At 38.2% G+C, this 115343-nt stretch carries 106 protein-coding genes, 1 tRNA gene and 2 pseudogenes (2 of these 109 only partly in view); 96 read left to right on the forward strand and 13 right to left on the reverse strand.

Annotated features, from left to right (window positions below; translation table 11 throughout):
* The 14 genes from lepA to CGC63_RS04215 all read left to right on the forward strand — a co-directional run.
* Positions 1 to 103: the end of a translation elongation factor 4 gene (gene lepA, locus CGC63_RS04150; RefSeq protein WP_009247605.1), read on the forward strand. The gene continues 1712 nt to the left of window position 1, outside the view; only the last 103 of its 1815 coding nucleotides appear in the window; the start codon falls outside the window, past its left edge; the stop codon is at positions 101 to 103.
* A 20-nt stretch (positions 104 to 123) separates the two neighbouring features.
* Complete coding sequence (gene hemW / locus CGC63_RS04155; RefSeq protein ID WP_003023279.1) at positions 124 to 1269, forward strand: radical SAM family heme chaperone HemW; 1146 nt, start codon at positions 124 to 126, stop codon at positions 1267 to 1269.
* A gap of 99 nt (positions 1270 to 1368) precedes the next feature.
* Positions 1369 to 1806: a CBS domain-containing protein gene (locus CGC63_RS04160; protein WP_003023277.1), complete on the forward strand. Its 438-nt coding sequence runs from the start codon at positions 1369 to 1371 to the stop codon at positions 1804 to 1806.
* Positions 1807 to 1948: 142 nt separating this feature from the next.
* Entirely contained in the window at positions 1949 to 4789 is a 2841-nt protein-coding gene (uvrA, locus tag CGC63_RS04165; RefSeq protein ID WP_009247603.1) for an excinuclease ABC subunit UvrA, read from the forward strand.
* Between the two features lie 79 nt (positions 4790 to 4868).
* Positions 4869 to 5864: a rod shape-determining protein gene (mreB, locus tag CGC63_RS04170; RefSeq protein ID WP_003023273.1), complete on the forward strand. Its 996-nt coding sequence runs from the start codon at positions 4869 to 4871 to the stop codon at positions 5862 to 5864.
* A gap of 20 nt (positions 5865 to 5884) precedes the next feature.
* Positions 5885 to 8119, forward strand: a complete 2235-nt coding sequence (gene recD2 / locus CGC63_RS04175) for an SF1B family DNA helicase RecD2 (RefSeq protein ID WP_003023272.1) — start codon at positions 5885 to 5887, stop codon at positions 8117 to 8119.
* Positions 8116 to 8820: a ComF family protein gene (locus CGC63_RS04180; RefSeq protein ID WP_009247601.1), complete on the forward strand. Its 705-nt coding sequence runs from the start codon at positions 8116 to 8118 to the stop codon at positions 8818 to 8820. Before recD2 ends, CGC63_RS04180 begins: the two co-directional genes overlap by 4 nt.
* A gap of 89 nt (positions 8821 to 8909) precedes the next feature.
* Entirely contained in the window at positions 8910 to 9341 is a 432-nt protein-coding gene (locus CGC63_RS04185; RefSeq protein ID WP_040351313.1) for a hypothetical protein, read from the forward strand.
* A complete protein-coding gene (locus CGC63_RS04190) occupies positions 9338 to 10369 on the forward strand; it encodes a hypothetical protein (protein WP_003023267.1) in 1032 nt (343 codons plus the stop codon). The genes CGC63_RS04185 and CGC63_RS04190 overlap by 4 nt, the downstream gene beginning before the upstream one ends.
* A 58-nt stretch (positions 10370 to 10427) precedes the next feature.
* Positions 10428 to 11327, forward strand: a complete 900-nt coding sequence (gene cdaA / locus CGC63_RS04195) for a diadenylate cyclase CdaA (protein WP_003023266.1) — start codon at positions 10428 to 10430, stop codon at positions 11325 to 11327.
* Positions 11320 to 12594 carry a CdaR family protein gene (locus CGC63_RS04200; protein ID WP_242970504.1) on the forward strand — a complete coding sequence of 425 codons (1275 nt, stop codon included), beginning with the start codon at positions 11320 to 11322 and terminating at the stop codon, positions 12592 to 12594. The genes cdaA and CGC63_RS04200 overlap by 8 nt, the downstream gene beginning before the upstream one ends.
* 28 nt (positions 12595 to 12622) lie before the next feature.
* Positions 12623 to 12886 (forward strand): HPr family phosphocarrier protein, encoded by a 264-nt coding sequence (locus CGC63_RS04205; protein WP_003023262.1) that lies wholly within the window; start codon positions 12623 to 12625, stop codon positions 12884 to 12886.
* Positions 12887 to 12955: 69 nt separating this feature from the next.
* Positions 12956 to 13660, forward strand: coding sequence for an AzlC family ABC transporter permease (locus CGC63_RS04210; RefSeq protein WP_009247596.1), 705 nt, complete (start codon positions 12956 to 12958; stop codon positions 13658 to 13660).
* Positions 13657 to 13962 (forward strand): AzlD domain-containing protein, encoded by a 306-nt coding sequence (locus tag CGC63_RS04215; RefSeq protein WP_003023257.1) that lies wholly within the window; start codon positions 13657 to 13659, stop codon positions 13960 to 13962. The genes CGC63_RS04210 and CGC63_RS04215 overlap by 4 nt, the downstream gene beginning before the upstream one ends.
* A gap of 55 nt (positions 13963 to 14017) precedes the next feature.
* Here CGC63_RS04215 and CGC63_RS04220 read toward each other — a convergent pair whose 3' ends face one another.
* Positions 14018 to 15250 (reverse strand): D-alanyl-D-alanine carboxypeptidase family protein, encoded by a 1233-nt coding sequence (locus tag CGC63_RS04220; protein ID WP_157767982.1) that lies wholly within the window; start codon positions 15248 to 15250, stop codon positions 14018 to 14020.
* A gap of 187 nt (positions 15251 to 15437) precedes the next feature.
* Here CGC63_RS04220 and CGC63_RS04225 point away from each other — a divergent pair, with 187 nt between their 5' ends.
* Both CGC63_RS04225 and clpX read left to right on the forward strand, forming a co-directional pair.
* Positions 15438 to 17036: a S1C family serine protease gene (locus CGC63_RS04225; protein WP_003023253.1), complete on the forward strand. Its 1599-nt coding sequence runs from the start codon at positions 15438 to 15440 to the stop codon at positions 17034 to 17036.
* 141 nt (positions 17037 to 17177) lie between these two features.
* Positions 17178 to 18605, forward strand: a complete 1428-nt coding sequence (gene clpX, locus CGC63_RS04230) for an ATP-dependent Clp protease ATP-binding subunit ClpX (protein WP_003023252.1) — start codon at positions 17178 to 17180, stop codon at positions 18603 to 18605.
* A 139-nt stretch (positions 18606 to 18744) separates the two neighbouring features.
* Here clpX and CGC63_RS04235 read toward each other — a convergent pair.
* Positions 18745 to 18828: transfer RNA gene (locus CGC63_RS04235), tRNA-Leu, on the reverse strand.
* Positions 18829 to 19058: 230 nt separating this feature from the next.
* On the opposite strand from CGC63_RS04235, the gene CGC63_RS04240 reads away from it, so the two are divergent.
* The 5 genes from CGC63_RS04240 to CGC63_RS04260 all read left to right on the forward strand — a co-directional run bounded on the left by CGC63_RS04240 (position 19059) and on the right by CGC63_RS04260 (position 25541).
* Entirely contained in the window at positions 19059 to 20132 is a 1074-nt protein-coding gene (locus CGC63_RS04240) for a carbamoyl phosphate synthase small subunit (RefSeq protein ID WP_003023250.1), read from the forward strand.
* Positions 20132 to 23329: a carbamoyl-phosphate synthase large subunit gene (gene carB / locus CGC63_RS04245; protein WP_003023248.1), complete on the forward strand. Its 3198-nt coding sequence runs from the start codon at positions 20132 to 20134 to the stop codon at positions 23327 to 23329. Before CGC63_RS04240 ends, carB begins: the two co-directional genes overlap by 1 nt.
* Before the next feature lie 11 nt (positions 23330 to 23340).
* Positions 23341 to 24213 carry an undecaprenyl-diphosphate phosphatase gene (locus tag CGC63_RS04250; RefSeq protein ID WP_003023245.1) on the forward strand — a complete coding sequence of 291 codons (873 nt, stop codon included), beginning with the start codon at positions 23341 to 23343 and terminating at the stop codon, positions 24211 to 24213.
* Between the two features lie 78 nt (positions 24214 to 24291).
* Positions 24292 to 25077 carry a threonine/serine exporter family protein gene (locus CGC63_RS04255; protein WP_089438665.1) on the forward strand — a complete coding sequence of 262 codons (786 nt, stop codon included), beginning with the start codon at positions 24292 to 24294 and terminating at the stop codon, positions 25075 to 25077.
* Positions 25074 to 25541, forward strand: coding sequence for a threonine/serine exporter family protein (locus CGC63_RS04260; RefSeq protein WP_003023239.1), 468 nt, complete (start codon positions 25074 to 25076; stop codon positions 25539 to 25541). Before CGC63_RS04255 ends, CGC63_RS04260 begins: the two co-directional genes overlap by 4 nt.
* Before the next feature lie 208 nt (positions 25542 to 25749).
* On the opposite strand, the gene arcC is transcribed toward CGC63_RS04260, so the two are convergent.
* Together arcC and CGC63_RS04270 are read right to left on the reverse strand one after the other, a co-directional pair.
* On the reverse strand, positions 25750 to 26682 hold the full coding sequence (arcC, locus tag CGC63_RS04265; RefSeq protein WP_003023236.1) for a carbamate kinase: 933 nt from the start codon (positions 26680 to 26682) through the stop codon (positions 25750 to 25752).
* A 232-nt stretch (positions 26683 to 26914) separates the two neighbouring features.
* Positions 26915 to 27946, reverse strand: coding sequence for a M42 family metallopeptidase (locus CGC63_RS04270; protein ID WP_003023234.1), 1032 nt, complete (start codon positions 27944 to 27946; stop codon positions 26915 to 26917).
* Positions 27947 to 28088: 142 nt separating this feature from the next.
* On the opposite strand from CGC63_RS04270, the gene CGC63_RS04275 reads away from it, so the two are divergent.
* Positions 28089 to 29252, forward strand: coding sequence for an FprA family A-type flavoprotein (locus CGC63_RS04275; protein WP_003023232.1), 1164 nt, complete (start codon positions 28089 to 28091; stop codon positions 29250 to 29252).
* Between the two features lie 50 nt (positions 29253 to 29302).
* Positions 29303 to 29752 (forward strand): transcriptional regulator NrdR, encoded by a 450-nt coding sequence (gene nrdR / locus CGC63_RS04280; protein WP_003023230.1) that lies wholly within the window; start codon positions 29303 to 29305, stop codon positions 29750 to 29752.
* 71 nt (positions 29753 to 29823) lie between these two features.
* Here nrdR and CGC63_RS04285 read toward each other — a convergent pair whose 3' ends face one another.
* Complete coding sequence (locus CGC63_RS04285) at positions 29824 to 30336, reverse strand: DUF4364 family protein (protein ID WP_003023228.1); 513 nt, start codon at positions 30334 to 30336, stop codon at positions 29824 to 29826.
* 3 nt (positions 30337 to 30339) lie between these two features.
* Positions 30340 to 31284: a tRNA modification radical SAM protein MnmL/YtqA gene (mnmL, locus tag CGC63_RS04290; protein ID WP_003023226.1), complete on the reverse strand. Its 945-nt coding sequence runs from the start codon at positions 31282 to 31284 to the stop codon at positions 30340 to 30342.
* A gap of 170 nt (positions 31285 to 31454) precedes the next feature.
* Between mnmL and CGC63_RS04295 the strand changes: the two genes are divergently transcribed.
* The 5 genes from CGC63_RS04295 (at position 31455) to CGC63_RS04315 (ending at position 36456) form a co-directional block, all read left to right on the forward strand.
* The gene (locus CGC63_RS04295; protein WP_003023222.1) at positions 31455 to 32012 is read left to right on the forward strand and encodes a transporter substrate-binding domain-containing protein; all 558 of its coding nucleotides are present in this window, start codon (positions 31455 to 31457) and stop codon (positions 32010 to 32012) included.
* Positions 32013 to 32245: 233 nt separating this feature from the next.
* Complete coding sequence (locus CGC63_RS04300; protein WP_040351312.1) at positions 32246 to 33724, forward strand: L-fucose/L-arabinose isomerase family protein; 1479 nt, start codon at positions 32246 to 32248, stop codon at positions 33722 to 33724.
* Between the two features lie 60 nt (positions 33725 to 33784).
* Complete coding sequence (gene xylB, locus CGC63_RS04305; protein ID WP_003023219.1) at positions 33785 to 35254, forward strand: xylulokinase; 1470 nt, start codon at positions 33785 to 33787, stop codon at positions 35252 to 35254.
* Between the two features lie 93 nt (positions 35255 to 35347).
* Positions 35348 to 36070 carry a phosphatase gene (locus CGC63_RS04310; RefSeq protein WP_003023217.1) on the forward strand — a complete coding sequence of 241 codons (723 nt, stop codon included), beginning with the start codon at positions 35348 to 35350 and terminating at the stop codon, positions 36068 to 36070.
* Between the two features lie 95 nt (positions 36071 to 36165).
* A complete protein-coding gene (locus tag CGC63_RS04315) occupies positions 36166 to 36456 on the forward strand; it encodes a YerC/YecD family TrpR-related protein (protein WP_003023216.1) in 291 nt (96 codons plus the stop codon).
* Between the two features lie 194 nt (positions 36457 to 36650).
* On the opposite strand, the gene CGC63_RS04320 is transcribed toward CGC63_RS04315, so the two are convergent.
* Entirely contained in the window at positions 36651 to 37262 is a 612-nt protein-coding gene (locus CGC63_RS04320; RefSeq protein WP_003023215.1) for a DUF1836 domain-containing protein, read from the reverse strand.
* A 181-nt stretch (positions 37263 to 37443) separates the two neighbouring features.
* Between CGC63_RS04320 and pcrA the strand changes: the two genes are divergently transcribed.
* From pcrA to rlmD, 3 genes are all read left to right on the forward strand, one after another.
* The gene (gene pcrA, locus CGC63_RS04325; RefSeq protein WP_003023214.1) at positions 37444 to 39654 is read left to right on the forward strand and encodes a DNA helicase PcrA; all 2211 of its coding nucleotides are present in this window, start codon (positions 37444 to 37446) and stop codon (positions 39652 to 39654) included.
* A gap of 153 nt (positions 39655 to 39807) precedes the next feature.
* Positions 39808 to 40041, forward strand: coding sequence for a hypothetical protein (locus tag CGC63_RS04330; RefSeq protein ID WP_003023213.1), 234 nt, complete (start codon positions 39808 to 39810; stop codon positions 40039 to 40041).
* Between the two features lie 69 nt (positions 40042 to 40110).
* Entirely contained in the window at positions 40111 to 41499 is a 1389-nt protein-coding gene (gene rlmD / locus CGC63_RS04335) for a 23S rRNA (uracil(1939)-C(5))-methyltransferase RlmD (protein ID WP_003023212.1), read from the forward strand.
* 140 nt (positions 41500 to 41639) lie between these two features.
* On the opposite strand, the gene CGC63_RS15615 is transcribed toward rlmD, so the two are convergent.
* Both CGC63_RS15615 and CGC63_RS04345 read right to left on the reverse strand, forming a co-directional pair.
* Entirely contained in the window at positions 41640 to 41915 is a 276-nt protein-coding gene (locus tag CGC63_RS15615) for a tyrosine-type recombinase/integrase (protein WP_081445614.1), read from the reverse strand.
* A 15-nt stretch (positions 41916 to 41930) separates the two neighbouring features.
* Entirely contained in the window at positions 41931 to 42188 is a 258-nt protein-coding gene (locus CGC63_RS04345) for an integrase core domain-containing protein (protein WP_003023208.1), read from the reverse strand.
* A 286-nt stretch (positions 42189 to 42474) separates the two neighbouring features.
* Between CGC63_RS04345 and CGC63_RS15625 the strand changes: the two genes are divergently transcribed.
* The 21 genes and pseudogenes from CGC63_RS15625 to CGC63_RS04450 all read left to right on the forward strand — a co-directional run bounded on the left by CGC63_RS15625 (position 42475) and on the right by CGC63_RS04450 (position 61218).
* Entirely contained in the window at positions 42475 to 42753 is a 279-nt protein-coding gene (locus CGC63_RS15625) for a virulence RhuM family protein (RefSeq protein ID WP_003023206.1), read from the forward strand.
* Positions 42731 to 42784, forward strand: a pseudogene (locus CGC63_RS15950) (hypothetical protein); the annotation flags it as partial. The gene CGC63_RS15625 and the pseudogene CGC63_RS15950, both read left to right, overlap by 23 nt.
* Positions 42785 to 42865: 81 nt before the next feature.
* Positions 42866 to 43393 (forward strand): type II toxin-antitoxin system death-on-curing family toxin, encoded by a 528-nt coding sequence (locus tag CGC63_RS04360; protein ID WP_040351318.1) that lies wholly within the window; start codon positions 42866 to 42868, stop codon positions 43391 to 43393.
* A gap of 119 nt (positions 43394 to 43512) precedes the next feature.
* A pseudogene (locus tag CGC63_RS04365) lies at positions 43513 to 44019 on the forward strand (hypothetical protein); the annotation flags it as partial.
* 288 nt (positions 44020 to 44307) lie between these two features.
* Entirely contained in the window at positions 44308 to 47814 is a 3507-nt protein-coding gene (locus CGC63_RS04370; protein ID WP_154965447.1) for a hypothetical protein, read from the forward strand.
* A complete protein-coding gene (locus CGC63_RS04375) occupies positions 47811 to 48062 on the forward strand; it encodes a hypothetical protein (RefSeq protein ID WP_003023200.1) in 252 nt (83 codons plus the stop codon). Before CGC63_RS04370 ends, CGC63_RS04375 begins: the two co-directional genes overlap by 4 nt.
* Before the next feature lie 116 nt (positions 48063 to 48178).
* A complete protein-coding gene (locus CGC63_RS04380) occupies positions 48179 to 48544 on the forward strand; it encodes a hypothetical protein (protein WP_003023175.1) in 366 nt (121 codons plus the stop codon).
* The gene (gene tnpB, locus CGC63_RS04385) at positions 48534 to 48896 is read left to right on the forward strand and encodes an IS66 family insertion sequence element accessory protein TnpB (RefSeq protein WP_009247574.1); all 363 of its coding nucleotides are present in this window, start codon (positions 48534 to 48536) and stop codon (positions 48894 to 48896) included. The genes CGC63_RS04380 and tnpB overlap by 11 nt, the downstream gene beginning before the upstream one ends.
* 292 nt (positions 48897 to 49188) lie before the next feature.
* The gene (gene tnpC / locus CGC63_RS04390; protein WP_089438656.1) at positions 49189 to 50808 is read left to right on the forward strand and encodes an IS66 family transposase; all 1620 of its coding nucleotides are present in this window, start codon (positions 49189 to 49191) and stop codon (positions 50806 to 50808) included.
* 97 nt (positions 50809 to 50905) lie between these two features.
* Positions 50906 to 52666 (forward strand): hypothetical protein, encoded by a 1761-nt coding sequence (locus tag CGC63_RS04395; RefSeq protein ID WP_242970505.1) that lies wholly within the window; start codon positions 50906 to 50908, stop codon positions 52664 to 52666.
* 100 nt (positions 52667 to 52766) lie between these two features.
* Positions 52767 to 53081: a TIGR04076 family protein gene (locus CGC63_RS04400; RefSeq protein WP_004223488.1), complete on the forward strand. Its 315-nt coding sequence runs from the start codon at positions 52767 to 52769 to the stop codon at positions 53079 to 53081.
* Between the two features lie 140 nt (positions 53082 to 53221).
* Positions 53222 to 54232, forward strand: a complete 1011-nt coding sequence (locus CGC63_RS04405) for a helix-turn-helix domain-containing protein (RefSeq protein ID WP_004223485.1) — start codon at positions 53222 to 53224, stop codon at positions 54230 to 54232.
* 2 nt (positions 54233 to 54234) lie between these two features.
* Positions 54235 to 54576 carry an arsenate reductase family protein gene (locus CGC63_RS04410; RefSeq protein ID WP_004223464.1) on the forward strand — a complete coding sequence of 114 codons (342 nt, stop codon included), beginning with the start codon at positions 54235 to 54237 and terminating at the stop codon, positions 54574 to 54576.
* Between the two features lie 24 nt (positions 54577 to 54600).
* Positions 54601 to 55011: a peptide deformylase gene (locus tag CGC63_RS04415; protein WP_004223461.1), complete on the forward strand. Its 411-nt coding sequence runs from the start codon at positions 54601 to 54603 to the stop codon at positions 55009 to 55011.
* A gap of 76 nt (positions 55012 to 55087) precedes the next feature.
* The gene (locus CGC63_RS04420) at positions 55088 to 55933 is read left to right on the forward strand and encodes a tocopherol cyclase family protein (RefSeq protein WP_004223457.1); all 846 of its coding nucleotides are present in this window, start codon (positions 55088 to 55090) and stop codon (positions 55931 to 55933) included.
* A 66-nt stretch (positions 55934 to 55999) separates the two neighbouring features.
* Positions 56000 to 57520 (forward strand): ABC transporter ATP-binding protein, encoded by a 1521-nt coding sequence (locus CGC63_RS04425; protein WP_009246857.1) that lies wholly within the window; start codon positions 56000 to 56002, stop codon positions 57518 to 57520.
* Between the two features lies 1 nt (position 57521).
* Positions 57522 to 58610 (forward strand): ABC transporter permease, encoded by a 1089-nt coding sequence (locus CGC63_RS04430; protein ID WP_040351279.1) that lies wholly within the window; start codon positions 57522 to 57524, stop codon positions 58608 to 58610.
* Complete coding sequence (locus CGC63_RS04435; RefSeq protein ID WP_089438666.1) at positions 58610 to 59557, forward strand: ABC transporter permease; 948 nt, start codon at positions 58610 to 58612, stop codon at positions 59555 to 59557. The genes CGC63_RS04430 and CGC63_RS04435 overlap by 1 nt, the downstream gene beginning before the upstream one ends.
* Before the next feature lie 8 nt (positions 59558 to 59565).
* Positions 59566 to 60525, forward strand: a complete 960-nt coding sequence (locus CGC63_RS04440) for a biotin--[acetyl-CoA-carboxylase] ligase (protein WP_004223441.1) — start codon at positions 59566 to 59568, stop codon at positions 60523 to 60525.
* Positions 60526 to 60667: 142 nt separating this feature from the next.
* Positions 60668 to 60940, forward strand: coding sequence for a type II toxin-antitoxin system RelB/DinJ family antitoxin (locus tag CGC63_RS04445; RefSeq protein WP_004223440.1), 273 nt, complete (start codon positions 60668 to 60670; stop codon positions 60938 to 60940).
* Entirely contained in the window at positions 60937 to 61218 is a 282-nt protein-coding gene (locus CGC63_RS04450) for a type II toxin-antitoxin system YafQ family toxin (protein WP_004223437.1), read from the forward strand. The genes CGC63_RS04445 and CGC63_RS04450 overlap by 4 nt, the downstream gene beginning before the upstream one ends.
* Before the next feature lie 65 nt (positions 61219 to 61283).
* Here the strand turns inward: CGC63_RS04450 and CGC63_RS04455 are convergent, their stop codons facing one another.
* Complete coding sequence (locus tag CGC63_RS04455) at positions 61284 to 61778, reverse strand: VanZ family protein (RefSeq protein ID WP_004223436.1); 495 nt, start codon at positions 61776 to 61778, stop codon at positions 61284 to 61286.
* 143 nt (positions 61779 to 61921) lie between these two features.
* Here CGC63_RS04455 and thyA point away from each other — a divergent pair, with 143 nt between their 5' ends.
* Together thyA and CGC63_RS04465 are read left to right on the forward strand one after the other, a co-directional pair.
* Complete coding sequence (thyA, locus tag CGC63_RS04460) at positions 61922 to 62773, forward strand: thymidylate synthase (RefSeq protein WP_004223433.1); 852 nt, start codon at positions 61922 to 61924, stop codon at positions 62771 to 62773.
* A gap of 13 nt (positions 62774 to 62786) precedes the next feature.
* Entirely contained in the window at positions 62787 to 63275 is a 489-nt protein-coding gene (locus tag CGC63_RS04465) for a dihydrofolate reductase (RefSeq protein ID WP_004223430.1), read from the forward strand.
* Positions 63276 to 63425: 150 nt separating this feature from the next.
* On the opposite strand, the gene larC is transcribed toward CGC63_RS04465, so the two are convergent.
* Both larC and CGC63_RS04475 read right to left on the reverse strand, forming a co-directional pair.
* A complete protein-coding gene (gene larC / locus CGC63_RS04470) occupies positions 63426 to 64259 on the reverse strand; it encodes a nickel pincer cofactor biosynthesis protein LarC (protein ID WP_004223427.1) in 834 nt (277 codons plus the stop codon).
* Between the two features lie 18 nt (positions 64260 to 64277).
* Positions 64278 to 65312, reverse strand: coding sequence for a LacI family DNA-binding transcriptional regulator (locus CGC63_RS04475; protein WP_004223424.1), 1035 nt, complete (start codon positions 65310 to 65312; stop codon positions 64278 to 64280).
* 209 nt (positions 65313 to 65521) lie between these two features.
* Between CGC63_RS04475 and CGC63_RS04480 the strand changes: the two genes are divergently transcribed.
* The 32 genes from CGC63_RS04480 (at position 65522) to CGC63_RS04635 (ending at position 104118) form a co-directional block, all read left to right on the forward strand.
* Entirely contained in the window at positions 65522 to 66349 is an 828-nt protein-coding gene (locus tag CGC63_RS04480; protein WP_004223421.1) for a sugar phosphate isomerase family, read from the forward strand.
* Between the two features lie 4 nt (positions 66350 to 66353).
* On the forward strand, positions 66354 to 67508 hold the full coding sequence (nagA, locus tag CGC63_RS04485; protein WP_004223418.1) for an N-acetylglucosamine-6-phosphate deacetylase: 1155 nt from the start codon (positions 66354 to 66356) through the stop codon (positions 67506 to 67508).
* A 13-nt stretch (positions 67509 to 67521) separates the two neighbouring features.
* Positions 67522 to 68673: a class II fructose-bisphosphate aldolase gene (locus tag CGC63_RS04490; protein WP_004223416.1), complete on the forward strand. Its 1152-nt coding sequence runs from the start codon at positions 67522 to 67524 to the stop codon at positions 68671 to 68673.
* A gap of 249 nt (positions 68674 to 68922) precedes the next feature.
* Complete coding sequence (locus CGC63_RS04495; RefSeq protein ID WP_004223413.1) at positions 68923 to 69717, forward strand: ABC transporter permease; 795 nt, start codon at positions 68923 to 68925, stop codon at positions 69715 to 69717.
* Positions 69693 to 70484 carry an ABC transporter ATP-binding protein gene (locus tag CGC63_RS04500; protein WP_004223409.1) on the forward strand — a complete coding sequence of 264 codons (792 nt, stop codon included), beginning with the start codon at positions 69693 to 69695 and terminating at the stop codon, positions 70482 to 70484. The genes CGC63_RS04495 and CGC63_RS04500 overlap by 25 nt, the downstream gene beginning before the upstream one ends.
* 69 nt (positions 70485 to 70553) lie before the next feature.
* The gene (locus tag CGC63_RS04505) at positions 70554 to 71606 is read left to right on the forward strand and encodes an ABC transporter substrate-binding protein (RefSeq protein WP_004223406.1); all 1053 of its coding nucleotides are present in this window, start codon (positions 70554 to 70556) and stop codon (positions 71604 to 71606) included.
* Positions 71607 to 71734: 128 nt separating this feature from the next.
* Positions 71735 to 72910 carry a diphosphate--fructose-6-phosphate 1-phosphotransferase gene (locus tag CGC63_RS04510; RefSeq protein ID WP_009246846.1) on the forward strand — a complete coding sequence of 392 codons (1176 nt, stop codon included), beginning with the start codon at positions 71735 to 71737 and terminating at the stop codon, positions 72908 to 72910.
* Positions 72911 to 72929: 19 nt separating this feature from the next.
* On the forward strand, positions 72930 to 73766 hold the full coding sequence (locus tag CGC63_RS04515; protein WP_004223396.1) for a triose-phosphate isomerase family protein: 837 nt from the start codon (positions 72930 to 72932) through the stop codon (positions 73764 to 73766).
* 16 nt (positions 73767 to 73782) lie between these two features.
* Positions 73783 to 75270 (forward strand): lactate racemase domain-containing protein, encoded by a 1488-nt coding sequence (locus tag CGC63_RS04520; RefSeq protein WP_009246845.1) that lies wholly within the window; start codon positions 73783 to 73785, stop codon positions 75268 to 75270.
* Positions 75271 to 75425: 155 nt separating this feature from the next.
* On the forward strand, positions 75426 to 76694 hold the full coding sequence (locus CGC63_RS04525) for a phosphoglucose isomerase-related protein (RefSeq protein ID WP_004223388.1): 1269 nt from the start codon (positions 75426 to 75428) through the stop codon (positions 76692 to 76694).
* A 67-nt stretch (positions 76695 to 76761) separates the two neighbouring features.
* The gene (locus tag CGC63_RS04530) at positions 76762 to 77148 is read left to right on the forward strand and encodes a 4Fe-4S binding protein (protein WP_004223386.1); all 387 of its coding nucleotides are present in this window, start codon (positions 76762 to 76764) and stop codon (positions 77146 to 77148) included.
* An 88-nt stretch (positions 77149 to 77236) separates the two neighbouring features.
* On the forward strand, positions 77237 to 78145 hold the full coding sequence (locus tag CGC63_RS04535) for an alpha/beta fold hydrolase (protein WP_009246844.1): 909 nt from the start codon (positions 77237 to 77239) through the stop codon (positions 78143 to 78145).
* 84 nt (positions 78146 to 78229) lie between these two features.
* Entirely contained in the window at positions 78230 to 79402 is a 1173-nt protein-coding gene (locus CGC63_RS04540) for a BMP family ABC transporter substrate-binding protein (RefSeq protein ID WP_004223381.1), read from the forward strand.
* A 252-nt stretch (positions 79403 to 79654) separates the two neighbouring features.
* Positions 79655 to 81535 carry a polysaccharide biosynthesis protein gene (locus tag CGC63_RS04545; RefSeq protein ID WP_081445608.1) on the forward strand — a complete coding sequence of 627 codons (1881 nt, stop codon included), beginning with the start codon at positions 79655 to 79657 and terminating at the stop codon, positions 81533 to 81535.
* Between the two features lie 19 nt (positions 81536 to 81554).
* A complete protein-coding gene (locus CGC63_RS04550; RefSeq protein ID WP_004223377.1) occupies positions 81555 to 82748 on the forward strand; it encodes a DegT/DnrJ/EryC1/StrS family aminotransferase in 1194 nt (397 codons plus the stop codon).
* Between the two features lie 10 nt (positions 82749 to 82758).
* Positions 82759 to 83439, forward strand: coding sequence for a sugar transferase (locus CGC63_RS04555; protein WP_004223375.1), 681 nt, complete (start codon positions 82759 to 82761; stop codon positions 83437 to 83439).
* 10 nt (positions 83440 to 83449) lie between these two features.
* Positions 83450 to 84445 carry a glycosyltransferase family 2 protein gene (locus tag CGC63_RS04560; protein WP_004223373.1) on the forward strand — a complete coding sequence of 332 codons (996 nt, stop codon included), beginning with the start codon at positions 83450 to 83452 and terminating at the stop codon, positions 84443 to 84445.
* A 5-nt stretch (positions 84446 to 84450) separates the two neighbouring features.
* A complete protein-coding gene (locus CGC63_RS04565; RefSeq protein ID WP_004223371.1) occupies positions 84451 to 85656 on the forward strand; it encodes a CDP-glycerol glycerophosphotransferase family protein in 1206 nt (401 codons plus the stop codon).
* Between the two features lie 12 nt (positions 85657 to 85668).
* On the forward strand, positions 85669 to 87054 hold the full coding sequence (locus CGC63_RS04570) for an O-antigen ligase family protein (protein WP_004223369.1): 1386 nt from the start codon (positions 85669 to 85671) through the stop codon (positions 87052 to 87054).
* A 59-nt stretch (positions 87055 to 87113) separates the two neighbouring features.
* Positions 87114 to 88037, forward strand: a complete 924-nt coding sequence (locus CGC63_RS04575; RefSeq protein ID WP_242970506.1) for a glycosyltransferase family 2 protein — start codon at positions 87114 to 87116, stop codon at positions 88035 to 88037.
* A 13-nt stretch (positions 88038 to 88050) separates the two neighbouring features.
* On the forward strand, positions 88051 to 89127 hold the full coding sequence (locus CGC63_RS04580) for a glycosyltransferase (protein ID WP_004223363.1): 1077 nt from the start codon (positions 88051 to 88053) through the stop codon (positions 89125 to 89127).
* Between the two features lie 39 nt (positions 89128 to 89166).
* Positions 89167 to 89997 carry a LicD family protein gene (locus tag CGC63_RS04585; RefSeq protein ID WP_004223361.1) on the forward strand — a complete coding sequence of 277 codons (831 nt, stop codon included), beginning with the start codon at positions 89167 to 89169 and terminating at the stop codon, positions 89995 to 89997.
* Between the two features lie 2 nt (positions 89998 to 89999).
* Positions 90000 to 91397 carry a lipopolysaccharide biosynthesis protein gene (locus CGC63_RS04590; RefSeq protein WP_004223358.1) on the forward strand — a complete coding sequence of 466 codons (1398 nt, stop codon included), beginning with the start codon at positions 90000 to 90002 and terminating at the stop codon, positions 91395 to 91397.
* A gap of 218 nt (positions 91398 to 91615) precedes the next feature.
* Positions 91616 to 92995, forward strand: coding sequence for a GH25 family lysozyme (locus CGC63_RS04595; RefSeq protein WP_154965485.1), 1380 nt, complete (start codon positions 91616 to 91618; stop codon positions 92993 to 92995).
* 210 nt (positions 92996 to 93205) lie between these two features.
* Positions 93206 to 95830 carry a pyruvate, phosphate dikinase gene (gene ppdK, locus CGC63_RS04600; protein ID WP_009246831.1) on the forward strand — a complete coding sequence of 875 codons (2625 nt, stop codon included), beginning with the start codon at positions 93206 to 93208 and terminating at the stop codon, positions 95828 to 95830.
* Between the two features lie 428 nt (positions 95831 to 96258).
* A complete protein-coding gene (locus CGC63_RS04605) occupies positions 96259 to 96729 on the forward strand; it encodes a hypothetical protein (protein ID WP_004223346.1) in 471 nt (156 codons plus the stop codon).
* A 61-nt stretch (positions 96730 to 96790) separates the two neighbouring features.
* Positions 96791 to 97822, forward strand: a complete 1032-nt coding sequence (locus tag CGC63_RS04610; protein WP_009246830.1) for a S66 family peptidase — start codon at positions 96791 to 96793, stop codon at positions 97820 to 97822.
* 107 nt (positions 97823 to 97929) lie between these two features.
* A complete protein-coding gene (gene glf, locus CGC63_RS04615; RefSeq protein ID WP_004223339.1) occupies positions 97930 to 99045 on the forward strand; it encodes a UDP-galactopyranose mutase in 1116 nt (371 codons plus the stop codon).
* Between the two features lie 8 nt (positions 99046 to 99053).
* Positions 99054 to 99467: a GtrA family protein gene (locus tag CGC63_RS04620; RefSeq protein WP_004223336.1), complete on the forward strand. Its 414-nt coding sequence runs from the start codon at positions 99054 to 99056 to the stop codon at positions 99465 to 99467.
* Positions 99468 to 99648: 181 nt separating this feature from the next.
* Positions 99649 to 101850 (forward strand): ribonucleoside-diphosphate reductase subunit alpha, encoded by a 2202-nt coding sequence (locus CGC63_RS04625; RefSeq protein WP_004223333.1) that lies wholly within the window; start codon positions 99649 to 99651, stop codon positions 101848 to 101850.
* 16 nt (positions 101851 to 101866) lie between these two features.
* Entirely contained in the window at positions 101867 to 102910 is a 1044-nt protein-coding gene (locus tag CGC63_RS04630; protein ID WP_040351278.1) for a ribonucleotide-diphosphate reductase subunit beta, read from the forward strand.
* Positions 102911 to 103020: 110 nt separating this feature from the next.
* Positions 103021 to 104118: a DUF362 domain-containing protein gene (locus CGC63_RS04635; protein ID WP_004223325.1), complete on the forward strand. Its 1098-nt coding sequence runs from the start codon at positions 103021 to 103023 to the stop codon at positions 104116 to 104118.
* 68 nt (positions 104119 to 104186) lie between these two features.
* Here the strand turns inward: CGC63_RS04635 and CGC63_RS04640 are convergent, their stop codons facing one another.
* Entirely contained in the window at positions 104187 to 105542 is a 1356-nt protein-coding gene (locus CGC63_RS04640; RefSeq protein WP_009246826.1) for a sodium-dependent transporter, read from the reverse strand.
* A gap of 456 nt (positions 105543 to 105998) precedes the next feature.
* Here CGC63_RS04640 and infC point away from each other — a divergent pair, with 456 nt between their 5' ends.
* The 10 genes from infC to CGC63_RS04690 all read left to right on the forward strand — a co-directional run.
* Entirely contained in the window at positions 105999 to 106493 is a 495-nt protein-coding gene (gene infC / locus CGC63_RS04645; RefSeq protein WP_004223314.1) for a translation initiation factor IF-3, read from the forward strand.
* 30 nt (positions 106494 to 106523) lie between these two features.
* On the forward strand, positions 106524 to 106721 hold the full coding sequence (rpmI, locus tag CGC63_RS04650) for a 50S ribosomal protein L35 (protein ID WP_004223312.1): 198 nt from the start codon (positions 106524 to 106526) through the stop codon (positions 106719 to 106721).
* A gap of 44 nt (positions 106722 to 106765) precedes the next feature.
* The gene (gene rplT / locus CGC63_RS04655; protein ID WP_004223310.1) at positions 106766 to 107122 is read left to right on the forward strand and encodes a 50S ribosomal protein L20; all 357 of its coding nucleotides are present in this window, start codon (positions 106766 to 106768) and stop codon (positions 107120 to 107122) included.
* 88 nt (positions 107123 to 107210) lie between these two features.
* Positions 107211 to 107885, forward strand: coding sequence for a response regulator transcription factor (locus CGC63_RS04660; RefSeq protein WP_004223308.1), 675 nt, complete (start codon positions 107211 to 107213; stop codon positions 107883 to 107885).
* Positions 107886 to 107903: 18 nt separating this feature from the next.
* On the forward strand, positions 107904 to 108896 hold the full coding sequence (locus CGC63_RS04665) for a sensor histidine kinase (protein ID WP_004223296.1): 993 nt from the start codon (positions 107904 to 107906) through the stop codon (positions 108894 to 108896).
* Between the two features lie 110 nt (positions 108897 to 109006).
* Complete coding sequence (locus tag CGC63_RS04670) at positions 109007 to 109771, forward strand: ABC transporter ATP-binding protein (RefSeq protein WP_004223293.1); 765 nt, start codon at positions 109007 to 109009, stop codon at positions 109769 to 109771.
* Positions 109768 to 111792, forward strand: coding sequence for an ABC transporter permease (locus tag CGC63_RS04675; protein ID WP_004223290.1), 2025 nt, complete (start codon positions 109768 to 109770; stop codon positions 111790 to 111792). Before CGC63_RS04670 ends, CGC63_RS04675 begins: the two co-directional genes overlap by 4 nt.
* Positions 111793 to 111976: 184 nt before the next feature.
* Positions 111977 to 113635, forward strand: a complete 1659-nt coding sequence (locus tag CGC63_RS04680; RefSeq protein WP_040351277.1) for an ABC transporter substrate-binding protein — start codon at positions 111977 to 111979, stop codon at positions 113633 to 113635.
* A 90-nt stretch (positions 113636 to 113725) separates the two neighbouring features.
* A complete protein-coding gene (locus CGC63_RS04685) occupies positions 113726 to 114718 on the forward strand; it encodes an ABC transporter permease (RefSeq protein ID WP_004223285.1) in 993 nt (330 codons plus the stop codon).
* Positions 114711 to 115343: the 5' portion of an ABC transporter permease gene (locus tag CGC63_RS04690; protein ID WP_004223283.1), read on the forward strand. It continues 198 nt past the right edge of the window; 633 of the gene's 831 nt are visible here — the first part of the coding sequence; the start codon lies at positions 114711 to 114713; its stop codon lies off the right edge, out of view. The genes CGC63_RS04685 and CGC63_RS04690 overlap by 8 nt, the downstream gene beginning before the upstream one ends.

Raw genomic sequence — 115343 nt, forward strand, 5'->3', positions numbered from 1 at the left:
TCTGGAAAAACAGAAGGAAGGTAAAAAACGTATGCGCCAGATTGGAAACGTAGAAATTCCACAGAAGGCATTTATGAGTGTATTAAAATTAGATGATAAATAAGAAATAGGGGAAGGTATTGTATGAAGAAGGATTTGGGACTTTATATTCATATTCCTTTTTGTGTGAAAAAATGTGAATATTGTGATTTTCTGTCCTGGAATGCAGGGGAGGAAGAACGGCAGCAGTATGTAGCTGCGCTGCTTTCAGAGATTGAAAGTTACAGGGAATTTGCGAAAGGATATCGGGTATCAACAATATTTATTGGGGGAGGTACGCCGTCCGTTTTATTGCCAAAGCAGATGGAAGATATTCTTCAGAAAATTTATGAAATATTTGAATTGGAAAGAAGACCGGAGATTACCGTAGAAGTAAATCCGGGAACTGTGGATGAGGAAAAATTACAGTGCTATAAGGAGAATGGAGTAAACCGTTTGAGTATGGGACTGCAGTCTGTAAAAGATGAAAAACTCAGACTTTTAGGCAGAATTCATACCTATCAGGAGTTTGTAGAAAGCTATGAGCTGGCGAGAAAAGCTGGGTTTGACAATATCAGCATAGATTTGATTTCTTCTGTGCCGGGGCAGACCTTGCAGGAATGGAAGGAAGAGCTGGAAACAGCAGCAGCACAAAATCCGGAGCATATTTCTGTATATCAGCTTATTATTGAAGAGGGGACGCCTTTTTATGAAAAATATGCAGAACATCCGGAGCTTTTGCCTGATGAGGAGACCAGCAGAGAAATCTATCTTTGGACAGGCAAATTTTTAAAAGAAGCAGGCTATGGGCAATATGAAATTTCCAATTATGCCAAGCCGGGAAAAGAGTCCAGACATAATCTGAAATATTGGGAGCGTGGAGATTATTTAGGCTTAGGTTTGGGAGCGGCATCAATGGTGCGAAATATTCGTATGAGCAATACAAAGGATATGAGGACTTATCTGGAACGTTGTGACAAGCCTAAAACCATGCGGGAGGACGTGCAGTTTTTAGAAGAGCCTCGTCAGATGGAAGAATTTATGTTTTTGGGACTTCGAAAAACAAGAGGTGTGTCAAAAAAGGAATTTAAACGTATTTTTGGCAGAGAAATGGATATGGTTTATGAAAAGGCTTTACATAAATGTCTGGAAAATGGGATGCTGCTGGAACATAAGGACAGAATTTTTCTTTCAGAAGAGGGAACTCTTTTGAGTAATATGGTTTTGTCAGAGTTTTTGTTTGATTTGTAAAATAGTTTATGGAATTTTAATAAAGTTTAATTCTTTTGTTCTGGATTTCTATGTTTTTCTGTGGCAGAATAAGAACAGAAAAAACAGGGGAGGAATTGTATGAATATTTTGTTTTTTCTTACCCCCAAAGTAGATGTTGCATATATTTATGATACATATAGTCTTAGACAAGTATTGGAAAAGATGGAATATCATAAGTATTCATGTATTCCGATTATTAATGAACGGGGCAAATATACAGGTACGATTACAGAAGGCGACCTGTTATGGGGATTAAAGAACAGGGCAGATTTGAATTTAAAAAGTGCAGAGGAGGTTCCGATTACTTCCTTTGAAAGAAGAACGGATTATACACCTATACGTGTGGACTCAGATATGGAAGATTTGCTGGATAAGGCAATGAGACAGAATTTTGTTCCGGTAGTGGACGACCAGAAGAATTTTATCGGGATTGTCACAAGACGGGATATTATGCAGTATATTTGTTCCTCATGTAAAAGAGAAGATACCAAAGAGAAAGAAACTGTCGGCGTTTAAGGTGCCGGCAGTTTTCTGCGTCTGTGCGTAAAAAAAACAGAACAAATGTTTGCAAAAGATAAAGGCAATGTGGTACAATGTATAAATCAGATAGTAAGAAGTGCAAACTAAGTTTACAGATATACGGAAGAAAGGGAGAACTATGGCAGTAAAGATGCAGGCAAGGCAGTTTATAAAGATACGTGGTGCAAATGAAAATAATCTGAAAAATCTTGATGTGGATATTCCCAGAAATGAAATGGTCGTGCTTACAGGACTCAGCGGCTCAGGAAAGAGTTCTCTGGCATTTGATACAATTTATGCGGAAGGTCAGAGAAGATACATGGAGTCATTATCTTCCTATGCCCGCCAGTTTTTGGGACAGATGGAGAAGCCGGATGTGGAAAGTATTGAGGGGCTTTCTCCCGCAATTTCCATAGACCAGAAATCCACGAACAGAAATCCACGTTCCACAGTAGGAACGGTGACGGAGATTTACGATTATTTCCGTCTGTTGTATGCAAGAATTGGAATTCCACATTGTCCGAAATGCGGCAGAGAAATTAAAAAACAGACCGTAGACCAGATGGTGGACCATATTATGGGGATGCCGGAACGAACGAAAATACAGCTTTTGGCTCCGGTGGTGAGAGGTCGTAAGGGAACTCACGCAAAGCTTTTTGAGCAGGCGAGAAAAAGCGGTTATGTACGTGTGCTGGTAGACGGAAGCCTATATGAATTAAATGAAGAAATAAAGCTGGATAAAAATATCAAACACAATATAGAAATTATTGTGGACCGTTTGATTGTAAAACCGGGAATTGAAAAACGACTGACAGACTCTATTGAAACGGTACTGAATTTGGCAGAGGGAAAATTGGTAGTAGATACCATGGATGGAAATTATGTGAATTTCAGCCAGAGCTTTGCCTGTCCGGATTGTGGGATTAGTATTGATGAAATTGAACCCAGAAGCTTTTCTTTTAACAATCCTTTCGGAGCGTGTCCTTCCTGTTTTGGATTGGGATATCGTATGGAATTTGACGTGGATTTGATGATACCGGACAGAAGCCTCAGTATTTCTCAAGGGGCAATTACTGTAATGGGCTGGCAGTCCTGTGCTGACAAAGGAAGCTTTACCAGAGCGATTTTAGATGCACTGGCAAAGGAATATCACTTTGACTTAGATACGCCTTTTGAAGAATATCCGCAGGAGGTGCAGGATGTTTTAATTCACGGAACAAACGGAAAAGAAGTGAAGGTGTATTATAAAGGACAGCGTGGAGAGGGGGTCTATGATGTTGCTTTTGAAGGAATTGTGAAGAATGTGGAGCGGAGATACAGGGAGACAGGCTCGGAAACCATGAAGCAGGAATACGAGTCCTTTATGCGTATTACTCCATGTCCTTCCTGTAAAGGGCAAAGACTGAAGCCGGAAGCTCTGGCAGTGACTGTGGGAGATAAGAATATTTATGAGGTCACCTCTATGTCAATCAGCAGTCTCTCTGAATTTTTAGAGGGCTTACAGCTTTCAGAAACACAGCAGCTTATCGGTGAGCAGGTGTTAAAAGAGATTAGGGCAAGGGTAGGTTTTCTGGTGAATGTAGGTCTGGACTACCTGACTTTGGCAAGGGCAACAGGAACGCTTTCAGGGGGCGAAGCCCAGCGTATCCGTTTGGCAACCCAGATTGGTTCGGGACTGGTAGGCGTTGCATATATTTTGGACGAGCCAAGTATCGGACTTCATCAGAGGGACAATGATAAGCTTTTGGGAACCTTGAAGCATTTGCGGGATTTGGGAAATACTTTGATTGTAGTGGAGCATGATGAGGATACTATGCGGGCAGCAGATTGTGTGGTAGACATCGGACCGGGAGCAGGGGAGCACGGCGGTCAGCTTGTGGCAATCGGAACAGCAGAAGAAATTATGCAAAATCCAAATTCTATTACAGGGCAGTATTTAAGCGGAAAAATTAAAATTCCTGTTCCGGAAGTAAGGAGAAAACCAACAGGATTTCTCACAATCCGAAAAGCAGCAGAAAACAATTTAAAGAACATTGATGTAAAAATCCCTTTGGGAGTGATGACTTGTGTAACAGGTGTTTCCGGTTCGGGAAAGAGTTCTCTCGTCAATGAAATTTTATATAAGAGTCTGGCAAGAAAGTTAAATCGTGCAAGAACAATTCCGGGAAAACATAAGTGCATTGAGGGTGTGGAGCAACTAGACAAGGTTATTGATATTGACCAGTCGCCTATCGGAAGAACACCTCGTTCAAACCCTGCAACTTATACCGGTGTCTTTGACCAAATCAGAGACCTTTTTGCGGCTACGGCAGACGCAAAGGCAAGAGGGTATAAAAAGGGCAGGTTTAGTTTTAATGTAAAAGGCGGAAGATGCGAAGCATGTAGCGGTGACGGTATTTTAAAGATTGAAATGCACTTTTTACCGGATGTTTATGTACCGTGTGAGGTATGTCAGGGAAAACGATATAACAGAGAAACACTGGAAGTAAAATACAAAGGAAAGAGTATTTACGATGTACTGAATATGACCGTAGAGGAAGCTTTGGCTTTCTTTGACCATGTTCCGTCTATCAAGAGAAAAATCCAGACTTTATACGATGTGGGATTGTCCTATATTCGTTTGGGACAGCCTTCCACAGAGCTTTCCGGAGGAGAGGCGCAGAGAATTAAGCTTGCCACAGAGCTGAGCAAGAGAAGTACCGGAAAGACGATTTATATTTTAGATGAGCCGACAACAGGTCTGCATTTTGCAGATGTGCATAAGCTCATTGAAATTCTCCAAAGGCTTTCCGAAGGCGGAAATACCGTTGTAGTCATTGAGCATAATTTAGATGTCATTAAAACAGCAGATTACATTATTGATATAGGACCGGAGGGCGGAGATAAGGGAGGAACTGTGGTTGCAAAGGGAACTCCTGAGGAGATTGCAGCAAATCCGGCATCTTATACAGGTCAATATGTGTCAAAATATTTGAGATGATTGCCCCTTTTCAATAGAGGGGAAGTTGTATATAATGAAGTAGAGCCAAGGCAAAAGGTCTTAGGAAAGGGGTAAATGAATGGCAGCATCAGACATTGGAATTGATTTGGGAACAGCCAGTATCCTTGTTTATGCCAAGGGTAAGGGGATTGTTTTGAAAGAACCATCCGTAGTTGCATACGATAAAGATAATAATAAAATACGTGCAGTAGGCGAGGAAGCCCGTCAGATGATAGGGCGTACACCGGGGAATATTGTGGCAGTGCGTCCTTTGAGACAGGGAGTAATTTCTGACTATGAGGTTACAGAGAAAATGCTGAAATATTTTATTTCCAAAGCAATCGGAAAGAGAGCATTTCGAAAACCACGTATCAGTATATGTGCGCCAAGCGGCATCACCGAGGTGGAGAAAAAAGCAGTAGAAGAAGCCACTTATCAGGCAGGCGCCAGAGAAGTGCACATTATAGAAGAACCCATTGCAGCAGCCATTGGCGCAGGCATTGATATTACAATACCTTTTGGAAATATGATTGTGGATATCGGAGGAGGAACAACAGACGTTGCCGTAATTTCACTGGGCGGCACAGTGGTTTCCACTTCTATTAAGCTTGCAGGAGATGATTTTGATGATGCAATTATGCGTCATGTGCGAAAAAAACACAATCTGATGATCGGAGAGAGAACAGCAGAGGACATTAAAATCCAGATTGGAACAGTGTATTCCTCTCCGCAGCCCAAGAGCATGGAAGTAAAGGGGCGTGATACGATTACGGGATTACCAAAGAGTGTTACGCTTACTTCAGAAGAAATCAAAGAGGCTTTAAGGGATGCCACAACTCAGATTATGGAGACTATTCACAGCGTATTAGAGAAAACGCCGCCTGAGCTGGCAGCAGACGTGGCAGAAAGAGGCATTGTGCTCACCGGCGGAGGCGCTTTGCTGGGTGGTTTGGAAGAGCTGATTGAAGAAGAAACAGGAATTAATACCATTGTGGCAGATAATCCGGCACAGGTGGTTGCCATAGGCACAGGGCAATACATGGAAATGATGAGTAAAATGAACGGAAAATTATAGAGATACAGAGAGGAAGAAATGTGGAAGAAACCATTGAAGGATATATAGAGCATATCATATATCGAAATCAGGAAAACGGATATACTGTAGCAAACCTTGTTGCAGAAGAGACAGAGATTACCTGTGTGGGGATTTTTCAGTATCTGAATGAAGGTGAGGCTATAAGAGCCAAAGGAGTATATAAGGAACACCCTTCTTATGGGCAGCAGTTTTCTGTATCTTCTTATGAAATTGTCATTCCACAGGACTCTCTGGCAATGGAGAGATATTTAGGTTCGGGAGCTATAAAGGGTATCGGAGCCGCTCTGGCAGCTAGAATTGTGCGTCATTTTGGCGATGATACCTTGCGGATTATTGAAACGGAACCGGAACGTCTGGCAGAGGTAAAAGGCATTAGTGAGCGGAAAGCAAGGGAGATTGCAGAACAGGTAGAAGATAAGGCAGATATGAGAAAGGCAATGATGTTTCTTCAGCAATATGGCATTTCTCAGACTTTAGGCGCTAAAATTTATCAGCAGTATAAACAGGATATGTATCGGATTTTAAAAGAAAATCCATATAAGATGGCAGAGGACATTTCCGGTGTCGGATTTAAAATTGCAGATGAAATCGCAGCACGTATTGGTATTCATACGGACTCAGATTACCGTATTCGAAGCGGTCTTTTATACATATTGCTTCTGGCAACCGCAGAGGGACACGTATATCTTCCAAAAAGGGTTCTGCTGGCAAGAGCAGAAAAGCTTTTGGGTGTTCAGGCTGATTATATGGAAAAACATATTGTAGATTTGGCTATTGACCGCAAAATTGTAGTGAAGGAAATTACAGACGACTTTACGGACGAAAAAGAGCAGGTTGTCTATGCCAGTCAATATTATCAAATTGAGCTGCATACAGCTCAGATGCTTCATGAGTTGAATTTAAAGGATACCGTAGATGAAGAGGTAATTGCAGAAAAAATTCGAAGAATTCAAAAAGCAGAAAAAATTGAATTGGATGAGATGCAGCAGCAGGCGATTGCAGAAGCTGTGAAAAATGGCTTGTTGGTGATTACCGGAGGACCGGGAACAGGAAAGACTACGACGATTAACGGTATTATCCGATATTTTGAAATGGAAGGACTGGATATTTACCTTGCAGCTCCTACCGGAAGAGCAGCGAAACGTATGACGGAAGCTACGGGATACGAGGCGAAAACCATCCACAGAATGTTAGAACTTACAGGAGCTCCGGAGGAAAAGTCAGGAAGTATTTATTTTGAAAGAAATGCTCAAAATCCTTTAGAGGCGGATGTAATTATCATTGATGAAATGTCTATGGTAGATATTTTTTTGATGCACGCATTGTTGTCAGCGGTGGTATCGGGAACGAGATTGATTTTAGTAGGTGATGTAAATCAGCTTCCCAGTGTAGGACCGGGAAGTGTTTTAAAAGATATTATTGCTTCCGGTGAGTTTCCTGTTGTGGAGCTGGTGAAAATTTTCCGTCAGGCATCGCAAAGCGATATTGTCGTAAACGCCCATAAGATTAATCAGGGAGTACCGGTAAGCTTAGATAATAAAAGTATGGATTTCTTCTTTTTGAAGAGATATGATGCAAATGTGATTATCAGTGTTGTGATTACTCTTATTCAGAAAAAAATGCCTAAGTTTGTAGATGCAGAGCCTTATGATATACAGGTGCTGACACCTATGCGAAAAGGGCTTTTAGGCGTGGAGAGGTTAAACGTTATTTTGCAGCAGTATCTTAATCCTCCTTCTAAGGAAAAGAAAGAGAAGGAGCATGGCAAAGGACTTTTCAGAGAAGGGGACAAGGTCATGCAGATTAAGAATAATTATCAGTTGGAGTGGGAAATCAGAGGTCTTTACGGTATTCCTGTGGAAAAGGGCGTAGGTGTCTTTAACGGAGATACAGGCATTATAAAAGAAGTCAATACTTTTGCAGAAACGATTACCGTAGAGTTTGATGAGCGAAGATTTGTGGAATATAGCTTTAAGCAGCTGGAGGAATTAGAGCTTGCTTATGCAATTACCATCCATAAGGCACAGGGAAGCGAATATCCGGCAGTGATTATTCCTCTTTTGGCAGGACCGAAAATGCTGATGAACCGAAATCTTCTTTATACGGCAGTTACCAGAGCCAGAAAATGTGTGACTTTGGTAGGAGATGAAAAGGTTTTTGCAGAAATGGAAAATAACAAAATGGAGCAAAGTCGGTATACGACTCTTGATTTGAGAATAAAGGAGAGTCATTGAGAAGAAATTTATTTTTAGATATTTTATATCCAAGGCACTGTCCCGTCTGTCATGAGATTACAGTGCCTTGGGGAAGAAAAATTTGTGATACATGCAAAGACAAATTAAAGCCCATTTACGGGGCAAGATGCTTTTGCTGCTCGAAACCGCTTCAAAGGGCAGAGCAGGAATATTGTAAGGATTGCAGAAAAACACGTCAATTTCAACAGGGACTGGGGATTTTTTCTTACAGTACCCTTCTTCAAAATTCTTTATTTCAGTTAAAATACGGAAAACGTCAAGAATACGGTACGTTCTATGGTGAGTTCGCCGCATACTATTCCAGAGAAAAAATAGAAAAATGGAAAATAGATATTATTATGCCAATTCCCCTTCATCCTCGCCGATTGGAAAAGCGAGGTTATAATCAGGCAGGTGTGCTTGCCGAGGCATTGGGAAAGAAGTTGGGGATACCTGTGGATGAAAAAAATTTGAAAAGACGGAAGAATACAAAGCCGCAAAAAGAATTAAATCATCGGGAACGGCAGAAAAATATGAAAAATGCTTTTATTGTACGAAAAAAATTAAAAGAAGAAAATATACTTTTAGTAGATGACATTTACACAACAGGAAGTACCATAGAAGAAGCGGCAAAAGAGCTGAAAAAGGCAGGAGCACAAAATATCTTTTTTCTTACAATAGCCATTGGTGCAGATAGCTGAAAAGTCTTGATTAGGTTCCTTTGAGTATGCTATAATGCAGTATGTATGATTATAAGTTTTTGAAGAAAAAACAGGAAAAGAGGTATTTTATGCTAAATAATCAGAAAATTAAAAAAATGCATAAATTGGCCCTGTACGAGTCAGGAGAAGGAAAGCGCCATTTGGCCATCAGCAATTATTATCGCAGTGATTATATTGGGCTGGCACTGATTAAAAACTTTTTTTTGACAACAATTGCTTATGGTATACTGCTGCTGATTTATTTTGGATATAACAGTCAATATTTAATGGCGAATATCCATCGGATGAATTTGGCGCTGCTTATTATAAAAATTGTTGGCGTGTATTTGATTATGCTTGTGGGATATAGTATTTTGACATATATATACTGCTCTGTAAAATATTCCAGAGCCCAAAAAGGAATACAAGAATATTATAAAGGATTAAATCAAATGAAGAAAATGTACGACAGAGAAGAGAAAAGAAACGGAAAAATTTCAGGAAGGAGAGCGCGGTCATGACAGTATTATTAGAGTTAAAACAAAAGATAAAAAGCTTTTACAGTGAACATGATGTGCTGTTACTTTCTATTTTGAAATTTTTATTGGGATTTCTTTTGTTTCAAGGAATTAATACCAGTTTAGGATTTATGAAACCGTTGGATAATATTTTTGTGGTTTTGATTTTGGCGATTATCTGTGCGGTTCTTCCCATTAACGCAATGACGGTACTTGCATGTGTTATGATTATTGCGCATTGCTATGCCATTAGCGTGGAGGTAGCAGGCTTTGCAGGTCTTTTGATTTTGTTGCTGCTTATGTTATTTTTGAGATTTACATCACAGGATAATCTGGCGCTTGTTTTGACACCCGTAGCTTTTACATTTAAAATTCCTGTGGCAGTACCGATTGGCAGTGGCCTTTTAAGAGGACCGGCTTGTGCGATACCGGCGTGCTGCGGTGTTGTTTTATATTCTTTCATGCAGGTGGTACAGGAAAAAAGTGCGGTTCTTCAGGGAAAGGAAACAGAGACAATTCAAAAACTTCAGGTTTTATTAGACGGACTGATGAAAAATCGGGAAATGTGGATTACAATCGTGGCGTTTATTATTGTATTGATGACAGTTTATCTGATTTCCAGATGCTCTTTTGATTATTCATGGAGAGTAGCGAACGCGTCTGGTGCAGTGATTTACATAGTTATTATGGTTTTAGGAGGTATGTTCCTCAGCGTAGATGTTGATATTATGGGAGTAATTTTAGCAGCTGTGTTTTCCGTACTGATTGGACTTGTCATTGAGTTTGCAGTATTGGGCGTGGATTATTCCAGAAGTGAGCATACACAGTTTGAGGATGATGAATATGTATACTATGTAAAGGCAGTTCCAAAGTCTATTGTGGCACAGAAGGAAAAAAGCATTAAAAAAATATCGTCTGAATTTGAAAAGAAGGATGCTGCGGAGCAGAAAGAGGCAACTCCTGTGGAACAGGTAAGCGAGGAGAATTTTGATTTTGAAAAGCAGTTAGAGGAGTCATTGAAGGATTTATAAGTAAACAGAAAATTTAAGAATAAGGGATTAGGAAGTAAGATAAAGGGGAGGTGAAAAAATGAGCAGGTTTTTTGATTTTATAGAAAATAATTTCGGTTCAATTTCATCTTTTGATAAAATACAATGGATGGATATTGTGGAGATACTTTTAATCGCAGTTTTTGTATACCAGTTTATGCTGTGGATAAGAAATACCAGAGCATATTCACTTTTAAAGGGTATTTTGATTGTGGTACTGTTCATTTTTATAGCATATTTTCTTCAGATGAATACCATATTATGGTTGGTTTATAATGCAGGAGGATATGCAATCACGGCTGTTCTGATTATCTTTCAGCCTGAACTCAGAAAAGCACTGGAAGAGTTAGGACATAAGAAAATTGTAAGTAGTATTATTCCCTTTGACAGTAGTAAAAATGAAAATGAGGGAAGATATAGTGACAGAACAGTAAATGAAATTGTGCGTGCTACCTTTGAAATGGCAGAGGTAAAAACAGGGGCATTAATCGTTATAGAAGAGGAAACGGTTCTTAATGAATTTATCAGAACGGGAATTGCATTAGATTCCTTAATCAGTAGTCAGTTGTTAATTAATATCTTTGAGCATAACACACCTCTTCATGACGGAGCAGTAATTGTAAGGGGAGACAGAATTATCGCAGCTACCTGTTATCTTCCGCTTTCAGATAATTTAAGCCTGAATAAAAATTTGGGTACAAGACATCGCGCAGGAGTGGGAATTAGTGAAGTCAGTGATTCTTTGACGATTATTGTCTCAGAAGAAACAGGCAGAGTGTCAGTAGCGAGAAATGGCAAGCTTCAGGTTGGCCTGACAAAGGAAGAATTAAAAGATGTTCTGGTGGAAGAACAGAACAAAAATAATCAGGAAAAACAGAAGCATAAATCAAAATTGAAGCTGTGGAAGGGATTGGTGAAGAATGAAAAAAAACATGATTAACAAATTTACCCTAAAAGTTCTTTCACTGATTATTGCGATTTTGATTTGGTTATTGGTTCGAAATGTGGATGATCCAATTGTTGTGCGAACCTTTTATGAAATACCGGTAAGCATTGAAAACGCCTCTTATTTTGCGGAAAACTTAGAAATTCCATTACTGGTGGATGGAAAGGATACCGTGAAAGTTCGAGTTAAGGGCGCTCGTTCTGTTGTGAGTAAGCTGAAAAAGGAAGATATCAAGGCTGTCGCAGATATGACACAAATTATTTCAAAAGATACTACACCGATTATGGTGCCTGTGGAGGTTACCGGTACAGGTATATCAGACTCAGATATTACAGTGAGACCTAGAAATATCCAGGTAGATATTGAAAAACAGAAAAGTGTGGAAAAAACCATTGCTGTCAGCACCGGAGATACACAACCGGATAAGGATTATGAAATCGGGAATTTAAAAGCAAATCCTGAGAAGGTTACGATTTCAGGACCGGAAACCATCATTAATAAAATTGATAAGGTAGTTGCTTTAATCGATGTGACAGGAAGAAAAGAAAGTAATATAGAAATAAAGTCTCAACTAAAGATATATGATAAAAATCTGGATGAATTGTCACCAAAACAGCTGGAATATCTGAATATAAAAGAAATCAGTGATAATACTATCCGAATACAGGCGCAGTTCTGGAAAGTAAAACAGAATGTGAAGATAAAAGCCGAATATTCGGGAGAACCGAAGCGTGGCTATGAGGTAGACAGTATTAATCTGGTGCCGGATACAATCAGCGTGGCAGGGACTGATGAGGCTTTAAAGAAGCTGGAACAGGAAGGCAATACACTGGAAATTCCGGGGAAATATATTGATGTTACAGACAAGACGGGAGATTTTGAACAAAATATTGATTTGAGTGAATTGCTTCCAGAGGATTTGAAGCTGGTAAGAGATTTGAACAGCTCTGTAATTGCTACGGTAAAAATTCTTCCGTATAACAGCAGGGACTACGAGGTTTCCGTTACTCAGATTGAAGCAGATAATAAAGCGGAAGATTTAGATTTGGTATTTCAGGATGAACAGATTACAATTCGTGCAAAAGCAAAAGAGCAGGATTTAGATAGTCTAAGTGCTGCCAATATACAGGTTCAAATTGATTTGAACGGATACGGAGAAGGGGAATACGAAGTCCCGGTAACTGTTACGCTGCCAGGTGGATATGAGCTGGTAGAAAGTATCAAAGTAAAGGTGAAATTAGTTCCGGGAGCTGAAAAGTAAAGGAACGGGCAGGAAGTGAAAGGGTTGTATGGTTAGTAAAAAGGTAATAATAAAAAATCCTACCGGTCTTCATTTAAGACCGGCGGGAGTTCTCTGCAAAGAGGCGATGCAGTTTAAATCGTTGATAACATTTAATTTCCGTGGGGGAACGGCAAATGCAAAAAGCGTATTGAGCGTTTTAGGCGCTTGTATTAAGTCGGGAACAGAAATTGAATTGGTATGCGAAGGAGAAGATGAAGAGCTTGCATTGAAAACTCTCGTAGACGCAATAGAAAGCGGTTTAGGGGAATAGAAAGTGAGGACTGTTGCTTGATGAACGCAATGGTCCTCTTTTGTGATAAAAAAGGAAGGAAAAAGAAAAATGATACATAATAAGATGAAACAAGGGATAAAAGACGGAGTTCCCATAGCAATCGGTTATTTTTCAGTAAGTTTTACTTTTGGTATGCTGGCAGCCAAAAGCGGTATATCCATATTCCATGCGGTGTTGATTTCTTTGCTTAATTTGACTTCGGCGGGGCAGTTTGCAGGCATGAACGCAATTCTTGCTCAGGCATCTTTTATGGAAATGGCTTTGACACAGCTTGTTATCAATATAAGATATAGTCTGATGTCCCTTTCCCTGTCTCAGAAGTTAGACAGCAGTGTAAAAGTGAGAGAACGACTGGCAGTGTCTTATGGAGTGACAGATGAAATCTTTGCAGTGGCAAGCTCCAAGCCGGGAACAATAGGGGCACACTATATGTATGGATTAATACTTCTTCCTGTATTGGGGTGGGTAGGAGGAACTTTTGCAGGAGCAGCGGCAGGCTCGCTTCTTCCTGCTGAGATAATCAGTGCGCTGGGAGTTGCTTTATATGGAATGTTTATTGCCATTGTAGTTCCCGTAGCAGCAGAGCACAAGGAAGTAAAGGTAGTTGTTCTTACAGCCCTTTGTCTGAGTACAGCGCTTTATTATCTGCCCATAGGAAAGCGGATTTCTTCCGGATTTTCCATGATTATCTGCACCGTGTTTGCAGCCGGCTTAGGCGCCGTTTTATTTCCAATAAAGGAGGAACAGGAATGATATACGCATATATTTTTGTAATGGCAGGAGTCACTTATCTGATTAGGATGTTGCCTCTTACATTGGTGCAAAAGAAGATTACCAATGTCTATGTACGTTCGTTTTTATACTATATTCCCTATGCCTGCCTGACTGCAATGACATTTCCGGCTGTTCTCTATGCAGCCAGCTCGCCAATCGCTGCATTTTGTGGCTTTATCATGGCTGTATTTATGGGATTAAGAAAGAAAAGCTTGATTGTAGTAGCTTTGTCAGCTTGCACTGTTGTGTTTTTGGTGGAAAGAATTGTGGAGTTTTTGTAAAAAAATTATGAGGCTGTTTTATGGAGTAATACTTCATAGGACAACCTCATAATTTTTAGCTTTTCTTTTTTCGATTTTGTTTTCTGATGTGGTATTTTACAATCAGTATAATCATAATGACTGCAAACAAAATTGTCAAAGTTATTATGATAGGCAGAAGCAGTGGGGAAGGAAAAATTGTTTTTACAGTGCCTATTCGGAACATGGACATATCTGCGGTAATCTGTGTTTCTACGGAAAGAGGAAGCTGCATAGAAGTTCTGTATAGTTCTGTTCCGTTATAGGACCAAGTACGGGTACGCTGGTTATTTTCATCGCTGTCTGAAACAGAAAGTGCATCGGCAGTGACTGCTTTTGGCAGAATGACGTTTCCTGCCGGTGTGGTTTTGTCCATCCAGTAAAGGGATTGGCTATGGAAATTGTCAAATCCATAGTCAAAAAGTGTTCTGGTATCGGTGAAGCGTTCGTCATTTTCAGAACGAAGAACCACACAAATCAAGGTCATATCTTCTCTGGAGGCAGCGGTAACTAAAGTGTTTCTGGCTGCTTCTGTATGTCCGGTTTTACCTGCAATAGCTCCTTCGTAATAATATTTTCCGTCAACCAGAAGCGCATTATGATTTTCCATATTTCTGGAGGCAGCAGTTTTATTCGTAGGAGGAATAGTATATTTGGCAGCTCCTGCGATTTTACAGAAAGCTTCATTTTTTACAGCCTCCCGAAGAATAAGCGCCAAGTCATAAGCTGTTGTATAATGATTAGGATCGGGCAATCCGTTGGCATTGACGAAGTGCGTGTTAGTACAGCCAATTTCGGCGGCTTTGGCATTCATCATAGCCGTGAAATTCTCCACAGAACCGGCTACTTCCACAGCCATTTGCGTACAAACTTCATTGGCAGAAGCCAACATAATAGCATAAAGACATTGCTCTACGGTAAGAACTTCACCAACCTGTGCATTAATGGTGGAATTTCCCGGAGCTAGGTCAGGGAGAATAATGTCGGTAAAAGTAATATTTTTGTTTAAATCCGGTATGTTTTCCAGTATAATGAGAGCTGTCATTACTTTTGTAGTGCTTGCCGGATAGCGTATTTCATTCATAGATTTATCAAAAAGCACCTGTCCGGAGGAAGCCTCCATAAGGACACCGGATGCACTGGAAATCTCAGGAGCAGAAGGCCATCCGGAGGGGAAATCCTGAGCACTGACAGATAAAGGTGATAAAAGACATAACAGCAAGGAAAAGACGGATAGTAATAGTTTTTGTATTTGTTTTTTATAACGCAAGTGAAATCCCTCCTTCTTTCTAATCATATATAGTATAGCATACACGGGGATTTCTTGAAATAAAAAATAAAAAGGAAAAGGCGGTTTTTCACTTTTTATTTTCTTTTTTATCACAATTTGAACACAATTAATTGATAGACTAAAACTCGTAAAAGGGAAATGAAATTCACGAAAGGAAGTAAAGGCTATGAGTGATGAATATAATAATACAAATGAAGAAATGGAAAATGGAAGCTTAAATGAAAATCAAAATGAAAACAAGGAAACAAGGCAAGAGCCGGGAGAAATTCCTACACCGGAAAATCCATGCTATGCACGTTCTTATAAAAAAGAGGAAGCAGGCAGCGATGATATGAAGATTGAAGAACCGAAAATGGAGGAACAGAAACAGGAAGAAAAGAAAGAATATCAGCCGTATCAGTTTTCCGCTCCAAATCAGCCACAGCAGCCGAAGAAAAAGAAACAGTCTTCCGGTTTAGCAAAAAAATTGGGAATGACAGCAGCAGTGGCAGCGGTCTTCGGATTAGTTGCAGGCGGTGTGTTCTTAGGTGTAAATTATGTGGGAAATGAAGTGGTGGGACCGGAAAAGGTTCCGATTGACAATACACCGGTTACAGACGGTAAAACCGTAGAAGGTGCAGATGCAATCAATAATATAGAAACCACAGGCAATACAGTGGCAGATGTTGCTAAGAATGTAATGCCGTCTATTGTAGCCATTACGGGAATAAGCATACAGGAAATTCCAAATTACTTTGGTTTTGGCGTGCAGGCGCAGACAGTACCGAGCAGCGGCTCCGGAATTATTGTAGGACAAAATGACGAAGAGCTGTTGATTGCTACAAATAATCATGTGGTAGCAGATACGGAGTCCATTACCGTATGCTTTACAAATCAGGATGGTACGGCAGCTTCCACAGGCGAGAATAATTTGGAAGATACCGCAGCAACAGATGAGAATAGTACAGATTTAGAGGCAGGTACAGCAGTAGAAGCACAGATTAAGGGTACAGATGCAGATAATGATTTGGCTGTTATTGCAGTAAAAATAGCAGATATTCCGGCAGATGTATTAAGCCAGATTAAAGTGGCTACCATTGGCAGTTCCGATGATATGATTATCGGTGAGCAGGTTGTTGCGATTGGTAATGCGTTAGGATACGGACAGTCAGTAACAAGCGGTTATGTCAGTGCATTAAATAAAAGAGTAAGCTCTGACAATATTGACAGTACCTTTATTCAGACAGATGCAGCCATTAACCCCGGAAACAGCGGCGGCGCTCTTTTGAATATGAAAGGTGAGCTGGTTGGAATTAACTCCTCTAAAATTGCTTCCAATGAAGTAGAAGGTATGGGCTTTGCAATACCGATTTCCAGAGCCGAGCCGATTTTAGATAACTTGATGAGTAAGAAGACAAGAAGCAAAGTAGAAGATGAAAATAAAGCCGCTTACCTTGGAATTACCTGTAAAAATGTGACAGCAGAGGCATCTCAAATGTACAACATGCCAACAGGTGTATTTGTAGACAGTGTGGTAGAAGACGGACCGGCAGAAGAAGCAGGAATTCAGGCAGGCGATATTATCCGTAAAATTGACGGAACAAGCATAAGCACAAACGAAGGTTTGATTGAGCAGCTTCAGTATTATGAAGCCGGAGAAGAAATTGATTTCGTAGTTTCAAGAGCAAACGGCGGAGAATATAAAGAAGAAACCATTACCGTAGAATTGGGTGCGAAAAAGGATGCACCATCCACATCAGGAAATCCAATCTTAGGTAATCGTTAATTATAAAGAAAGGAAGTTGTTGCTTTAGGCGCAGCTTCCTTTTCCTTTATAAAAAGTTTACTTGTAGCAAAAACTAATTTGTGATAAGATACCCACAAGTGGTTTAAGCTGAGGAAAACAGAAAGAAAGCAGGAAAGAGATATGTCAGATGATAAAGAATATTTAAAGACAAATAATCCATCTGAAGAAACAGATGAGAAGGAAAATAAGGACCAATATGAAAAAATCTGTTTTATGTGCAGAAGACCGGAAAGCAAAGCAGGGAAGATGATAGACCTTCCAAATGATATTCATATTTGTACAGATTGTATGCAGAGAAGCTTTGATACCATGAATAACAGCAATATCAATTATGATGAGCTGATGCGTAATATGCCGAATATCAGTATGATTGATTTAAGTTCTTTGCAAAATCAAATTCCAAACAGACAAAAGGTAAAGAAAAAACAGGAAGCGCCAAAAGAAAAGGTAGCTCCAAAGGTTTTTGACATAAAGAGTATTCCGGCGCCTCATAAAATTAAGGCGAGTCTGGATGAGTATGTGATTGGACAGGAAAAGGCAAAAAAAGTAATGTCCGTAGCTGTTTACAACCATTATAAACGTGTTTTTGCGGATATGAACGATGATATTGAAATCGAGAAATCCAATATGCTGATGATTGGACCGACAGGAAGTGGAAAAACATATCTTGTAAAAACGCTGGCAAGACTTTTGGATGTGCCTCTTGCCATTACCGACGCAACTTCTTTGACAGAAGCCGGTTATATCGGTGATGACATTGAAAGCGTGGTAAGTAAGCTTTTGGCAGCAGCAGACAATGATGTGGAAAGAGCGGAGCATGGAATTATTTTTATCGATGAAATTGATAAAATTGCCAAGAAAAAGAATACAAATCAGAGAGACGTAAGCGGCGAGGCAGTACAGCAGGGAATGTTAAAACTTCTGGAGGGCAGTGAAATTGAAGTTCCTGTGGGAGCAAACAGTAAAAACGCTATGGTTCCGCTGACAACTGTGAATACAAAAAATATTTTATTCATCTGCGGAGGAGCTTTCCCTGATTTGGAAGAAATTATCAAAGAACGTTTAAATAAAACCGCATCTATTGGTTTTCAGGCTGATTTAAAAGATAAATACGACCATGATAATACCCTTCTGGAAAAAGTAACTGTGGATGATATTAAAAAATTCGGTATGATACCGGAATTTTTGGGACGTCTTCCGATTATCTTTACTTTAACGGGATTAAACAGAGATATGCTGGTGGAAATTTTAAAAGAGCCGAAAAATGCGATTTTAAAACAATACCAGAAGCTTTTGGCGTTGGATGAAGTAAAATTGGAATTTGAAGACGGCGCACTGGAAGCCATTGCCGATATGGCGCTGGAGAAACATACAGGAGCCAGAGCTCTTCGTGCTATTTTGGAAGAATATATGCTGGATATTATGTATGAAATTCCAAAGGATGACAGCATCGGAGAAGTGATTATTACAAAAGAATATATTGAGCATACAGGCGGTCCGAGAATTTTATTAAGAGGTCAGGAAATGCCTATGCTGGAAGCAAAATAAAAAAGCATATCATTAAGTAAATATCAGGAATATTTATATCTTTCATGCAGAACTGCATTTTAGAGAGAATAGACATTCCTGATATTGTTTAAAGATATGCTTTCACTTTTCTTATAAAATCCTGTAAAACAAAAAAAGATGCAGGAGATGGGACTTGAACCCACACGATATTGCTACCACAGGCACCTGAAGCCTGCGCGTCTGCCAATTCCGCCACTCCTGCATTTCTTATTAAGTTTGTGCTGTCTTAAGCACAAGGTATATAATACATGATGTTATTCGAAATGTCAACAGTAAATTTGAAAAAAATTTAAGTTTTTTTATGAGAATATTCTACACAAGAGTATGAAAAAAAAGGTTGAAAATTACTATATGTTGTGATAAACTTTTAGCAATTTGGGAAAAAATAGGGCTTTACAAAAGAGCCGCTCAGAAAGGAAGACAGGTGAAAGCATGAAAGCATTTTTGATACTGGAAGACGGAACTGTTTTTACAGGAACCAGCATTGGTTCTAAAAAGGAAATCATCAGTGAAATTGTCTTTAATACATCTATGACAGGCTATTTAGAGGTGCTTACAGATCCTTCTTATGCAGGACAGGCAGTCTGTATGACCTATCCTTTAATCGGAAATTATGGTATTTGCCATGAAGATCAGGAGTCTTTAAGACCATGGCCGGATGGGTATATCGTTAGAGAATTATCTCGCATGCCAAGCAATTTCAGAAGTGAAGACACGATTCAGAACTTCTTAAAGCAATATGATATTCCGGGAATTGCAGGCATTGATACAAGAGCTCTGACGAAGCTGCTGAGAGAAAAAGGCACAATGAACGGAATGATTACAACAGATGCAGCTTATAAATTAGAAGAGATTATTCCAAGATTAAAGGCATACAACACAGGAAAAGTAGTGGAACGTGTAACCTGTGAAGAAAAAACAGTTTTAAAGGGAGAAGGTCCGAAGGTAGCTTTAATGGACTTTGGAGCCAAAGATAATATTGCAAAATCTTTAAATGAAAGAGGCTGCGAGGTAACTGTTTATCCTGCCTTCACAAAAGCAGAGGAAATTCTGAAAACAAATCCAGATGGAATTATGCTTTCTAACGGCCCTGGAGATCCGAAGGAATGTACTTCTATTATAGAAGAAATAAAAAAATTATATGACTCTGAAGTTCCTATTTTTGCTATTTGTCTGGGACATCAGCTCATGGCGCTTGCCACAGGAGCGGACACAAAGAAAATGAAATACGGACACAGAGGAGGAAATCACCCTGTAAAGGATTTGGAAACAGGAAGAGTATATATTTCCTCTCAGAACCATGGTTATGTAGTCGACACAGAGACCTTAAATCCGGAAATTGCTGTTCCGGCATTTATCAATGTTAACGATAAGACAAATGAAGGCTTAAAGTATACAGGAAAGAATATCTTTACCGTACAGTTCCATCCGGAAGCTTGTCCGGGACCACAGGACTCAGGCTATTTATTTGACAGATTTTTAAAAATGATGGAGGTGACCAAATAATGCCGAAAAATCCAGATATTAAAAAGGTATTGATGATAGGCTCCGGCCCGATTGTTATCGGACAGGCAGCAGAATTTGATTATGCAGGTACACAGGCATGCCGTTCCTTAAAAGAGGAAGGAATTGAGGTCGTTTTATTAAACTCCAATCCGGCTACGATTATGACGGACAAGGATATTGCAGATAAGGTTTATATTGAGCCTTTGACAGTGGAAGTGGTAGAGCAGCTCATTTTAAAGGAAAAACCGGACAGTGTGCTTCCGACTCTGGGCGGACAGGCCGGGCTGAACCTTGCTATGGAGCTGGAAGAAAGAGGTTTCTTAAAAGAGCATAATGTGCGTCTTATCGGAACAACCTCCGAAACCATTAAAAAGGCAGAAGACCGTCAGGAATTTAAGGACACTATGGAAAAAATCGGAGAGCCTATTGCAGCTTCTCTGGTAGTAAAGAATGTAGAAGACGGAATTGCGTTCAGTAATAAAATCGGTTATCCGGTAGTTCTTCGCCCTGCTTATACATTAGGAGGAAGCGGCGGCGGAATTGCCAATAACGAAGAAGAATTAGTAGAAATTCTGGAAAACGGACTTCGCCTGTCTCGTGTAGGAGAGGTACTGGTAGAACGTTGCATTGCAGGCTGGAAAGAAATTGAATACGAAGTAATGCGTGACAGTGCAGGAAACTGCATTACCGTATGTAATATGGAAAATCTCGACCCCGTAGGTGTACATACCGGAGACAGTATTGTAGTCGCACCATCTCAGACCTTGGGTGATAAAGAATATCAGATGCTTCGTACTTCTGCTTTAAATATTATTACAGAGCTGGGAATTACAGGCGGATGTAATGTACAGTATGCTTTAAATCCTAACAGCTTTGAATATTGCGTAATTGAGGTAAACCCTCGTGTATCACGTTCTTCTGCGCTGGCATCTAAAGCTACGGGATATCCGATTGCAAAGGTAGCGGCAAAGATTGCCCTTGGATATACCTTAGATGAAATTAAAAATGCCATTACAGGAAAAACTTATGCCAGCTTTGAGCCAATGCTGGATTACTGTGTTGTAAAAATTCCTCGTCTGCCATTTGATAAATTTATCAGCGCTAAGAGAACATTGACAACACAGATGAAGGCAACCGGAGAGGTTATGAGCATCTGCAATAACTTTGAAGGCGCTTTAATGAAGGCAATCCGTTCACTGGAGCAGCATGTGGACAGTCTCATGTCTTATGATTTTACAGGGCTTTCCAAAGAGGATTTAATAGAGGAGCTTTGCATTGTAGATGACATGCGTATCTGGAGAATTGCCGAGGCAATCCGCAGAGGCGTTGATTACGAAACCATTCATAAGATTACGAAGATTGATAACTGGTTTATTGATAAAATTGCCATTCTTGTAGAAATGGAAGAGGAGCTTAGAAAGAAAGAGCTTACCGAAGACCTTTTAAGAGAAGCAAAGAGAATTGAGTTTCCGGATCATGTGATTGCAAAACTGGCAGGTAAAACAGAAGATGAAGTAAAAGCTCTGCGTAAAGAATACGGCATTACAGCAGCTTATAAAATGGTAGATACCTGTGCGGCAGAGTTTGAGGCAAGTACACCATATTATTATTCTGTTTACGGCGGCGAAAACGAAGCAGAAGGTAAAACAGACAAGAAAAAAGTATTGATTTTAGGCTCCGGTCCTATTCGTATCGGACAGGGTATAGAATTCGATTTCTGCTCCGTACACTGTACATGGGCATTTGAAAAAGAAGGCTACGAAACCATTATTATCAATAATAACCCTGAAACAGTAAGTACAGACTTTGATATTGCAGATAAGCTTTATTTTGAGCCGTTGACACCGGAAGATGTGGAAAATGTAGTAAATGTAGAAAAGCCGGATGGAGCAGTCGTACAGTTTGGTGGACAGACAGCAATTAAGCTGACAGAAGCTTTGATTAAAATGGGTGTGAAAATTCTGGGAACTTCTGCAGAAAATGTAGACGCTGCAGAGGACAGAGAGCTGTTTGACGGTATTTTAGAGGAATGTCATATTCCAAGACCAAAGGGGCATACAGTATATACAGCAGAAGAAGCAAAGAAAGCTGCAAATGAGCTGGGATATCCTGTTTTAGTACGTCCTTCTTATGTATTAGGCGGACAGGGGATGCAGATTGCTATTAATGATGAAGATGTGGAAGAATATATTGGAATTATCAATCGTATTGCACAGGAACATCCAATTCTGGTAGATAAGTATTTACAGGGTAAGGAAATCGAGGTAGATGCAGTATGTGATGGAGAGGATATTTTAATTCCGGGAATTATGGAACATATCGAAAGAGCCGGTATTCATTCCGGAGACAGTATTTCTGTATATCCTGCAAGAACCATCAGTGAGACTGCGAAAAAGACTATTGAGGAATACACACGAAGACTGGCAAAATCTCTTCATGTGCTGGGAATGATTAATATTCAGTTCATTGTATGTGGTGAGGAAGTATATGTTATTGAAGTAAATCCACGTTCCAGCCGTACCGTACCGTATATCAGCAAGGTGACAGGTATTCCAATCGTTCCGTTAGCTGCAAAGGTAATTTTAGGACATAAATTAAAGGACTTAGGATATACACCGGGACTTCAGCCGGAAGCAAAATATTATGCAGTGAAAATGCCGGTATTCTCCTTTGAAAAAATCAGAGGTGCGGACATCAGTCTGGGACCTGAAATGAAATCCACAGGAGAATGTCTGGGAATTTCCGAAAGCTTTAATGAAGCTCTGTACAAAGCCTTTTTGGGAGCAGGCATCAATCTTCCAAAGCATAAAAATATGATTATCACCGTAAGAGATGAAGACAAACAGGATATTATTCCTATTGCAAAACGTTTCTCTGATTTGGGATATAAGATTTATGCCACAAGAAGCACTGCAAAAGTATTAAATGAAAACGGTGTGAAGGCAGTGAGAACTAATAAGATTGAGCAGCCGTCACCAAACCTGATGGACTTAATTCTGGGACATAAGATTGACCTTGTTATTGATACGCCGAGTCAGGGTGTGGATAAGGCAAAGGACGGATTTATTATCAGAAGAAATGCCATTGAAACAGGCGTAAATGTATTAACCGCATTAGATACGGCAGAGGCACTGGTAACCAGTCTGGAAAACACAGATATTCAAAAGCTGGAATTGATTGATATCGCAGCAATTTAAGAGGAGAAGGTATGGATATTTTAGAACTGTTAAAGGTTGTTTTTTTAGGAATTGTAGAGGGTATTACAGAATGGCTTCCTATCAGTAGTACCGGACATTTAATTCTGGTAGAAGAATTTGTAAAGCTGGATGTAAGTAAAGCATTCTGGGAAATGTTTATGGTAGTCATTCAGTTAGGTGCAATTCTGGCGGTAGTTGTCTTATATTGGAAAGATATTTGGCCATTCCGAAATAAGAAACCAAAGCATGAAAATGTGACAAAAGTAGAAAAGGCAGCAGGAACTTTATGTCGTTTTGTCAAAATCGATAAGATGATTATGTGGCTGAAGATTATGGTATCCTGTCTTCCTGCAATTTTAATCGGTCTTCCTTTTGATGACTTTATTGAAAAGAAGTTCAATAACTGGTTTGTAGTAGCAGTTATGTTGATTGTATATGGTGTTCTCTTTTTAGTAGTGGAGGACTACAATGAAAAGAGAACAGTGAAAATTCATTCTATTGCAGATATTACATGGAAAACAGCGCTGCTGATTGGAATTTTTCAGGTATTAGCATTAATTCCGGGAACTTCTCGTTCCGGAGCAACGATTATCGGTGGAATTCTTCTGGGAGCATCCAGAACAGTGGCAGCAGAATATACCTTTTTCCTTGCAATCCCTGTTATGTTTGGTGCAAGTCTTTTAAAAATTGTAAAATTTGGATTTGACTTTACTTCTTGGGAACTTACAATTTTAGGTGTAGGAACAGTTGTATCTTTTGTGGTGTCTATTTTGGCAATTAAATTCCTTATGGGATATATCAAAAAACACGATTTTAAAGCTTTTGGCTGGTACCGAATTGTATTAGGTATTATCGTAATGCTGTTCTTTACAATATTCAGATAATGAAAAGGGGCTGTCGCAGTGCGTCAGCCTCTTGTTTCTAATTTTATGGGACATTGAGAAAGGAACGAAGGAATTAAGATGGAGAACGAGGATAAAAAGGTTTTGGACTTGTCTATGGAAGCAGGCAGGATTTTATTGGATGCAGGGGCAGAAATTTTCAGGGTAGAAGAAACTATTAAACGTATTGCAATGGCATTTGGAATTGAAAAATGCAGCCCTTTTGTTATGAGTACCGGTATTTTTCTTACAGCCGAAAATGAAGAAGGAGAGATGTATGCCAGTGTAAAACACATTCCTATTCAAGGGGCAAAACTTCATAGAATAGCGGCGGTAAATCAGCTTTCCAGAGAAATTGTAGAAGGAAAGTATACCATTGAGGAAGCTGAAAAAAAACTGGAAGAAATTAAAAAAGAACCGGGAAAATCAGATATTAGTAGGATGCTTGCATCGGGGGTAGGTTCCGGTGGTTTTTGTTACCTGTTAGGTGGACAGGCTATGGATATGCTTGCAGCATTTCTTTCAGGATTTTTATTATATGTGGTACTTCTTGCTTTTGAAAAACGAGAAAAAACTACATCAAAAATTGTGTTAAATATGATTGGGGGATTTTGTGTATCTCTTTTTGCAGTGTTTTTTTATCGTATAGGACTTGGAAATACACCGGGAAGTATTTTGGTAGGTTCTGTTATGCCTTTGGTTCCGGGAGTATCTTTGGTAAATGCTGTTCGTGATTTTGCTGAGGGGAATTATATCGGAGGAGGCGTCCGCTTTTTAGATGCTTTGATGGTGGCTCTTGGAATTGCTTTGGGAGTCAGCCTGATGCATGTAATATATTTTCGGATGACAGGAGGAAGCCTATTATGATTACAGATGCAGTTTTACAATTTTTGGCAGCTTTTTTTGGTACGATTGCTTTTTCTGTATTATTTTCTGTACCAAAAGAACATTATCCGTTGTGCGGTGTAATCGGGGGAACAGGCTGGATGCTTTGCTGGACATTAATTCATGTATTGCATACCGGTGTAGTAGAGGCTAATTTTATTGCTACTGTATTTATTACATTAGCATCACGAATTGGGAGCACAGTAAGAAAATGTCCGGTAACTTTATTTTTGATTGCGGGTATTTTTCCGGAAGTGCCGGGAATTGGTGTGTATAGAACCATTTATTACAGTGTGCAGGAAAATCACGAAATGGGACTTTATTATGGACGAGAAACATTAGGAATAGCTATTGCCATGGTGTTAGGAATTATTCTGGTATTTGAAATTCCACAGAAAACCATTAATCGGTTATTTGGAGATAAAGCGTTATATGGAAGGAAATAAAAAGACGATTACCTATTACAAATCAAAAATTATAGATACATTTACGCTCAGTCTGCGCTCCCTTTGAGCCTGAGGTCTCAAAGCGTACTCGACAAATTCGCAAAATATATCTATAATTTTGATTATGCAGTAATGGGTAGTCGTCTTTTTTATTTTGAGAGAGTTTAATTTAAAATAATATCGTGCCATATTTACATTATAAAAAACTCTATGCTGTTACAATCGTGCCTGTTTTACCCAGATATCCGTCCTTTGCTTTTGCAATGGAGGTAATAATGGCTTTTCTGCCCGGTTTGGCTTCTACGAAGTCGATAGAAGCCTGAATTTTGGGCAGCATCGTGTAGTCTTCAAATTGCCCTTCTTCCATGTATTCTTTTAATTCGGCAGAAGTCACTTCGTGAAGTGCTTTTTCCTGTGTTGTTTCGTAATTTACAGAAACACAGTCTACGCTTGTTAAAATCAGGAGAATATCAGCGTCCAGTTCATCTGCCAGTTTTTCGCTGATTAAGTCTTTTTCAATGACTGCACTTGCTCCGGTAAGCTCTTCATTTTGTTCTAAAACGGGAATTCCGCCTCCTCCGGCGGCAATGACAACCTGTCCTGCATCAAATAAGGTTTTGATTGCGTCAATTTCAATAATCTTGTCCGGCTTTGGGGCGGCTACAATTCTGCGATATCCCTGTTCTGTTTTGGTTACATAATTTCCCTTTTTCTCTTCTTGGAAAGCTTCTTCCTCTGTCAGCGTTCTTCCGATAACTTTTACCGGTTCATGAAAAGCATCGTCATAAGGGTCTACGGTAACCTGTGTTAAAACAGTGCTGACCGGTTTATAAATACCCCTGCGAAGAAGCTCTGCTCTTAAAGCGTTTTGGATATCATAACCAATGTAGCCCTGACTCATGGCAGAGCATACAGACATGGGAACGGCAGTAAAATCAGGATGTACCTTTCCAAATTCGTTCATGGCAGTGTGTATCATGCCAATCTGAGGTGCATTGCTGTGTGTAATTACCAGATTAAGTCCGCATTCAATTAAATCTGCTAAAATTTTAGCGGAAGATTTTGTGGCACATTTTTGCTCCGGAAGTGTTGTGCCGAGAGCTCTGTGTCCAAGCGCTACTACTACTTTCTTTTTGCCCATAAAATAAGTCCTTCTTTCCTATCGTTTATAGTTATAAACCATTATATCGGTTACGGAAAAGAAAAGCAACAGAAAAAACCCGATACAAAAGTATCGGGTCTTTCCAACTTGAGGGGGGAGATAGTGAGTGGTTTATCAACTATCCATGTTCCATTATAAGGACAAAATATGAGGAAATTATGTCGGTTTTATAAAAAAAATGAAAACTCTCTTAAGAAAAATTAAAAGAAGCTTATCCTAAATAAGATTTTAAAAGTAAAAAGGTATTTTTTACACCGTCTACGTGGCTTCGCTCATAGCCATGGGAGGCGTAGACACCTGCACCGATAAGCCCGTGACGCACATCATAGCCTGCCCGCAGAGCCGCTTCTGCATCCGAGCCATAATGAGGATAAACATCTACGGCAAAATCTGCTCCTGCATTTTTTGCAGCAGAAATTAAATCACTGACAAGCTGGTAATTATAAGGACCGCCGCTGTCCTTGGCACAGATAGATACCTGATGCTCTTTACAATTTAAGCCGTCTCCCACGCAGCCCATATCAACCGATAAAACCTCTGTGACACCCGCAGGAATAGAAGCAGAGCCTCCATGTCCAACCTCCTCATATACGGTGAAATGCTGATAGAGCTTTCTTTTTGGACAAATTCGGTTATCCTTTAAATATTTGGCATAGCCCATTAAAATAGCTGCACTTAATTTATCATCCAGAAAACGGCTTTTGATAAATCCGCTTTTGGTAATGGTTGTGCGTGGGCAGAAGCAAACAATATCCCCTGTCATAATACCCAGCGCTTCGGTGTCTGCTTTTGAGAAAACCTTTTCGTCAGGGACAATTTCCATGACATCAAAACTTCTGGAAGTTTCATCGTATTTTCCGTTTACATGAATGGAAGCATTGCAAAGCTGGCACGTACCTTCATAAGCGCCGGAAAAACGTGTGATAATTTTACAGTTTTCCCCTTCTGCATTATTGGCATTCATACCTCCCAGCGGAGAAATGGCAAGTCTGCCGTTTGCTTTAACCTCTGTAACAATAGCGCCCAGCGTATCCACATGAGCTTCCAGAAAAACGGCATTTTCAGCATCTGTTCCGCCTAAATCTACCAAGACGCCGCCTTTTACCGTCTGTGTGGGAGTATAGCCCATTGCCTTATATTCATCCATGAGATAGTCCGTTACATTTTTTGTATAGCCTGTCGGGCTGTCAATGGACAATAATTTTTGTAATTGTTCTAAAATATAATCCGTGTATTTTTCCATGATTTCAATCCTCCTATTGCTCCCATTGTAGCTTTTCCGTTATATTACGTCAAGAAAAAGAAAATTGTAGTAGAAAAATTCATTCATTCCATATATAATAGAAATAGTATGGACATATTAAAGACAAGGAGGAATATAACCCATGTATGATATGAAAATTTCAGACTCTGTTGTGTATATCGGAGTAAATGATAAAACCATTGATTTGTTTGAAAGTCAGTATAAGGTACCAAATGGAGTTTCTTACAATTCTTATGTAATTTTAGATGAAAAAGTAGCTGTTATGGATACTGTGGATAAACGTGCCACAGAGCAATGGATGGAAAATTTATCTCAGGCGTTAAACGGCCGCAGTGTGGATTACCTTGTAGTCTCTCATTTAGAGCCGGATCATGCGTCTAATGTTCAGAAATTAGCTGAATTATATCCGGATATGAAAATTGTGGGAAATGCAAAAATCTTTTCTATGCTTCCTCAGTTTTTCAGCATGGACCTTTCAGACAGAAGCGTTGTGGTAAAAGAAGGAGATACTTTAAGCCTTGGAAGTCACACCTTACAGTTCTTTATGGCGCCGATGGTTCACTGGCCGGAGGTTATGGTAGAGTATGAACAGTCTGAAAAAATTCTGTTTTCCGCAGACGGATTTGGAAAATTCGGCGCTCTTGATGTGGAAGAAGACTGGACAGACGAGGCCAGAAGATATTTTATCAATATTGTAGGAAAATACGGCACACAGGTACAGAATTTATTGAAGAAAGCGGCGACTCTGGATATTCAGACAATTTGTCCCCTTCATGGACCTGTTTTAAAAGAAAATCTGGGCTATTATATTGAAAAATATCTTACATGGAGCAGTTATGAGCCGGAAGAGGAAGGCGTGGTAATTGCTTACGCATCTATTCACGGAAATACGGCAAAAGCAGCCGAAAAGATGGCTGAGATTTTAAAAGAAAAAGGTGCGAAGGCAGTTTGCTGCTTTGATTTGGCGAGAGATGATATGGCAGAGGCAGTAGCAGAAGCATTCCGCTATGACAAGCTGGTAATCATGTCTCCGACTTATGACGGAGCGTTGTTCCCTTGCATGGAAGACTTTTTATATCACTTAAAAGTAAAAACTTACAAAAAGAGAACCGTAGGTATTGTGGAAAACGGTTCATGGGCGCCTATGGCCGGAAAATTGATGAAGGCTTATCTGGAAGCAATGAAAGACGTTCAGATTTGTGAGCCGGTTGTCAGCATCAAATCTGTAATGAAAGAAGCTGATGAGAAAAATCTGGAGACTCTGGCAGAGGCTTTACTGGGGTAAGAAATCAAAATCTGTGGAGATAAAACTACAAAAGACAGGAGGACTTTGCCATGAAGTGTCCGTTTTGCGGTCAGGAAAATACAAGAGTTATCGACTCAAGACCTGTACCGGATAATAATTCTATAAGACGAAGACGTCAGTGTGATGAATGTGGGAAGCGTTTTACAACGTATGAAAAAATTGAAACAATTCCCCTTGTGGTAATCAAAAAAGACCAGAGCAGAGAGCAATATGACCGTTCGAAAATTCAGGGAGGCGTTACACGTGCCTGCTATAAACGACCGATTTCCGTAAAGAAAATCGAAGAATTGATTGATGATATTGAAACCGAAATTTTCAATAAGGAAGAGCGGGAAATTCCAAGTACACTGATAGGGGAAATTGTTATGGACAAGCTCAAGGAGCTGGATGCAGTGGCTTATGTCCGATTTGCGTCTGTATATCGGGAATTCAAAGATATTGATACCTTTATGGACGAATTAAAGAAAATGATGAATTAAAAAGGGAGTTGTTGCTTTAAAAATATTCGAGATATGAATTTAAAGCGACAACTCCTTTGCGTTATATTGTCTTACATTAAGAATTCAATGAGATTTTCGTAAATATCCTGACTTTTTTCCTTCCAGTTCATACAGACGGCAGCAGCAGCTTCTTCTGTGGGAACTGCTATGGTTAAATCTACCACGGAAAAGTCATTTTTTTTCAAACGACAGCGTACGTGATAACCTTCGATTTCACTTTTGTAATAATCTGCAATAGCAGATAGTTCTTCTCGCATCTGAATAATATTTTCTTTGAAGAAAGCAGAAATATCAGATTTAATCCCATCGGAAATCTGATCCTCAAAGTAGGACAGTGTCTGTTTACCCTGAGCAGTAATCTCAAAGTAAGAGGAGTTTCGAATGGTTTTGGACTCAATCAGCTCTGAGTCAATCAGCTCTGAAATTGCCTGCTGGAGATGGAAATAGGTGGTATAGCCTTTATCCAGCACAAAACCGGATATCTGAGCATTCGTAAGCGGAAAATCCACTTTTTCCAACATATACAGAATAATCAGTTTATAGAGTGTGAGTGGCTCTGACATGACTTAATCCTCCTTATTTTCCATTGGTTTATATTGTTTTCCCTGAAAAGCGTGCCGAAGCTTACATTCTCGGTGAAGGGTGTTTAGAACGGTTCTTTTTGCGCTGCTCCATAGAGGGGCAATGAGCAAATCCTTTGGACCGTCACCGGTGAGACGGTGAATGACAATTTCCGGATTAAGATGCTCCAGACAGTCTATGACAAGCTCCAAGTATTCCTCCATAGAGTATACCTGAAATTTTCCTGCCAGATAATCCTCTGCCAAATCGGTTCCTTTTAATACATGAAGAAGCTGCAATTTAATGCCCTGAATATCCCCGTGATTAAGATATTCTATGGTAGATAAAATATCGTTTTTGCTTTCGCCGGGAAGCCCTAAAATGGTATGTACAATCACATCCAGATTTCTTTTTCGAAGCTCTGAAACAGCCTGTTCAAAACAGGAAAGCGGATAGCCCCGACGAATATATCGGGCAGTGGTTTCGTGAATGGTTTGAAGACCTAATTCCACCCATACAGGCTTTTTTTGATTTAACTCATCCAGAAGCTGTAAAATATCTTCACCCAGACAATCCGGTCTGGTTCCGATAGAAATTGCTACAATATCAGGGTGTGAAATCGCTTCCGTATAAATTTTTCGTAAGTAATCCACAGGAGCATAAGTATTGGTGTAGGCTTGAAAGTAAGCAATAAATTTTGCTACGCCCCGCTTTTGCCGAATAGAAGCTGCCTGCTTTTCAATCTGCTGTGTAATAGAGTCCTGACGACTGCCTGCAAAATCTCCTGAACCTCCTGCACTGCAAAAAATACAGCCGCGGCTGCCAAGAGTTCCGTCACGATTGGGGCAGGTCATACCTGCGTCCAAAGCAACTTTATATATTTTTTCTCCAAATCGCTCCTTTAGCATATAATCAAAAGAATGATATGGTTTTCCGTTCCAGTTTTCCATAAGAAATCCTTCCTTTTTTTCTTCTTTCTATATCATACCATTGGAAAAATTCTTTTACAAGAGAAAGAATAAGACAGAAATCGAGTCTGCCATTCCCGATATCGTTGACAAAGGTTTTCAATTTGTGGTAATGTGAACTTAAATAAATGGAAAGATAATGGGATAGACGTATGAGAAAAAGTGCCAAGAAAGTAATAAGTATTTTGTGCTGTATGACCGTGCTCCTTACAGGACTGAGCGGATGCAGCTTAGGAAAAGAAAAAGCAAGACCAATAGAAAGCGGAACTTTAAAGGTAGGTATGAACTTGCAGATTGATAAAATGTGTTATGTGCCATCGCAAAGCAGTATGCCTGAGGGTTTTGAAGTAGAAGTAGCACAGAAAATCGCAGAAAAGCTGGAGCTGAAGCTGGAGATTGTAGATACATCAGAGGAAAATCTTTTGAAATCCTTGGATGCGGAACTATATGACTGTGTCATATCAGCAGTGGGGCTTGCAGACTGGAATAAGAGCCATTATTCCTACACTGATGCTTATGCAGACATTGCAGAGGTAAAAGATGTAATAGGAAAAAACACAGAAGATACAAAAATTGCGGTTTTTACGAAAAAAGGTAATCCTATGGCGAAAGAAATCAATAAAAAATTAGTTGAACTCAGAAAAGACGGAAGTATCGGAGAGATTTCAAAAAAATATTTTGAAAAGGATATCAGTATTCCGGTTCAATAAAAAAATGCGAGAGGAAACAGGGAAAATATGCCTGAAAAATCCTCTCGTTTTTTGTATAAATTTACAGGCGGTTTTTTGAAAAAACAACTTGATTTTTCAAGGGTGTAATGTTAGCATAAAGATATAGTTTAATGGCTAAACTAAGTGTGACTGAACGAAACTTGAAAGCACATTTTTGAGAGTAAAAGGTGAGAGCCTTTCAGAAGAATAAAAATTTTCAGGAGGAAAAAAGTATGAATTTATCAAACATGCCGGAATTAAAATTAGGTATTGTTGCAGTAAGCCGTGACTGTTTCCCGATGTCTTTGTCAGAAAACAGAAGAAAAGCAGTAGTAGAGGCTTACAAGAAAAATTTTAGCGGAGAAATTTTCGAATGCCCCACAGTTGTAGAAAGTGAAACAGATATGCTGAAGGCTGCTAAGGAATTAAGAGAAGCAGGCTGTAACGCACAGATTGTTTACCTTGGCAATTTTGGCCCTGAAACAGAGGAAACTATGCTGGTAAAAGCTTTCCATGGTCCATCCATGGTTGTGGCAGCGGCAGAAGAAGGAAATCTGGTACAAGGCAGAGGCGATGCTTACTGTGGAATGTTAAATGCCAGCTATAATTTAAAGCTGCGTAATTTAAACGCTTATATTCCGGAATATCCTGTGGGAACGGCAGAAGAAATTGCAGAAATGATTAACGAATTTGCACCGATTGCAAGAGCTGTTGTTGCATTGAAAAATCTGAAAATTATTAGCTTTGGTCCAAGACCGGCAAACTTCCTTGCATGTAATGCACCGATTAAGAGATTATATGATTTAGGTGTAGAGATTGAAGAAAACTCTGAGCTTGATTTATTTGAAGCATTTAATAAACATGCAGATGACCCACGTATTCCTGACGTTGTAAAAGAAATGGAAGCAGAGTTAGGCGAAGGAAATATGAAACCTGAAATCCTACCTAAGCTTGCACAGTATGAAATTACCTTATTAGACTGGGTAGAAGCACATAAAGGAAGCAGAAAATATGTAACGCTTACAACAAAATGCTGGCCTGCATTCCAGACACAGTTTGGATTTGTGCCATGTTATGTAAACAGTCGTCTGACAGACAGAGGAATTCCTGTTTCCTGTGAAGTGGATATTTGGGGAACATTAAGTGAATATATCGGTACAGTTATCAGTCAGGATACCGTTACCCTGCTGGATATTAACAACACAGTACCTTCTCATATTTATAATGAAGAAATCAAAAACAAATATGACTATACACAGAAAGATACTTTCATGGGATTTCATTGCGGAAATACAGCGGCAAGCAAGCTGACAGCATGTTCCATGAAGTATCAGATGATTATGGCAAGAACCTTGCCGGAAGAAGTAACACAGGGTACTCTGGAAGGAGATATTATCCCCGGAGATATTACTTTCTATCGCTTACAGAGCACAGCAGACTGCAAGCTTCGTGCATACATTGCACAGGGTGAAGTACTTCCGGTGGCAACACAGAGCTTTGGGGGAATTGGTATTTTTGCAATTCCTGAAATGGGACGTTTCTATCGCCATGTGCTGATTGAAAAAAATTATCCTCATCACGGAGCGGTTGCTTTTGGACATTACGGAAAAACATTGTTTGAAGTATTTAAGTTCTTAGGCGTAGAGATTGATGAAATCAACTACAATCAGCCAAAAGGCGCATTATACCCAACAGAAAATCCATTTGCATAGATATAATTACAGAGGCTGTCTTTCTACGGGCAGCCTTCATTGTTTTACAGGAGGTTTGTTATGTTATATATTGGAGTAGATTTAGGCACTTCGGCGGTAAAACTGCTTTTGATGAATGAAACAGGGAAAATAGAAAAAATTGTATCAAGGGAATATCCTTTGTATTTTCCAAAGCCCGGCTGGTCTGAGCAAAATCCGGAGGATTGGTGGAAACAGAGCTTAGAGGGAATTAGGGAATTGACGGCAGAATGTGACAAAAGTCAGGTGGCAGGCATCAGCTTTGGCGGGCAGATGCACGGCCTTGTAATTTTAGATGAGAATGATGAGGTCATTCGTCCGGCAATTCTGTGGAATGACGGAAGAACACAGAAAGAAACCGATTATTTAAATGAAGTAATCGGAAAAGAAAGAATATCTGCCTGTACAGCGAACATTGCTTTTGCAGGCTTTACAGCGCCGAAAATTTTATGGGTGAAGGAAAATGAGCCGGAGAATTTTAAGAAAATCAGAAAAATCATGCTGCCGAAGGATTACCTGGCATATAAGCTCTCCGGTGTTCACTGCTGCGATACGTCTGACGCATCCGGAATGTTGCTCTTTGATGTGAAAAACAGATGCTGGTCAAAAGAAATGCTGAAAATCTGCGGGATTACAGAAGAACAGATGCCGAAGCTGTTTGAAAGCTATGAAACAGTTGGAACATTAAAGGACGAGCTGGCAGAGATGCTTCAAATTCCGAATACCTGTAAAATTGTGGCAGGTGCCGGAGATAATGCGGCGGCAGCCGTGGGAACCGGAACAGTAGGTGACGGAAGATGTAATATTTCTTTGGGAACCAGCGGAACAATTTTCATTTCCAGCAAGGAATTTGGTGTAGACCCCAATAATGCGCTCCACGCATTTGCCCACGCAGATGGCAATTATCATTTAATGGGATGTATGTTAAGTGCAGCATCCTGCAATAAGTGGTGGATGGATGAAATTATCGGTACAAAGGATTACAGAAAAGAACAGGCGGCGATTGACAAGCTGGGGGAAAATAAGGTATACTTTCTTCCATATCTGATGGGAGAACGTTCTCCTCACAACAATCCAAATGCAAGAGGAACTTTTATCGGACTTACCATGGACACAACGAGAGCGGATATGACGCAGGCTGTTTTGGAAGGCGTTGCTTTTGCCATTCGAGACTCTTTTGAGGTGGCAAAATCTCTGGGAATTAAAATTGAGAGAACAAAAATCTGCGGCGGCGGAGCAAAAAGCCCTCTTTGGAGAAAAATAATTGCAAATGTTTTAAATATTAAAGTGGATATTATCAAAGCAGAAGAAGGACCGGCTTTAGGCGGAGCTATGTTGGCGGCTGTTGCCAACGGAGAATTTGCTTCTGTGGAGGAAGCGGCAGAAAAGATTGTAGAGGTTGTTGATACCATAGAACCTGAGCAGGAATTAGCTGCAAAATACGAGGAGAAATATCGGAAATTTGCGAAAATCTATCCCACAGTGAAGGATTTATTTAAAGAAATTGTATAAATTTTATAAAAGGGACTGTTGCATTAAGAGCATATTTCTGTTTATGCAATAGTCTCTTTTCTTAAAATCGAAAAATACAGGGAGGAAGGGAATATGAATTACGTACTGGATGTGCATACACATACCATTGCCAGTGGGCATGCCTATAATACCATGAGAGAAATGGCAAAAGCAGCCGCAGATAAGGGATTGGAGCTTTTGGGAATTACAGAGCATGCTATGGCAATGCCCGGAACATGCCATGAATATTATTTTCAAAACCTGAAAATGGTAGAGCGGGAAATGTATGGAACAGAGCTTTTGCTGGGAAGTGAAGTAAATATTTTAGACAGCAAAGGAAACGTGGATTTAGAGGAAAACATCCGAAAAAAGCTGGATATTATCATTGCCAGTCTTCATATTCCCTGTATAAAACCGGGAACGAGAGAAGAAAATACACAGGCATATATCGAAACAATGAAAAAGCCTTATATTGATATTATCGGGCATCCGGATGACGGACGATATCCTGTGGATTATTTGGCGCTGGTACAGGCAGCCAAGGAATATAAAATTCTTTTGGAAGTGAACAATAATTCGCTGGACCCTCGCTGTACACGGCAGGGAGGAGCGGAAAATGTCAAAATTATGCTGAAATATTGTATGCGGTATCAAGTTCCCGTAGTAGTAAACAGTGATGCGCACACAGATGCTTTAGTGGGATTTCACAAGTATGCACAAGAGATTTTTGACGAAATTGCTTTTCCGGAGGACTTAGTAGTGAACAGAAGTGTATGTGAATTGAAAAAATACGTCAATAAATATAAAAATTTATAAAAAATCGGTAACTTTTCTTTACTTTAAAAATTTACTGTGCTACTATATATAGGAGGAATGGGGCGTACACTACAAATGTAAGGAGAACAAAAATTATGAGCAAAAAAATTCACACAGAGGCTGTTGACTCACTGTTTGATGCAATTTTAAGTTTAAAAAACAGAGAAGAATGTTATCTGTTTTTTGAAGATGTTTGTACTGTGAACGAAATTTTATCTTTATCTCAGCGTTTTGAAGTAGCGAAAATGTTGAAAGAAAAGAGAACTTATCTGGAAATTTCAGAAAAGACAGGGGCATCTACTGCAACAATCAGCCGTGTTAATAGAAGTCTGAATTATGGAAATGACGGATATGACATGGTATTTGAAAGAGTAGAAGAAAAATAAAAAAAGAGCTGTGGCATAGGTGGCTGGTAAACAGGATAACTTATGTCACAGCTTTTTTGTTTCATAGGAAATTGCGTCCTATGAAACAAAAAATGCTCCGCAAGGATGCGCAGCTCGCGGAAATGAAATTATCACTTTGTGAACCGCTCGCGCGCGGAGATTGGCTATTGCACAATCTTTTTATATATAGAAAATCAGTCTTGATTTTTAGAGGAGTCCTGCGTTGCCATCTGGTCAATGAGATTTTCTATGACCTGTTTTTTTACATAAACATCAAAGCTTAACATACAAATAAAGGCAAATTTTTGAAGAAAATCTTGTTCTTTTTCATCGGCATTAGAGAAAGAAGAACGGGCTTTGTTGAATTTTTTTGTAACATCCTTTATCAATGGCTCAATCTGTTCTAATTCCAAATCCATAATTTCCTGATATACTTCTTGCAATTTCAAACTGCCGTTTCCCGGAAAAAATTCCTCTGCAATAGGTCCTAAAAGAACTTGTATGTCATTGATGGACATAATATTTTTAAAATAATAAATAAATGTCAGCATTAAAATATGCTCACGAGAATATTTTTTCTTTACAGGAGGGGGCAGTAAATGATTTTTGGCGTAATTATTAATCATGGTTTTGGTTAATACTTTATCTTCAGGATGACGCTTGGAAGAAGATAAGTGGTTTTCCATGAATGTTGTAACCTGATCCATATATAAATCAATGCCAGGGATTTCATCTGGTTTGATGTAGTCAATCCGTGAAATGCTGGCTAATATGCTGTTTAAAATATCTTTTGTGTCTATCGTCATGTTATCACCTCTACTCCTTATTATATGGTTTTGAAAACCATTTGTAAAGGGTGGATTTCAGATTTGACAAAGAAATCAAGTTGACATGTTTTTAATACTTGCTTTGTTAAAAAAGGATATGTTATATTAGAAGAACAAATGTTTTGATAGTATCAGGAGTTTAGATGGAGGATAAATAACAATGAGTATCTATGATACATTAAATACAGAACAAAGAGAGGCTGTTTTTCATACAGAGGGACCTGTACTTATTTTGGCAGGAGCCGGTTCAGGAAAGACAAGGGTTCTTACCCACAGAATTGCCTATTTAATAGAAGAAAAAGGGGTAAATCCATGGAATATCATGGCAATTACCTTTACCAATAAGGCAGCGGGCGAGATGCGTGAAAGGGTAGATAAAATCGTAGGTTTTGGTGCGGAAAGTATTTGGGTATCTACTTTCCATTCCAGCTGTGTGCGAATGCTTCGCCGTTTTATCGACCGTTTGGGATATGATACCAATTTTACGATTTATGATGCAGATGACCAGAAAACATTGATGAAGGATATTTGTAAACGTCTCAATATTGACACAAAGGTTTATAAAGAAAAAGCGATTTTGGCGGCGATTTCTTCTGCGAAAGATGAGCTTATCAGTCCGGAAGAATATGAATTACAAAATATGGCAGATTTCTCCAAGAAGAAAGTTATTCTGGCGTATAAAGAATATCAAAAAGAACTGAAGAAAAACAATGCACTGGATTTTGATGATTTAATTGTAAAAACAGTGGAACTTTTTCAGTCCTGTCCTGATGTGCTGGAATATTTTCAGGAGCGTTTCCGCTATATTATGGTGGATGAATATCAGGATACCAATACGGCACAGTTTAAATTTGTAAGTCTTTTGGCAAGCAAATATCAAAATCTCTGTGTGGTAGGAGATGATGACCAGTCGATTTACAAATTTAGAGGAGCAAATATCGGAAATATTTTAGGATTTGAAAAGGTATTTTCCAATGCAAAGGTTATTCGTCTGGAGCAGAATTATCGTTCAACACAGAATATTTTGAATGCGGCAAATCAGGTTATTCAAAATAATATGGAAAGAAAGAGAAAGACTCTTTGGACAGAGAATGAAGAAGGTGAAAAGCTTCATTTCAGACAGTTTATGAATGCCTATGAAGAAGCAGAATATGTAGTCGGAGAAATCAGCAAAAAGGTGCGGGAAGGTGACGGAGAATATCGTGATTTTGCTGTATTGTACAGAACAAACGCGCAGTCTCGTCTTTTTGAAGAAAAACTTTTGATGGCAAATATTCCGTATAAGCTGGTAGGAGGTGTAAACTTCTATGCCAGAAAGGAAATTAAAGATTTGCTGGCATATTTAAAAACAGTAGATAATGCAAAAGATGATTTGGCAGTCAGAAGAATTATCAATGTGCCCAAAAGAGGAATTGGTGCAACGACTTTAAGTCGTGTGCAGGATTATGCCAGCGAAAGAGGAATAGGATTTTATGATGCACTTCGAGAGGCAGAACAAATTCCATCTATTGGCAGAGCAGCCGTGAAAGTAGAGCCTTTTGTTACTTTTATTCAAACATTGAGAAGTAAGCAGGAATTTCTTTCACCTTCCGAGCTCTTAAAGGATATTATAGAAAGTACAGGGTATGTAGAAGAATTGCGAAACGAAGGCACAGATGAGGCAGAGGCTCGAATTGAAAATATTGACGAGTTGATTACAAAAGTAGTTTCCTATGAGGAAGAAAACGAAGCTCCTACTTTGTCCGGATTTTTAGAGGAAGTAGCGCTGGTGGCAGATATTGACTCTGTGGATGGTGATGATAATCAGGTACTTTTAATGACCTTGCACAGTGCGAAAGGATTGGAATTTCCTTATGTGTACCTTGCGGGGATGGAAGATGGTATCTTCCCAAGCTATATGACAATTACAGCAGATGATCCTACGGAAATTGAAGAAGAACGACGCCTTTGCTATGTGGGAATTACAAGAGCCATGAAGGAACTAACTCTTTCCTGTGCACAGCAGAGAATGATCAGAGGGGAAACACAGTATAATAAGGTGTCTAGATTTATTAAAGAAATTCCAAGAGAATTAGTGGAATTGGGCAGAGAATTTCCAGAGAAAAAGTTAAAAGAAATACCAATGCCAACATCTTATCAGCAGATGAAACAGGCATTTAAGCAACCTGCCTTTATTCCAAAGCAGTTTGAGGTGAAAAAAGCACAGGGACTGGACTATGTAGTAGGTGACACAGTAAAACATATTAAGTTTGGTGCAGGTGTGGTGACAGATATTACAGAAGGCGGCAGAGACTATGAGGTCACTGTGAATTTTGATAAAGTTGGTGTGAAAAAAATGTTTGCATCTTTTGCAAAATTAAAAAAAATTTAATGAGTTTTCAAAATTGAAAAACGCCCCTTGAAAATTTTAAGAAGGGATAGTAAAATTCAGATTACGGTGGTATAATAGAAGAAAAAGTTGAATAAACAGCAGCTTTCAAAAAGATTTTACAACAGCTTGTAAAAAGAGAGGACGGTGCAGTATATGAATCGTATTGAGGATTTAATCACAGCATTACAGAAGAAAGAGGAAGAAAAAAACAAAAATACGGTATTATGGGTATTGGCAATTATTGGTGCAGTAGCAGCAATCGCCGGAATTGCTTATGCGGTTTACCGCTTCTTTACACCGGATTATCTGGAAGATTTTGAAGAAGACTTTGATGATGATTTCGATGACTATTTTGAAGACGAAGATGAGGACGAAGAAGATAAATAGGAAAGAAACAGGAAGCTTCGGGAGACCGGAGCTTCTTTTATGTAATGGAAAATAGAAAGGAATTGTAATTTGAAAAAGGGAGAAATTTACGAAGGAATTATTGAAACAGTAGAGTTCCCAAATAAGGGAAAAGTGCAAGTAGAAGGAAAAACAGTTGTTGTAAAAAATGGCATTCCGGGACAGAAGGTTCGCTTTATGATTAATAAAAAGAAGGGAACACGTCTGGAAGGCAGACTTTTAGAAGTTTTGGATAAATCTCCTTTGGAAGTGAGAGAGCCTGTATGCAGCATTTTTCCTGCCTGTGGAGGCTGTATGTATCAGACAATGTCTTATGAAGAACAGTTAAATATGAAGGCAGCACAGGTCAAAAAGTTAATTGATGAAGCAGTAATCAGAGGCGGACAGGTGGATACAGAAGGCAAACCGGATTATATTTTCGAGGGAATTAAAGGAAGTCCACAGGAATTTGCATATCGAAATAAAATGGAGTTTTCTTTTGGAGATAAATATAAAGACGGCCCCTTATCTTTAGGACTTCATAAAAAGGGAAGTACTTATGATGTGTTAAATGCCTGTGATTGCAAGCTGGTACATGAGGATATGACAAAAATTCTTACCTGTATTTTAGAATATTGCAGGGAAGAAGGATTTTCCTATTACCATAAAATGCAGCACACAGGATTTTTGCGCCATTTACTTTTACGCAGAGGAAATACAACAGGGGAAATTCTGGTAAATTTGGTAACTACAAGCGAAATAGAAACAGATTTTGCAGAGCTGCAAAAACGATTATTAGCATTGCCACTGGAAGGAAAAATTGTAGGTTTCCTGCACATTATCAACAATTCTCTTTCTGACGTGGTAAGAAGTGACGAAACCAGAATTCTTTATGGACAAGACTATTTTTACGAAGAAATTTTAGGATTGAAGTTTAAGATTACGCCATTTTCCTTTTTCCAGCCAAATTCTTATGGGGCAGAGGTGCTTTACAAAACTGCCAGAGAATATATCGGTGATACAAAGGAAATGACAGTGTTTGACCTTTATAGCGGAACCGGTACAATTTCACAGATTATGGCTTCTGTGGCAAAAGAAGTTATCGGTGTGGAGATTGTGGAAGAGGCAGTAAAGGCAGCGGGAGAAAATGCACATTTGAATGGAATTGAAAATTGCAGATTTATTGCAGGGGATGTGCTGAAAGTGCTGGATGATATTCAGGAAAAGCCGGACTTTATTATATTAGACCCGCCAAGAGATGGAATTCATCCAAAGGCATTGCCGAAGATTATTGATTATGGTGTGGACAAGCTGGTGTATATTTCCTGTAAACCTACAAGTCTGGCAAGGGATTTGGAGATGTTTTTGGGGAGAGGATATCAGGTGGAGAAGGTGTGCTGTGTGGATCAATTTTGTCAGACGGTGCATGTGGAGACTGTGTGTCTTTTACAACGTAAATAAGCGGTTTTATAGGCTTTGAGGTGTGAGGTTCAGTCTATTTGCCACCGATTTGCCACCCACAAAAATAAAATGAACAGAAAATGAAGAAAAGCGGTTGAACACTCTGAACTAAATCGGAATGTTTGACCGCTTCTTTTTATTTATGCCTGTAAGGACTGCTCAAATACATCAACTGCTTTTTGCTGCATAGTTTCTGTATTGAATGTATAAGTCTGTAAAGTTGTTTTAATATCCTTATGTCCTAACCGTTTCATAACAGTTTTAGGGTTCACACCACCTTCTGCCAGTATCATTCCATGTGTATGACGTAAACAATGAGCATGAAATAATACATTACCCAGTTCATAATGAATTACCCTTGCACAATATTTGAAAGAATCAGGTGGTCTATATCGAGATTTGGTACAAGTTAAAATGAGGTTTTCCTCATCTTAACCTGCCAGCTGCAATTCGTCTTGTTGAAGCCTACGATACAGCTCTTCATAATCGTTTGGTGACATATAATCACAGTGACTATGAATTTGTTTCGTATTATAAAATGCTTCCAAATATTCGAAAATCAAACGATATGCATGATCATAATCTTGAATCTTAAACCGATTCAGCCATTCTCTCTTAATCAGGGAATGGAATGACTCAATACATGCGTTATCCCATGGATATGCCTTTTTAGAATAACTACACTGCATGGTTGCGGTTACACGTTTGTATTCTTTTGAAACAGTGGCTGAAGATTCTGTCCGGCTATGCGAAAAAGGATAAAATCGCTGTGCAGTATTTTGACATGGAGCATCTGGAACTGAGGAATACGGAAATGTATATCCGCGGATATAAGACGAAGCTGGAGAAGGATACTTCCTATAAGGGATTGTGGAGGGTAAGTTTTATGTTGAAAGAATTCTAAATGGGGTTAACAGGTGGCATAAAAACATGTATAATTAATTTCACAAAGAAAAAGTTGTAAGAGGGTTAACGGTGGACAAATCGGAGAAAAATGAAATAATATTATTTGAAGATGGGGAATTAACATTAGAAGTAAACGTTGCTCCTCAACAAGAAACTGTCTGGCTTACAGCGAATCAAATGTCTGAATTGTATGGAAGAGATGAAAAAACAATTCGAAAGCATATGAATAAAATTTTTAATGATGGAGAACTGGACAAAGAGAACAACACGCAAAAAATGCGTGTTGTTGGAGTGAAGCAGCCTGTAGCATATTGTAATAATTTCTGTGGGTTATCGAGTCAATTCTAAACAAGGAATTGCATTTCGCAAATGGGCAAATTCTGTTTTAAAAAAATACATACTGGAAGGATACGCTGTAAATAATAATCGTATTACACAACTTGGAGAGGTAATACGGATTATGAAACGTACAGAGGATAGTCTTGATGCAAAACAGGTATTGTCAGTTATAGAAAAATACAGTACCGCTTTAGATTTGTTGGATGAGTACGATCATCAAACAATGGGGCGACCAGAGGGAAATGGTGCCACATATGTGCTTACTTATGAGGAATGTAAGCACGTAATTGACAGCATGAAATTTGGAAATGAATCTGCGATTTTTGGAAATGAAAAAGATGATTCATTTAAGGGAAGTATTGGAAATATATATCAGAGTTTTGGCGGACAAGATGTCTACCCATCGCTGGAAGAAAAAGCAGCGAATCTCTTATATTTTGTAACAAAAAATCATAGTTTTTCAGATGGAAATAAGCGAATAGCAGCGGCAATGTTTTTGTACTTTCTTGATAAAAATGGAGTACTATTTGTGGATGGAAAGAAGATGATTGCTGATCATACGTTGGTCGCATTGACCATTATGATTGCGGAGTCTAAACCTGAAGAGAAAGAAATGATGATTAGTGTAATAATGAACTGCATAGCATAGGAAGAATTGACAGATTCCGGTATGAAGTCATTGCAGTTTAACAGAATAAGTTTTATTCAGAGCATCGGTCAGAAATGGCTGGTGCTTTTTGTGTGCTTAAAAATAGGAGGTGTGGCAGTATGTATCCTGTATCAAATGCTTTCCTGCAGGCGGTGCAGGAGAATACCAGAAGTTATTACTGGACAGGGAAAATTACGACAACGGGCGGTGCTGTACATGAGTTTGGATATGAAGATATTGTCAAAGGCAGTGGTTACATCTCCTGCCAGTGTTGTGGAAATACAGAGATTGAACTGGGGACAGTCTATGCTGCAGAGATGGGGATTACGCTGTTTTCTCAGATAGACAGATACACATTAGAGGATGCGAAGGTAGAGCTGTTTTATCATTTTAAGCTTGCGGATGGTTCTTATGAGAAGATTCCGATGGGAGTCTTTGAAGCCATTGAAGCAAACCGACTGGCGTAATGTCTGGAACTGAAAGCCTATGATTACATGCTTTGATTCGAGAAGAATTTCAATGGATTTGAGACGATTGGTGTGGCGTATGATTTTCTGGCATTGTGCTGCAAAGCATGCAAGGTGGAGATGGCACAGACGCAGGAAGAAATCAGTGCCATGCCGAATGCAGATATATTTCCATAAACGAGAAAGGACGATGGGATAGAACAGACGTACTTCATATCGACTCGTGCCACGTGGAGACTATCTATTTGTTGTCGAAAAAATAACCAGTTTAAGTGAGCTTAAGGGTATTTTTTGTTGAAATTTGTGCATGGCAGAGTACAGTACTGTATGCCGAAATTTATGTAAAATTTTGTTGGTATTTAGAGTTTTAATTCTTATAATAATAATATGGAAAAATGGTATTGAAAAGAAAAGGATATGTTGGAAAAGAAAAAGTTGGAGGATATTATGAAACAGGCAATTGTAAATTTTTGCAAAGCAATGGATACAGGATTATTTTTGTTAGATATGCCGACTGGATTTGGAAAAACATATAGTGTACTTGATTTTATGGTTGACAATTACGATTCGCCTGAATTCAAGGATAAGAAGATTTTTTTTGTTACAACCCTTAAGAAAAATTTACCAGATAAGGAGTTACGAGAGCATTTTGCAAAGCGTGGTAAGGCAGGAGATTACGATAAATACTGTCTGCGGATAGATGCCAATGTAGATATGGTTGTGGAAAAATTGGAGGAACTATATCGTGCAAGAAAAATCCCACCGACAATTACAATGAAGCAAGAATTTAAGGATTTACATGGTTCAGTAAAATTATTAAACGAATATGGAGATAAAAAGTGTGAATTAAAAGGAACCAGTAGGGACATTATAAATGTTTTGTGTAAGAGCGCAGAAGATGTTATTCGCAAGCAGCAGGAAGGTGCTTTTCGCAGAGTGATAGAAAGCGAACTAAAGCAGTTCAAGACACCAAAGGAAAAGTTAAAGAATATTGCTAATAATCCGGATTATCAATGGATAGGAGAATTATATCCGGCAGTATATACGAGAGAAAAAAGGATATTTTTTATGTCGATTGACAAATTTTTCTTGGGGAACACTACAATTATTGAACCTACATATAGTTTTTTTAATAATGATATTACAAAAAATGCAATTATTTTTATAGACGAGTTTGATGCAACGAGAGACAGATTGCTTAATCAGATCATAAGAAGAGGATTAGAAAATCATATTGATTATTTAGGCTTGTTTTATCGTGTATATGCATCTTTGAATACTAGAGAGTTTCCGGCAGAGCTTACTACTGCATCAAAGTTACAACAAGAATATCTTGATGAACATAAAAATGCGAAAAATCCTGTGGGAATTATAGAAGGATTTGGTGACGTGTTTGATGAAACATATAAACATTATGCCATGCAGTATAGTTTCAAAATAGAAGAAGATAGTAGGGGCGATAGAAGTCGTAATTTTATTTTTAATGATTTACAGTTTCATTCGATATTTGAGGGAGAAAATGCTTTTATTGATATAAATACCGATTTGAAGGCAAGACAGAACTGGTTGCGTTTTACAAAAAGAAGGCCAACAGAGAAAGCTGGAGGCGTGTTAAGTTTGCTTGCCAGTGTTAAGGGTTGCTTGACTTATTTTCAGAATGGAATAAGAAATCTTTCATTTAATTATAAGAATCATAAAAATGAGGATGAAAGGTCGAGAGATGATGATTATACGCTTGAGAATGCAATCGAGTCAGTGTTGACAGAGTTTCATTTATCAAGAGAACAGATAAGGTATTTAAAGCCTATCGTAATGGGAGACCAGGTAAAGTCGAAGAAAGACAAAAAAGACTGCAATGGGAAAATGTCATTAAAGTATTTTGACTGTTCTGTTTATAATAGAGGATTTCGCTATTATGACTTTATAGATGATCCAAATCACAGTATGCGTTCGGAAATTCAGCTATTTGATTTCCAGGATTCGCCAGAGCGTATTTTACTTCATTTATCTGAAAAGGCTAAAGTTATAGGAATTTCCGCTACAGCAACACTTGATACGGTTATTGGTAATTATGATTTGGAATATCTTCAAAGGATGTTGCAGGATAAATTTTATGTGATGCCAGAATCAGATAAGCGTAGATTGCAGGAGTCTTTCCGGACATTTGTTGCAAATTATGATAAAGTGAATATTCATGTGGAACCAGTTTTTTGTAGCGCAGATGATAGAGCTGAATTGGCAGAGATATTTGATGGAAACGAAGCATTTATAAATATGTATGCGGAAAAATTAACAACAACGTTTGAAGGTGTTGAATATGCAAAGAATAACTTTATACGTGTCGTAAAAGTTATGAAGTTGTTTATCTTAAATGATTCGGTTAAATCTTTCTTGTGTCTTACTAATAAATTGCCACAGGAGAATAAAGGTCTCTTTGATATTAAATTGTTAGAGGATTTTGCAGACGCTATTATTAAGCTTTATGGTATCAAGGGATTAAAAGGTAAAAATCTGTTATATAGCATAAACAGTGAAGGTTATGATGCTAAGCGTGCGAAGGTTATTCAGAGATTGTCAAATGGGGAAAAGCTCTTTGTTATATCTTCTTATAATACAGTTGGTGCAGGACAAAATTTACAATATAAAGCACCGGTAAATGCTATGATCGTGGCAGTTAATAATTATGATAGAGGGGATATGGAAAAGGACTTTGATTGCATATACTTGGAGAAGCCGACGAACCTTTTGGTGAATGTGGATAGCAAGAAGGGAATTGAGGCTGAGGATTTAATTCGTTTTGTATATCAAATGGAATTTTTGATGGAGAGAGGTGAAGTTTCTCGTAAAGATGGTATTGCAGTAATCAAAGATGCTTTTATATGTTTCAACGGTGGACATACTTTTTCTGGGAAGAAGGGAGAGCCATATAAAACAGACTCAGTAAATAACTTTGCGATTCGTACATTAATACAGGCAGTAGGAAGAATATGCAGAACTGGTCTTAAGAATCCAGACATATATATTTATGTGGATGATACAATTCTAAGAGATTATGATTTGTCTAGTGTGGAACAACGAATGTTGAATCCTGAATTTGCGGAATTAGTTAAAGTGGGTAAAGCATATTTTAATGGTCAGGCAAATGAAAATCTGGATGTTGCTGTAATGGAAAATCGTGCCGGAATATTAGCATTAAAGGCAATGCAGATTATAAATGAGCTTAAGCGTAATTGGACTGATGATAGCATAGACTATTGGAAAGCATTACGTGAGCTTTGTCTTATGAGACCTACCCTAAGCAGAAAAAATGTTGAGCATAATTCGCAATATCAGCTTGTATATATGTGTGCACCGGGAGAAATTACAGCCTATTCTTATGAACAAGAAGGTGACTATAATAAGAACATAAATATCAAGTTTGACGGTAGCCTTCCTCAAAAGATGTCAGAGGATGAGGTGCATTTGAAAGAGATTATGCAAATTCCGGGAGTGAAAGAACTATTTGAAAAGCATGGATATGCAACGAGCTTTGTTCCAAATGAATTTATATTGACACCACCTATGTTTAATAATATTTACAAAGGTGCGTTAGGCGAAGTTGTTGGTAAATATATTCTAGAGCAATATGCAGGAGTAACGTTACAGGAAATGTCGCCAGAGCATTTTGAATTGTTTGATTATACACTAGGTAATGGTGTCTATGTGGATTTTAAGTTGTGGAAAGAAACCATGACAGTATCTGCGGAGGAAGAAAAGAAAAATATTCAGGCGAAGTTGGATAAGTGTGGAGGAAAGAGGGCAGTAATAATCAATATTATGCTTGATCACAATATGCAAATTACGTCTAGTGGTAATGGTAGAATTATTGAGATACCATATTTATATCGGTTGGATAGAAAAGAAATAGGAATTGAAATTATAGAAAAAATAAATCGGGAGGGATATTTGCAGTGAGTATAAAGAAACTTTATTCAAATGAACTCCTAGCTTCATTTGAATATTCTAATATAGATAGAGATTATGATTTTTATTATGTTACAACATCAGACAAGTATATAAAAAGTGGAGCCGCTTTTTTGGATATTGATGATATAAAGATATCAGCTCTTCAATTTGAAAGTGGGAAGAGTTTTTTGGTTATGCTTCCTAAAAACTCTACTTCCAGAGCTGAGTTTGTACGTTTATTGAATGAAAAAGAGTAAACGCAAAATAGCGAGTACCTGTTCAAAATCATCCGATGTGAGATAATAGACTCATCACTACAAAGTCCAAATAGTTTAGTACTCAACTTTTTTGACTTTGCTACAGGAGGTGAGTTATGAAATCTCATACAAGTTTAGTTGCACAGCAAACCCGTCTGAGCGAATGGGCTGACATGGTCAGGGACTGCCAAAACCGTCCGCAAGGAATGAAAATCGATGAATGGTGTCAACTACACGACATTACAAAAGCAAGTTATTACTGGAGACTCCGGAAAGTTCGTGAGGCTTATCTGAAAACAGCGGATCATACACAAACATTTGTAGAAGTTCCCTCTTCTGCAATCCAGCCGGTAAATATGGCAGCGGAGTATAAAATCATTGCCTTGATTAGAGGCAGAAACAACCTCACTCTGGAAATTACCGAACAGGCATCTGATTCATTTTTAAAAACACTTTTGGGAGTGCTCGGCAATGCTCAATGATGGCTCCGGGTTCAAAAAAGTATATCTGGCGACTGGATTTACGGATCTGCGCAGAGGGATCGATGGCTTGGCCAGAATCATACGTTTTCAGTTCCAGCTTGATCCTTACGATAAGAATACATTATTTTTATTTTGCGGCAAACGTACAGATCGGATAAAAGGGCTTATCTGGGAGGGCGATGGATTTCTACTTCTGTACAAGCGGATTGAAAACGGAAACTTCCGCTGGCCCCGTACACAAGAAGAAGCACTGGAAATTAGTGCAGACCAGTATCAAATGTTAATGCAAGGTCTGGAAATCGTTGCCAGACATCCCATAGAAGAAATCTCCTGTCCAGAATTCTCCTTGTGATTTGTGCAAAACGTAGAAAATAAAATTGCTTTCATCCATGATAAATCACCCTGTGCAATATAAAATTTAAAGTTATTCACATCCTGAAAGTTTTCTGTGAGTTTCTATATACTCCTGATTCCAAAACTTTTCAGATTGTGGATAACAGTCATAAATATCTGAAATTCAGGCTTTTATTTTCAGGTATTCATGACTGTTATCCACTGTCAAAATGACGAAGGTGACAGAATTCAAAAATAGCCAAAAACCGTTGGTTCTGCTATAATAGCACTCAGGAAAGTGAGGTTTGGTTATGGCAGTTAAGTATACGGAGGAACAATTAAATAGTGTTGATAAGTCGTTTCTTATCCAGCTTCTTTTACAACAGCAGGAACAATTGGAAGCCATAACAAAGGAGCTTCACGCATCGAATGAAAAAATGCAGCTTCTGATGGAACAGGTAATCCTTGGTAAGCAGAACCGTTTTGGAAGGTCATCTGAAAAAATGGAAGATACCAGCCAGATCTGTTTTCAAGAAGTAGACGGCACTATTGTTTTTTTCAATGAAGCGGAAGCTGTCTACGATCTCAATGAAAAAGAACCTGATGAGCTGGAACTCAAATCTCCAAAACAGCCAAAGCGTAAGGGAAAGAAAGAATCAGATCTTTCCGGACTTACGGTCAGACGGATTGACCATTATCTGTCAGAGGAGGAATTGGAAATAGAATTCGGTGTCAATGGGTGGAAACAGTTACCGGATGCCATTTCCAAAAAATATCATTTTGTACCTGCGAGGGTAGAGGTAGAAGAACATCACATCGGTGTGTATGCCAGCAAAACAGATGAGCACATGGTCAAAGCAGACCATCCAAAAGCATTACTGCATGGAAGTTTGGTATCACCATCTCTTGGAGCTGCGATCATCAATGGAAAGTATGTGAATGCAGTTCCTCTCTATCGGTTAGAGCAGGAATTCCAGCGTTATGGCCTGCAGATCACAAGGCAGAACATGGCAAACTGGTGCATACGTTTGGCAGAGGAATATCTCTCGATCCTTTATGATCATCTTCATGAAGAATTGTATTTCTATCATGTGATCCAGGCAGACGAGACGCCGTTGCTTGTAAACCATGACGGACGCAAAGCCGGAAGCAAAAGCTGGATGTGGGTATACCGTTCTGGTCATCTGTATCAAGACCGGCAGATTGTCCTGTATGAATACCAGCAGACAAGAAATGCATCCCATCCACGGGAATTCCTGAAAGGATACGATGGCATCTGTGTAACAGATGGTTATCAGGTCTACCATACTTTAGAAAAAGAATTGGAAGAACTGACCATTGCTGGATGCTGGGTGCACTGTCGCCGCAGATTTGATGAAGCTTTGAAGCTGATTCCCAAACCATCCCAAAAGGAATCCAATGCATTTCTGCTGATGAAACAGATTCAGGCAATCTATCGGGAAGAAGGGAAATTGAATGACCTTTCTTCTGATGAACGACTGAAACAGCGACAGGCGGTTATCAAACCTCTTGTGGATGCTTTTTTTGCGTACCTGAAAACCATAAATGTGTCCAAAAAGGACAAATTTGGTGATGCCGTTAGATATGCACGAAATCAGGAAAAATATCTCCGGGTATTTCTTACAGACGGAGATGTTCCGATTGATAATAATGCATCCGAAAGGGCAATCCGAGGTTTTTGTATTGGAAAGAAGAATTGGCAGATGATCGATACGATTCATGGAGCCAAATCTTCCGCAATTATTTACAGTATTGTAGAAACTGCAAAAGCCAATAATCTGAAACCTTTTGATTATGTGCAGCATCTCTTGGAAGAGATTCCGAAACACATGAATGATAAGGACTGTTCTTTTCTGGAAGATCTTCTGCCCTGGTCAGAAAAACTTCCGGCAGGGATTCGCAAAGCTTAAATATCGGTGGCTGCAAAGCAGCCGCCTAAAAATGTCAAGGTACTCGCTATTTTGCGTTTACGAAAAAGAAGATGGAGATAGCTTGTCTATAAAATCTATGACAAGTTGCAGCATTCCGGAGCATTTATTGACACAATTATTTTTGAATGCGCTAACGAGTCCGATTGATGAAATGATATCTTTTAATAATCTGTCTGGGAAATTATTGTGCTTTCGACCTTCATGGATAAATAAAGACAAGGAAAATTTTATTTGGGGTATGCAGTGCCTTGAAGTAAAAGTTGGTAATGATATGTGCGTCAAATTGGTAGCACATAGGATGACAGCACTGGCACTTAAGAAGCAAATGAAATTTGAAAAAAGAAAGCTACAGGATTATCCACAATATGAGTTCAGTTATAACAATAATACCTTAAAACGAGTATCTAATGAAAATAAGAACCGTAGAGAGAATTTTATTATTAAACCTGTAGATGGTGAAAGAGGTAGTATTACATTTTTTGATTTTACGAATTATGAAACTTTTTCTTGTACTAAGATGGGTGTTTTATATGATATTTTTAATGCTTTACATGATGAGTTTGGTAAGTATATTCATGTGAAGTTTAAGGAATACAATATTGATAAAGTTTTGGAATATAAGCGTACATCGTTGGAATTATATAAGGATGTTGTTAAAAAGGAAATTTTAAATTCTGGAATTAACATAGTGGACGTTATACAGTCTGAAACTTCTGAAGATTATTTGCAGGATGTGGCTGACGAAATCAAGAAAATTATTCCAGAGGTAAAATGCAGTGTTGGAAAAAGATTATCAAAGAAGAAGTTTAATGTACGATATATACACGATAAATCTTTCTATTTAGATTCGGAAATAGATGCACATCAAGAAAACATGGAGAATTATGTTGTTCAGCATATTACAGTTGAGAATTTTAAACACCAGTCATCGGCGGCAGTTTATAATATTCTGAAAGAGCTTGTTATTAAGAAGGACATTGCTAATGGCAAAATCACATTAGTGGATTGGAGTAAATATGGATATAAATCCGACTGGCTATTTGGCGTAGTTGCAGAAGGCGTATATTATTTCATGACTATTCATCCGGACGGCTTATTTAAAATTGAAGCATTGAAACGAAATCTTTTTACTATGACAGAGTATGATAAATACATGGATTATTTCGGTTTGAATGAAGAGAATAAAAATGAGTATAGAGGTGTTATAGGTCTAATAAAAGATGCAGATGGTAATATTAATCTTATAAAGGATACCAATATGTATTCTATGCCTGATTATACTGCAATGGGTGATATTCTTAAGAATGTAGCTAGTGAAGGAAGATTTCCAGGAAAAGACGTGGTAACTTGGCTTCGAGCAGTAATGAATATAACAGATAAAATAAAAGTACAGGCAGAATTGGATATCGTTATCCCACATATCGACGTGAATACAGAATACACGAAATCCGATATAATGGGATTATTCAAAGGAATTGCCACAAAAAAAGAAGTAGTGCGGTATGTATTTGAAAATACAGGAAGTATGCTATATTCGTATCTTCGTGGAGAAGAAGAAAGACGAGAGTATCTTTCTGGAAACATAGATATTAACTATTTTGACTATGATGATACGTATGCAAAATATTCAGTTGGCGAAATTGGTAATGGAATGAAGTATACAATTGAGAGAGCCAGTGTAGTGCGTGAGATACAGGCGGTAGAAGGTGGAAAGCTAATTTTTAAGAAATTACTTCCACTTATGGGAGTAGAGTTTGTAAGGTATGGAATGTTAACTGTTGTTCCGTTTCCGTTTAAGTATTTACGGGAATATATTGTGAAAAAGGAACAGCTCTAAAAGAACATTGACAGAAATATCAGGTTAACAGATTTATGAATTGATGGTAAAATAGAGCAAGAAATCTATAAAGAAAACATCAATACGAGGAGAAATCTAAATGAAAAAATGCAGAATTACAGTAAAGAGAAATTCCTGTTACAAAGACCTGATGGAACAATATGAGAATCCCATTTCTAATGCCTGTGACATGAAGGAAGGGCAGGTTTTTATCGCCAACGGCTGGAAGAAACCGGATAATTTTTGTGACAGTGCATGGGACAGTATCTCTCCTTTTGTCATGACACTGGCACACGGAGGAGAAAATTTTTATAATGGCTGGATGAAGAATAAAAAATCTGCAATGATTTCCTGCAATGATGGATTTCGTCCGGTGAGCTTTTTTATTGAAGCTTTGGAAGAAGATGCAGATTAAAAATACAATTTTTTTGCTAAAATACAGTCAGTTGCGTAATTGTAAAGCATAGTTGGTAGTATGCAACTGCAAAATTATGTATATTTTTCCTATCAAAAGTCTGTTAAGATGAAAAAGAAGGACTGTAAAGGAGGAAGAAGATGATATTAGCAGATAAAATTGTAAATTTGAGAAAAAGAGCAGGTTGGTCGCAAGAGGAGCTTGCAGAAAAAATGGGAGTCAGCCGTCAGTCAATATCAAAGTGGGAAGGTGCACAATCAGTTCCTGATATGAACAGAATTTTAAAACTTTCGGAAGTATTTTGTGTAAGTACGGATTATCTGCTTCGGGATGATATAGAAGAAGTGCCTTGCATAGTAAATCCTTTAGAAGAAGCTGAACCGCTAGAAGACAGTAAGGGAGAAACATTAATAAAAGTATCTCTGGAGACGGCAAATGAATATTTAGAGTATTGTAAAAAAAGTTCATTTTCTGTTGCAGCAGGAGTCATGCTTTGTATTCTATCGCCGATTTTATTAATATATTTGGCTGCGGCAGGAGAAATGAAAAAAATTCCTCTCACAGAAGATCAAGGGGCAATGGTAGGGCTGATTGTAATGTTTTGTATAGTGGCAGCTGCAGTGGTTATTTTTATTGTTAATGGACATAAAGGTGAGCCATACGAGTTTTTGGAAAAAGAACCTTTGGATACGGAATATGGAATTGATGGTATGGTTCGCAATAAAATGAAAAAATATGAAAAAGCACATATTATGGAATTTTCAACAGGTGTAGTGCTTTGTATTATTTCCTGTATTCCGATTTTTCTTGTACAGCTTTTTTATGGAGATGATGATTTTCTTTCTGTAATAGCGGTAGGTGTATTGCTTATGTTGGTGGCTATAGGAGTATTTTTTATAGTCAGAACATCGATTATTTGGGATGGATATCAGGCCTTGTTAGAAGAAGGAGATTATACAAGAATTGCAAAGCGGCGAGAAAAAAGTATTGGAAATATTTACTGGGCTATTGTTGTAGCATTATATCTTTTCATTAGTTTTGTCACTATGAAATGGGGTATTACCTGGGTGATTTGGCCGGTTGCCGGAATTTTATATAGTGTGGTGGCAGTAATCTATGGCAACTATTGCGTTGGAAAAGAAAAGAGGTAAAAATGAATATACAGATTTTTGGTACAAAGAAGTCCTTCGACTCTAAAAAAGCAGAGCGTTATTTTAAAGAACGTGGAATAAAATATCAATTTATTGACATGAAAGAAAAGGGTATGAGTAAAGGTGAACTACAATCTGTTTGTCAGGCAGTGGGTGGATTAGAATCTTTGGTTGATAAGGAATGTAAGGATAAAGATGCTCTGGCGCTGATTAAGTATATTGCAGAGGAAGACAGAATGGAAAAGATTCTGGAAAATCAGAAGGTAATAAAGCTTCCTGTTGTGAGAAACGGCAAACAGGCAACTGTGGGATATGTGCCGGATATATGGAAAAACTGGAAATAAGAAAATACATAAGAGGAAAAGAAAATGGTAAAATCGATTGTAAAAGATATCTTCTTTTTAGCACAGAAATCAGAACCTGCCACAAAGGAAGATTTACATATAGGACAGGATCTTGAGGATACGTTGGCGGCAAACAGAGAACGTTGCGTAGGTATGGCTGCAAATATGATTGGAGTAAAGAAAAATATTATCATTATCAATATGGGATTTGTCGATGTGCTGATGTTTAATCCGGTGATTGTCAAAAAAGATACCCCTTATGAAACAGAAGAAGGGTGTCTGTCATTGGAAGGTGTAAGACCTGCGGTGCGTTTTCAGAATATTGAAGTAGAATATTATGATAAAAACTGGAAAAAGCAAAGACAGAAGCTGACAGGATGGACAGCACAGATTTGCCAGCATGAGATAGACCATTTAGATGGAATAATTATCTAGTGTAAAAAAAGCTTTTCATGTATAGTTCTTCTTTATTTTTGGAAAAATAAACTATTATTTTTCACGGAGGAACGTTATGAAAAGCTTTTTTTATGGATGGTATTTTAAGTGTCAGTCGGATACCCAAACATTTGCGGTAATACCGGCAATACATCAAGGAAAAAACGGAAGAACTTGTTCTATTCAGATAATTACAGATACAGAGGTTCAAAAAATTGCTTTTTCTTCAGAAAATTTTTGCAAAAGAAAGAAGAGCTTATTTATAGGAAAAAATCAATTTGGGCAGAAGGGTATTCGGTTGGATATAGATACAGAAGACTTGAAAATAAAGGGTGTATTGAAATTTCGTCAAATGTCACCTTTAAAATACAATATTATGGGGCCGTTTGTCTGTATGCCTTTTATGGAGTGCAGACATCAAGTATGGAGTATGAGACATCTTGTAAGTGGTAAGATTTCTGTAAATAAGAAAGAATACCTTTTTTCAGATGATTTGGGATATTGGGAGGGAGATGAAGGGTATTCTTTTCCTCATAAATATGTGTGGACACAGTGTTTTTTTAAAGAAGGTTCCATTATGTTAGCAGTAGCGGATATTCCAATGTTTGGGATACATTTTACGGGGATTATAGGTGTGGTTTTATGGGAAGGAAAAGAATATAGAATTGCAACTTATTTTGGGGCAAAGGCTTCTGAGATAAAAAACAGAACTGTGAAGGTGGTGCAGAGAGGACTGAAACTGGAGGCACAGCTCTTGGAAGATACAGGATACCAACTTCAAGCGCCTGTAAATGGAAGTATGGTAAGGCATATTCGAGAAAGCGTCACCTGTCATGCACACTATAAATTCGTGAAATCAGGGGTAACACTTTTTGATTTTGAAACAAAAACGGCTTCTTTCGAATATGAATATGGAAAATAGAAATAAACTATGATACAATATCCAGTGTTTTGACAGACAGAAGAAAGGAAATGAGAGGTGAACAAGTTGGCTTTGGATAAGAAGGAGAAAGCCATCGAGCTTCAGGGTATTACAAAAACATTTGGAAGTGTGGTTGCCAATGACCACATCAATCTTGAAGTTCGCAGAGGAGAAATTCTGGCATTGCTTGGAGAAAATGGTTCAGGAAAAACAACGTTGATGAATATGATTTCCGGTATTTATCATCCTGATGAGGGAACCATTAAAATCAACGGCAAAGAAGTAACCATCAATTCCCCAATCGATGCAGGAAAATTGGGGATTGGTATGATACATCAGCATTTTAAGCTGGTGGATGTTTTTTCAGCCATGGATAATGTTGCCATGGGAATGGAAGGGAAAAGAGTAAAGCCAAAAGAATTAAAGGAAAAATTGACAAAACTGACAGAAAAATACGGACTTGAAGTAGAGCCGGAGAAAAAAATATATAATATGTCAGTCAGTGAAAAACAGACAGTTGAAATTTTAAAAGTGCTGTATAGAAATGCAGATATTTTGATTTTAGATGAGCCTACTGCTGTACTTACACCACAGGAAACGAAAAAATTGTTCCGTATTTTGCGAAAAATGAAAGAACAGGGCAGCGCTATTATTATCATTACACACAAGCTGAATGAAGTTATGGAAATCAGTGACAGAGTTACAATTTTAAGAAAAGGACAGAGTGTGGAAACGGTAAATACCAGTGAAACCAACGAAAAACAGCTGACAGAGCTGATGGTAGGACGTCCGGTAACTCTGGAAATTCAAAGACCGCAGTGTGAAAATGTATTTACACGACTGAAAATTGTAGATTTGTCTGTAAAGGCAGCAGATGGAAACATGGCTGTAAAGGACTTAAATCTGGAAATTAAAGCTGGGGAAATACTGGGAGTTGCCGGTGTGGCAGGAAGCGGACAGAAAGAACTTTGCGAGAGTATTGCAGGACTTATTCCGGTGCAGGCAGGAGCAATTTTACATAACAAGGAAAATATTGTAGGAAAAACACCGAGAGAAATTGCAAATCTGGGTATCAGTCTGGGCTTTGTTCCAGAAGACCGTCTTGGTATGGGACTTGTAGCTTCTATGGGAATGGTAGACAATATTTTATTAAAAACTTACGATAAAACAAAGGGAATTTTCATAGACAGAAAGCCGGCAAGAAAGATGGCAGAAGACTTAGTAGAAAAACTAGGTGTAGTAACACCAAGTGTAGATACACCGGTTCGTCTTATGTCTGGTGGTAATGTGCAAAAAGTTCTTCTGGGAAGAGAAATTGAGTCCAATCCTTCTGTATTGGTAACAGCATATCCAGTACGTGGTTTAGATATCAATTCTTCTTATACTATTTATGATTTGTTAAATGAGCAGAAGAAAAAAGGTGTTGCAGTGCTGTTTATTGGTGAAGACTTAGACGTTCTTTTACAGATTTCTGACAGAATTATGGTTATGTGTCATGGAGAAGCAATTGGTGTTGTAGATGCCAAGAGCACAACAAAAGAAGAACTGGGCCTTATGATGGCTGGTAAGAAGAAGGGGGATGCATAAAATGGAAAATATGAAGAAAAAAGAGCCTCTCATTCGTATTGAAAAAAGAAGCGAGAGAACTCACAATCAGATTATGCGCCTTCGTCTGCTTTCTGTAATATTGGCTATTGTAGCAGGCGGCTTGTTCATCCTTTTTATTGGATATAATCCGTTTTCCGTATACGGAACCATTGTTTCGGGAGCGTTCCGCAGTACCATGGCATTTCAGGCTACCATTAAGCTTATGGTACCGCTCTTAATTCCGGCATTGGGTATTACTTTGGCGTTTAAAATGCGTTTCTGGAATATCGGTGCAGAAGGACAGATTATTATGGGAGCAATTTTTGCTACCTATTTTGCTCTGTTTTGCTGGGATTTTCCACACTGGCTTTTGATGATTTGCATGTTCCTTGCAGGCATGCTGGGTGGTGCATTATGGGGACTTATCCCTGCATTTTTCAAAGCCAAATTTAATACAAATGAAACATTATTTACTCTGATGCTGAATTATATTGCATTGTATTTAATCTCCTTTTTGCGTGACGGCCCGTGGCAGGACCCGAATTCTTCAGGATTTCCGAAAATTGCGAAATTTGGAGAAGCAGCGCAGCTTGATAAGATTTTCGGTGTTCATGCGGGCTGGCTGATTGGATTGATTTTAGTTGTAATTGTTTATATTTATCTGAAATATACAAAACAGGGATATGAAATCAGTGTAGTCGGAGAAAGCCGTGCAACTGCTAATTATGCAGGTATGAATTATAAGAAAATCGTACTTCGTACCATGGCGTTTTCCGGAGGCATTTGTGGTATTGCCGGTATGGTACAGGCAAGTGGTTCGGATTTGACACTGACAACTTCCGTAGCCGGTGGTGTAGGCTTTACAGCTATTATTGTAGCGTGGCTGGCACAGTTAAATCCGGTGGGTATTTTAGTGGTATCCTTCTTATTTGCAGTGCTGGAAAAAGGAAGCACGGTTATGCAGTCTGCTCACGGGTTATCTGCATATTCAGCAGACGTTCTTCAGGGAATTATACTTTTCTTTGTACTTGGATGTGAATTTTTTGTACGCTATAAATTTGTCACACGTAAGAAGGGAGGAAAAGCATAATGGATTTTTTTGTAAACTTTTTTGTGGCCGCGGTATTGGCAGGAACTCCTATTTTATTCGGTATTGTAGGTGAAATTATCAATGAAAAAGCAGGACACTTAAATCTGGGTGTAGAAGGAATGATGTCTATAGGAGCTGTAGCCGGATTTGTAGTAGGTTATTGGACAGACAACTTGTTTTTCGCTCTTGTGGCAGCTTTTGTAGCAGGAATGCTTTCTGCTCTGATTTATGCAGTTCTTACAGTAACTTTCATGGCAGATCAGAATGTTACAGGTCTTACCCTTACTGTTTTTGGAATTGGATTTAGTAATTTTGTAGGAGATTTTGTAAGAGAAAAAAGTGGAAGCACATCTTTAAAGCTTCCGGAAAACATTTTGGAAAGCCTTGGCAAAGTAGAAATTCCGGTACTTACAGATATTCCGGTTATTGGAAAAATGTTTTTTAACTATAATATTTTTGTTTATATCGGAATTGTGGTTGCTATTTTAGCTGCTATTTATCTTCATAAAACAAAAGCAGGTTTAAATATCCGTGCTATTGGAGAAAATCCGGCAGCAGCAGATGCAGCAGGAATTCCGGTAACAAAATTGAAATACATTAATCTGATGCTGGGCGGTGGTATCTGTGCCATAGGAGGTGCATACTGTTCCATGATTATCTGTAATGGTGTATGGGTAACAAGCTGTGTAAATGGTTTGGGATGGATTGCAGTTGCTCTTGTTATTTTTGCTATGTGGGACCCAAATAAAGCAATTATTGCAGCAGTGGTATTCGGTGGATTTAGTGTATTGAAATACTATGTGCCACAGGTTATCCCAAGCTCTGTTTTCGATATGATACCGTTTATCATGACAATTTTAGTGCTGATTATTACTTCTATGCGTTCTTCAAAGGAGAATTCTCAGCCCAAATCCTGTGGTGTAAATTATTTCCGTGAAGAAAGATAGGGAATGTGATGTCTACAAAATCAAGACTTCTGGAACTTTTAGAACAGAATAGAGGGAAATATCTGTCAGGAAATGAGCTGGCAAAGATGTTGGATGTTTCCAGAACTGCTGTATGGAAAGGAATGAAAAGCCTGCAGCAGGAGGGATATTCCATTACAGCAGTAACCAACAAAGGATATCTGCTGGAAGAAGACAATAATATTTTGTCGGAGGAAGCGGTTCGGTTGCAACTTAAAAATACAGAGGTGCTGGTAGAGGTATGGAAAGAAATTGCGTCTACCAATCAGCGAATGAAACAGTTGGCAGTGGAAAAAAGGCTTCCCCACGGCTCTGTGGTGGTAGCTCAGCTACAAACAGAGGGAAAAGGAAGAAAGGGAAGAAAATTTTATTCGCCCAAAGATAGTGGGTTGTATTTGAGTGTTCTTCTATATCCCGAAAAAACAGCTCAGAAAAGCTTGGAAATTACAGCAGCAGCGGCTGTAGCTGTCTGCAAGGCTGTAGAAAATTGCTGTGGTGTTTCTCTGGGAATTAAATGGGTAAACGATTTATATTTGGAAAATAAAAAAGTATGTGGAATTCTCACAGAAGCAGTGACAGATTTTGAAACAGGAGATATTGAATTTGTAGTTGTGGGAATAGGATTGAATTTATATGAGCCCACAGGAGGCTTTCCAAAAGAGTTGAAAGAAAAAGCAGGAGCAATTTTACCGGATGGACAGAAAGTTGATAAAAACAAACTGGTAGGTGAACTTGTGAATCAGTTGCTTTTGGAAACAGAAAAATCAGGAATTCCACAAGAATACATTAGCAGAAATATTGTTCCGGGGAAGAAAATCCAGATTATTTTTGGAGAAACCAAACGGGAAGTGATTGCCAAAGAAATACTTTCTGATGGAAAGCTGCTGGCAATTAATGAGAAAGATGAAGAAGAAATTTTTCCTTCGGGAGATGTTTCTGTAAGATGGTAAATGAATATGGCTGTTGTAGGGAATATATAAGTTGTATGTTTCTTACAACAGCTTTTTATGTAATAAAAAAATGTTCAAGATAATTGACAATGTATTTAATATGTAATAATATATTTAATATAAAGAAAGGAGTGCATTGATTATGAAAAATGTTACAACCAGCATCCGAATAGATAGTAATACAAAACAGGCAGCAACAGAGCTATTAAATGAGTTAGGACTTGACTTGAGCAGTGCAGTAAATATTTTTTTGAAACAGGTTGTCCTGCAAGGAGGATTACCATTTCAAGTAAAATATCCTCAATATAAACCAGAAGTGCTTGCAGCTATGGAAGAAGCAGAAGCTTTGAGCAAAAATCCAAATACAAAAAAATATTCAAGTTTCTCTGAAGCATTAGAGGATATGGATATATGATGTATGATTTAATTTTAACGGGAAAGTTTAAAAAGAGTTTAAAGCTCGCCAAAAAAAGAGGACTAAATATTAGTTTATTAGAAGAAGTAGTAAATATACTTCAAAGTGGAGAAGAACTTGATAAAAAATATCGTGACCATGAGTTGAAAGGAAAATATAAAAATTTTCGTGAATGTCATATACAACCAGATTGGCTGCTTATTTATCTGATCGAGAATGATATTTTGACGCTTACATTAGTTGATACGGGAACACATGCGGATTTGTTTAATATGTAAGAAATATATTTTGAAAATAATGGAAAGGGACTGGCGCAATAATTTGCAAGAAGTCCCTTTTGCCTTTATTTGTGTTTTTTTGAACGTAAAAATCCATGACAGAAAATCTGCACTGCCAGAATTCCGATAAGAGCCCCTGTACTGTCAATTAGTACATCTTTTTTTGAAGGTCCTCGACCTGCTACAAAGGATTGGTGAAATTCATCTGTGCAGGCAAATCCCACGCAAAACAGTCCCGCTAACAGGAATAGGAGAAAACCTCTCACACCATATACATAGAGAGGAAAAGAAACACAAAGAGCCAGAATACAGTATTCTGTCATGTGAGCAAGCTTTCTTACAGGGTGTTCAATTCGGTCTGTATAGATTTGCTTTTCATTTTCTGTCAGATTTTTATTTAAAATCTTGTCTGCAACCGATACAATTTGATAACTGATTTCATGGCTGAGACTTCCAGACTCTGTACCGGTTTGACCGGAAAAGCTGAAAATCATATACATAACAGCAAGTGCCGGTAAAAAAGACAAAGGTTTGAGACAATAGATGATAAATTTTTTCATGAAAAAACTCCTTTCATAAAGATTTTAAAAGAGTATCACTTTTTTTCGTATTTGTAAAGTGTGGAAGGATACGTTTTTGTGTTGGAAAACAGGACAAGATAGAGTATAATCAAAATATAAAATGCGAAAGAAAGGAAAATTTCATGAGTTTAGCAGATGATTTATTTATCCGAATGTGTCAGGATATTTTGGAAAATGGCACAGATACCCAAGGAGAAAAGGTTAGACCAAAATGGGAAGACACAGGAGAATATGCATATACAATTAAGAGATTTGGCGTGGTAAACCGCTATGACTTACGGAAAGAATTTCCGGCATTGACACTGAGAAAGACAGCTTTAAAAACCTGCATGGATGAAATTCTTTGGATTTACCAGAGAAAATCCAATAATATCCATGATTTAAACGGACATATATGGGATGCATGGGCAGATGAAGATGGTTCTATCGGTACTTGTTACGGAGATGTGGTAGGAAGAAAATTTCTTTATAAAGGTGAAGAAACAGACCAGATGGATTATGTTTTAAAACAGCTGAAGGAAAATCCATACAGCAGAAGAATTATGACAAATCTATATCAGTTTGAATATCTTCACAGTGGCGCTTTAGATCCTTGTTGTTATAGTATGACCTATAATGTAACCAAAGAAAAAGACAGTGAAAAATTAGTGTTGAACGGAGTGCTGAACCAGCGTTCACAGGATATTCTGGCAGCAAATAACTGGAACGTATGCCAGTATGCGATTTTGCTAATGATGGTTGCACAGGTAAATGATATGATACCGGGAGAATTGGTTCATGTCATTGCAGATGCTCATATTTATGACAGACATGTGCCGGTTATTCAAGAACTGATTAAGAGAGAGACATTTCCGGCGCCAAAAGTACGGTTAAATCCGGAAGTAAAAGATTTTTATCAGTTTACCACAGATGATTTAATTGTGGAAAATTATCAGGCAGGACCGCAGATTAAAGATATACCAATCGCAGTATAAGGAGGAATGGAAAATGAATTTAATTGTAGCAGTAGATAGAAATTGGGGAATAGGAAAGGACAATAAGCTTTTAGTAAGTATTCCTGCAGATATGAAGTTTTTCCGTACCACAACAACAGGAAAAGTGGTTATTTTAGGAAGAAAGACATTGGAAACATTTCCTAACGGACTTCCTTTGAAAAACAGAGTGAATATTGTACTTACACGAGATAAAAATTATAAAGTTAAAGATGCCATTGTTCTTCATAGTGTAGAAGAAGTTTTAGAAGAAATAAAAAAATATGATGCAGAAGACTTATATGTTATTGGCGGAGACAGTATTTATAAACAGTTTTTGCCATATTGTGATAAAGCTCATGTGACAAAAATTGATTTTGCTTATGAAGCAGATGCTTTTTTTCCTAATCTGGATGAGATGCCGGAGTGGAAGGTGACAGAAAGAAGCGAAGAACAGACCTATTTTGATATTGAGTATGAATTTTTAACTTACGAGAAAAAATAGGAACTGTTGTATTAGGGAGTATTTAGGAATATCTATACATTTTTAGCGAATTTGTTGAGCACGCTTTGAGATTGCAAACTCAAAGTGAGCGCAGACTGAGCGCAAAATGTATAGATATTCCTTATATGTACTTAAAATGACAGCTTCTTATCAATACTGAATTTCCATCACTCGCAAAATCCCCGGAACTTCATACTCTCTTTTTCCTGCACCTACGCCGATTTTATTAATCTGAAAGATTTCCGGCAGAGTATAAGAAGTTGTAATTGCAGCAGCAATTGCAGCGCCGGTAGGTGTTACAAGCTCTCCCTGTACAGGCAGGATAGACAGAGGAAGCTTATGCGTACATACAATATTAGAAGTAGCTGGAACAGGAATAGGAAGAATTCCATGCTGACAGCGAATTGTGCCCTGTCCTTCTTTTAATACAGGCAGAAAAACTTCTTCATATCCCAGAAAATCCATGCAGATTGCAAATGCGGCAATATCAACAATAGAGTCTACGGCTCCTACTTCGTGAAAATGTACCTGTTCTTTTGGAACACGATGAGCACGGGCTTCTCCTTCGGCAAGAATTTCAAAAATTTTAGAAGCCATGGCTTTTGCACCTGCTGTCATAGAGCTATTTTCTAAAATCGTAAGAATGTCTGGCAAGCTCCGATGTTCATGATGAAGTGTATGGGCGCTGTGTTGATGCTCATGTTCGTGATGGCACTCTGCATGGCTGTGTTCATGGTTGTCACCATGGAGGTATTCCATATCATGGTCGTGATTTTCGTGTTCTTTATCTAACAAAACGTTGAAGTCACAGGCAGCAATGCCTGATTTTTCCACTTCTGAAATTTCAATTTTATATCCGGAAAGTTTTAAGCTGTCTAAGGTGTCTAAAAGCATTTTTTTATCCGCACCCAAGTCAAGCAAAGCAGCCACAGACATATCTCCGCTAATTCCTGATGCACAGTCAAAATAAAGTGCTTTTTTCATAATAAAGTCCTCCTGATGTTATTTTCGGTTTCTCGGCACTTTGCCGCAGGTATCCCTTTTGGCTATGTAATAAGGCAGCACTGTTTTTAAAGGAATACGGTGTCCGCCGGTGATGCGGTCAATAAGAATTTTTGCTGTCATTCTGCCCATTTCTTCTAAAGGAATATGGACGGTGGTAAGCATTGGTGAAAGATATTGAGCTGTTTCAATGTCGTCTACACCAATTACAGAAATATCTTCGGGAATACGGTAGCCATGCTCCCGAAATGCACGGATTGCACCAATGGCAGTGTTATCATTTGCGCAAAAAACAGCAGTAATACCAGCTTTTGCATTGATTAAATGAAGAGCTCCCTGATAACCGCCTTCGTGAGAAAGCTTTACATTGGCTGCATTTCTCTGTGAGAAGGGCAACCCCAGAGCGTTTAAGGCATCTTTAAATGCAGTGTAGCGGATTTCGTTATTCTGCTCTCCGATATAACCGATTTTTGTGTGACCTAATTCATGAAGATAAGAAACAGCGCTGAAGGCAATTTCTTTTCCGTCACATACAACCTGATCATATTTATCTTCCATAGGATTGAGCCCCGCATAGATAATATGCTTATAATTTTTCGTAAAAAGTTTCAAAATACGTTCATCATATCGTCCTAAAATAACAGCTCCGTCCACGGGGGAGTTGGCAATTCTGAGGGTTACGTCAGGATTTTCCAAATCCAAGGCGGTAAAAGAATGTTTGATGAAAAAGTTGCTTTTGAAAGCCTCCTGTTCAATGGCCTTTGCAATATGGGAAAAGAAAAGGTCTGAAACAGCAGAGTCGCCTCTTGCATAAATACAGGCTATGGTACGTGCCGGCATTTCCACAGGGGGAGTTGTTGGCCCAAGCTTTAAGGCACGGGCAGTAGAATTCGGCGTATATCCGCTTTTTCTTACAATGTTCCAGATGCGTTCCTGTACCTCCGGGCTGGCAGCCTTTGTGTTTTTTTGATTAATGACTCTGGAAACAGTAGAAATAGAAACGTTTGCTTCTTTTGCGATTTCTTTTAGTGTCATATTAAAACCTCACAATACAATAGTGCTATATGGATATATTATAACCGAAATGACGAATAAAAACAATGAAATTTAGGATAACGTTTGCATAAATTGAGTAGAAAAAAACGCAATATTTGAGAAAGGTTTGTTGAAAATGAAAAATACTTATCGTATAATCTTAGATATGAAAGGATTGACAATGCAAAAACAAGGGAGGATTGTTTGAAATGACGAAACATGAATATTACACTTACACAAAGGAGGAACTTTTAAACAAAGGAGCTAAGCTGCCGGTGATTGTAATGGAAGATAATGCAGCGGTATTTCAATCCATGGCGGAGGAAATGGCAGAAGAAATTAAGAAAAACAATGCAGAAGGCAAGAAAACGGTATTTATTTGTCCGGTAGGTCCGGTAGGACAGTATCCTTATTTTGTGGAAATGGTAAATCAGGAAAAAATCAGTCTGAAAAATGTTTGGTTTATTAACATGGACGAATATTTGGATGATGATAAAAAATGGGTTCCGGAAACACATCCGTTAAGCTTCCGTGGCTTTATGAACAGAACAGTATATAGCAAGATTGCTCCGGAATTAGTTATGCCGGAAGAACAGAGAGTATTTCCTGATCCGGAAAATGTAGAATATATTCCACAGTTGATTGAAAAACTGGGCGGTGTGGATATTTGCTTCGGCGGTATTGGTATTAACGGACATGTTGCCTTTAATGAAGCAGATGCGTCTTTAAGCAACGAAGAATTTCTGGCTCAGAAAACAAGAGTTTTAGATATTACAAAGGAAACAAGAACGGCAAATGCTATTGGAGATTTTAACGGAGCATTGGAAGATATGCCAAAATATTGCGTGACAATCGGTATTTATGAAATTGCCCATGCCAGAAAAATTCGCCTGGGATGCTTCAGAAACTGGCACAGAGCTGTGGTAAGAAGAACCGCTTACGGAGAAGCTACCTCTGATTTTCCGGTATCTCTGCTGACAAATCATCAGGATATCAATCTGAAAATTACAGAGTTTGTAGCCGCATTGGAGGGATAAAACTATGAAAACCTGGATTACCAACGGTTATGTGTATCACTATGACAAACGCCGTATGGAAAGAAAAGATTTGTGTATAGAAGATGGAAAAATTTGCGAAATCTGCAGTCCGGGACAGGGAGAAAGACAAGGAAATATTTACGATGCTTCCGGAAAATCCGTAATACCGGGATTTATTGATGTGCATACCCATGGAGGATGCGGCGTAGACGTAAATGATGCGTTGAAGGATGATTTTGAAAAAATCGGTCATTTCTTTGCGCTTCAAGGGACAACCTCATGGCTTTGTTCTATTTTAACAGATACAAAAGAGCAGACAATAAAATCTATTCATGAAGCGTTAAAACATCAAAAAGAGCACGCAAATTGTGCAAATCTTTTGGGTATCCATTTGGAAGGACCGTTTCTTTCTGTAGAATTTAAAGGCGCTATGCCGGAAGAGCTTTTAAGAAAAGCAGATATGGAGCTTTTAAAAGAATATCAGGAAGAAGCGGAAGGAAATATTCGCTACATTACAGTTTCACCGGAAGTAGAAGGTATTCCCGAAGCTGTACCGGAAATGAAAAAATTGGGAATTACCGTTGCAATCGGACATTCCGGAGCAGATTATGAAACAGCTATGAAATGTATTGAAAACGGAGCGGCTGCATGTACGCATACCTGCAATGCCATGAAATTATTTCATCAGCATTTTCCGTCAATGATGGGAGCGGCTCTGGAGTCTGATATTTATTGTGAGGCAATTTGTGACGGACGTCATTTGCATCCGGGCAGCGTAAGGCTGTTTTTAAAAGCAAAAGGATATGATAAAGTTGTTGCGGTGACAGACTCTATTATGGCAGCAGGACTTCCGGACGGAGAATATAAGCTGGGTGTCAATGATGTTGTAGTAGAGGATGGAGATGCAAAATTGAAATCAAACGGCGTTCGTGCAGGAAGTACCCTGACAACAGGAACAGCGCTGAAACGACTGATTGATTTTACAGGGGCAGAAATGGAAGATGTTCTTCCGCTCTTAACAATGAACCCTGCAAAGCTTTTAGACGTAGATGATAAAATAGGAAGCCTGGAAGCCGGAAAAGATGCGGATATCCTTATTGTAGACGAAGGCTATAATATTGTAGATACTTTTGTAAAAGGAAAGAAAATAGAGAGATAAAAGGAGAAAAATTATGCCATTAATACCATTAAGACCATTATTGGAAACTGTTGACAAATACCATTTTGCACAGGGAGCATTTAACGTAAATGCAGTTGCTCAGGCAAAAGCAGCCATTGAAGTTCATGAAATGTTCCGTTCAGCAGCGATTTTACAGGGGGCAGATTTAGCAAACGGATTTATGGGCGGAAGAACAGATTTCTTAAACGCTACTTTGGAGGATAAGAAAATTGGCGCAAAAAATATCGCAAATGCTGTGAAAAAATTTGCGGAAGACTCACCTATTCCGGTAGTTCTTCACTTAGACCACGGTAAAAATTTTGACTCCTGTAAAGCGGCGATTGAAGGTGGATATACATCCGTTATGATTGACGGTTCTTCCCTTCCTTTTGATGAAAACGTTGAGCTTACAAGAGAAGTCGTTAAATATGCCCATGCAAGAGGTGTATCGGTAGAAGGTGAGCTGGGTGTGCTTGCAGGAGTGGAAGACCATGTATTTTCTTCTACATCTACTTACACAAATCCATTAAAAGCAGTGGAGTTCTTCAAAAAGACAGGCTGTGACGCACTGGCAATTTCTTACGGAACTATGCACGGAGCATCAAAAGGAAAAGATGTAAAATTAAGAAAAGAGATTGCGATTGCAATTAAAGAATGTATGATGCACGAAAATCTTTTCGGTGTTCTGGTATCTCACGGTTCATCCACTGTGCCAAAATACATTGTAGATGAAATTAATGCTTTGGGCGGAAATATCCAGAATGCTTACGGTATTTCCATTGACGAGTTAAAGGCAGCAATTCCTTGCGGTATCGGAAAAATCAACGTAGATACAGATATTCGTTTAGCTGTTACAAGAAATATGAAGGAATTCTTTAAAAACAATCCTTCCAAACGTGACAGCGCTTCCATTGGAGGCGTATACCAGCTATTGGAGGAAAAGAAAGACCAGTTTGACCCAAGAGCATTCCTTCCTCCGATTATGGACACAGTTATGTATGGTACAATAAAAGATGATGATACAGCAGCTTTAGTAGAAGTGATTGAAAAAGGTGTAAAAGAAGCAATCGGAACTTTAATTGTAGAATTCGGTTCTTTCGGAAAAGCTCCGCTTGTTGAGCAGGTATCCTTAGAAGAGATGATTGAACGTTACAAAAAAATGTAAATAGATTTCCTTTAAAACAAGGCGTTTTGGGTAAAAGTGATGAATACCCAAACGCCTTGTTTTGTGTTTGTGCAATAAAGTTCCTAATTTAATGCGAAATGCTTGTTAAAAAATATACAAATAGCTCAAACGTTTGCGTAAAATCGTATTGATTTTTAACCCCATATAGGGGATAATAACCATACAATAACGAATAAGAAATAAGTTTTAGTACGAAATGCTGAAACAAAGAGAAACAGGAGGATTAAAATGGGGAAAAAAAGTAAAGGTGGAGCCGACATCATAGGCAAAATACCAAAAGGGATATGGCTACTGATTTCATTTGTAGTAGCAATGCTGGTGTGGACAATCTTATCAATTACTCCACAGACTGCCAGATGTTTTCCAAATGCGGTTAAGGTATTACAATCCATTGGGCTCATGGTAGAGAGAGGAATTCTTTTAGAAGATATTGCAAGCAGTTTGATTTCTGTATTCTGGGGATTTTTACTTGGCTTTGTAATTTCCGTTCCGGTAGCGTTTTTGATGGCATGGTATCGTCCGGTAAGATTTATCTTAGAGCCATGGATTCAGTTTATCAGAAACATTCCACCACTGGCTTACGTACCGCTGGTAGTTATCGGTGTAGGTGTAGGTCGTACACCACAGATTATTGTTATCTGTCTTGCAACTTTCTTAATTATGACAGTTACAATTTTCCAGGGTGTTATCAACGTAGACGAAACTCTGATTAAGGCGGCAAGAGTGTTAGGTGCAAATGATGCAAATCTGTTCGTGAAGGTTATCTTCCCGGCAACAACACCATTCATTATTACAGCAATAAGACTTGGTATTTCAACAGCACTTACAACATTGATTGCAGCAGAGTCAACAGGAGCGATTGCGGGTCTTGGTATGAGAATTAAATCCTTGGCAAACTCCTATGAAACAACACCAATGCTTCTCTACATCATTATTATCGGTGTTATCGGTATGCTGGCTGAGAAAGTTCTTAAATACTTTGAAAGGAAGTTAACATCATGGCAGGAAAAGAGGGAAATATAAAAGTAAGTATTCAGGGCGTTGAAAAGAAATACAACACACGAAAAGGTGAGGTTGTTGCTTTAAACGGTGTGGATTTTGATATTAAAGAAAATGAATTTATTTGCGTAATCGGACCATCTGGATGCGGTAAATCTACATTATTAAATATTATCGCAGGATTGTTAGAGCCTACAAGCGGACAGATTTTAGTGGACGGAAAGCCAATCAGCGGAACAGGAACGGACAGAGGCGTTGTTTTCCAGCAGTACGCATTGTTCCCATGGCTGACAGTAAAGAAAAATGTTGAATTCGGCTTAAAATTAAAGGGACTTTCCAAAGAAGAGTGTGATGCCATTGCAATGAAATATTTGAAAATGGTTGAATTGGAAAAATTTGCCGACTCTTATCCAAAGGAATTATCCGGCGGTATGAAACAGCGTGTTGCCATTGCAAGAGCTTATGCAATGAACCCGGAAGTACTTCTGATGGATGAGCCTTTCGGAGCACTGGATGCGCAGACAAGAACACAGCTTCAGTCAGAACTTTTAAAAGCATGGCAGGAAGAAAACAAAACATGTTTCTTCGTTACACATGATATTGAAGAAGCGATTGTTCTTGCAACAAGAGTTGTAATTATGAGCGCCCGTCCGGGACGTATTAAAGAAGTGGTAGATATTGATATTCCGTATCCAAGAGATCAGGAAACAAAGATGAGCGACCGATTTATTGAACTGAAAAATCATATCTGGGGACAGGTATATCAGGAATATCTGGAAGTAAGAAAATAATTCAGAACTTACAAAGGGGCAGAAGCCCGGTGAGAATAAAAAACTATATTTTTTAAGGAGGAACTTAAAATGAAGAAGAAATTATTATCCATGCTTTTAGTAGGAGTAACAGCAATGTCTATGCTGGCAGGCTGTGGCGGAAGCTCTGAAGAACCAAAAAAGGAAGATACAAAAACAGAAGCAAAAGACGACAAGGAAGAGAAAAAAGAGCTTGATGTTGTAAACGTGGCTTACATGCCAAACTACGCTTCTTTATGGGTAGTTACAACAGCAAAAGAAAAAGGATACTTTGAAGAACAGGGTATCGAAGTAAAAATGACAAAATTTGATGATGGTCCAACAGAAATCGCTGCTATGGAGTCCGGTTCTATGGACGTAGCTTACATCGGACCTGGTGCTCATACTCTTGCAATTCAGGGTAATGTTGACGTATTCTGCTTCCAGCAGTTGGGTGATGCTGACTGTGTAATGGGCTTAAAATCTCACGGAGTAAATTCTCTGGAAGACTTAAAGGGCAAAAAAGTAGCTTATGCTTCCGGTACATCATCTGAAACAATCTTATTACGTGCATTAGACTCTGTTGGTCTTACAATGGATGACATTGAAGCTTACAACATGGAAGTTACAAATATGCCAAGCGCTATGATTTCCGGTTCTATTGATGCTTGTGCTCCATGGTCACCAAATACAAAAGTTATCACAGATGAATTAGGTGATGACGCACAGGTATTTGTAAGTAATGCAGATTTCTCTGATATCGCAGCAGACCCTGCAAGCTGGGTATGTATGCCTGAATACGCTGAAAAGAACAAAGACTTATTAGTAAGATTTACAAAAGCACTCTACAAAGCAATGGACTTCGGTGCAAAAGAAGAAAACTTTGAAGAAGTTGCAGGATATGTAGCAAATGAAACAAAAACAGATGTTGAAACAGCAATGGGACAGACAACAGACGGTGCATGGCTTACATCTGAAGAACTGTTAAAAGGCGTTGAAGACGGAAGTGTAAAAGGATACTATGAAATTCAGCAGAAAAACTTCTTAGACAACGGTAAGATTACAGAAGAAGCTCCGGTTGATGACTATGTATTGTTTGACATTATGACAGAAGCAGGAAAATAATTGACCTAAAAAATGAATTGCCAGACATGACTGTAAAATATTAAGCTGTTGAAATTTTAAGATACCTTGCAGCATGTGTAGTGCTGTAAGGTATTTTTATATGTCGGCAAGTTTGGAGGAGAAAAGATATGGCGGAAAACTTATTGATTGTACATGGAGGCGGTCCTACCGCAGTAATGAATGGTTCCTTGTATGGTGCAATAAAAGAAGCAAAAAAATCAGATAAAATTGGACATATTTATGGCGCAAACAATGGTACAGGCGGATTCTTAAAAAAAGACTTTCTGGAATTGGAAAATGTGCCGGAAGAAAAATTGAAACTTTTATTGCAGACTCCGGGTACTGCAATCGGAACGTCCAGAGATCCTATTGAGCAGGAGCATTATGAAAAAATGGCGGATATTCTGGAAGAAGAAAACATTAAATATGTGTTGTTTAATGGTGGAAACGGAACCATGGATACCTGTGGAAAGCTACATAAAACATGTCAGAAACGTGGACTTGATGTAAAAGTTATGGGAATTCCAAAAACAACGGATAACGATATTGCAGTAACAGACCATAGTCCGGGATTTGGAAGCGCAGCAAGATATATGGCTGCTTGTACACAGGAATTAGCGGCAGATGTACGTTCTTTACCTATTCATGTAGTGGTCATGGAAGCGTCAGGCAGAAATGCAGGATGGATTACAGCTTCCAGTGCGCTGGCAGGAGAAAAGGGATACGCACCGGATTTAATTTATCTTCCTGAAAGAGCATTTGATGAAGATAAATTTATTGAAGATGTGAAAAAGCTTTTAGAAAAAAAATCTGGAATTTTGGTAGTTGCCAGCGAAGGTTTGACAGATAAAGAAGGAAAACCTATTGTAAAACCTGTATTTAAAACAGAACGTGCGACTTATTTCGGGGATGTAAGCTCCCATCTGGCAAATCTGGTTATCCAGAAACTGGGTTATAAAGCAAGAGGCGAAAAACCGGGACTTTTAGGCAGAGCATCTATTTTCATGCAGAGTCAGGTTGATATTGAAGAAGCACAAATGGCAGGAGAACTGGCATGCAGAGCAGCTTTGGATGGTGAGTCAGGAAAAATGGTGGCATTTTCCAGAGTCTCTGAAAATCCTTATGAAATGAAACCGTTTTTAGTGGATATTGATGAAGTTATGATGTATGAAAGAAAAATGCCGGATGAGTTTATCAATGAAGAAGGAAACGGTGTTACACAGGCATTTTTAGATTGGTGCAGACCTTTAATTGGGGAAGAGCTTCCTGATATGATTTCTTTTAATACACAGTCAGGAAAATAATAAAATAGAGGAGAGCAACATGAAACATATTTATTTAAATTTAAAAAGATTTGATGTACCGGCAGAATTAGGCGGTGTCAATAGAATTGCAGACATGAAAGAGTGGGGGAAGTATATTGTAGAAAATACACAGGAAGAATTAAAAAAATATTCTCCTGAAGAAGTAGAATTTGCAATGTTCTTTCCAGAAATTCATCTGTTTTCCGCTTGTCAGGCAAAGACAGAGAACAGCCCTGTTCAGGTTGGCTGCCAAGGAGTTTTCAGAGATGATGTAGCTCCGGGAAAAAACTTTGGGGCATTTACCACAGGACGTCCTGCAGCAGCCATGAAGGCAGCTGGTTGTGAAACGGTTATTATCGGACATTGCGAAGAAAGAAATAACCTTGCGGGAATTTTAGCAGAAGCAGGTGTAGTAAATACAAAAGCAATAAATACCATTTTAAATAAAGAAATAAAATCTGCGGTAGACAGAGGCATGAAAGTGTTATACTGTATTGGTGAGAAAAGCGAAGAATTAGAGCAGTGGCAGGAAGTTCTGGGAGAACAGCTGGAGCTGGGATTAAAAGATGTGGACAAATCTATGGTAACCATTGCGTATGAACCTGTTTGGTCTATCGGACCGGGCAAGACACCGGCAGGCAAAGAATATATTACAAAAATTTCCAAATTTGTTAAAGAAAAAACAGAGGGGATGGATATTGTCTATGGCGGCGGCTTAAAGCAGGACAATGCGGCGATGCTGGCATCTATTCCTGAAATTGACGGTGGTTTAATTGCTCTTACAAGATTTCAGGGAGAAATCGGTTATTATCCGGAAGAATATTTAGAAATTATTTCACTTTACATGAATGCGTAACGAGGAGGAAAAAAGAATGAAGTTAGAATTTGAATACGGACATGGCACTATGGCAGCAGAGCTGCCGGACAACACAGACATTTTTATTCCGGGCGAAACAGTAAAAGACCCGGATTATATTCCGGAAGATAAACTGGAAGAAGCTTATCTGGAAAGTCTTGCACACCCTATCGGAATGCCTACACTGACTGAACTGGCACATAAAGGAAGCACTGTTACTTTTATCGTACCTGATAGAGTAAAGGGCGGCGAACAGCCTACAAGCCACAGAAAAATGAGTATTAAATGCATGCTGAAAGAATTATATGCAGCAGGTGTTGAGAAAAAAGATATTTTATTCATTATTTCCAATGGATTACATCCAAGAAGCAAAGAGTCTGATGCAAAAGCGATTTTCGGTGAAGAATTATTTAACGAATTCTGGCATACAGGACAGATTATCAGCCATGACAGCGAAGACAAAGAGCACATGGTAGACTTGGGAACAACAAGACGCGGTGACCCGGTTTACATGAATAAATATGTATTTGAATGTGATATTCCTATCTTAGTAGGTCATGTACAGGGAAATCCTTATGGCGGATATTCAGGCGGATATAAACACAGCGCAACAGGTATTACAAACTGGAAGAGTATCTCAAGCCATCATGTTCCTTCTGTTATGCACAGAAAAGATTTTACACCGGTAAATGGTGGAAGTTTAATGAGAACAAAATTTGATGAAATTTCTATGCACATGGAAGAAAAAATGGGACATCCATTCTTCTGTTGTGACGCTGTTCTGGATACAAATTCCAGACAGATTGCAATCTATTCTGGATATGCAAAAGAAATGATGCCAATTAGCTGGAAACTGGCTGATAAGAGAACTTATGTACACTGGGCTGAAAAGAAATATGATGTTTTAGTATTTGGTATGCCTCAGAAATTCCATTATGGTGATGGAATGGGAACAAACCCAATTATGATGATGCAGGCATTAAGTGCACAGGTATTAAGATATAAACGAATTATGAGTGACAACTGCGTAATTATCTGTTCTTCTCTTTGCAATGGTTTCTTCCATGATGAATTATGGCCATATTTAAGAGAAATGTATGATATGTTCCAGCATGATTATATGAATACATTGCCGGATATGAATCGTTATGGTGAATATTTTGCAACAAACGAAGAATATATCAGAAAATATCGTTTTACAAATGCATTCCATCCATTCCACGGCTTTAGTATGATTTCCTGTGGACATATTGCAGAAATGAATACAAGTGCAATCTATATTGTTGGTGCACAGGAACCGGGATATGCAAGAGGAATGGGATTAAAGACAAGAGCTACATTTGAAGAAGCGTTAGAGGATGCAAAGAAGAAATTCGTTGGGGAAAATCCAAATGTTCTTGCATTGCCAATGACATTCAAAAAGGCAGCAGTTCATCTTTGTATGAAAAATCCGGAAGAAGACTGCATGGACGCTTACGGACATTGCCATCCATGTATGGGATAAGGAGATTTAACAAATTGCCGCATTAGGGGTATATCGAGAATATTTGTATGTTTCACGCTTAGTCTGATACGAATATTCCGAATGCTGCTTAGTGCGGCAATCTTTATTCATTCATAGGAAAGTAAGTCCTATGAAATTAAAAAGGAGACAAAAATATGCTGAATTTAAGAATAGAAGACAGAAATCCTCATTTAAAGGATGAACTACATGAGATTATGGTGGAAAATAAGGATATTTTTCAATCTGTATTAAACGGAGAGGATGAATATGCGGACTCCTTGGGGTGGTTTTCCGTGGATAAATGGGCAAGCCATGAAGAGGTGCAGAAATTAAAAAAATTAGCAGCTCATATTCGGGAAAATGCAGACGCTTTTGTGATTATTGGAGTTGGCGGCTCTAACAATGCCGCAAGAGCGGTGATTGAAGCCTTACAGACAGATGATAAGGTGAAGATTGTCTATATGGGAAATACGCTTTCTCCTTATGAACTGACAAAAGCATTAAAAGAACTGGAAGAAAAATCTGTTTATATCGACTGCATAGCGAAAAATTTTGAAACTTTAGAACCGGGGGCTTCTTTCCGCGTTCTGAGAAAGTTCCTTTTTGATAAGTATCAGGAAAAAGCCAATGGAAGAATTATTGCAACGGGTACAAAGGGGAGCGCATTGGAAAAACTGTGTGAAGAACAGGGTTATACTTTTCTGGAATTTCCGGAAGACGTAGGCGGAAGATTTTCCGCAATGACAGCAGTGGGGCTTCTTCCCATGGCAGTGGCGGGAATAGACATTGAAAAGCTGGTTTTGGGAGCTTCTGATATGCAAAAATATCTTACAAGTGGAGAAATAGTGAGAAATCCCGCATATCAATATGCCTGTCTTAGAAACCTTTATTATAAGAAGGGCTATAAAATAGAAATGCTCGTTAGTTTTGAACCTCAATTCCGTTGGTTTTATAAATGGTGGATACAGCTCTTTGGAGAAAGCGAAGGAAAGGATAATAAAGGACTTTTTCCATCATCAGGAGACTTCTGTGAAGAACTGCATGCTATGGGACAGTATATTCAGGATGGAACGCCCCTGATTTTTGAGACATTTTTGGATGTGCAGGAAAAAAACGCTTCTTTAGCACCTGTGGCTGATATGGTGAAAGATGGATTTGATTATTTGAATGGTAAAGAATTTTGGGATATCAACAAAGCATCTTTTGGTGCAACAGTAAAGGCTCACAGAGAAAAGCTGCCGTGTCTGATTTTAGAAGTGGAAAGATTGGATGCCTATGTTTTTGGAGAATTATTTTATTTCTTCCTGTTTTCCTGTTATGTTTCTGCTCGTATTTTGGGAGTTAATCCTTTTGACCAGCCAGGCGTAGAAGCATATAAAAAATGGATGTTTGAAGCATTGGGAAAAGACAGAAAAATTTCTTGAGAAATGGTGAATAAGATGTTAATATAGTTAAATAAGAAACTTTACCAATGAAAGCGGAGGATTTAGAATGAAGAAATTAAAAGTTACAAAAGGTGCAAAATGTATGGCGTGTTTGGAGTGCGTGAGAGCATGTTCAACAAGCTTTTATAAAGAATTTGACCCGGATAAATCCTGTATTCAGATTATTGAGAAAAACGATGTTGCAAAACCAATGGTTTGTGTACAGTGTGGTAAATGTGCAAAAGCATGTCCGGAAGGTGCAATTACACAGAATGCAAAAGGCGTTTATATGATTAATAAAAAGAAATGTACAGGCTGTGGCAAATGTGTGGAAGCATGTCCGTTCGGCGTTATGGTAAAAGCTGAAGAAGCGCCTACAAGCAGCAAATGTATTGCCTGCGGTATTTGCGTAAAAGCATGTCCGGCAGATGTTTTGGAAATTGTAGAAGACTAATTATAATAATTACAAGATTATGGAGTTGCCGCTTTAAAAAATATTTCATGTGGCAGCTCCTTTTTCTTATTGTATAGGAGGGAAGTTTATGTTGGAAAAGACAGCGCAGATTATTTCAAGCTATGATGGGCTTTCTTTGGAAATTCTCTGTGTGGAAAGTGAAAATCCTAAGGGGATTGTTCAGATTTCTCATGGAATGGCAGAAAACAAAGAGCGATATCTGCCGCTTATGGAGTTTTTTTCTGAGCATGGCTATACAGCAGTGATGCACGACCACAGAGGACACGGAAAAAGCGTGAGACAGCAAGAAGACTTGGGTTATTTTTATAATGGAAAAGAAAAAGCCATTGTAGAAGATTTGCACCAGATTACTTTATGGATAAAGGAAGAATATCCTAATCTGCCTGTATATCTGTTGGGGCACAGTATGGGAACATTAGTAGCTAGAAATTATATTAAAAAGTATGACAATGAAATCAAAAAATTGATTTTAACAGGTCCGCCCTGTAAAAATCCTGCTGTGGATATAGGACTTTTGCTGGCAAAAATTCAGAAGAAAATAAAAGGCGATAAGTATCGAAGCAAAGAAATCCAAAAAATGGCATTTGGACCTTTTGACAAGATTTTTCAGGGAGAGCCAAAGTCAGCGTGGATTTGTTCAGACAGAGAAATCGTAGATAAATATAATCAATCAGATTTATGCGGTTTTACTTTTACAACAGATGCTTTTGAAGGGCTGTTTTTATTGTTAAAAGGAGCTTACAGTAAGAAGGGCTGGCTTTTGAAAAATAAAGAGCTTCCCGTATTATTTTTGGGAGGAGAGGAAGACCCTTGCATTGGAAATGGCAGAAAATTTGTGCAGGAAATGCAGTTTTTAAAGCAGGTAGGATATAAAAATGTGACAGGAAAAATATATCCCAATATGCGACATGAAATTTTAAATGAAAAAGGAAAAGAAACTGTCTATGAAAATATTTTAAGTTATTTGGAAAAATGATGTTTTTTGTTGAAAAATGGCAGATATAATGATATGATGTGTCCCGTATGATGTTAAAATATTTAAAATTTCAGGAGGAAAATCATGAAAAAGAAAATCTTGGGTGCATTATTATCTATCGCCATGATTGGAACATTGTTTACAGGATGTGGACAGCAGCAGGGAGAAGTAGAAAAAGAAGCTTCTAAAAAAGAAAGTGCTGACAAAGGCGGAAGTGGATTTGAACCGGTTGCTAAAGAAGACTTAAAAGTTGGTGTTATTCACATTGGAGATCCTGCGGACGGTTCAGGATATAGTTATGCTCATGATTTGGGTATTGTAGAAATGCAGAAAGAATTAGGATTGGAAGATAATCAGATTATCAGAAAAAATAATATTCCAGATGCAGATCCTACAAAAACAGAGCAGGCAATGAGAGAATGTATCGAAGAAGGATGCCAGGTTATTTATGCAACAAGCTTTAACTATATGGACACTTGTGAAGCTTTAGCAGAGGAATATCCAGATGTTATCTTTTCTCATGGAACAGGATATAAATCAAATAATACAAACTTCAACAATTATTTCGGGAGAATTTACCAGGCAAGATATTTATCCGGTATTGTTGCTGGTATGAAAACAGAGACAAATAAAATCGGTTATGTAGCTGCAATGGGCTCTGAAAACTCAGAAGTAACAGGCGGTGCAGATGCGTTTGCTATTGGTGTTGCAGAAGTTAATCCGGATGCACAGGTTTATGTAAAGGTTACAAACAGCTGGCTTTCTCCTACTGAAGAAACAAATGCGGCAAAAGCTTTGATTGCAGAAGGATGTGACGTAATCGGACAGCACTGTGATACACCAAACCCACAGACAGAAGCAGAAGCAGCAGGCGTATGGGGCGTAGGCTACAACTCTGACATGGAAAAAGACGCACCGGGTGCTACTTTAACATCTGTTATCTGGAACTGGGGTAAATACTACACAGAAGCAACAAAAAAAGTTATTGACGGAACATGGACAGCAGAAAACTACTTTGGCGGTATGAAAGAAGGATTAGTAGATATTGCTCCATTAAATGAAGACTTAGTTGCACCGGGAACACAGGAAAAGGTTGACGAAGCAAGAAAACGCATTGTAGAAGAAGGATTTAACGTATTTGATGGTGTTCTGGAAACAAATGACGGAAAAACAGTTGGTGAAGAAGGCAAAACTTTAGATGATGCAACAATCACAGGCGGAATTAACTGGTATTATAAAAATATTGTTGTAAAATAAAGTCCTCAAACAGGCAGAAAAAGGTATTTCAAGCAGCAGAACAGGCTGTTTGGAGTGCCTTTTTTCTTTAATTTTCAGGTGTGGGAATAGGAATTTACAGCAGAGGGAATGGTAGTTTTATAGACTTTTCATATCTAAAATCAGATTTTAACTTGTTTAAGCTAAGAGTTTGAGATATAATACTGTGAGAGTGTGGGTAAAAAGAAAATGAAATAATTGTAAACTATATTTAAATTGAAAGGGACAAAAGACGTGGAACAAAATATAAAAGAAAAGAAATTGTTAGATTTGCAATGGGTAAGACGAGCATTATTGTTGCTCTTAGGAGATATTACAATTATTATAATAGCTTCTATTGGAGCCTTAATAGCCAGATTTGATTTTTCTTATAACAGTATTGATGCTATATATTTGGAAAGTATGTATCGTTACTTGCCAATTCATATTCTTACAACAGTGCTTATATTTTATTTTTGCAAAATGTATCATAGTCTGTGGAAATTTATCAGTATTCATGAACTGGGTTATATTATACTGGCTAATATTGTTTCTTTTTTCATGCAGATTGCAGGCTTTCATTTGATGCAGTATCCAATACCGAGAAGTTATTTCTTTTTAGAAATTTTGTTGCAGACAGTAATGGTAGTAGGCATACGATTTTCTTATCGTTTTTGCCGATATCTAAAAGAGGCGAGGGAACAGCGCTTTGGCTGCGGAGAACCACAGAAAAGAGTGATGATTATCGGAGCGGGAGATGCCGGACGAGCAATTATTAAAGAAATTTTAGACAGTCGTCATCTTACTATGAAAGTGTGCTGTGTGATTGATGATGATTGTAATAAAGAGGGACGATATATTAATGGTATTCCTATTGTAGGTGACCGTTCCGTGATTTTGAAAAATGTAGAAAAGTATAAAATTGATAAGATTATATTGGCAATTCCTTCTGCTTCAAAAGAAGAACGAAGAGAAATACTGGAAATATGTAAATTGGCAAAATGCGAATTAAAGACATTACCCGGTATGTATCAGCTTATTGACGGAGAACTAAATATCGGAAAACTGAGAGATGTTGAAATTACAGATTTACTGGGAAGGGACCCTATCCAGGTTAATTTGGATGAAATTATGGGGTATGTGGAGCAAAAGATTATTATGGTTACCGGTGGAGGAGGTTCTATCGGAAGTGAATTATGCCGTCAGATTGCCATGTATAACCCTAAACAACTGATTATTTTTGATGTTTATGAAAATAATGCTTATGAAATTCAACAGGAATTAAAGAGACATCATCCGGAATTGAATTTGGTGGTTCTCATTGGTTCTGTGAGAAATACACACAGAATGGAAACGGTGTTTGAGAAATATCGTCCGGACATTGTATATCATGCTGCGGCACATAAGCATGTTCCTCTTATGGAGGACAGTCCGAATGAAGCAATTAAAAATAATGTTTTTGGAACATATAAAACAGCGAAGGCAGCCAGCGAATACGGTGTGAAACGTTTTGTCCTGATTTCCACAGATAAAGCAGTAAACCCCACAAATATTATGGGGGCTTCCAAACGGCTTTGTGAAATGATTGTGCAGAGCTTTGATAAAATATCAAAAACGGAATTTGTGGCAGTGCGTTTCGGTAATGTACTGGGAAGCAATGGAAGCGTAATTCCGTTGTTTAAAAAGCAGATTGCAGAAGGCGGTCCTGTTACAGTAACACATAAAGATATCATTCGATACTTTATGACCATTCCGGAAGCGGTATCTCTGGTTTTGCAGGCAGGAGCTTACGCAAGAGGAGGAGAAATCTTTGTGCTGGAAATGGGCGCGCCTGTGAGAATTGATGATATGGCGAGAAATTTAATCCGTCTGTCAGGTTATACACCGGATGTGGATATTAAGATTGAATATACAGGTCTTCGTCCGGGAGAAAAACTATATGAGGAGCTTCTTATGGCAGAAGAAGGCATGAAAGAAACTGCTAATAAGTTAATTCATATCGGTAAGCCTATTGAGATGGATGAAGAAACATTTTTTGATAAATTGGCAGAGTTAAAAGAAGCTTGTTATAATGACGATGAGAGTATTAAAGAGAAAGTGCAAAAACTGGTTCCTACTTACAGGATTAAGAAATAAAATCATGGAGGCATAAAAAATGGATGTTTTATTTTCACCACCAGATATTACAGAAAGAGAAATTGCGGAAGTAGTAGATACATTAAGAAGCGGCTGGATTACAACCGGTCCGAAAACAAAATTATTTGAAAAGAATATTGCGGAATTTTGTCATACAAGCAAAGCAGTATGTCTAAATTCAGCTACGGCTTGTTCAGAGATGGCACTACGGGCATTAGGCATTGGACCGGGGGATGAGGTTATTACTTCTGCTTATACTTATACAGCTTCTGCAAGTGTGGTCTGTCATGTAGGAGCAAAGCTTGTTCTCGTGGATACAGCAGAGAATTCACATGAAATGGATTATGAGAAGCTGGAAGCTGCGATTACGGAGAAAACAAAAGCAGTTATTCCCGTAGACCTTGCGGGTATTGTATGTGATTATAACAGGATATTTGAAATTTTAGAAAGAAAGAAAAACCTGTTTCGACCGACAAATAAAATCCAGAGAAAAATCGGCAGAGTGGCTGTTGTGGCAGACGGCGCTCATGCTTTCGGCGCTGTAAGAGAAGGGAAAAAATGTGGAGAAATTGCAGATTTCACAAGCTTTTCTTTTCATGCGGTTAAGAACCTGACAACAGCAGAAGGTGGAGCAGTTGTATGGAAAGACATTGAAGGGATAGATAACGAAGAACTTTACAAACAGTTTATGCTCTTTTCTCTTCATGGACAGTCTAAAGATGCTTTGGCAAAAACGCAGTTGGGTGCATGGGAATATGACATCATAGCCCCGTATTATAAATGTAATATGACGGATATTATGGCTTCTATCGGATTGGCACAGTTAGAGCGATATCCGGCTATTTTAGAGCGCAGAAAAGAACTGATTAAGATATATGATGAGGCATTAGAAGGAGAAAATATTCAGCATCTTCATCATTACGGGGATGATTTTTCATCCAGTGGGCACTTATATATTACCCATGTTTTGGGTAAAAACAGAGAAGAGTGTAATGAAATTATCAGAAAAATGGCAGAAAAAGGAATTGCAACTAACGTACATTACAAACCGCTTCCGATGCTTACTGCATATAAAAAGCTGGGATTTGATATTCAGGATTATCCGAATGCTTACAGAATGTTCTCTAATGAAATTACTTTGCCGTTACATACAAAGCTGACAAATGAGGAAGTGGAGTATGTAATTAAATCATTTAAAGAATGTATAAGATAGGAAAAAGACAATGAAGAAATGGAACGAGCTTCCTTTGGATATGCAGGTAGAGGAAGTAAAGAAATATTATAAAATATTGGAAAAGCACAAAGGAGGATTGGTGGCAAAACGTATTTTTGATGTAGTAGTTGCTGCAATTTTACTGGTGCTGCTCTCTCCTGTACTTTTGATTTTAAGTGTTTTAATTAAATTGGACTCAAAAGGACCTGTGCTTTTCAGACAGGTTCGTGTGACAGCCTATGGAAAGAAATTCCGTATTTGTAAATTCCGTACAATGGTAGAAAATGCGGAAAAAATCGGTACACAGGTTACTACAAAAGGAGATATGAGAGTAACAAGAATGGGAAAACTGTTAAGAGGATGCCGTCTGGACGAACTTCCTCAGTTATTTAATATTCTTACAGGTGATATGACTTTTGTAGGTACAAGACCGGAAGTGGAAAAATATGTTGCTCATTATACCAATGAAATGAAGGCGACATTGCTCCTTCCGGCAGGAGTTACATCAAGAGCAAGTATCGAATATAAAGATGAAGAAAAATTACTGGAAGATGCAAAGAATGCAGATGAGGTTTATATTCATCAGGTATTGCCTGAAAAAATGAAATATAATTTAAAAGCGATTGAAAAATTCAGCTTTTTTGAAGACATTAAAACCATGTTTGCAACAGTGGCAGCAGTAATAAAATAGGAGTTTTCAGATGATTATATCAGTTGGCGTTGTTGCCTATAATGAACAAAATACATTACCGAAATTGTTTGAATGTATCAAAGCGCAGACTTACCCTCATGATAAGATGGAAATTGTGCTGGTAGACAGTATGTCAAAAGATGATACAAAAAGCCTGATGGAAAAATTTAAGAAAGAAAACAAAGATTTTTGTAATATACAGGTTTTGGATAATCCGCAAAAAAAATTGGCCGGAGGCTGGAATGTTATTTTGAAAAATTACCATGGGGATGCAGTTGTAAGAATTGATGCCCATGCAGAAATACCGGAAGATTTTGTGGAAAAGAATGTGAAAGTTTTAGAGTCGGGAGAGTATGTTTCCGGCGGACTCAGACCGAATATTATTGATGAGAGTACCCCATGGAAGGAGACTCTTTTATTAGCGGAACAGTCCATGTTCGGAAGTAGTATTGCACCTTATAGAAGAAGCGAAAAAAAGACCTACGTAAAGTCAGTTTTTCATGGAGCCTATAAAAGAGAAGTATTTGATAAAGTGGGCTTTTTCAATGAACAACTGGGAAGAACAGAGGATAATGAGATAAATTACAGAATAAGAGAGGCAGGATATAAAATCTGCTATTCTCCGGATATCGTTTCTTATCAGCATACCAGAAATTCTCTGAAAGCAATGCTGAAACAGAAATACGGAAACGGATATTGGGTAGCTTTAACTCTGAAGGCATGTCCAAAATGCTTATCTGTTTATCATTTTGTACCGCTATGCTTTGTTTTGGGAATAATAGGAACAAGTATATTAGCTGCATTTGGATTTCCAATTCTTGCATATTTGATGTGGGGATTATATTGGCTGGTTGCTGTGGGAATGTCTTTGTTATCCGTGAAAGGAGAAAAAAAGACATGGTGTCAGCTTGCATTGCCATTTTTATTTTTCTTACTTCATATCAGTTACGGAATTGGAAGTTTTGTAGGAATGATAAAGTTGCCATTTTGGAAATATAAGAGGTAAAGAAATTGGGAAATTTAAGAGAAAAGCTGGAACGAGTAAAGTTTAAAGATATTCTGGCAATCGGGACATGTGTGTGTGCAATACCCTATGCACTATATTTAAAAAAGAAACGCCCGGATATGTGGTTAATCTGCGAAGATTATAATGAAGCCAGAGACAACGGGTATTGGTTATTTAAGTACATAAGAGAGCAGCAGCCTCAACAGGATGTTGTTTATGCAATTAATAAAAAATCCGTAGACTATAACAGAGTGAAAGACTTGGGAGAGGTGATACAGTACAGCAGTTATAAACACTGGGCGTATTATCTTGCTGCCAGTAAAAATATCAGTTCACAAAAGGGCGGAAAGCCTAATGCAGCAGTATGCTATTTATTAGAAGTATACGGTATTCTAAAAAATACCAGAGTGTTTTTGCAGCATGGAGTAATTTGCAACGACATGCCATGGTGTTATTATGAAAACACAAAAATGCGTTTGTTTGTGTGCGGAGCATTAAAGGAATATAATTTTATTCGAGACACTTACGGATATCCGGAAGGCTACGTAAAATATTTGGGATTAACCAGATTTGACGGATTGCATGATTTTAAAGTGAAGAAAAATCAGGTTTTGGTTATGCCTTCCTGGAGAGAGTGGATTGCGACGCCTACATCAAAATCTAAGGAATTGGACAGTGATGTAAAAAATTTTGTGAGTACAGATTATTATCAGCATTGGAATGCTGTATTAAATAGCGAAAAGATTGACAAAATTTTAAAAGAATACAATTTAGAGCTTATTTTTTATCCTCACAGAAACATGCAGAAATATATTGAAGAGTTTAAAACAAATTCGGAAAATATTACCATTGCAGACTGGAAAAAATATGATGTCCAAGGCTTACTGAAAGAGTCGGCGCTTCTGATTACTGATTTATCCAGTATCTTTATGGATTTTGGCTATATGAGAAAGCCTATGATTTATTATCAGTTTGATATGGAAAAATTCCGAAAAGGCCAATATCAGCAGGGGTATTTTGAATATAAGCGAGATGGTTTTGGACCAGTCTGTGAGACTTTGGAAGAATTAGAAAAAGCACTGGAGAAGCTTGCAAAACGCAATTTGCAAATAGAAGAAACTTATTTGGAGAGAGAAAAAGAATTTTTCCCCCTTTGGGATACAGAAAATTGTAAACGTAATTATGAGGCGATAAAATCATTAGAGAAATAAAGAGGAAAAATTATGGAAGTATCAAAAAATAGAGAAAATACGATTATTTTTTTGACAAAATGTTTGTTGGTAGTTTTGGGATTATTTACGACAATTCCCTATATAAACGATGTGGGAAGAGACATATATAAGCTTTGCTGTGCATGGTGTTTTCTTTGTGTAGCTTATTTATTCATTAAGAGAACAAAAACCTTTTTAAAACTTGAATATGTACTATTATTTCTTTTTTGTTGTTCCTACGCCATTACTATTTTAGTAAGCGGAACAGAGCATTTGATTAATGAAGTGGCAATTCTGGGTTACACTGGAATGTTGTTTTTTGCAATGAATTATTGTGACATAGACAGAGACGAAAAGGAAATAAAAAAAGAATTATCAATATTGTCATGGATTGTAATAATTATCACATTTGTATTTTCACTTGTTGGATTTTTGATGTTTCTATTTTCTGTTTCAGTAGAAATAAGCCATGGAGAGACTACTTTTGTATATGGTATGAGAGAAAACAGACTTTGGGGATTGTACAATCCTAACTCAGGTTCTGTTTTAAATTATGTATCTATTCTTTTAACAGTATTGCTGCCTAAGAAGAAATTGGGAGTAAAAATCTTTTTAGGAATGAATATTGTTATTCAAAGTTTATGCTTTATTTTAACACAGAGCAGAGGCGGCTGGATTTGTTTACTTACTTATATTGCTATATACTTGTTATTTATTAAGAAATATAATTTTAAAGAAACAAAACAGGCACTCAAATGGTGTTATAAAGCGGTTGTTACAGTAGTGTTGTGTGTTGTCGTAATTGCAGGAGGAAATTTACTGAAAACAGGATTAGGGTATATTCCGGTAGCGATTGAAGAAGTAATGCCGGATGCAGAAAGCCATCTGTTGGAAAAAGATAAATTTCTTCATGGAAAAGGAGAGAAACCAAGCACAAGTCTGGAAAGACTGGATAAAAAGGAAAATAATTTGGAAAGTATCAGTACAGGAAGAAGCGATTTGTGGAAAATGGGCTTAAAAGCTTACACAAAGAGTCCTGTATTCGGGATTGGATATCGCTCTATTGATGACGTTTTAGTAGAAGAAATGTCAAAAGGTGCATATATCAATTCCGGTGGCGGCGGTCTCCATAATATCTATATTACGGTTTTGGTTTCCTGCGGTGCAGTAGGATTTATCTTATTTGCATTGTATTTACTGTGTGTACTGAAAAAGGTAGCCTTCGGTATTTTTAATCCGAATATATCTATTTACGGAAAGTGTATTATGGCATTTATTCCGGTATGGTTGGTAGGAGAACTGGTAGAAAGCAGAATTGTACTGGGAATGAATTTTCAGGCAATTATCTTTTGGATTATGATAGGTTATGTGGGTTACTACACAAAGGAAAGGAAATAAAAATGGTAAGTGTCATTGTACCGGTTTATAATGCAGAAAAAAATTTAGAAAAATGCATTATGAGTATTTTAAACCAGAGCTACCAGAAGTTAGAGTTAATTCTGATTAATGATGGTTCAAAAGACAGCAGCGGAAAAATCTGCAAGAAATATACAGAACATGATAAAAGAATACGGTATATTGAAAGAGAGAATAAAGGTGCATCGGCTACAAGGAACGAAGGGATTTCTTTGGCTTTGGGACAGTATATACAGTTTGTGGACAGTGATGATTATATTGAAAAAAATATGGTAGAAGCCTTGGTGAACCGTATAGAGGAAACCGATGCAGACATGGTTATGTGTGGCTATACAGAAGTTTTTCCGGATAAGAATGATGTTCGATTGCCTGAGATAGACAGAACAATTGAAATGGCAGAACTGGGGACAGAATATCCAAATATATTTGAAAAGTTTCTGTTGAATTCTCCATGTAATAAATTGTATAAAAAGGAAAAGCTGTCTGAAAAGTTTCCGGAAGATTTATCTTTAGGCGAGGATTTGATTTTTAATCTACATAATTTGGAAAATGTGAAGAAAATTTCTTTTATTAAAGAAAGCTTTTATAATTATATAATCGGACAGGAAAGCTTAAACAGGAGATATAGGAAAAACAGCATTGAAATTGCAGAAAGATTATACCTTGAAAGTATGGAATTTTGCAGTAAGTTTCATGTGGGGAAAACAGCAGAAGTTCATATCAGCAATATTTTTATGACATTTTTTTTCTACGGATTGACAGATTTATTTACCATATCGGGATATGATAAGAAAAAGAAAAAAGAAGTTTTAAATAGCTGGATGAAAAATCCGAATATTCAAAAAGCTGCTGCCCATGCAGAGGTCAGAAGGACAGTACAGAAAGTAGCAGTGTTTCTTGTTAAACATAGTATGACAAAAGCCTTGGAAGCTCTTTTTATATTAAAAAGTTTCAGCCGGAGATGAGAGGAATGTAGAGATGAAAAAAATACTAATCGATGGAATGAGCAGTAATATGGGTGGTGTGGAAAAGTTTGTCTGCACCATTTATGAAGCGCTAAAAGATGAATGGCAAGTGGATTTTATAACCGTAGATGAGTCAATTCCTTATCAGGAAGAATTTTTAAGGAACGGTTCCCAAATACATAAACTGACACCCAGATATGTAAGTGTATCAAAATATAAAAATGACATTAAAGAAGTTTTTAAAAATAATCAGTATGATGTGTTCTGGTTTAATAAAACAACACTCAGTTCTATTGACTGTATAAAAGAAGCGAAAAACAGCGGTGTAAAAAATGTAATCTGCCACAGCCATCAATCGAAAAATATGGGAACTTTATTTACCTTACTGATGCACAATATGAACAAACGAAAAGTAGGAAAGTATATTGATTATAGAGTTGCCTGTTCAAAAGAAGCGGCAGAATGGTTTTTCGGTTCAAAAGCTCAGGAAGCCGTGATTTTTCCGAATGCAGTAAATATAGGAAAATACGAACCAAATGAAACGCTGCGAGATGAAAAAAGAAAAGAACTTGGCATAGAGGGCAAATTTGTTATCGGAAATATAGCGCGTTTTGCAAAAGAAAAAAATCATAAGTTTTTAATGGATATTTTTGCAGAGCTTTGTAAAAAGGAAGATGCAGTATTAGTTTCTTGTGGAGAAGGTCCTTTGTGGGAAGAAACAAAAAACTATGCAAAAGAAAAAAAGATTGACGATAAAATTTTATTTTTAGGAATGCGTAAAGACATACCTGAAATTTTACAGGCAATAGATGTAGTTGTTTTTCCTTCTTTATTTGAAGGGCTTCCGTTTTCTCTGGTAGAGGCTCAGGCGGGAGGAATTCCATGTTTGATTTCCGATACCATTGGAAAAGAAACGAAACTTACCGATTTGGTACAGTTTTTTAGTTTAGATGCAGGAGCAGAGGCATGGGCTGATGAAATTTTAAAATATAAAGATTATAAAAAAGTTACAAAAAGAAATCAGCTTGAAGAAAAAGGATTTTCTTCAGAAATAATAGAAAAGAAAATTAAAGAAATGGTAAACCATTAAGTATTGTGTATAGACTTATAAAGCGGGAAAGGCAAAAAAATGAGTTTAAAGAAAAAACAGCTTACAGATTTAGATGAAATCAAACAGCTTGAGGTAGACATTCTGGATTATGTGGCTAAAATATGTGATAGTAATAATTTAAAATATTTTTTAGGGTATGGAACGTTGCTTGGTGCAGTCCGTCACAAGGGATTTATTCCGTGGGATGATGATGTTGATATCTTAATGCCCAGAAAAGACTATGAACAGTTAAGAAAAATTTGGGATAGAGATAACCGATACAAGCTGTTAGATTGCAGAGATGACAAGAAATATATTTATCCATTTATGAAAGTAATTGATACAAAAACAAAGCTGGAAGAACACGATGTAGAGGAACAGGCAGATTTGGGACTTTATATTGATATTTTTCCTTATGACGGCGTATCAAGTGATGCAGAGAAAAGACAGGCATTTTTGAAAAAATGTGAAAGATTAGAAAAGCTAAGACTGTATTCCATGCTTTCCATGGATAAAATTCTTCATGAGGATGCTAAGAAGAATTTCGGGAGAAAAATTCTCTGGAAGGTATTAAGAATGATAGGTCCTGCAAGAATTTCCAGAAAAATGGAAAAATTTATTGCAAAAAATACCGTAGAAGATGCGGAGTGGATGGGCTGTCTGTGCACGAGATTTTCGGACAGAGAGATTATGAAAAAAGAAATTTGGGAGGAGACAATCCAACTGGAGTTTGAAGGGAAAATGTATAAGGCACCAAAAGAGTATGACAAAATGCTCACAACAAATTACAGTGATTATATGACATTACCTCCTGAGGAAAAACGTTGTCTGGCACATAATTTTAAAGTCTGGGAATATATAGAGGAATAGCTATGAAAGATTTATGGAGATTTATTAAATCATCAGGGATATATTTTGTAGGAACTGTGTTGACAAAACTGATTTCTTTTTTGCTTTTGCCGTTATATACATCGTATATCAGCCCCGCTGACTATGGAACGTATGATTTGTATAATGCTTATATTATGTTTTTATGCTCTGTGTTATTTTTGGATATATGGTCCGGTATAATGCGGTTTATGTATGAATATGCAGGAGAAAACAGAAAGAAACCGATAAACTGTGGATTTGCCATTTTTACTACATCTACGATATTATATACAATTATTATTATTGTAGCAGCGCCGGCTCTGCATGTAGAGTATCCTTTCTGGCTGTTTTTATATGGTATTTTAATGAATACCCAGACTTTGGTGGGATATATTGCCAGAGGATATGAAAAAAATGTGTTATATACAACATCCGGTTTAATCGGTTCTATTACAACAATCGTTTTCAATATTCTTCTGTTAGTCCAGTTTAAAATGGATTACAGTGCGCTGTTTATTGCCAGCTGCATTGGGTATGTAGTGAATATTGTTATTATGGTTGTGGGAATTCACGAACGTCATTTGTTTTCTTTTAAATATTTTGATAAAAAGCTGTTTAAAGAAATGCTGCTCTTTTCATTGCCGTTATGCCTGAATTCAGTAGCATACTGGTTCTTGACAAGCTATAACAGAATTGCGGTAAATGATTATCTGGGACCGGAGGCAAACGGATATTATGCGATTGCCGGAAGATTTGGCTCTATGATTACTTTATTTACAACCTGTTTCCAAATGGCATGGCAGGAGTTGGCATATTCTAAGTCAGCGAAAGAAGACGGACTTGGAGAATTTTATTCTGTGGCGACTAATAATTATATAAAAAGTATGGGTGTCGGATTAGTGATATTAATTCCATCAATCTTTATTATATATCCTCTTATGGTAAACGAAGCTTATGGTGTGGGAAAAGAATTAATCCCCTTTTATCTTTTAGGAACCATTCTCTCTACAATCAGCAGCTTTTTAGGCAATACTTTTAGTGCCATAAAGAAAAACCAGTTATTATTCATTACAATGTTAATCGGAAGTGTGGCAAATGTAGTATGTATTCATTTGTTATTACCAAAGTTAGGACTTCAGGCATCTAATGTGGCTTTGGCGATTGGATTTTTATTGATTTGTATCACAAGATTGGTGCTGTTAAAGAAGGAACTGCATATATCAATAGAGTACAGAAATATAGTTATTGTTATTATTGGGTTTATTTGTGTAACCATAGCTTATCAGTATGGAAATCTGTGGCAAAATATAGTTGTTATGCTGGTAGCGTTGGCTTTGATATTTTATTTCTTTAAAGATGTCTTTCACATGGTTTTGCAGAAAGTGAGAAACAGAGGTTAAGGAAAAAGCTTGACAAAATAGAAATCTAAGCTGAAAATAAAAGAAGATATTGTTAGACTATACGTCTTTCAATATCTTCTTTTCATATTTTATAGAAGGGTAAGAGGTGGAAAATGAAATAATTTATAAGAGCATTGGGAATAGGAATTCTCGCAAGCACTTTTTTGTGGACAGTGCCAACATATGCACAGGCGGAAACAGAGACAGCAGGTTCATCTATGAAAGAAGAAAGTTACTTAGAGGAAAATATCGAGCTTTATAATGAAGAAAGAGGAAAACCGGAAGGAGAATGGAAAGAAGACGAACAGGGAAGATGGTATGAGTACAGTGACGGAACACGTCCAAAACTTTCTTGGAGAAAAATAGACGGTCAGTGGTATTACTTTAACAGTAAAGGATATTGGATAGATGATAATACATACGAAGAAGGTTCTTTAAAAGGAATTGATGTATCAAAATGGCAGGAAGAAATTGACTGGCAGGCAGTAAAAAACGATGGAATTGAGTTTGCAATGATTAGACTGGGATATAATACCAATCAGTTAGATAAATATTATCAGAGAAATATGAAGGAAGCTGAGAAGGTTCAAATTCCCGTAGGTGTTTACTATTACAGTAAAGCAACGAATGAAGAAGAAGCAGTTCGTGATGCGGAATTTGTAATTGAAAATTTGAAAGGGTATAAGGTTTCTTATCCTGTGGCTATTGATTTAGAGGATAAAGTACAGGAAGATTTGAGCAAAGAGGAGCTGGGAAAAATTGCAAGGGCTTTTGCCGATGAAATTCAGTCAGCAGGATATACCCCTATGGTATATGCCAATGAAAATTGGTATCAAAATTATATAGACTGGTCACTGTTGGGAGATGTAGAAAAATGGATTGCCAGTTACAGCGTAAGTCCAAATCCCAATATAAAAAGAGAAATCTGGCAGTGTTGCAGTACAGGGTTAGTGGATGGTGTAAAAGGAAACGTAGACATTAACTTTGGATATAAAGATTATACAAAATATATCACACCACGAACAGAACCTTTAGAGAGCTACTATAAAAGCGGAAAATGGGTGCAGGACAGTACCGGATGGTGGTATCGTTATAAAAACGGAGAATATCCTAAAAATCAGTGGGAATATATAGATGATCATTGGTATTGGTTTAACGAAAGCGGATATATGACAACAGGCTGGCAGCAGGTATACGGTAAATGGTACTATATGGACCAGTGGGGAGCGATGACAACGGGCTGGCAGGAGATATCCAGTCATTGGTATTATATGAATGACGGAGGAGCGATGACAACCGGTTGGCAGTATATCAGCAAGAAATGGTATTATATGGACCGGTGGGGAGCGATGACAACCGGTTGGCAGCAGATATATGGTAAATGGTACTATATGGACCAGTGGGGAGTAATGACAACGGGCTGGCAGTATATTGGCGGCAGCTGGTATTATATGAATGATGGAGGAGCAATGCAGACCAGTTGGTTGTACCTTGGCGGAAATTGGTATTATTTGAATAGTTCAGGAGCAATGGTTACAGGTCGTCATTATATTGACGGCGTATGGTATTCATTTAACAGCTCAGGCGTTATGCAGTAAAATAAGTAAAAAACAAGATATTCTGGCAGTTATGCTGACAAAAGCAGAAAAAATATTGTTAAAATCTGCGGATTTTTTAAATATTCTTGCTTGACTATCTTACTTCTTATGTTAAAATATATTGTGTGCGGGTACATTTCGCCCGCACTGAGAAAAATAGAAACTAGAAGTTTATTTTTCCAGTATCTACATTTAGGAGGAATGTTCAAAATGGCAAAATGGGTTTATATGTTCACCGAAGGTGACGCATCCATGAGAAACACTCTCGGTGGTAAAGGTGCAAACCTTGCTGAGATGACAAAATTAGGTCTTCCGGTACCACAGGGATTTACAATTACAACAGATGCTTGTACTCAGTACTATGAAGATGGAAGAAAGATTAACGATGAAATCATGGAACAGATCATGGAAGCTATCGTTAAAATGGAAGAAGTAACAGGAAAGAAATTCGGAGATAAAGAAAATCCACTTCTTGTATCTGTTCGTTCCGGAGCAAGAGCTTCTATGCCAGGTATGATGGATACAATCCTGAACCTTGGTTTAAATGAAGAAGTTGTTGAAACTCTGGCAGCAGCATCAGGAAATGCTCGTTGGGCATGGGATTGTTACAGAAGATTTATCCAGATGTACTCTGACGTAGTTATGGAAGTTGGTAAGAAATACTTTGAAGAGCTTATCGACAAAATGAAAGAAGAAAAGGGTGTTACTCTTGACGTTGAACTTACAGCAGAAGACTTAAAAACTCTGGCTGGACAGTTCAAAGCTGAATATAAAGAAAAAATCGGTGAAGACTTCCCGGCTGACGCTAAAGAGCAGTTAATGGGAGCTGTTAAAGCCGTATTCCGTTCTTGGGACAACCCACGTGCTAACGTATATCGTCGTGACAACGATATCCCATATTCTTGGGGTACAGCTGTTAACGTACAGATGATGGCATTCGGTAACATGGGTGATGACTGTGGTACAGGTGTTGCATTTACTCGTGACCCTGCAACAGGTGAAAATGGTCTGTTCGGAGAATTCCTGACAAATGCACAGGGTGAAGACGTTGTTGCCGGAGTTCGTACTCCAATGCACATTTCCGAAATGGAACAGAAATTCCCAGAAGCATTTGCTCAGTTTAAAGAAGTTTGCAAAACTCTGGAAACACATTACAGAGATATGCAGGATATGGAATTTACAGTAGAACACGGTAAATTATATATGTTACAGACACGTAACGGTAAGAGAACAGCTCAGGCTGCTCTGAAAATCGCTTGTGACCTTGTAGACGAAGGCATGAGAACAGAAGAAGAAGCAGTTGCAATGATCGATCCACGTAACTTAGATACACTGCTTCACCCACAGTTTGATGCTGCTGCTTTAAAAGCTGCAACACCAATGTCCAAAGCACTTGGAGCATCTCCGGGAGCTGCTTGCGGTAAAATCGTATTCACAGCTGATGACGCTGTTGAATGGGCTGCAAGAGGAGAAAAAGTTATCCTTGTTCGTCTGGAAACATCTCCAGAAGATATCACAGGTATGAAGAGCGCTCAGGGTATCCTGACAGTTCGTGGTGGTATGACATCTCACGCAGCAGTAGTTGCTCGTGGTATGGGAACATGCTGTGTATCCGGTTGTGGTGATATCACAATGGATGAAGCAAACAAGAAATTTACATTAGCTGGTAAAGAATTCCATGAAGGAGACAGCATTTCTCTGGATGGTTCTACAGGTGCTATCTATGATGGAATTATCCCAACAGTAGATGCTACAATCGCTGGTGAATTCGGAAGAATTATGGGATGGGCTGATAAATACAGAACAATGAAAGTTCGTACAAATGCTGATACTCCGGCAGATGCAATCAAAGCTCGTGAGCTTGGTGCAGAAGGTATCGGTCTTTGCCGTACAGAGCATATGTTCTTCGAAGGTGACAGAATTGACGCATTCCGTGAAATGATTTGTTCTGAAACAGTAGAAGAAAGAGAAGCTGCTCTTGAGAAAATCCTTCCGGAACAGCAGGGAGATTTCGAAAAATTATACGAAGCTCTTGAAGGTAACCCAGTTACTATTCGTTTCCTGGATCCACCATTACATGAGTTCGTTCCTACAACAGAGGAAGATATCAAGAAATTAGCTGATGCTCAGGGCAAAACAGTTGAACAGATTAAAGCAATCATCGACTCCCTTCATGAGTTCAACCCAATGATGGGACATCGTGGATGCCGTCTTGCAGTTACTTACCCAGAAATTGCTAAGATGCAGACAAAAGCTGTTATTCGTGCAGCAATTAACGTACAGAAAGCTCATGCTGACTGGAACGTTTGCCCAGAAATCATGATCCCACTTGTTGGAGATACAAAAGAATTGGCATACGTTAAGAAATTCGTTGTTGAAACAGCTGACGCTGAAATCGCAGCAGCTGGTATTGAATTACACTACGAAGTTGGTACAATGATCGAAATCCCAAGAGCTGCATTAACAGCTGATGAAATCGCTAAAGACGCTGACTTCTTCTGCTTCGGTACAAACGACTTAACACAGATGACTTATGGATTCTCTCGTGATGATGCTGGTAAATTCTTAGAAGCTTACTATGATGCAAAAATCTTCGAAAACGATCCATTCGCTAAATTAGACCAGATCGGTGTTGGTAAATTAATGGAAACAGCTATCAAATTAGGTAAACCTGTAAATCCAAAATTACACATCGGTATCTGTGGAGAACACGGTGGAGATCCAAGTTCCGTAGAATTCTGCCATAAGATTGGTTTAGACTACGTTTCCTGCTCACCATTCCGTGTACCAATCGCTCGTTTAGCTGCTGCGCAGGCTGCTATTAACGCCAAATAATTCACAGAAGGTGAAAAAATTCATATAATTCATGCGAAAGCGTGAAAGTGTCCAAGCATAAAATGAGACCTTGAAACTTTGAGAAATCAGAGCTTCAAGGTCTTTTTTGGAGAATATGTTCTATTGATAGCAGCCTGGGCAGCCATCAATGAGAAATAAGATGTTACAAAATTCTTCTTGAATTTCTTTTACTTCTGTGCTATTCTTTTAACAAGCAAAAGTAAAAGGGAGTAGCTTAACATCTTTTATAGATAGGTTATGAAAGATGGTTTTGTAATCGTCACCCGGTATCGAGAGATACCCGTAGCAAATGAGAAAGCAAGACTTTTATTGTGGCAGAGGTCATGATAGAGGTCTTTTTTTATTCCTTTTATTTCTTCCTTCATACTTCTTCCACAGAGATTTGCTGATACAGAAGGAGGATTATTATGTGTAATCAAATTATGAAAAAAGAAGTACAGGAAGCAATAAGAGCAGGAGAGCAGGTTTTGCAGAGCCTGTATTATGCAAGTGAAAAATTAGAAAATGCAGGAAAATGGGGGATTTTTGATATGTTTGCAGGAGGCTTCTTTAGCAGTTATATGAAACATTCTCGGATTAAAGAAGCAGAAGCTTTGTTGGAGCAGGCGAAAATAGAACTGCAACTTTTTCAAAGAGAATTAAATGATGTGGGAGAAGCTTTGCACTTACAGATTGAAATTGGAGATTTTCTTACTTTTGCAGATTTCTTTTTGGATGGATTTATTACAGACTATTTGGTACAGAGTAAAATTTCAGATGCCAGAGAGGATATAGAGCTTGCAATTTTACATGTAAATATCATACTTGATAAATTATATAAGAAATTAGAGGGATATTCGGATGAAAAAAATCAGAAAAAAATATTGAAAAAGCTTTAAAAATATAAAAACTGTGATATAATTTGTGAAAAATCAGGTTGAATATATGGGGAGGAAGAATATGGTGAAAACAGTGGGAATTGTCAGTTTATCAAGTGGAACAATTGGGGAAGATTTTATAAAGCATGAATTGGATTTAGGCATTGACAGGTTAAAGAATTATGGGTTGAAAGTAAAGTTTATGGATCATGCTTTAAAAGGAATTGATTATTTAAAAGAGCACCCTGATAAAAGAGCAGAAGACCTTTTACAGGCATTTTCCGATTCGGAAATCGATATGATATTGTGTGCCATCGGTGGTGATGACACGTATCGACTGCTTCCTTATTTGTTCGAGAACGGAGAACTGCAAAAGGTAGTTACAAAGAAAATATTTTTAGGATTTTCAGACAGTACCATGAACCATTTTATGCTTCATAAAGTAGGATTAAATACTTTTTACGGACAGTCATTTCTTTCCGATATCTGCGAGTTAGGAAAAGAAATGCTGCCTTATACAAAGGAATATTTTGAAGAATTGATTACGACAGGCACAATTAAGGAGATTTCCCCAAGTGATGTGTGGTATGAGGGAAGAACGAATTATGATGAAAATCAGGTAGGAGTGGAGCTTCCGGAAAAGCCTAACAGGGGATATGAGCTATTACAGGGAAGTGCTGTTTTCTCCGGTAAAATTTTAGGTGGATGTTTGGATACCATATTTGATATATTTGATGGTGAGAGATACGAAAATTCACCGGAGCTTTGCAGTAAATATCAATTGTTTCCTTCTAAAAATGAGTGGAAAGGAAAAATTCTGCTTTTGGAAACCAGCGAAGAAAAGATGATACCGGATAAGCTGAAAAAGGCGCTTTTGAAATTAAAAGAGACCGGAGTGTTTGAAGCAGTGAATGGATTGCTGATAGGAAAACCCATGGATGAAACTTATTACGAAGAGTACAAAAAAGTGCTGATAGAAACGATTGATAATCTTGCATTACCGATTGTATATAATGTCAATATAGGTCATGCACTTCCAAGATGTATTATTCCTTTTGGAATTGAGGCGACAGTGGAGGTAGAGAAACAAAGGATTAGTTTTCAGGCAGAATAATTGTAAAAAGACATCGACAGCAGTCTGTGATGGGATTGAAAAAACGCCAATGATATGCTAATATTATCTCTGTTAATTAAAATATACAGAGAAAAAGGGAGAAAATTATGAGGTATGATTATCTAATAGTAGGCGCAGGTTTGTTTGGCGCAGTGTTTGCTCATGAGGCAAAGAAAAAGGGAAAGAGATGTCTGGTTATTGATAAAAGACCTCATATTGCCGGAAATGTTTATTGTGAAGACATAGAAGGGATACATGTACATAAGTATGGGGCACATATTTTTCATACTTCTAACAAAGCAATTTGGGAATATATGAACCAATTTGCAGAGTTTAATAATTACATTAATTCTCCCATTGCAGTATATAAAGATGAGTTATATAATCTTCCTTTTAATATGAATACATTTAGTAAAATGTGGGGAATTCGTACGCCAAAAGAAGCAAAAGAGATCATTGCACAGCAGATTGAAGAATTACATATTACAGAACCTAAAAATCTGGAGGAACAGGCGCTTTCTTTAGCGGGAACAGATGTTTATGAAAAGCTGATAAAGGGATATACAGAAAAGCAGTGGGGACGTCCGTGTACAGAGCTTCCTGCATTTATTATCAAAAGGCTTCCCTTCCGCTTTACTTATGACAATAATTATTTTAATGATATTTATCAGGGAATACCAAAGGGCGGATATACAGCGATTGTAGAAAAAATGTTGGAAGGTATAGAGGTAAAAACCAATACGGATTATTTTACATTCAGAAAAGAGAATGAAAATATAGCGGATAAAGTGGTATTTACAGGAATGATTGACGAGTATTTCGGATATCAACTGGGAGCATTGGAGTATCGTTCTGTGCGCTTTGAAACAGAAGTTCTGGATATGGATAATTATCAGGGAAATGCTGTGGTAAATTATACAGACAGAGAGGTTCCTTATACAAGAATTATTGAGCATAAGCATTTTGAATTTGGAAAACAGGAGAAAACTGTTATTTCCAGAGAATATTCTTCAGAATGGAAAGTGGGAATGGAGCCTTATTATCCGGTAAATAACGAGCAGAATAATGAACTGTTTGAGAAATACAGAGAATTGGCGGAAAAGGAAATAAACGTGATATTTGGAGGACGCCTTGGTAATTATAAGTATTACGATATGGATAAGGTTGTAGAAGCAGCACTTCAGACGGCAGAAAAAGAGCTGGCAAGAAAAGATAGGAAGTAGATGACAGAGTGAGCAGAAAAGAACTATTGGAAAAATATAAAGACATCATTCCCTATCTGTTTTTTGGAGTTTGTACAACTGCTGTAAATATGATAGGATATTGGACTTTGGCATATTTGTGTGATTTTGGGATGATGCCGAGTACAGTTATAGCGTGGCTTTTGGCTTTGATTTTTGCTTATGTTACAAACCGTAAATGGGTATTTAAAAGTGAAGCAAAAAATCCGGCAGAAATAGTAAGAGAAGCATTTTATTTCTTTATTTGCCGATTGAGCACCGGTGTTGTTGATTGGGGAAGTATGCTCCTGTTTGTGGGTGTTTTTCGTCTAAACGATATGTTTAGTAAATTTGCAGCCAATATTATCGTGATTTTGTTAAACTATATTGCAAGCAAAAGGATTATATTTAAAAAATCGAAATAAAATTTTATATAAAAGAGAAACTATGGAGAAAATCTATGGTTTCTTTTTGCGTTTCAGGAGAAATACATTATCCGTTTTCTAAAATGGATTAAAAAACTCTAGTATTAAAACGGAAAATATGCTATGATGGGTAACAGAGAATACAAGATATAGTATAGGATGAAATTAAAGGAGCAAGGAAATGAAAAATTATATCAGTCAGGTGATGAAGAAATTTCCTGAAGCAGAATATAATGTCTGTAAGCTGGAACAGGGATATGAGCGTTTGAAAAGAGAAAATATGACAGAGGAAGATATTTTACAGGCATTGACGAAGGCTGCCGTGGAACTGACGCAGGAGACAGAACCAAAATGGGAATACATCGGTGCCCGCTTTTTATATATGAAATTTGAAAAAAGGTTAAAAACAGAATTGGCGAAAAGAGGAATTGAAAGTTTCTACGAGAAAATCCAGTATCTTACAAAAGAGGGATTATATGGGAGTTATATTTTAGAAAATTATTCGGAAGAGGAAATTCTGGAAGCAGAAAGTTATATGAAGCCAGAACGCAATAACCTATTTAATTATTCGGGACTGGATTTGCTCTTAAATCGTTATGTTATTCAGACCCATGACCATATTAAACTGGAAACACCGCAGGAAATGTACATGGGAATTGCCCTTCATCTGGCAATGAAGGAAATGAAGGATAAAATGAAGTGGGTGAAGAAGTTTTATGACATGCTCAGTAAGCAGGAAGTGACCATGGCTACACCTACCTTGTCAAATGCAAGAAAGCCATACCATCAGCTTTCCAGCTGCTTTATTGATGTAGTACCCGATAGCTTAGAGGGGATTTACAGAAGCATTGATAATTTTGCAAAAGTCAGTAAGTTCGGTGGCGGTATGGGAATGTATTTCGGAAAGGTGAGAGCAACAGGAAGTACCATACGAGGCTTTGAAGGAGCGGCGGGAGGCGTTATCCGCTGGATACGTCTTGTCAATGATACTGCCGTAGCTGTGGACCAGCTGGGGGTACGACAAGGGGCGGCTGCGGTATATTTAGATGTATGGCATAGAGATTTACCTGAATTTTTACAGCTTCGTACCAATAACGGAGATGACAGAATGAAGGCTCATGACATTTTTCCGGCAGTGTGCTATCCTGATTTGTTTTGGAAAATGGCAAAGGAGGATTTGGAACAGAAGTGGCATTTAATGTGTCCTCATGAAATTTTTATGGTGAAGGGATGGCGTTTGGAAGATTGCTACGGAGAAGAATGGGAAGAAAAGTACAGACAGTGTATAGAAGATGAACGAATTAAAAAACGCAGCATTACCATAAAAGAAATTGTACGTATGGTTTTAAAATCAGCAGCAGAAACGGGAACACCTTTTACCTTTAACAGAGATACGGTAAATCGTGCCAACCCCAATGGGCATAAGGGAATGATTTATTGTTCTAATCTGTGCACAGAGATTGCCCAGAATATGCAGGAAACAGAAAGTATCTCCACTGAAATTAAAACAAAAGACGGTGAAACCGTAGTGGTTACAACCACAAAACCGGGTGATTTTGTGGTATGTAATCTGGCGAGTCTTTCTCTTGGGCATCTTTCCGTAGAAGATAAAAAATACATGAAAGATATTGTCGGGACAGCGGTAAGAGCCCTTGATAATGTGATAGATTTGAATTTTTATCCTGTTCCCTATGCACAAATTACCAATCAAAAGTACAGAGGAATTGGTCTTGGAGTAAGCGGATATCATCATCTTTTGGCAAAGAAAAACATTCTTTGGGAAAGTGAGGAGCACTTAAAATTTGCAGATGAATTGTTTGAAATGATAAATTATTTTACTGTTTTGGCAAGTGCGGATTTGGCAGAAGAGAAAGGTACTTATCAATTTTTTGAAGGCAGTGACTGGCATACCGGCGCATATTTTGAAAAGCGAAATTACGTGTCAAAAGAATGGAAAGAATTAGAGTATAAAGTAAGAAATACAGGTATGCGAAACGGTTATCTTTTAGCAGCAGCGCCTACCAGCAGTACCAGTATTCTGGCAGGAACTACGGCAGGGCTGGACCCTGTTATGAAGAAGTTTTTCATGGAAGAAAAGAAGGGAAGCATGCTGCCGAGAGTAGCTCCGGATTTGTCTTTGGATACTTATTATTACTACCGGAATGCGCATAATATTGACCAGAGTTTCAGTGTAAAAGCCTGCGGTGTCAGACAGAGACATATTGATCAGGCACAGAGCTTAAACTTATATATTACCAACAATTATACGCTGCGACAGCTTTTTCACCTGTATGTAGAGGCATGGGAAGCAGGAGTAAAAACGATTTATTATGTGAGAAGTAAATCCCTTGAAGTGGAGGAATGTGAAAGCTGTGCTTCATAGGAAGAAGGAGAACGAGATGACAGAATTAAAGAAAAAACCGCTGTTTAATCCAAGTGGAGACACAGATGTGCGTTTTCGCAGGATGATTGGCGGAAATACTACTAACTTAAATGATTTCAACAACATGCGGTATGGATGGGTGAAGGGCTGGTATCGTCAGGCAATGAATAATTTCTGGATACCGGAGGAAATCAATCTTTCTCAGGACAGAAAAGACTATGGGGAGCTTTTAGGAAAAGAGCGTCAGGCTTACGATAAAATTTTGAGCTTTCTGGTGTTTTTAGACTCCATTCAGTCTGCAAATTTGCCTTGTATCGGAGAATATATTACGGCAAATGAAATAAACTTATGCCTTTCCATTCAGACCTTTCAAGAATGTGTGCACAGCCAAAGTTATAGCTATATGTTGGATACAATTTGCAGTCCGGAAAAGCGTAATGAGATTTTGTATCAGTGGAAAACAGATGAAAGGCTGTTAAAGAGAAATACCTTTATCGGCGAATTATATAATGAATTTCAAATGAAAAAAGACAGCTTTACACTGCTGAAAGTCATGATGGCAAACTATATTTTAGAAGGAATTTACTTTTACAGTGGTTTTATGTTCTTCTATAATTTAAGTAGAAATGGGAAAATGCCCGGCTCTGCGCAAGAAATTCGTTATATTAACAGAGATGAAAATACTCATTTGTGGCTGTTTCGAAATATGATTTTGCAGTTAAAAGAGGAAGAACCGGAGCTTTTTACGAAAGAAAATATACAAGCTTTAAAGGAAATGCTGATGGAGGGTGTGGAGCAGGAGATTGCGTGGGGGCACTATGTTTTGGGAGACGATATCCCCGGAATTTCAAAAGAAATGATTACAGAATATATAAAATATCTGGGTAATTTACGCTTTACAGGCTTGGGCTTTGACGTAGTGTATCCGGGATATGAAAAAGAGCCGGAGAGTATGAAATGGGTGAGTTATTATTCCAATGCAAATATGGTAAAGACAGACTTTTTTGAAGCGAAAAGTACCGCTTATGCAAAAAGTACGGCTCTTTTAGATGATTTATAGAGGAAAATATTGACTTTCTATCGGGCTTAATACTATTCTATAAAAAGATGTTGGAGTCAAAGTTCTTTGGCACCGATATTTAACGCTTGAAACAGGAGGAAAGTAATTAAGTGGAAAAGCAGGAAATTCTGGCGATTTACGGAACAGAATATAAACAAATGACAAAAACTCTTTTACAGGAAGCGGATTTAGAAGGCCGAATTTTAAGCAAAGAGTGTAAAATAGGAATAAAACCAAATTTGGTAGCACCTTCTGAGGCTTCTTATGGAGCAACTACCCACAGTGAAATTGTGGCGGGAATTATTGAATATTTGCAGGAAAGAGGTTTTTCTAATCTGGTAATGTTGGAAAGCTCATGGGTAGGAGATAAAACAGCAGAAGCAGCGGAGGTCTGCGGATATTATGAGCTTTCGGAGCGATACCATGTGCCTTTTATAGATTTACAAAAAGATACGTATCAAACATATTCCTGTCAGGGAATGGAATTGAAAATCTGCGACGAAGTAAAAAGCTTAGACTTTTTGATTAATGTGCCGGTTATGAAAGGGCATTGTCAGACAAAAATCACCTGTGCACTGAAAAACTTAAAGGGATTGATACCGAACTGCGAAAAAAGGCACTTTCATGCTATGGGACTTCATGAACCCATTGCTTATCTGGCAGCAGAAATTGCACCGGATTTTACAGTGGTTGACAGTATTTGCGGAGATTGGGATTTTGAAGACGGGGGAAATCCGGTGGAGTTAAACCGTATTCTGGCTGCGACAGATCCGGTGCTTTGTGATGCTTATGTATGTCATTTTATGGGGTATGAGGTGGAGGAAGTACCGTATATAAAAATGGCGGAAGCATTAGGGGCAGGGGACGCATGCTGGGAAAATGTGCAGCTTCGTGAGTTGAATACACCGAAACAGGGAGAATATATTCCGAAAGAGAGAAAAGTAGTGGAGGTTTGTGATGCAGTAGAGGAAGTGGAGTCTTGCAGTGCTTGTTACGGTTATCTTTTGCCGGCTCTTTGGCGGTTGAAGGAAGAAGGACTTTTGCAAAATTTGACGGAGAAAATCTGCATCGGACAGGGATATCACGGAAAAGCAGGAAAACTGGGAGTAGGGAACTGCACGAGAGGATTTCAAAATTATGTGAAAGGATGTCCGCCTACCGAAGAGGAGATTTATGAGTTTTTGAAAAATTATACAGTGGGAAGATAAAAAATAGGACAGTCGCTTCACGATTATTCAATCGTAAAGCGACTGTCCTATTTAAAAAACATTTTTTATTAAACGGTAATCCATCCCATTGCTTCTGATACAGCAAATACCAAGATCAGAATTAAGCAAATAGGAGCAATCCATTTCAGCATAATGTTATAGAACTTCTTAAACTTAAATGCTCCGTTTAACTCTACCTCATCAGAAACTACGTTAGAACCAATAAAGTGTCCGATACAGATACAGGTCAGGATTGCAACGATTGGCATCAATACACTGTTGCTCAGGAAATCAAAGAAATCCAGAAGACCAAGACCGATAATCTTGATAAAGCTTAAAGGTCCGAAGCCTAAGGAAACAATAGCGCCTAATACCAGCACATAAATGGCAACAGAGATTGTTGCTTTTTTTCTGCTCCATCCAAGTTTATCTCTTATAATAGAAACGTTTGTTTCTAAAAGAGAGATAGAAGATGTCAAAGCTGCAAATAATACCAGAAGGAAGAACACAGTTCCGATTACACCGCCCAGAGTCATATCTTCAAAAACCTTAGGAAGTGTAACAAACATTAAGGAAGGTCCTTTGCCCAGTGCTGCTTCGTCACCGCCTGAAAATACAAAAACAGAAGGAATAATCATCAAACCTGCCAGAAAAGCAATCGCAGTATCGAAGATTTCAATCTGTCTTACAGATTTTTCCAGATTGCAGTCCTTCTTCATATAAGAACCGTAGGTAATCATAATTCCCATTGCAAGGGACATGGAATAGAATAACTGTCCCATAGCTGCAAGTACCGTAGTAGCGGAGAATTTAGAAAAGTCAGGAAGCAGATAATATTTCACACCCTCCATAGCGCCGGGGCGTGTGATACAAAAGACGGAAACGCCTATAATCAGTACGATTAAAAGTGGCATCATAATACGGCTTGCCTTTTCAATTCCTTTTTCTACGCCGAAAATAACTACAACAGCAGTAATGATAACGTATAATGCAAACCAGAATACAGGAGAACCTGCCTGGCTGATAAAACCGTTAAAATACTCGTCACCGGCAGCAGCAGCAACATCACCTGTCAGAAAGGTTACAAAATATTTAATGACCCAACCGCCGATTACGCAGTAATAAGGTGTAATAACAAAAGGAACGATACACGCCAGATAACCTACAAATTTAAAACGTTTATCAAGGGCTTTAAAAGCGCCGACAGCACTTAATCCTGTTTTACGTCCAATGGCAATTTCTGTTATCATAAGAGTGAAGCCAAGAGTTACCGCAAGGATTAAATATACTAGCAGGAAGATACCTCCTCCGTATTTTGCAGCAAGATAGGGAAATCGCCAAAGATTGCCAAGACCCACAGCAGAACCTGCAGCGGCAAGGACGAAGCCCATTTTGTTTGAAAAAGAACCTCTTTTTTTGTCCATAAACATCACCTCTTAAATTTTTAATTATGTAGATACAGTCAATGACACTTTAAAGTGATACATTGGCCGGGATATATAGCCCTTATTATGCCACTGAATTGTAAAAAAAACAAGAATTTTCTTAAAAAAATTAAAAAAAAATAAAATTCCTGAAAAGTACGAAATCTACTTGACGAAGATGCGGATATATGGTAGACTAAATAAGTCTGAAGAAGAAAAGAAAGCAGAGTATCCACTCTCACCTTAGCACAAATGAGTGACTATGGTTTATATGAAGATAATGAGGCGCAAGGCGTTTTCTTATGCGGATAAACAGTGGATAGTTTGCAGAACTATCCTTTTTTATATATAGGAAACTGCTCTGTGAATTCTTGTTCTTTCTTTCATCAAGTTCAAGCAGCCAAAGGCTGTAAGGGTTTATCAATATTATGGAGGTGCACTACTATTAGCGATTTAATGATTAACGAACAAATCAGAGATAAAGAGGTCCGTCTTATAGGCGCAGAGGGAGAGCAGCTGGGAATTATGTCTGCCAGAGAGGCGCAGAAGCATGCGGCGGAGGCAGGATTAGACCTTGTGAAGATTGCTCCTACGGCAAAACCACCGGTTTGTAAAATTATCGATTATGGTAAGTATAAGTACGAATTAGCCAGAAAAGAAAAGGAAGCTAAGAAGAAACAGAAAACCATAGAAATCAAAGAAGTGCGTTTATCCCCGAATATTGAGGAAAACGATTTGAACACGAAAGTCAATAATGCCAGAAAGTTCCTGACAAAAGGAAATAAGGTAAAAGTTACTCTGCGTTTCCGTGGGAGAGAGATGGCACACATGCAAAGCAGCAAATGTATTTTAGAGAAATTTGCTGAAATCCTATCTGATGTTGCTGTTGTAGAAAAAGCACCAAAGGTAGAAGGAAGAAGCATGACTATGTTTTTGACGGAAAAACGTTAATAAGAAAAAGAGTTTAAGGAGGACATAAACATGCCAAAAATGAAAACAACTAAAGCAGCTGCAAAGCGCTTCAAATCAACAGGTACAGGTAAATTAAAAAGAAATAAAGCTTATAAGAGCCATATCTTAACAAAGAAATCTCAGAAGAGAAAAAGAAATCTTAGAAAAGCAGCTATCACAGATGCAACTAATGTAAAGAACATGAAAAAAATCTTACCTTACATCTAATCGTTTGTGTGTAAGTATGTGTTTAATATAGGAGGAAATTAAGAATGGCAAGAATTAAAGGCGGATTAAACGCTAAGAAAAGACATAATAGAGTATTGAAACTGGCTAAAGGTTACAGAGGAGCTCGTTCCAAACAGTATAGAGTAGCAAAACAGTCTGTAATGAGAGCTTTAACAAGTTCTTACGCAGGCAGAAAACAGAGAAAACGTCAGTTCAGACAGTTATGGATTGCACGTATCAACGCTGCTGCAAGAATGAACGGATTATCTTACAGCAAATTTATGTACGGTTTAAAATTAGCTAACGTTGATTTAAACAGAAAAGTATTAGCTGATATGGCTATCAATGATGCAGCAGGATTTGCTACATTAGCAGAATTAGCAAAATCTAAATTAGCTTAATAGAAGATTGGAAAGAGTTGTTACATATTAATGTGACAGCTCTTTTTAAGTTTAAAACCTGTATTTAAGCAAACAAGGAGACAGACTTATGTATCGGATTTTAATTGTGGAAGATGACATGGATATTGCCCATGCAATTAAAAAGCATTTAGAAGCGTGGAATTTACAGGCGCGGTGCGTGGAGAATTTTGCAGATGTAATGACAGAGTTTTCTGCATATAATTATCATCTTGTGCTGATGGACATTACGCTTCCTTTCTTTAACGGCTATTACTGGTGTCAGGAAATCAGAAAAATATCTCAAATTCCTGTTTTATTTATTTCCTCTGCATCAGACAATATGAATATAGTAATGGCAATTCAAATGGGCGGAGATGATTTTGTGGCAAAGCCCTTTGATTTATCGGTGTTGACTGCAAAGATACAGGCATTGCTTAGAAGAAGCTATGATTATACGGGACAGGTTTCTGTTTTGGAGCATAAAGGTGCGCTTTTAAATACAGCGGAGGCGGTTCTTTTTTATCAGGACGAAAAAATTGAATTGACAAAGAACGAATACCGGATTTTACAGACCTTGATGGAGAATAAAGGAAAAATCGTAAGCAGGGAACGTCTTATGGAAAAGCTTTGGGAAAATGACAGTTTTGTAGATGAAAATACATTAAGTGTCAATGTAAACCGTCTGCGGAAAAAGCTGGCTCAGGCAGGCTTGTCCGATTTTATCACTACAAAGGTGGGAATGGGATATACCATTGCTATTTAAGCAAGTAAGGAGAACGTAATGAAAGTATTTTCAATCTATATCAAGAAACAAGGGGGAAAAATTCTCTTTTATCTGTTATTTTCCGCTGTCTTTTTCTGCCTTTTTTTCCTGTATCAAATTCCCCTTCATGCGGCGGTTTATGCAGTTTTCGTGGGTAGTGCTTTTGGAATAGCTGTTTTGATTTTTCAGTTTATAAAATTCCGTCAGAAATATGTCCAACTGGAAAGAGCAGTAAGCCAGAAAGAATTTTTGCCGGAAAACCTGCCAAAGGCAGAGGGCGGACTGGAGGCAGAATACGAAAAGCTTGTGGAGCGGTTGTATGAAAACATCCAAAATATGGAAAATATATATAATGAAAAAGAGTTGGATATGCTGGAATATTATACTTTATGGGTACATCAGATTAAGACGCCCATTGCTTCCATGTATTTAAAGCTGCAAGGAGAAGACAGCGAATTTTCCAGAGAAATCGGGACAGATTTAATGCGTATTGAGCAGTATGTGGAAATGGTGCTCTGCTATCTGCGCCTTGACAGCAGCGAAAAAGACTATGTTTTTCGGGAATATTCCTTAGACAGTATTATAAAACAGGCAGTACGCAGATTTGCACCGCAATTTATCCGTAAAAAGATAAAGCTGGAATATGAAACCACCAATGCAGTGATTTTGACAGATGAAAAGTGGCTGCTTTTTGTGCTGGAGCAGCTGCTGTCCAATTCTTTAAAATATACAAAGCCGGGAGGCTGTATTTCCTTACAGTGGAAGCCGCCGCAGCTTTTGGTAGTGAAGGATACGGGAATTGGAATTGCCAAAGAAGATTTGCCCAGAATTTTTGAAAAGGGCTATACGGGATATAATGGAAGAGAGGATAAAAAGGCGAGCGGCATAGGCTTATATTTGTGTAAAAGGATTTGTGAAAAGCTGGGATACGGAATTTGGGCTGAGTCTGAAATTCATAAGGGCACAGAGATGATTTTGGATTTAAAGAGAAAAAAACTGGAAATAGAATAACAATCTTTCAAAAATGTAAGATGAAACAGGGGAAATGTAAGCGGAAGTTATGGCGAAGCATTTCCCTTTTTTGATACAATACGTTTGAACAAAGCAAGGAGGAAAACGAGATGGCAATTTTAGAAGTAAAGAATTTAAAGAAAATATATACAACACGATTTGGAGGAAATCAGGTAGAAGCCCTTCGAAATGTGAATTTCAGCGCTGAGGAAGGAGAATACACGGCGATTATGGGTGAGTCCGGTTCCGGTAAAACGACTCTTTTAAATATTCTTGCAGCTCTTGATAAGCCGACAAAAGGAACGGTATGGCTGGACGGAAAAGATATGTCCAAAATAAGGGAAACAGAGCTTTCTACTTTCCGCAGAGAAAATCTGGGCTTTGTATTTCAGGAATTTAATCTTTTAGATACTTTTTCTATTAAAGATAATATTTTCTTACCACTGGTATTAAGCGGAAAAGGATATAAAGAGATGGAATACAGATTAGCTCCCATTGCAGAAAAGCTGGGAATTACAGCAATTTTAGAAAAGTATCCTTATGAGGTTTCAGGAGGTCAGAAGCAGAGAGCGGCAGTTGCCCGTGCGCTGATTACCAATCCGAAGTTGATTTTGGCAGATGAGCCTACGGGAGCTTTAGACTCCAAATCCACAGATGAACTTTTAGAGCTGTTTTCCGCAGTAAATGAGGAGGGACAGACTATTTTAATGGTAACCCATTCCATAAAAGCAGCAAGTCATGCAAAACGTGTGCTTTTTATCAAGGACGGTGAGGTGTTCCATCAGATTTACAGAGGAAATAATACAAGACAGCAGATGTATGAAAAGATTTCCAACGCCCTTACTGTTCTGGCAGGAGGGGGTGCAACAGAGTGAAAATCGGATTTTATCCTAAGCTTGCGTGGACAGGAATAAAGAAGAATAAAAAGATTTATGTGCCTTATATGTTTGCCTGTATTGGCATGATTATGATGTTTTATATGATTTGTTTTTTAAGCACCAGCGAAATTGTAAGAGGAATGCTAGGCGGAGAAACCATGCAGATGACCTTGTCCTTCGGATGTCTGGTTATCAGCGTGTTTGCGTTGATTTTCCTGTTTTACACCAACTCCTTTTTGATGAAAAGAAGATATAAGGAATTCGGTCTTTACCATATTTTAGGTATGGGTAAGAAAAATGTGGCTTACGTTATGGTATGGGAATGTATTCAGATTACAACAATTACGCTTATTTGCGGTATTGGCGGAGGCATTTTCTTCTCTAAATTAGGAGAGCTTGCCATGATTAAGATGCTGGGCGGAAAAGCGGATTTTCATTTTACGATTTCCGTTTCATCTGCGAAAGATACAATAACCGTTTTTCTTCCGATTTTTCTTTTGATTTTATTAAAATGTCTGTTTCAGATTTTCAGAATGAAACCGGTGGAGCTGCTGAAGAGCGCACAGGTAGGGGAAAAACCGCCAAAGTCAAACTGGGTTTTGACGGTGCTTGGTATTGTTATTTTAGCAGGAGCCTACATAATTGCCCTGTCTATTGAAGAGCCGATGCAGGTAATCGGTATGTTTTTTGTAGCTGTCATCATGGTAATCGGAGCTACTTATCTGCTGTTTGAAGCAGGCTCTGTGGTGTTGTGTAAAATTTTGAAAAATAACAAACGCTATTATTATAAATCCAACCACTTTATTTCTGTATCGACGATGATGTTTCGTATGAAAAGAAACGGAGAGGGACTTGCCTCTATCTGTATTTTATCTACCATGGTGCTGGTTATGGTATCTGCTGTTTCCTGTTTGTATATGGGAGCAGAGGATTTCTTAAATTCCCGCTATCCGCAGGAGCTGGTGATAGATGTGCAAACAGAAGACGAAGAAAAAGTAGATGAATTTTATAACATTGTTTCAGAAGTTTTAGAAGAAACACAGACAGAAAAAGAGGATGAGCTGTTCTATACTTATCTGGGAGCAGCAGGCTATTTAGACGGAAGCGAATTGGCTATGAGTCCGGAGCGCATGGAGAGCTATGGAACAGATGTGTATAAGCACATCAGACAGTTGTTTTTTATTCCCGTAGAGGATTATAATCGCCTCATGGGGAAACAGGAGACTTTAAAAGAAAACGAAATCCTTCTTTATAATACAAAGCTAGAGTATGAAGAGGATATACTTGCCTTGGAAAACGGCAGAGAGTGGAAGATAAAGAAAAACGTGCCTAAATTTGTGGACAACGGACTGGATGTGATGCAGACGATTTCATCTATGTTCATTTTTGTAAAAGACAAGGAAACGCTTTCCGAAATCAGACAGGAATGTGAGCAGTTAAGCGGTATGGAAAACGCTATGGATAATTACCGTGGCATTAATTTAAAGGCAGATGCAGAGAAACAAATTGAGGTAGCGCAGGAGCTTCAGAAACGTGGGGCAGAATTTGAACAGCAAAATGAAAATCTGCATGTTATGGTAGAAAGCAGAGAAACGGAAAGAGCCGGATTTTATGCACTGTACGGCGGAATGTTTATACTGGGAATTCTTCTCGGAATTGTGTTTATTGTGGGAATGGTACTCATTATGTATTATAAGCAGGTAACAGAAGGGTATGAAGACCAGCAGAGATTTGAAATTCTTCAAAAAGTAGGTATGAGCCACAGAGATATTCGAAAGAGCATTAATTCACAGGTACTTACGGTATTTTTTATGCCTTTGATTGCAGCAGGTATTCATACAGCATTTGCTTTCCCTATGATGAGTAAAATTATTGTCTTATTTGGTATTAACAATCAGAAACTACTCCTCATAGTGACGGCAGCCTGCTACATCATTTTTACACTTTTCTATGTGGCGATGTATCTGGTAACCTCCAGAGCTTACTATGGTATTGTAAGCAATAGAAAGGAGGATTAACCCCTGGATGGGGTTCTGATTTGCACTGACTTGATAAAAAGTGTTTACAACTCCTTATAACAGAGCAAAAAAAGAAAAGAAAAAAGCGAAAAAATATATCCCCCGGGGTGGCTTGCCTCGGGGGATTTTTCTGTATATAATGAGGAAGCTAAAACACGAAGAAAGAATTAGGAGGATAAAATCCATGAAGAAAAGAATGAAGGCTTTAACGGCTTTATTATGTGTTTCTGCTATGGTTACAGGCTGTGGGGCTTCCGGAAGCTCAGGAACAGATGCAGCAAAAACAGATACACAGAAGGAAGGAACAAAAGAAGCCGGCAAAGACGGAGAAAATCAGGAAAAATCAGAGGTGACGATTGGATTTTCCAGCGAAGGAGACTCTTTTGACCCTTGCACAGGATTTGGATATACAGGTTCTCCCATTTATTCTACTTTGGTAAAAATCAATGGTGATGAGCAGATTGAAAATGATTTGGCAACAGAATATACTACCAGTGAAGATGCCCTTACCTGGACTTTTAAAATCAGAGATGACGTAAAATTTACAAACGGTGAGCCATTAAAAGCGTCTGATATTGCCTTTACATTTAATACAACAAAGGAAAAAGCAACCTACATGGACTTGACAATGCTGGAAAGCTGTAAGGCATTGGATGATACAACCGTGGAATTTAAGCTGTCCAAGCCATGTGTAACCTTTATTTATACCGTTGCACAGATGGGAATTGTACCGGAAAAGGCATATAGCGATAAATTCGGCTTGGAGGCAGACCAGATTATCGGCTCCGGTCCTTATAAAATGGTTCAGTGGGATAAGGGACAGCAGTTTATTTTAGAAGCAAATGAAGATTATTATGGTAAACAGCCGGAAATTAAGAGAGCGGTCTTTTTAATTCAGGATGAAGATGCCAGATTTGTAGCTGCAAAAGCGGGAGAAGTAGATATTGCCTTAACTTCTGCAACACTTGCCACAACAGAGCTTGATGGTATGCACGTGGAAAAGGTAGAGTCCGTAGATAATCGTGGTATTACAATGCCGACAGTACCGGATGAAGGAAAGACAACAGAAGACGGATACAAAATCGGAAATGACATTACCGCAGATGTGAATGTAAGAAAGGCTATGTGCTACGGAATTGACAGAGATAAGATTATTGACGAGGCATTAAACGGATTTGCAAAGCCTGCTTATTCTGAATGTGACGGTATGCCATGGTGGAATGAAGAAGATGTTATTGAAATAGATGTAGATTACGCAGTAGAGCTTTTAGAGCAGTCCGGCTGGATAGATACAGACGGAGACGGAATTCGTGATAAGGACGGACAAAAGCTGGCATTTAATCTGATGTACTTTGCGGGAGACTCCATGCGTCAGGCTGTTGCCATGTCTGTGGCAAATCAGGCAAAGGAAAACATGGGCTTTGAAATCAATGTAGAGGGCGTCAGTGAGGACGAAACCATTAAGAGAATGTTCTCTGAGCCGATGATTATGGGATGGGGTTCAGACAGCCCGATGACTTCTTATATGTTGTTCCACAGCAGTAATGCAGGAAAAACAGACTGGTACAATCCGGAATTTTATATCAATCCTACAACGGATGAATATCTGGATAAGGCAATGAATTCCCTCACCATTGAGGACTCTTATGAGTGGTGGCAGAAAGCACAGTGGGACGGCACAACGGGTACTTCCATGAAGGGAGAAGCGCCTTGGGCATTCTATGTGAATATGACGCATCTGTACTATGTAAAAGATGGTTTAAATATCGGAAACCAGAGAATTCACGCGCATGGTGCAGCATGGCCGTTAATCGCAAATCTTGCAGAATGGACATGGGAATAGAAGTAGTATAAAAACAAAATTTGAGTTGCTGCATTAGGGAAATAATGCGGCAACTCTAATTGTGGTTATAGAGAGTATAGGAGAAAACAAATGAAGAGTAAGTATTATCTGAAGCTTACGGGAAAGTATCTTCTGCGTATGGTTACCCTGCTGATAGCAGTGAGTATCATAAGCTTTATACTGGTAAGTCTTTCACCGGTAGATCCGGTGCAGCAGTATGTAGGTTCTGTTCCCAATGTAAGCGTAGAACAAAGAGCAAAAATAGCAGAATACTGGGGGCTCAATGACCCTCCTGTGGAACGCTTTTTAGCATGGGGAAAATCCCTACTTCACGGAGATTTTGGCGTATCCTTGATTTATCGAAGACCTGTTCTGGATGTAATCAAAGAGAAGTTTGCAACCTCCTTGGCATTGATGATGACGGCATGGGTATTTTCCGGCATTATCGGCTTTGCCATTGGATGTGCCATGGGAATTTTTAACGGAAAATGGATAGATAAAATTTTAAAGAAGGTCTGTCTGATTATGTGTTCCATTCCCACCTTCTGGATTGGAATTGTGTTTCTGATGCTGTTTTCCGTACAGCTTGGCTGGTTTCCCATGGGTATGAGTGTACCAAAAGGTGTTCCGGCAGATCAGGTTACGATTTTGCAGAGAATTCACCATCTGATATTGCCGGCATTGACTTTAAGTTTTCTCTCTTTTGCCAATGTGGCGCTACATACAAGAGAAAAGCTGGTAGATGTTTTGGAAAGTGATTATGTATTATTTGCAAAAGCAAGAGGAGAGTCAAAATGGAGTATTTTAAAAAGACACGGCCTTAGAAATATTATGCTTCCTGCTATTACTATGCAGTTTGGCTCTTTTAGTGAGCTTTTCGGCGGTTCTGTTCTGGCGGAAACAGTGTTCTCTTATCCGGGACTTGGTGCGGCGGCATCTGCGGCAGGTATGGGCTCGGATATTCCCCTATTGCTGGGAATTACGTTGTTTAGCACCTTATTTGTTTTTGTAGGAAATATGCTGGCGAATATTATATATGGAATTGTAGACCCGCAAATCAGGGAGGGATATAGAAATGAATAGCAAAATTTTAAACAGACGAAAAAAGACCATTCTTTTTGCCATTCTGATTTTTGCGGTATTGCTTGGTGTTTATTTGTCAGGTGCATTTTTAAGCGATGAGCTGATACAGGCAGATTTTTCACAGAAAGGCTTGGCGCCGTCTCTGAAGCATCCTTTCGGAACCGATATGTTGGGAAGGGATATGCTGGTGAGAACCATAAAAGGCTTATCCGTAAGTATTGTCGTGGGCGTAGTTGCATCCAGCGTCAGCGCTGTGATTGCTTTAATTGTAGGAGTAATCGCAGCCACAGGAAAATCGTGGCTGGACCATTTGATGAACTGGCTGATTGATTTAGTTATGGGAATTCCTCATACAGTGCTTTTGATTTTAATTTCTTTTGCCTGTGGAAGAGGATTAAAGGGCGTTTTAATCGGTGTGGCGGTTACCCACTGGACAGGCTTGGCACGTATTATTCGAAGCGAAGTCCTTCAAATTCGTTCTCAGCAGTACATAGAGGTTTCTAAAAAGCTGGGACATTCCAGCTGGTGGATTACCGTACATCATATTTTACCGCACATGGTTCCGCAGTTTTTAATTGGATTGATTTTAATGTTCCCGCATGCCATTATGCACGAGTCCGGCTTG

It is taken from the genome of Blautia hansenii DSM 20583, from assembly GCF_002222595.2.
Lineage (GTDB): Bacteria > Bacillota > Clostridia > Lachnospirales > Lachnospiraceae > Blautia > Blautia hansenii.

What these genes read in the sequence shown, in the direction of transcription:
- CGC63_RS04270 (WP_003023234.1), bottom strand. Translation starts at nt 27,946, where the DNA reads ATGGAAAAATACACGGATTATATTTTAGAACAATTACAAAAATTATTG.
- nrdR (WP_003023230.1), top strand. Translation starts at nt 29,303, where the DNA reads ATGAAGTGTCCGTTTTGCGGTCAGGAAAATACAAGAGTTATCGACTCA.
- nagA (WP_004223418.1), top strand. Translation starts at nt 66,354, where the DNA reads ATGAAAACCTGGATTACCAACGGTTATGTGTATCACTATGACAAACGC.
- CGC63_RS04200 (WP_242970504.1), top strand. Translation starts at nt 11,320, where the DNA reads ATGATTAACAAATTTACCCTAAAAGTTCTTTCACTGATTATTGCGATT.
- CGC63_RS04555 (WP_004223375.1), top strand. Translation starts at nt 82,759, where the DNA reads ATGAAGAAATGGAACGAGCTTCCTTTGGATATGCAGGTAGAGGAAGTA.
- rpmI (WP_004223312.1), top strand. Translation starts at nt 106,524, where the DNA reads ATGCCAAAAATGAAAACAACTAAAGCAGCTGCAAAGCGCTTCAAATCA.
- pcrA (WP_003023214.1), top strand. Translation starts at nt 37,444, where the DNA reads ATGAGTATCTATGATACATTAAATACAGAACAAAGAGAGGCTGTTTTT.
- CGC63_RS04445 (WP_004223440.1), top strand. Translation starts at nt 60,668, where the DNA reads ATGAAAAATGTTACAACCAGCATCCGAATAGATAGTAATACAAAACAG.
- CGC63_RS04225 (WP_003023253.1), top strand. Translation starts at nt 15,438, where the DNA reads ATGAGTGATGAATATAATAATACAAATGAAGAAATGGAAAATGGAAGC.
- CGC63_RS04430 (WP_040351279.1), top strand. Translation starts at nt 57,522, where the DNA reads ATGGAAAATATGAAGAAAAAAGAGCCTCTCATTCGTATTGAAAAAAGA.
- CGC63_RS04475 (WP_004223424.1), bottom strand. Translation starts at nt 65,312, where the DNA reads ATGACACTAAAAGAAATCGCAAAAGAAGCAAACGTTTCTATTTCTACT.
- rplT (WP_004223310.1), top strand. Translation starts at nt 106,766, where the DNA reads ATGGCAAGAATTAAAGGCGGATTAAACGCTAAGAAAAGACATAATAGA.
- CGC63_RS04595 (WP_154965485.1), top strand. Translation starts at nt 91,616, where the DNA reads ATGAAAGAAGAAAGTTACTTAGAGGAAAATATCGAGCTTTATAATGAA.
- CGC63_RS04455 (WP_004223436.1), bottom strand. Translation starts at nt 61,778, where the DNA reads ATGAAAAAATTTATCATCTATTGTCTCAAACCTTTGTCTTTTTTACCG.
- CGC63_RS04630 (WP_040351278.1), top strand. Translation starts at nt 101,867, where the DNA reads ATGACAGAATTAAAGAAAAAACCGCTGTTTAATCCAAGTGGAGACACA.
- CGC63_RS04680 (WP_040351277.1), top strand. Translation starts at nt 111,977, where the DNA reads ATGAAGAAAAGAATGAAGGCTTTAACGGCTTTATTATGTGTTTCTGCT.
- CGC63_RS04570 (WP_004223369.1), top strand. Translation starts at nt 85,669, where the DNA reads ATGGAAGTATCAAAAAATAGAGAAAATACGATTATTTTTTTGACAAAA.
- CGC63_RS04580 (WP_004223363.1), top strand. Translation starts at nt 88,051, where the DNA reads ATGAAAAAAATACTAATCGATGGAATGAGCAGTAATATGGGTGGTGTG.
- CGC63_RS04320 (WP_003023215.1), bottom strand. Translation starts at nt 37,262, where the DNA reads ATGACGATAGACACAAAAGATATTTTAAACAGCATATTAGCCAGCATT.
- CGC63_RS04685 (WP_004223285.1), top strand. Translation starts at nt 113,726, where the DNA reads ATGAAGAGTAAGTATTATCTGAAGCTTACGGGAAAGTATCTTCTGCGT.
- CGC63_RS04520 (WP_009246845.1), top strand. Translation starts at nt 73,783, where the DNA reads ATGAAGTTAGAATTTGAATACGGACATGGCACTATGGCAGCAGAGCTG.
- CGC63_RS04240 (WP_003023250.1), top strand. Translation starts at nt 19,059, where the DNA reads ATGAAAGCATTTTTGATACTGGAAGACGGAACTGTTTTTACAGGAACC.
- CGC63_RS04540 (WP_004223381.1), top strand. Translation starts at nt 78,230, where the DNA reads ATGAAAAAGAAAATCTTGGGTGCATTATTATCTATCGCCATGATTGGA.
- CGC63_RS04530 (WP_004223386.1), top strand. Translation starts at nt 76,762, where the DNA reads ATGAAGAAATTAAAAGTTACAAAAGGTGCAAAATGTATGGCGTGTTTG.
- CGC63_RS04420 (WP_004223457.1), top strand. Translation starts at nt 55,088, where the DNA reads ATGAAAAGCTTTTTTTATGGATGGTATTTTAAGTGTCAGTCGGATACC.
- CGC63_RS04215 (WP_003023257.1), top strand. Translation starts at nt 13,657, where the DNA reads ATGATATACGCATATATTTTTGTAATGGCAGGAGTCACTTATCTGATT.
- xylB (WP_003023219.1), top strand. Translation starts at nt 33,785, where the DNA reads ATGTTATATATTGGAGTAGATTTAGGCACTTCGGCGGTAAAACTGCTT.
- CGC63_RS04575 (WP_242970506.1), top strand. Translation starts at nt 87,114, where the DNA reads ATGAGTATTTTAAACCAGAGCTACCAGAAGTTAGAGTTAATTCTGATT.
- CGC63_RS04560 (WP_004223373.1), top strand. Translation starts at nt 83,450, where the DNA reads ATGATTATATCAGTTGGCGTTGTTGCCTATAATGAACAAAATACATTA.
- CGC63_RS04480 (WP_004223421.1), top strand. Translation starts at nt 65,522, where the DNA reads ATGACGAAACATGAATATTACACTTACACAAAGGAGGAACTTTTAAAC.
- CGC63_RS04275 (WP_003023232.1), top strand. Translation starts at nt 28,089, where the DNA reads ATGTATGATATGAAAATTTCAGACTCTGTTGTGTATATCGGAGTAAAT.
- CGC63_RS04330 (WP_003023213.1), top strand. Translation starts at nt 39,808, where the DNA reads ATGAATCGTATTGAGGATTTAATCACAGCATTACAGAAGAAAGAGGAA.
- infC (WP_004223314.1), top strand. Translation starts at nt 105,999, where the DNA reads ATGATTAACGAACAAATCAGAGATAAAGAGGTCCGTCTTATAGGCGCA.
- CGC63_RS04605 (WP_004223346.1), top strand. Translation starts at nt 96,259, where the DNA reads ATGTGTAATCAAATTATGAAAAAAGAAGTACAGGAAGCAATAAGAGCA.
- CGC63_RS04435 (WP_089438666.1), top strand. Translation starts at nt 58,610, where the DNA reads ATGGATTTTTTTGTAAACTTTTTTGTGGCCGCGGTATTGGCAGGAACT.
- ppdK (WP_009246831.1), top strand. Translation starts at nt 93,206, where the DNA reads ATGGCAAAATGGGTTTATATGTTCACCGAAGGTGACGCATCCATGAGA.
- CGC63_RS04535 (WP_009246844.1), top strand. Translation starts at nt 77,237, where the DNA reads ATGTTGGAAAAGACAGCGCAGATTATTTCAAGCTATGATGGGCTTTCT.
- clpX (WP_003023252.1), top strand. Translation starts at nt 17,178, where the DNA reads ATGTCAGATGATAAAGAATATTTAAAGACAAATAATCCATCTGAAGAA.
- CGC63_RS04310 (WP_003023217.1), top strand. Translation starts at nt 35,348, where the DNA reads ATGAATTACGTACTGGATGTGCATACACATACCATTGCCAGTGGGCAT.
- CGC63_RS04285 (WP_003023228.1), bottom strand. Translation starts at nt 30,336, where the DNA reads ATGTCAGAGCCACTCACACTCTATAAACTGATTATTCTGTATATGTTG.
- mreB (WP_003023273.1), top strand. Translation starts at nt 4,869, where the DNA reads ATGGCAGCATCAGACATTGGAATTGATTTGGGAACAGCCAGTATCCTT.
- CGC63_RS04515 (WP_004223396.1), top strand. Translation starts at nt 72,930, where the DNA reads ATGAAACATATTTATTTAAATTTAAAAAGATTTGATGTACCGGCAGAA.
- CGC63_RS04670 (WP_004223293.1), top strand. Translation starts at nt 109,007, where the DNA reads ATGGCAATTTTAGAAGTAAAGAATTTAAAGAAAATATATACAACACGA.
- CGC63_RS04660 (WP_004223308.1), top strand. Translation starts at nt 107,211, where the DNA reads ATGTATCGGATTTTAATTGTGGAAGATGACATGGATATTGCCCATGCA.
- CGC63_RS04510 (WP_009246846.1), top strand. Translation starts at nt 71,735, where the DNA reads ATGGCGGAAAACTTATTGATTGTACATGGAGGCGGTCCTACCGCAGTA.
- CGC63_RS04640 (WP_009246826.1), bottom strand. Translation starts at nt 105,542, where the DNA reads ATGGACAAAAAAAGAGGTTCTTTTTCAAACAAAATGGGCTTCGTCCTT.
- CGC63_RS04360 (WP_040351318.1), top strand. Translation starts at nt 42,866, where the DNA reads ATGAAACGTACAGAGGATAGTCTTGATGCAAAACAGGTATTGTCAGTT.
- tnpB (WP_009247574.1), top strand. Translation starts at nt 48,534, where the DNA reads ATGCTCAATGATGGCTCCGGGTTCAAAAAAGTATATCTGGCGACTGGA.
- CGC63_RS04250 (WP_003023245.1), top strand. Translation starts at nt 23,341, where the DNA reads ATGGATATTTTAGAACTGTTAAAGGTTGTTTTTTTAGGAATTGTAGAG.
- CGC63_RS04260 (WP_003023239.1), top strand. Translation starts at nt 25,074, where the DNA reads ATGATTACAGATGCAGTTTTACAATTTTTGGCAGCTTTTTTTGGTACG.
- CGC63_RS04505 (WP_004223406.1), top strand. Translation starts at nt 70,554, where the DNA reads ATGAAGAAGAAATTATTATCCATGCTTTTAGTAGGAGTAACAGCAATG.
- CGC63_RS04495 (WP_004223413.1), top strand. Translation starts at nt 68,923, where the DNA reads ATGGGGAAAAAAAGTAAAGGTGGAGCCGACATCATAGGCAAAATACCA.
- CGC63_RS04380 (WP_003023175.1), top strand. Translation starts at nt 48,179, where the DNA reads ATGAAATCTCATACAAGTTTAGTTGCACAGCAAACCCGTCTGAGCGAA.
- CGC63_RS04625 (WP_004223333.1), top strand. Translation starts at nt 99,649, where the DNA reads ATGAAAAATTATATCAGTCAGGTGATGAAGAAATTTCCTGAAGCAGAA.
- CGC63_RS04395 (WP_242970505.1), top strand. Translation starts at nt 50,906, where the DNA reads ATGACAAGTTGCAGCATTCCGGAGCATTTATTGACACAATTATTTTTG.
- arcC (WP_003023236.1), bottom strand. Translation starts at nt 26,682, where the DNA reads ATGGGCAAAAAGAAAGTAGTAGTAGCGCTTGGACACAGAGCTCTCGGC.
- larC (WP_004223427.1), bottom strand. Translation starts at nt 64,259, where the DNA reads ATGAAAAAAGCACTTTATTTTGACTGTGCATCAGGAATTAGCGGAGAT.
- CGC63_RS04465 (WP_004223430.1), top strand. Translation starts at nt 62,787, where the DNA reads ATGAATTTAATTGTAGCAGTAGATAGAAATTGGGGAATAGGAAAGGAC.
- CGC63_RS04190 (WP_003023267.1), top strand. Translation starts at nt 9,338, where the DNA reads ATGACAGTATTATTAGAGTTAAAACAAAAGATAAAAAGCTTTTACAGT.
- CGC63_RS04315 (WP_003023216.1), top strand. Translation starts at nt 36,166, where the DNA reads ATGAGCAAAAAAATTCACACAGAGGCTGTTGACTCACTGTTTGATGCA.
- CGC63_RS04405 (WP_004223485.1), top strand. Translation starts at nt 53,222, where the DNA reads ATGATATTAGCAGATAAAATTGTAAATTTGAGAAAAAGAGCAGGTTGG.
- CGC63_RS04210 (WP_009247596.1), top strand. Translation starts at nt 12,956, where the DNA reads ATGATACATAATAAGATGAAACAAGGGATAAAAGACGGAGTTCCCATA.
- CGC63_RS04295 (WP_003023222.1), top strand. Translation starts at nt 31,455, where the DNA reads ATGAGAAAAAGTGCCAAGAAAGTAATAAGTATTTTGTGCTGTATGACC.
- CGC63_RS04300 (WP_040351312.1), top strand. Translation starts at nt 32,246, where the DNA reads ATGAATTTATCAAACATGCCGGAATTAAAATTAGGTATTGTTGCAGTA.
- CGC63_RS04490 (WP_004223416.1), top strand. Translation starts at nt 67,522, where the DNA reads ATGCCATTAATACCATTAAGACCATTATTGGAAACTGTTGACAAATAC.
- thyA (WP_004223433.1), top strand. Translation starts at nt 61,922, where the DNA reads ATGAGTTTAGCAGATGATTTATTTATCCGAATGTGTCAGGATATTTTG.
- CGC63_RS04400 (WP_004223488.1), top strand. Translation starts at nt 52,767, where the DNA reads ATGAAAAAATGCAGAATTACAGTAAAGAGAAATTCCTGTTACAAAGAC.
- uvrA (WP_009247603.1), top strand. Translation starts at nt 1,949, where the DNA reads ATGGCAGTAAAGATGCAGGCAAGGCAGTTTATAAAGATACGTGGTGCA.
- CGC63_RS04205 (WP_003023262.1), top strand. Translation starts at nt 12,623, where the DNA reads ATGGTTAGTAAAAAGGTAATAATAAAAAATCCTACCGGTCTTCATTTA.
- CGC63_RS04550 (WP_004223377.1), top strand. Translation starts at nt 81,555, where the DNA reads ATGGATGTTTTATTTTCACCACCAGATATTACAGAAAGAGAAATTGCG.
- CGC63_RS04585 (WP_004223361.1), top strand. Translation starts at nt 89,167, where the DNA reads ATGAGTTTAAAGAAAAAACAGCTTACAGATTTAGATGAAATCAAACAG.
- carB (WP_003023248.1), top strand. Translation starts at nt 20,132, where the DNA reads ATGCCGAAAAATCCAGATATTAAAAAGGTATTGATGATAGGCTCCGGC.
- CGC63_RS04410 (WP_004223464.1), top strand. Translation starts at nt 54,235, where the DNA reads ATGAATATACAGATTTTTGGTACAAAGAAGTCCTTCGACTCTAAAAAA.
- CGC63_RS04160 (WP_003023277.1), top strand. Translation starts at nt 1,369, where the DNA reads ATGAATATTTTGTTTTTTCTTACCCCCAAAGTAGATGTTGCATATATT.
- CGC63_RS04345 (WP_003023208.1), bottom strand. Translation starts at nt 42,188, where the DNA reads ATGCAGTGTAGTTATTCTAAAAAGGCATATCCATGGGATAACGCATGT.
- CGC63_RS04255 (WP_089438665.1), top strand. Translation starts at nt 24,292, where the DNA reads ATGGAGAACGAGGATAAAAAGGTTTTGGACTTGTCTATGGAAGCAGGC.
- cdaA (WP_003023266.1), top strand. Translation starts at nt 10,428, where the DNA reads ATGAGCAGGTTTTTTGATTTTATAGAAAATAATTTCGGTTCAATTTCA.
- CGC63_RS04525 (WP_004223388.1), top strand. Translation starts at nt 75,426, where the DNA reads ATGCTGAATTTAAGAATAGAAGACAGAAATCCTCATTTAAAGGATGAA.
- CGC63_RS04370 (WP_154965447.1), top strand. Translation starts at nt 44,308, where the DNA reads ATGAAACAGGCAATTGTAAATTTTTGCAAAGCAATGGATACAGGATTA.
- CGC63_RS04610 (WP_009246830.1), top strand. Translation starts at nt 96,791, where the DNA reads ATGGTGAAAACAGTGGGAATTGTCAGTTTATCAAGTGGAACAATTGGG.
- CGC63_RS04590 (WP_004223358.1), top strand. Translation starts at nt 90,000, where the DNA reads ATGAAAGATTTATGGAGATTTATTAAATCATCAGGGATATATTTTGTA.
- CGC63_RS04500 (WP_004223409.1), top strand. Translation starts at nt 69,693, where the DNA reads ATGGCAGGAAAAGAGGGAAATATAAAAGTAAGTATTCAGGGCGTTGAA.
- CGC63_RS04450 (WP_004223437.1), top strand. Translation starts at nt 60,937, where the DNA reads ATGATGTATGATTTAATTTTAACGGGAAAGTTTAAAAAGAGTTTAAAG.
- tnpC (WP_089438656.1), top strand. Translation starts at nt 49,189, where the DNA reads ATGGCAGTTAAGTATACGGAGGAACAATTAAATAGTGTTGATAAGTCG.
- CGC63_RS04665 (WP_004223296.1), top strand. Translation starts at nt 107,904, where the DNA reads ATGAAAGTATTTTCAATCTATATCAAGAAACAAGGGGGAAAAATTCTC.
- CGC63_RS04415 (WP_004223461.1), top strand. Translation starts at nt 54,601, where the DNA reads ATGGTAAAATCGATTGTAAAAGATATCTTCTTTTTAGCACAGAAATCA.
- CGC63_RS04185 (WP_040351313.1), top strand. Translation starts at nt 8,910, where the DNA reads ATGCTAAATAATCAGAAAATTAAAAAAATGCATAAATTGGCCCTGTAC.
- hemW (WP_003023279.1), top strand. Translation starts at nt 124, where the DNA reads ATGAAGAAGGATTTGGGACTTTATATTCATATTCCTTTTTGTGTGAAA.
- CGC63_RS04440 (WP_004223441.1), top strand. Translation starts at nt 59,566, where the DNA reads ATGTCTACAAAATCAAGACTTCTGGAACTTTTAGAACAGAATAGAGGG.
- glf (WP_004223339.1), top strand. Translation starts at nt 97,930, where the DNA reads ATGAGGTATGATTATCTAATAGTAGGCGCAGGTTTGTTTGGCGCAGTG.
- mnmL (WP_003023226.1), bottom strand. Translation starts at nt 31,284, where the DNA reads ATGGAAAACTGGAACGGAAAACCATATCATTCTTTTGATTATATGCTA.